The organism is Aerolutibacter ruishenii (genome assembly GCF_007830115.1).
In the GTDB taxonomy this organism is placed as follows: domain Bacteria; phylum Pseudomonadota; class Gammaproteobacteria; order Xanthomonadales; family Xanthomonadaceae; genus Aerolutibacter; species Aerolutibacter ruishenii.
The window spans coordinates 1-89361 of the sequence record NZ_VLKP01000012.1 but is presented as its reverse complement, the minus strand read 5'-3'; the positions used below and the strand labels follow the sequence as shown (position 1 = coordinate 89361).

Genomic DNA, 89361 nt, shown 5'->3' with positions numbered 1-89361 from the left:
CTGGAGGCCAACCAACCGCTCATGGTGGTCTACGTGATGAAAGAGCAGCTCAAGGCACTGTGGAACGCCCCAACGGCGCAAACGTGGCGTCGTGCATGGAAACAGTGGCTACGCCATGCCCATGAAAGTGGCATCCCGGCCCTGATCCACTTCGCCAAGTGCCTGAGGCCTTATTGGCGCGGCATCGTCAGCCGGGTGCGCTGGCCCATGCATACAGGCCTTCTGGAAGGCATCAACAACAGAATCAAGGTCATCAAGCGCATCGCCTACGGCTACCGCGATGACGCCTATTTCTTCCTGAAGATCCGGGCTGCCTTCCCCGGACTTGGGTGAAGAACCAGGAAAAAGGCACCTGTCGCCAGGTGCCTTTCCGGGATTGGTGGGCCGTCAAGGATTCGAACCTTGGACCTATTGATTAAGAGTCAACTGCTCTACCAACTGAGCTAACGGCCCGGAACAACTTAGGAGCGGAACTCTAGCAGAAAATTTCCGCTTCGCAAATAGTTGGGGTGGCTGAGGGGATTCGAACCCCCGACATCTGGAATCACAATCCAGTACTCTAACCAACTGAGCTACAGCCACCATATGCAACAACCCCGCCGGCTCTGGCGCGCCCGGCAGGAATCGAACCTGCAACCACCGGCTTAGAAGGCCGGTGCTCTATCCAGTTGAGCTACGGGCGCGTGGCGGACATCTTAGCCGAGGCGTGCAACTCAAATGGTCGGGGCAGAGGGATTCGAACCCCCGACCCTCTGGTCCCAAACCAGATGCGCTACCAGACTGCGCTATGCCCCGGGCCAGCTTCCGAGGTGCGCCAGCACCGCGAAAGGTCGACTATTCTCGGCCGCCCCAGCCAGCCTGTCAATGCGGCATTTCCAGCCCGCCCTTCCGGGTGCGCCTGTATGCTCTCGACTGGATCGCAGCACCGACAGACCCAAGGAGCAGACATGCGCAGTGGCAACCCCGCCTTGAAGGACAGCACCTTCCTCGACCTCGGCACAGGCAGCGTCGTCAGTGGCGCGCAGGACGCGATGTCCCTGAACGGCACGGTCAACAAGACCGCGTTCCTGCTGGTGCTGACCCTGGCCGGCGCGCTGTACACCTGGTCGCTGTTTTTCAGCAGCAATGGCGCCGCCAACCTGATGCCCTACGTGCTGGTCGGCGGGCTGGGCGGCTTCGTGGTGTCGCTGGTGACGATCTTCAAGAAGACCTGGGCGCCGGTGACCGCCCCGCTGTATGCGGCGCTGGAGGGGCTGTTCATCGGCGCGATCTCGGCGATGTTCGAACTGAAGTTCCCGGGCATCGTGATGCAGGCCGTGGGCCTGACCTTCGGCACGCTGGCCGCACTGCTGCTGGCGTACCGCAGCGGGCTGATCAAGGCCACCGAGAACTTCAAGCTGGGCGTGGTGGCCGCCACCGGCGGTATCGCCCTGCTCTACCTGGTCAACATCGGCATGGGCTTCTTCGGCAAGTCGATGCCGTTCATCCACGACAGCGGGCTGATGGGCATCGCCTTCTCCGGCTTCGTGGTGGTGGTCGCCGCACTCAACCTGGTGCTGGACTTCGACTTCATCGAGAGCGGCGTGGAGCAGCGTGCGCCGAAGTACATGGAGTGGTACGCGGCGTTCGGCCTGCTGGTGACGCTGGTGTGGCTGTACCTGGAGATACTGCGCCTGCTGTCGAAGCTGCAGTCGCGCGACTGACGCCGGCGCCAGGCTTTGCGTGGGAAGTTCAGGTCCTCGAAGCCGGGGACTCGGCAACCACACCGCCCCGATGGCGCGAGGGCAGCAGGATGAATACCACCGCCGCCGCGGCCAACAGCCAGCAGTAGTACACCTTGCCGGCGATCGCCAATGGCGACAGCCCCGCCAGCGATGCAGCCAGCAGTATCTGCGCGCCATACGGCAACACGCCCTGGGTGACGCACGAGAAGATGTCGAGCAGGCTGGCGCTGCGGCGCGGGCTGATGTCGTGGCGTTCGGCGATGTCCTTGGCCAGGCTGCCGGTGACGAGGATGGCCACGGTGTTGTTGGCGGTCAGGGCATCCGCGCCGACCGCCAATGCCGCGATGCTGGCTTCGCCCGAACGGCGGCCGGTGTGGCCGCGCGCGAAACGCGCGATGACCTGCGCAAGCCACGCCAGGCCGCCGGTCACCCGGATCAGTTCGGCCAGGCCGCCGATCATGATCGACAGCAGGGTGATCTCGACCATGCTCTCGAAACCGGCATAGATGTCCCCGGCAAATGCGACCGCATCGTACCCATCGCCCAGGAACAGGCCAAACAGGCCGGACAGCGCCAGGCCGATGCTGAGCACGAGCACCACATCCAGGCCGGCCAGCGCCAGGCCCAGCACGATCACGTAGGGCAGCACCAGCCATCCGCTGGCATCGCTGTCGGGCGGGGCCACGGGGGCCGTATCGCCCATCATGGCCATCAACGCCACGGTCGCGATGGCCGCCGGCAGCGCGATCTTGAAGTTCTCCCGGAACTTGTCGCGCATGCGGCACCCCTGGCTGCGGGTCGCCGCGATGGTGGTGTCGGAGATCACCGACAGGTTGTCGCCGAACATCGCACCACCGACCACCGCGCCCAACACCAGTCCGGCGTCCAGGCCCGCGGCATCGGACACGCCCAGCGCAATCGGCACGACCGCAGCGATCGTGCCCATCGACGTGCCGATGGCCAGCGCCACGAAGCTGGCCACCAGGAACAACCCCGGCAGGATCAGCGCCGGAGGCAGGCTACCCAACCCGATCGCGACCACCGCATCGACCGCGCCAATGGCCTTGGACACGGTGGCGAACGCGCCTGCCAGCAGGAACACCAGGCACATGAGCATGACGTTGGCGTGGCCCATGCCCGCCAGCAGGGTGTCGACGGGCCGCACGCCGCGTCGCCAGGCCAGCCAGGCACCCAGTGCCAGCGCTGGCAGGATCGCTACCGGCGCACGCAATTGGTAGAAGCCCATCGGCTCGCCCTGCGCGGTGAAATACATGCCGGCGCCGAAAAACAGCGCCAGGAACAGCAGCAGCGGCGTCAGCGCGAGCGCGCTGGGGCGGACGGCATCATTCATCGCTTCATCCGAATGGACAGAACAAAGGCAGTCATTCTGGGCTTCGCGGATCGGCCTGTCGAGGCCGTCAGTGGAACGCTCCGCTACCGTCCATGAGCCGTTCAGGCGGCGGAAGCGGCATGCTCGGCCAGGTTGGCCACTGTCCTGCTCACTGCGGCCCATCCGACCGCCGCGCGTTGCCGGGCGGAAACGAAACGGGGCGCCCAAAGGCGCCCCGCCAACCGGGAGCGGAAACTCCCTGCCTTGCCTCGCCTCAGGCCGTCGCGCGCCTGGAGATCGCCTCGGCGAAGGTCTGCGTCGTGCCCGTGCCGCCCAGGTCGGGGGTCAGGTTGTCCTTGGCCTCGAGCGTGGCGATGATCGCCTCGCGCAGCCTGGTCGCCTTCTCCGGCAGGCCAAGGTGGTCGAGCATCTGCGCGGCGCCCAGCAGCAGCGCGCACGGGTTGGCCTTGCCCTGCCCGGCGATGTCCGGGGCGGTGCCGTGCACGGCCTCGAAGATCGCGGCATCGGTGCCGATGTTGGCACCCGGGGCCAGGCCCAGGCCGCCGACGAGGCCGGCGCACAGGTCGGAGATGATGTCGCCGAACAGGTTGGTGGTGACGATGATGTCGAACTGCTCCGGGCGCATCACCAGCTGCATGCAGGTGTTGTCCACGATCATCTCGTTGCACTCGATGTCCGGGTACTCGGCGGCCACGGCGCGCGCGGTCTTCAGGAACAGGCCCGAGGTGGACTTGAGGATGTTGGCCTTGTGCACCACGGTGACCTTCTTGCGGCCGGTCTTGCGGGCCAGCTCGAAGGCGTAGCGCACGATGCGCTCGGAGCCGCGGCGGGTGATCTTCTGGGTCAGGGTGGCGACTTCGCCGTCCTCGGACAGGGCCTGGCCCTCGCCGATGTAGGCACCTTCGGTGTTCTCGCGCACGGTGATCAGGTCCACGCCCGACGGGAAGCGCGACTTGGTGTTGGGGAACGACTTGGCCGGACGCACGTTGGCGTACAGGTCGAAGCGCTTGCGCAGCTCGACGTTGATCGAGGAGAAACCCTCGCCCACCGGGGTGGTCAGCGGCGACTTCAGCGCGATGCGGTTCTTGCGGATGGAGTCCATGGTGGCCTGTGGCAGCAGCTCACCGTGCTTCTCCAGCGCGACCAGGCCGGCGTCGGCGAACTCGTACTGCAGGCCGAGGTTCATCGCGTCGAGCACGTGCAGGGTGGCGTCCATGATCTCCGGGCCGATGCCGTCGCCACGGATGACCGTAATCGTCTGGGTCATAGGGGGTTTTCTTCCGACTGATGGGCGCCGCGGGGGAAGTACGGCGCCGGATGGTTAACCGCCGAATTATGCCCGAAATCGCCCGTTCTTTTCAGGTGCAACCATTGGCCAATGGTCGGAGTACGGGCTGGAAGCCTTGTGGCACGGCGCTTTGAGCGGAGCGGTCATTCGGACTACGGGATTGAGTCACGGCATAGGGGAGCGAGGGATCGGACCCCGAACAGGTCAAGGGTCCCACCCTCCGGCCTCCCGCGCGGCAGGCCAACGAAGGCCGGCGCGGCTCAACCGTGGTCGTGTCCGGCGGGCGCCCCGGCCTCGCCCTGCTCCAGCCGGTCGAGGAAATCAACGGCGCGGCGCAGGTGCGGGATGACGATGGAACCGCCCACCACCAGGCCCACCGAGAAGGTCTCGAACATTTCGTCGCGGTTGACCCCCGCCTCCCTGCACTGGGCCACGTGGTAGCTGATGCAGTCGTCGCAACGCAGCACCAGCGAGGCGACCAGGCCCAGCAGTTCCTTGGTCTTCACGTCCAGCGCGCCCGCCTGGTAGGTCTGGGTGTCGAGCGCGAAGAAGCGCCGCACCACCTGGTTGGGCTCGGCGAGGATGCGTTCGTTCATCCGCTTGCGGAACGCGGTGAACTCGGCGACGCGGTCGCTGCTCCCGGGACCAGCGTTGTCCGGGCTGCCGCTCACGCGGAAACCTCGGCCAGCAGCGGTTCCAGGCCGCCGGCACGGTGCAGTGCGATCATGTCGTCGTAACCGCCAATGTGGGTGTCGCCGATGAAGATCTGCGGCACGCTGGTGCGCTGCGTCAGGGCGACCATCTTCTCGCGCTCGGCCGGGTCAAGGTCGATGCGGACTTCCGTCCACGACTGCCCCTTGCTCTTGAGGAAGTTCTTGGCCGCCACGCAATACGGGCAGATGGCGGTGGAGTAGATGGTGATCGCGGGGGTGGTTGACTGGCTCAAGACTGGCTCCGTGAACTCGTGGGGAGGGCTGTGGTCGAATATGGGCCTGCTCTGGCCGGTTTTCCACAACACCAGTGGAACACCAGTAGAACACTGGGGTGCTTAACCGCCGATTCACCCGGGCGACCCCGGGAAGCGTCATGCTGGCCAGGCACCCGCCCGCCCTACCGAAAGGACGCCCGCTTGCGCCGCACTTTACCGCTCACCGCCGCCCTGACCTTCGCGCTTGCCAGCCTGGGGGCGCCTGCCCAGCAGACCCAGCTGCCGGACATCGGCTCCTCGGCAGGCGAACTGGCGACCCCGGCCCAGCAGGAGGAGTACGGCGGAATGATGCTGGCGCAACTGCGCCACTACGACTACATCCTCGAGGACCCGCTGGTGGAAAGCTGGCTGGACTCGATGGGCTCGCGACTGGGCGCAAGCAGCGACAACTCGCGGCAGTCGTACACTTTCTTCATGATGCGCCAGCGCGAGATCAACGCATTCGCCACGCTGGGCGGCTACATCGGCGTGAATGCCGGCCTGGTGCTGGCCGCCGACCGCGAGGACGAGGTGGCCGGCGTGCTGGCGCATGAAATCGCCCACGTGACGCAGGACCACGTGCTGCGCGCGGTGGAGCGCGCCCAGAAGGACCAGTTGCCGATCCTGCTGGCCATGCTGGGCGCCATCGTCGTGGCGCAGTCGGCCGGTGGCAACTCCTCCGATGACGCGGCCCAGGCGGCCATGGTCTCCGGGATGGGGCTGATGCAACAGCGGCAGATCGATTACACCCGCTCCAACGAGCATGAAGCAGACCGGCTGGGCATCCAGTCGCTGGCCCGCACCGGCTACGACCCCATGGCCATTGCCGACTTCTTCGGCAAGCTGCAACAGCGGTCGCGGGCCAACGGCGCCAATTACTACGGTACCGATGCCCCCGAGTTCCTGATGACCCACCCGGTCACCACCACCCGCATCAGCGAGGCCAAGGACCGCGCTCGACAGATCGCGGGGAATTCGCCGACCACGCTGCCCGCTCCCCGCGCCAGCCTCAACCCGCTGCTGCCGCAGGGACTGCAGGTCGGACGCAGCGTCCTGAAATCCGGCGACACTGGCCGCTTCGATTTTGCCCGCGAGCGCCTGCGGGTACTCAGCGCCGATACGCCGCGCGAGGCGGTGACGGAGTACGAGCGCCTGGCGAAGGCCGGCAAACTGGATATTGCGCAGCGTTATGGCATGGCGATTGCCCGCCTGCGAGCCAACGAGCCGGCGGCGGCCGCGGACCTGCTGCAGGGCCTGCTGGTCGAGGTCCCGGGCGATGAGTGGCTGGAACTGGCGATGGCCGAGGCCGAGGCCAAATCGGGGCGCCATGCCCAGGCGGATACCCGCTTCGAGTCACTGATCCAGCGTTTTCCGGATGATCGCGCCATCGCGCTCACCTATGCCAGGGCGCTAGCCGAACGCAACACCGTGGAGGCCGGCAAGCGCGCCCAGGCGCTATTGCGACCGCAGCTGTCGCGCGCAACCGACGACCCGGCGTTCCAGCGTACGTTCGCCCGTGCCAGCGAGATCGCCGGCGACCCGGTGCGCGCGGGTGAGGCATACGCCGAAGCCGCCTTCCTGGGCGGTCGCCCGGAGCAGGCACTCGTGCAGCTGAACACCCTCAAGAAGCGCCCGGAGCTGGATTATTACGCCCGCGCGCGGATCGAGTCGCGGATCGCGGCGATCACCCCGGTGGTGCTCGAGCTACGGCGCCTGGGCGTGCGCGACGAGGTCCTCGACCGTCGATGACAACGGCAAGACGTTGTCACATTGGCGTCACGAAACGGTAGTGTACTGGCACGGCTTCAGGTGGCCCGCCAGGGCTCCGGCGACACTGGACGTGCCGCAGGTGGCCATACGCCGGGCGTGGCGCAGGTCCGCCGGAAGCCTCCACAGCCAACTCCCTATCGGTGCCCGCGTGCAGAAGCGCATCCTGATTGTCGAAGACGAACCCGCGATTCGCGACATGGTGTCCTTTGCCCTTCGCAAAGGCGAGTACGAGCCGGTCCACGCCGGCGACGCGCGCGAAGCGCAGGCCGCCATCGCCGACCATGTGCCGGACCTGATCCTGCTGGACTGGATGCTGCCGGGCACCAGTGGCCTGGAACTGGCCCGGCGCTGGCGCAAGGAATCGCTGACCCGCGAGATCCCGATCATCATGCTCACCGCGCGCGGCGAGGAGAACGACCGCGTGGGCGGGCTCGAGGCCGGCGTCGACGACTACGTGGTCAAGCCCTTCTCCGCCCGCGAGTTACTGGCCCGCATCCGCGCCGTACTGCGCCGCTCGCGCGAGGACGACGAGGACGGCAGCGTGACGGTGGGGCCGCTGCGCATCGACGGCGCCGCGCACCGGGTGTTCGCCGGCGACCAGCCGGTGCAGATCGGCCCGACCGAATACCGCCTGCTGCACTTCTTCATGACCCACCCGGAACGGGTCTATACCCGCACCCAGCTGCTGGACCATGTCTGGGGCGGCAGCGTGTACGTGGAGGAGCGTACGGTGGACGTGCACATCCGCCGGCTGCGCAAGACGCTGGAGCCACACCAGATCGACGGCATGGTGCAGACCGTGCGCGGCGCCGGTTACCGGTTTTCCGCCTCGCTGGCCGTCTAGACTGGGGCCATGCCTCCTCGCACCCGTTCCGCCTGGTTGAAGACGCTGGGCCAACTGGCCATGGTCCTGCTGGCCGCGGCCGCCATCGGCATGGCCCTGGGCCATCCGTGGCAGGTGGTCACGTGCGCGGCACTGGGCGTGGTCGCATGGCATTACTGGCGCCTGCGCAGGGTGCTGCTGCGGCTGACGGCGCGCCAGCGGCTCACGCCGCCCCTGGGTGACGGCGTATGGAATGAACTGGACCGGTTGCTGTACCGCGGCCAGTCGGAGATGCGCTCGCGCAAGCGCCGGCTGATCGAGATGCTGCGCGCCTACCGCGCCGCCGCGGCCGCCCTGCCCGACGCCATCGTCGTGGTGGACCGGTTGAGCCAGCGGGTGCTGTGGTTCAACGCCGCCTGCAAGCCGTTGCTGGGCATGCAATACCCCGAGGACATGGGGGCGCCACTGGTCCAGCGCCTGCAGCCCTTGCCGCTGGCGCATTGGCTGGCGGCCGGTCGCCATGCGGAAACACTGGAAGTGCCATCGCCCGTCAACTCCTCGGTGACGCTGAGCCTGCGCCTGATCCCGTACTCGGAGAACCTCTGGTTGCTGGTCGCGCGCGACGTGAGCCGGATGCTGCACCTGGAGCAGATGCGCCGTGACTTCGTGGCGAACGTATCGCACGAGCTGCGCACCCCGCTGACCGTGGTCCATGGCTACCTGGACATGCTCGACCCGGAGGAGCACCCCGACTGGGCCCCCATGCTGGCCGAGATGCAGCGGCAATCGCAGCGCATGACCCAGCTGGTGGAGGACCTGCTCACACTGTCGCGACTGGAATCGCAGGGCAGCCTGCCGGAGGAGGAGAACATCGCAATGGGGGCGATGCTCACCACGCTGGCACGCGAGGCCAACGCGCTCAGCCAGGGCAAGCACGAGGTCACGGTGGATGACAGCAGCGAGGGCCTCGACCTGTGGGGTGGCCACAAGGAGCTGCACAGCGCGTTTTCCAACCTGGTCAGCAATGCGATCCGCTATACCCCGGCCGGGGGCAGCGTGCACATCCGCTTTCGCCGTGAAGGATCGGGTGCCGTGCTTGAAGTAAGCGATACCGGCTACGGAATTCCGCCCAACCACCTGCCCCGCCTGACCGAACGGTTCTACCGCGTGTCCACCAGCCGTTCGCGCGAGAGCGGCGGCACCGGGCTGGGCCTGGCCATCTGCAAGCACGTGCTGAACCTGCACCAGGCCCGCCTGCAGGTGACCAGCGAAGTTGGCCGCGGCAGCACGTTTTCGTGTCATTTTGGTGCCGAACGCGTGCGCCCGCGCGAGGCCATCGAGGTATTGCCATGAACCTCCAGCCACCAGCGACCAAGATCGCGGACTCCGCGCCGGAGCGCGATCCGCTGCGCGACCGATCGCTGTATTTCAACCGCGAAGTATCACAACTGGATTTCAACTTCCGGGTGTTGGCACAGGCGATGGATCCCCAGGTGCCGCTGCTGGAGCGGTTGCGCTACCTGTGCATCTCCTGCACCAACCTGGACGAATTCTTCGAGATCCGTGCCGGCAGCCTGCACCACGCACACGACCTGGGGCTGGCACCGGGGGCGGACGGATTGGCGCCAGCGACGGTACTTGGGCGCATCCACGACCGGGCGGCCGACCTGGTGCAGCAGCAGTACGCCTGCTGGAACGACGTGCTGCGCCCCGCGCTGGCCGATGCCGGCGTGCGCGTGTTGGCCCGCGAATCATGGAACGAGCAGCAGACGGAATGGCTGCGCAACTGTTTCCGTGACGAGATCATGCCGGTCCTTTCGCCCCTGGGCCTGGATCCGGCGCACCCCTTCCCCAAGATCCTCAACAAGTCGCTCAACATCGTGGTGGTGGTGGAAGGCAAGGACGCGTTTGGTCGCGCGGGGAACCACGCCATCGTCCGGGCGCCACGCTCGCTGCCGCGCATCATCCAGATCCCGGAGGAGATCTCCGGCGGCAAGAATGACTTCGTGTTCCTGTCCGCCATGCTCTCGGCGTTCGTCGACGAACTGTTCCCCGGCATGCAGGTAAAAGGGGCTTACCAGTTCCGCGTGACCCGCAATTCCGAGCTGCTGGTCGACGAGGAAGAGGTGGACAACATCGCGCTGGCGTTGCGTGACGAACTGGTCGGCCGCGGCTACCTGCGCGCGGTGCGGCTGGAGATCGCCGAGCAGTGCCCGGACGCGATCGTGCGCATGTTGCTGGAGAACTTCGACCTGGCCGAGCATGCGGTGTACCGCATCAACGGGCCGGTGAACCTCAATCGCGTGATCCAGGTGTACGACCTGGTGCAGCGCCCGGACCTGAAATTCACCCCGTTCCACCAGCGCGTCCCCGCCGGCATCGATTCGATGTTCGACACCGTGTCGCAGGGTGACATGTTGCTGCACCATCCGTTCGATGCGTTCAGCCCCGTGCTGGAGCTGCTCCGCCAGGCCGCCGAGGATCCCAACGTACTGGCGATCAAGCAGACGTTGTACCGGGCGGGCAAGGATTCACCGATCGTCGAACACCTGGTGCAGGCGGCACGCAACGGCAAGGACGTGACCGCGGTGGTGGAGCTGCGTGCGCGATTCGACGAGGAGGCCAACCTGGGCCTGGCCGACCGCCTGCAGGAGGCCGGCGTGCAGGTGGTGTATGGCGTGGTGGGCTACAAGACGCACGCCAAGATGATGCTGATCGTGCGCCGGGAAGGCCGCAAGCTGCAGCGCTATACGCACCTGGGCACCGGCAACTACCACACGGGCACGGCGCGGGTTTACACCGACTTCGGCCTGATCACCGCCGACCCGGAGCTGGGCAGCGACGTGAACCTGGTGTTCCAGCAGCTCTCCGGGCTCGCACCCGCGATCAGGCTCAAGTGCCTGCTGCAGTCGCCATTCACCCTGCACTCGGGCGTGCTCAAGCGCATCGACCGCGAGACGAGGCATGCCAAGGCGGAAAGGCCGGCGCGGATCATCGCCAAGATGAACGCGCTCAACGAGCCGCAGGTGGTGCGGGCGCTGTATCGCGCGTCGCAGGCGGGCGTGCAGGTCGACCTGATCGTCCGCGGCGCCTGCACGCTGCGCCCGGGGGTGCCCGGCATCTCGGAGAACATCCGCGTGCGTTCCATCGTGGGTCGCTTCCTGGAGCACCACCGGGTGTACTGGTTCGCCAATGACGGTGAGCCGGACCTGCTGTGCTCCAGTGCCGACTGGCTGGAGCGGAACCTGCTGCGCCGCGTGGAGACGGGCTTCCCGATACGTGACCCGGCGTTGGCACAACGGGTGTTCGACGAAGCGCTTGACAACTACCTGCGCGACAACGTGGCCGCCTGGGTCCTGCATCCCGATGGCCACTACGAGCGGCTGCAACCCGCCGAAGGGGAGCCACCCCATTCCGCACAGGCCAGTTTATTGGCGAAAATCTGCGGATGAACGCCGTCCTCCATGCCGCACGCCTCCCACTGAAGGACGGCGACCTGCTCGCCGCCGTCGACCTGGGCTCCAACAGCTTCCACATGGTGGTGGCCCAGCAGTTGCTGGGGCAACTGCGCGTGGTGGACCGCCTGCGCGAGACGGTACGCATGGCCGAGGGCCTGGATCGCAAAGGCGGCATGGACCCCGCGGTTCGCGACCGGGCACTGGAATGCCTGGCGCGCTTTGGCCAGCGCCTTCGCGATGTGCCGCCCTCGCACGTGCGCGCGATCGCCACCAACACGGTGCGTCGGCTTGCGGCCCCCCAGGCGTTCCTGATGCCGGCCGAAAGCGCTTTGGGCCACGCCATCGAAGTGGTCGCCGGCCGCGAGGAGGCGCGCCTGATCTACCTTGGCGTCGCGCACGCGCAGCCGCCGAAGGATGGCCAGTTGCGCCTGGTGATCGACATCGGCGGTGGCTCGACCGAGTTCATCATCGGCCGGGGTTTCGATGCCCTGGAGCGCGAGAGCCTGCAACTGGGATGCATCGCCACCACCCGCCGCTTCTTCGAGAACGGCAAGCTGTCCCGCAAGCGCTGGAAGGAGGCGCTGGCGGAAGTCTCCGCCGAGTTCCAGCAGTTCGCCGGCACCTACCGTGCGCTGGGCTGGCAGGAGGCGCTGGGGGCGTCGGGCACCAACAAGGCCATTGGCGATATCTGCGCGGCGATGAAGCTGACCAAGGGTGCGATCACGGCGCAGGCATTGCCGGTGGTGCGCGACCGCCTGCTGGAGGCCGACCGCATCGACGCCATCGACCTGCCGGGATTGTCGGCGGAACGCCGCCCGATCATTGCCGGCGGCGTCCTGATCCTGGAGGCGGCGTTCAATGCCCTGGGACTGGAGCGCATGGCCGTGAGCAAGGCCGCCATGCGCGAAGGCGTGCTGTACGACATGGTTGGCCGTGGGGGCGCGCACGACCCGCGCGATGCGGCGGTGGCGGCGCTCATGCAGCGCTACGGCATCGATCAGGCACAGGCGGCCCGCGTGGAGGCCACGCTCATGCACCTGTTCGACCAGGTCGCCGACGCCTGGCAACTGGACGAGGACGACCGCGTCCTGTTGCGACGCGCGGCAATGCTGCACGAACTCGGGCTGGTCATTGCCCACAGCCAATACCACGTGCATGGCTCGTACGTGCTGGAAAATTCCGACATCGCTGGGTTCTCGCGCCAGCAGCAACAGTTCCTCGCAGCCCTGGTACGCACGCACCGCCGGAAGGTGCCCAAGAACGCATTCGACGCCCTGCCGGACCGCCTGCTGGGCGCGGCGAGACGCAGCGCTGCGTTGCTGCGCCTGGCCGTGCTGGTCCATCGCGCGCACGAGGCCACGCCCATTCCCCGGTTGGACGCCGTCGCCTCGCCTACGGGCCTGACGCTGACCCTGTCCAAACGCTGGCTCGATGCCCGGCCGCTGCTGAAGGCCGACCTGCTGGGCGAACCGGAGGACATGGCCGGGCTTGGCGTGGCACTGAAGATCGAGATGGACTGAGCGCATGACCATGCCACGATCGCGGTCACCCCGCGGTCATGTTGCTGACACCCCGGGTTAACCAGGGTGCGCCACGCTCTCCCAAACCGGGAGCAGCGCATGCGCTATGCCATCGTCACCGAGACCTACCCGCCGGAAGTAAACGGCGTGGCGCTGACCGTGCAGGGCCTGGAGCATGGATTGCGCGCGCGCGGGCATGCAGTGGACGTTGCGCGACCGCGGCAGCGCGCGGAACGCGTGGGCGCCAGCCATGAACTGCTGACGCCCGGCCTTCCCATCCCGCGTTACCCGGGCCTGCGTTTTGGACTGCCGGTCACGGGACGCCTCATCCGCCACTGGCGCACGGCCCGACCCGACGCCGTCTACGTCGCCACCGAAGGGCCGCTGGGCTGGTCCGCCCTGCGCGCCGCACGACAACTGGGCATTCCCGCGGCGACCGGATTCCATACGCGCTTCGACGAGTACATGCGCGACTATGGCGTTGGCTTCCTCGAGGGGCCGGCGCTGGCATGGATGCGGCGCTTCCACAATACCGGCAATGCCACCCTGGTGCCCACGCGCGAATTGGCCGGCTTTCTTCGCGACCGACGCTTCGAGAACGTGGTGCAGCTATCGCGCGCTGTCGATACCACGCAATTCCACCCCGGACGCCGGGACCAGGACATCCGCACGCGCTGGGGCGCCACGCCGGACTCGCTCGTGGTGGTCTACGTAGGTCGCATTGCACCGGAGAAGAACCTCGACCTGGCCGTGCACGCGTTCCGCGCGGTGCAGGCGCAACGGCCCGATGCACGGTTCGTCTGGGTGGGCAGTGGCCCGGCACAGGCCCGGTTGCAGGCGGCGAACCCAGACTTCATTTTTGCCGGCGTGCAGCGCGGCGACGCGCTTGCGCGGCATTTCGCCAGCGGCGATCTCTTCCTGTTCCCGAGCCACAGCGAAACGTTCGGGAACGTGACGCTGGAAGCCATGGCAAGCGGCGTGGCGACCGTGGCGTTCGACTACGGTGCCGCGCGCGAGCACCTGCACCATGGCGTGCATGGCGCCGCGGTGGCGCGCGGAGACGACGCACAATTCATCCGGGAGGCAGTCCGCATCGCGACCGAAGGCGCCACCCGCGATGCGATGGCAGTCGCGGCCCGTCGCGCGGTGGAGGGGCTGCGCCCCGAACAGGTCGCTTCCGATTTCGACGACATCCTGCAAGGCCTGCGGACGGGAGGGCGCAATGCATCGACTGCCATGGCGTGAAAGGTTCGTTGCCGGCGAGTCCGGCTGGTGCTTGCGGGTCAACCGCCTGTGCGCGCGCGGCGCCTCCCGGGCGTACTTCTCCGCGATGAGCCGGCTGGGCGACGGCGTGTTCTGGTACGTGCTGATGGGGTTGCTGGTGCTGGCCGATGGCATGGACGGACTGGCTGCGTCCGCCCATCTGGCGGCCACCGGCGTCATTGCCCTGGCGCTCTATCGGGCGCTCAAGCACTGGACCAGGCGACCACGTCCGTTCGCGTCGGACCGCCGCATCCAGGCGTGGGTGGCGCCACTGGACGAATTCAGCTTCCCGTCCGGGCACACCCTGCACGCGGTCGCGTTCACGCTGGTGGCGCTGGCGCATTACCCCATGCTGGGCTGGGTGCTGGTGCCGTTCACGGCCAGCGTGGCCGCCTCGCGCGTGGCATTGGGACTGCACTATCCCAGCGACGTGCTGGCCGCCACCGCGATCGGCTCGGCATTGGCCGGGCTGTCGTTGTGGCTGGTGCCTGGCGTGTCGCTGTTCGCTTGACGGCGGGATCCCTCAGCGGGAGAACCGTGCCATGCGGGCGCGCGTGATACCCGGGCGGAACTGCGCCGGCCAGTCGCCATCGACCGCGACCTGGGCCCGCACGCGGGTTGCGGACAAGGCTTCGAAGTCCAGGTCCGCGACCGCCCAGTGCTGCGCTCCCTCGGTTCTCGCCAGCACGCCATCGGCGGGCAGTCCGGCGTCCATCGGCGCGTAGATCGCCGCTTCACCCGTGTTGGTGTCCAGCGCGGGACTCCACGGCGCATCGCCGGCCGTGACCGACTGCGCGACGAAACAGCGATTTTCCAGCGCCCGTGCCATGCAACCCACGCGCACCCGCGTGGCACCGGCCTCGGTGTCGGTGCAACTGGGCACCAGCAGCAGCCGGGCACCTGCCTCGCACTGTGCGCGGACCGGCAGTGGGAACTCGCTGTCGTAGCAGATGGCGGTCGCCGCCCGTATACCGTCACCCAGGTCGAAGACCCCCAGGGCGTCCCCGGACTCGATCACGCCCGCCTGCTTTTCGAAACCCGTGAGCTGCAGCTTGTCCTGCCACGCGTGCCCGCCATCGGGAGAGAACAGATAACTGCGATTGCGAAAGCGTGCCAGTCCGGTGTCCTGCAGGAAGCTGCCTGCCACGATGTGCATGCCGGTACGGCGCGCCTCGCCCGAGAACAGGGCCATCCAGTGCGGGAGGTATTCCTGCGTTGCAGCCAGCGAAGCCAGCAGGTCGGCGCGCACCGGGGCCTCGAAGGTCGCCGCCAGTTCCAGCGAAAGGTACTCCGGCAGCACCGCCAGGTCCGCACCCGCCACCCGCGCCTCATCGAGCCAAGCGGACAGCTTGCGGGCAAACACGTCGAAGCTGGCAGGTGCATCGATGGTGTACTTGGCGACGGCGACTTTCACCAGAAGACCTCCAGTGGGCGGGTCCAGCACGTCAGTGTATGCGGCAGCTCCTCATCGGCGCCCACTTCAGGCCATGGCAGGGCAACCTGCATGCCCGGCACGGGTGCATAGCCGCGCTTGCGCCAGAACAGCTCGTTGTCACGGTGCATCGCCGGCCGGCGCGGGTCGGCCGGTTCGCGGTCGACCGAACAGAATGCGGTCCATGCAAAGCCTCCCAGCGCGCGCGCATGGGCTTCACGCTCATCGAAGAAGCGATGCCCGAGTCCCTGTCCGCGGTACGCCGGCATCAGCACGGATTCGCCGCAGTAGAACACGGTCGCGGGCGGGTATCCCGCCGCCGCGAACGGCGCGATGAACGCCGCCGACTCCTCCTCCAACGGCAGGCCGGTCGACGCGCCGACCACCTGCCCCCCGTCGAAGGCCAGCACGGCGACGCTGCGCTTGCTGCGGGTGTAGACCTGCAGGTAGTCGGCCTCATAGACCGCGCTTCCCTGGTACAGGTAAGGCCATTCGCGGAACACCTGGATGCGCAGCCGGGCCAAGGCATCCACGTAGGGGGCGATGGCATCGCCAACCAGCGTGCGAAGCGTGATGGATCGTGTGTTCATGGCGACGATTCTAGGCCAGCGGACCGATTGACGGTGTCGACGCACTCGCCCGATACCAGTCCACCTTGCGGGTGGCGACCATCAGGCCGGCAAGGATCGCGAACAACAGCAGCGAGCCCAGCAGCAAGGCGTTGTCCTCCGACACCAGCAGGCCGTACAACGCGGCATACAGCGTGCCGAGGATGAGTGCGAACCCGACGCCACGCCATGCACTGCCCAGCACGTGGCACAGGTAGAAACCGATCACGCCAACACACGCGGCGCTGGCCAACGCATACGCCAGGCCGAACGCGATGTGTTCGCTCAGGCTGACCAGCAGAAGGAAGAAGATCGAAAGCGCCAGGCCCACCAGTCCGTACTGGATCGGGTGGATGCGCAGCTGCAGCAGCAGTTCCAGCATGAAGAACCCGACGAACGTCAGCAGCACGAACAGGATCCCGTATTTGATGGCGCGGTCGGCCTGCGTGTACGCGTTGACGGGGTCCACCAAAGACACGTCGACCGAGTCGATCGCTTCCAGCGCACGACCGCTCCGGTACTGCCGTTGCGCATCCGCCGCCAGCGCCGGGATCTCCCATTGCGCTGCGAAACCATCGCCATCGATTCGCGGTTGCCTCGCGGGAAACCTGCCTGCCAACCGGGGGTGCGGCCAGCTGGAATCGAGCGCGAACCGGTTCTGCCATCCCAACGGCACCAGCGACAATGATTCGGTGCCACCCAGTACCAGGTCCAGCCGCGCTGACAGCTTCGTGCGTGACCCGGCCTGCGGTGCCGGCAGGCGCGCATGCACGCCCGCGCCGTCCCGGCTCCCCTGCCCTTGCAGCACGGCGGTCGGCGCACCGTTCACGGTGAGGCGCGGGGTGCCCCGCAACCCGCGGACATCGGCGATGCCATAGCTCAACCACGGTTGGCCGATGCGACGATTGGCCAGTGGATCGCTGGCGGCAGGCACGTCCAACGTGAAGCGTGCATCCGCGCGCCCGGCCCATTCGTAGACGCGTACCGAGTGCAGTCCCAGCCGACGCGTGGAAGGTTCCAGCGGCCCGGCCACGTCCAGCGAGTCGGGAAAGTATGTCCAGGTGGACTGTCTGTCGCGACGCACCTTGCGGGTGCCGCCTCCCGTATCGGCGACCTCGACCTCGACTGAATCGGTATACGGCACCACCAGCACCGGTCCGCCAAACACCTGAGCGCCGGCGAAGGTCGAGGAAATCTGCGCCACCGCCTCGGCGCGATTGCGTTGCCGGTCGTCGACGACGCCGTCGATCAGGCCCAACGGCACCAGGATCGCCAGCGTCATGGCGAAGACGAAACCAAACTTGATCCAGAACCGCATGACCCGCTCCCCGTATGGAATTCGCGGTCAGGATGGGCGGGCTTCGTGGGCTACCGATGGCGCGACGGTGAAGCGAGGGTGAAGTGGGCCGGATCAGGCACGCCCATCGCGCGCCAGCGGCAACTCGAGCGTGGCCGTGGCACCACCGCCGTCACGGTTGTCCAGGGCCGCACGCCCGCCATGCAGGTCGGCCACCTCGGCGACAAAGCACAAGCCAAGGCCGCTGCTGCGGCTACCGCCTCCGGGACGGGGCAGCGAATAGAACCGCTCGAAGACCCGATCACGCGCATAGTCGGGAACGCCAGGGCCCCGGTCGAGCACCTCGAAACGCGCACGCGTCCCGGCGAGCAGCAGCCGAACCTCGACTTCACCTGTTGCCGGGGAGAAATCCAGTGCGTTCTCGACCAGGTTGATCAACGCCTGCCGCAGCAGGAAGGCATCGCCGGACACCACCACGTCGCCTTCGGGCAATGACAGGCGTAACCGGCCCTCGCCCTTCGCTCCGCTGGCGCCGCACTGCGCCAGCGCCTCGCGGGCCACGTCCGCCAGGTTGACCGGCTCTGGACGTTCGAGTTGCTGCCGATGCTCCACGGCGGCGAGGGCGAGCAGCTTGTCGATCATCTGCGCCATGCGCTCACCCTGCGCGCGGATGTTACCCACGAACCGGGTACGGTCCGCGTCCGCCATCGGGGATTCCAGCAGCTCGGCACTGCCGCGGATGGCTGCCAGCGGGCCCTTCAATTCGTGCGCCAGCGTGTGCACGTACTGCTCGACGTACTGTTTTCCCTCCAGCCGTTCGCGCATGGTCTCCAGCGCTTGGCCGAGCTCGCCGAACTCGCCCGGAACATCCGGCAGCGGGGCCCGATCGCCGGCCGTCACGCCCTGCGCATAGCGGCGCAGGCGACCCAGCTGCCGCGACAGCCATCCGGCCGCCAGCACGCCAACCAGCAACGCGACCCCCATCAGGGCCAGTCCCCAGCGCAGCACCTTCGACTGGCTGCGCTCGATGAACGGCGCGATGGTGCGGTTGGGCTTGGCCACGGTCAGCACGCCCGCGATGCGCCCCTGGGCATCGTGGATGGGCGCCGCCACGTGCATCACGCTCGAATCGGGGTCATCGGGGTCGGACAGGGTCGAGCGGGCGCCGTAGCGCCCCCGAAGCGTGAGGTGCACGTCATTCCAGCGCGAGTAATCCCGGCCCAGTGCACCGCCGCGCCCGTCGCGCGCATCGGTGTCGAACACGACGATGCCCCGCGCATCGGTCACGTAGACCCGGTACTGGCTGGCGCGCTTCTGGAAGCCCCAGATCTCCGCGCCGAAATCGCGCCCCGCCAGGCCGCGCATCCGGAGGGCGAAACGGCCGTCATTGATGTGCCCGGCCAGCAGGTCGTCGGTGGCAAGTTCCGCCAGCACGTTGGCGGTATCCACCAGGGTGTCTTCCATTGCCTGCCGCACACCGGGTTTGACCTCGGCGACGAACACCCGCCCCAGCAGCAGCGCGGCCATCGCCACCACCAGGAAGTATCCGAGGAAGATGCGCAGCCCGATCTTCACCGGCGCCTCAATCCACCGCCACCGAATAGCCCAGCCCGCGATGCGTGCGTATCGGGTCCGGAGCGTCGGTCGCCGCGCGCAGCTTGGCACGCAGTGTCTTGATGTGGGTGTCTACGGTGCGGTCGCCGCTGTCGAGCGAGTCACCCCAGACGCGGTCCATCAGCTGCGCGCGCGTCAGCACCGCACCCGGCCTGCGCAGCAGTTGCGCCAGCAGGCCGTACTCGTACCGCGTCAGGTCCAGCATGTGGCCCCGGTAGCGGATGCGGTGGCCTTCGGTGTCGTGTTCGAATTCCCCGGCGACCTGCGCGCCTGCAGTGGCGGGGGACGACGTCCGCCGCAGCACCACCCGCACCCGCGCCACCAGTTCACGCAGCGAGAACGGCTTGGCCACGTAGTCGTCCGCACCGATCTCCAGCCCGAGCACTCGGTCGGCCTCGGCCGCCTGCGCGGTAAGGAATATCACCGGCAGCGGTCGTACCCGCAGCAGTTCGCGGCACAGCGCGAACCCGCCCATGTCCGGCAGTCCGACATCAAGGATGGCCAGGTCGAAGTCCTCGCGCTCCGCCAGCCGCAGTGCGTCTCCGGCCGTCAGGCAATGGCCCACCGCCAGGCCATCGGCGCGCAGGGCATAGGCCACGGCCTCGGCGATCGCCACTTCGTCTTCGACCAGCAGGATCCGCGGCATCGTGCCCTCGGCCTTGGGGAATGCCGCATTAGAACAAGGCGAGCGGGCGACCGGCTACCCTATGCACATGAATTACCGCCATGCCTTCCATGCCGGCAACCACGCCGACGTCATCAAGCACCTCACCCTGCTGGCCCTGTGCGATGCCCTGGTGGCCAAGCCGGCTGCGGTGTTCGCACTGGACACCCACGCCGGACGCGGCCTGTACGCACTGGACAGCAACTCGGCCCAGCGCACGGGCGAGGCCCAGGCAGGCATCGGCCGGCTGATGGCGGAAGCGCCGGGCGACCCGCTGGTGCAGCGCTACCTGCAGGCGGTGCGCGCGTGCCGCAACGAGCACGGCATGGCCGCCTACCCCGGCTCGCCGTGGCTGCTGGCCCATGCGCTGCGCCCGCAGGACCGCATTGCCGCCTGCGAACTGCATCCCGAGGAAGCGGGGCAACTGAAGGCCAACTTCGCCCGCGAACCGCGCGTGGCCGTGCATGAGCGCGATGGATACGCGGCGATCAAGGCCCTGCTGCCGCCGCGCATTGGCGACACGAAGTTCGCCCGCGGCCTGGTGCTGGTGGACCCGCCATACGAAGCCCAACTGGACGAGTTCGATGCAGTGCTCGCTGGCGTGCGCGAAGGACTGACGCGCTGGCCGCAGGGCACGTTTGCCGTGTGGTATCCGATCAAGCTGCGACGCTCGCTGCAGCCATTCTTCCGCCGCGCCGCGACGCTACCGGCCAAGTCAGCGCTGGTGGCCGAGCTGATGGTGCGCGAGGACGACTCGCCTCTGCGCATGAACGGCAGCGGCATGCTGGTCCTCAACCCGCCCTGGCAGTTGGACCAGGCGCTCAAGCCGGCCCTGGCCAAGGTGGCGAAGGTGCTGGCGGAAACCACGGGAGCCAGCGCCCGGGTCGAATGGCTCAAATCGCCGGACTGACCGGCTGCGGGTGGCAGCCGGGCCGATCGCCACTTCCCTGGTGTCGCCGGACGGCCGTTCCACGACCGGACAGGACAGCCTGCGCACGATGGCCCGCAAGGGGCTTCGGGCCGGCCCTGCATTTGTAAGCGCCAGATGAAGACCGGATTAACCGTTGGTGTGCGAATATCCGGCCATGGCTGCGCGAGACCGACTCCCCCCCTGGCACGAGATGCTCGTGCTGCCCAATCGTCGTGAAGTGCTCATCCGCCCGATCCGTCCGGAGGACGCCGAGCCGATCCGGGCGAGTTTCGGGTTGCTGCAGCCCGAGGAAGTGCGCCAGCGCTTCCTGTATTCGATGAAGGAACTCACGCCGGAGATGGCCGAGCGCCTGACACGGCTGAACCCGAAGACCGAGTTCGCGCTGGTCGCGGCTGAGCCGCTCCCCCCTGGCGAAGCGTTGGTGGGTGCGGTGGCGCGCATCGCCATCGACGACAACGGGACAGATGCGGAATTCGCCATCCTGGTCAGCCATTTCATTTCATACATGGGGCTGGGCCGCTACCTGATGACCCGCCTGGTCAAGTGGGCGCGCGGCAAGAAGGTCGAGCGGATCTACGGCGATGTGTTCGAGCACAACCTGCCGATGCTGGAACTGGCGGAGTCGATTGGCTTCTCGCGGGAGATCCAGCAGGAAGGCCAAGGGCTGGTGCGGGTGATCCTCACCCTGAACGACGCCAAGGCCGCCTGAGCACCACGCATACCCTCGGGTCCGGGACTGCACCTCTGCCAGGCGCACTTGCCGCACTTGCCGCGCATGGTCATTGCCATGGCCGCAGGTCGCGCTCGCGTAAACTTGACCCTTTCGCGCTGGCGGCACGACTGCCGGCGCTGCTGACGTTTTCCCGGGATTTCACCAGATGTCCAAGCCGCGTTTCCCCACTCCGCCCCTGCCCCGGCCAGGCCAGTCCCGCGCCTGGTGGAAGCAACCGGCTTCACCGTCGGCGCTGGCCTACCACCTGGCGTTGGCGGCAGGCGCGCATGCAGGGCCTTTGCTGGTGGTGGCACGCGACAACCATGGCGCGCACCAGCTGGAATCGGACCTGCACACGCTGCTGGGTCCGCAGGCCGACATTCCGGTGCTGGCGTTCCCGGACTGGGAAACCCTGCCATACGACGTCTTCAGTCCGCATCCCGACATCGTCTCGCAGCGCCTGGCCGCGCTGCATCGCCTGCCCACGCTCAAACGCGGCATCGTGGTGGTGCCGGTGCAGACGTTGCTGCAGCGGCTCGCACCCGTGCGCCATGTGGTCGGTGACAGTTTCGACGTGCGCGTGGGCCAGCGCCTCGACCTGGAGGGCGAGAAGCGCCGACTTGAATCGGCCGGTTACCGCAACGTGCCGCAGGTACTCGATCCAGGCGACTTCGCCGTGCGTGGCGGGCTGCTGGACGTATACCCGATGGGCGCGGACATGCCGTTCCGCGTGGAACTGCTGGACGACGAGATCGACACCATCCGCGGCTTCGACCCCGAGTCGCAGCGCTCGCTGGACAAGATCGACGCGGTCAAGCTGCTGCCCGGCCGCGAGGTGCCGCTGGATGAGGCCGCGCTCAAGCGTGCGATGGAGGGCCTGCGCGAGCGCTTCGACCTGGACACCCGGCGCAGCGCCCTATACCAGGACCTCAAGGCGGGTGCCGCACCGGCCGGCATCGAGTACTACCTGCCGTTGTTCTTCGAGCAGACCTCCACGCTGTTCGATTACCTGGGCCAGGCGGCCCTGCCGGTAATCGCCGATGGCGCGCTCGAGGCCGCCGACCAGTTCTGGCACCAGACCGGTGAACGCTACGAACAGCGTCGCCACGACATCGAACGGCCGATCCTGCCGCCGGAGACGCTGTACCTGTCGCCACAACAGCTCCGCGAACGCCTCAACCAGGGCGAGCGTATCGAGGTCTGCGGCGACGGCCATCCCCAACGCGATCGTGCGCAGGCGCTGGGCGACCAGCCCGCACCGTCCCTGCCCATTGCCGCCAAGGATGTCGCGCCGGGTGCGGCACTGAAGTCGTTCCTCGGCAGCCATCCGGGCCGGGTGCTGGTCGCGGCCGACTCCGCCGGGCGGCGCGAGGCGCTGATGGAGCTGCTGGCCGCCGCGGAACTGCGGCCCACCGTGGTCGCCGACTGGGCGGCGTTTGCCGCCGCGCCGCCATTCGCCGGTGACGGTGCTGCCGACCAGCGCGGTACGCCCGTCGCGCCCGGTGGCGAGCCATCCCGTTTCGCCATCGCCGTGGCGCCGTTCGACGACGGTTTCGCGATCGATGCACCGGCGATGGTGGTGCTCACCGAGCGCCAGCTGTTCCCCGAGCGTGCCTCGCAGCCGCGCCGCCGCAAGCGCGCCGGTCGCGAGCCCGAGGCGATCATCCGTGACCTGGGCGAGTTGAGCGAAGGCGCGCCCATCGTCCACGAGGACCACGGCGTGGGCCGGTATCGCGGCCTGATCGTGCTGGAAGCCGGCGGCGAGAAGGGCGAATACCTCGAGATCGAATACGCCAAGGGCGACCGCCTGTACGTGCCGGTCGCGCAGCTGCACCTGATCAACCGCTACTCCGGCGCCTCGCCGGAGACCGCGCCGCTGCACTCACTCGGCGGCGAGCAATGGACCAAGGCCAAACGCAAGGCCGCGGAGAAAGTGCGCGACGTGGCGGCGGAGTTGCTGGAGATCCAGGCCAAGCGCCAGGCGCGCGCCGGCCTCGCCATCGACGTCGACCGCGCGATGTATGAGCCGTTCGCCGCGGCGTTCCCGTTCGAGGAAACGCCCGACCAGCATGCCTCGATCGAAGCGGTGATCCGCGACCTCGCCTCCAGCCAGCCGATGGATCGCGTGGTCTGCGGCGACGTCGGTTTCGGCAAGACCGAAGTGGCGGTGCGCGCGGCGTTTGTCGCCGCGGCCGGTGGCAAGCAGGTCGCGGTGCTGGTGCCCACCACCCTGCTGGCCGAGCAGCACTACCGCAATTTCCGGGACCGTTTCGCCGATTGGCCGCTCAAGGTGGAGGTGCTGTCGCGCTTCAAGACCAAGAAGGAAATCGAGGCCGAACTGGCCAAGGTGGCCGAGGGCAAGATCGACGTCATCGTCGGCACCCACCGCCTGCTGCAGCCGGACGTGCGCTTCGCCGACCTGGGCCTGGTGATCGTGGACGAGGAGCAGCGTTTCGGCGTGCGCCAGAAGGAGGCGCTGAAGGCGCTGCGCGCCAATGTGCACCTGCTGACCCTGACCGCCACGCCGATCCCGCGCACGCTCAACATGGCGATGGCCGGCCTGCGTGATCTGAGCATCATTGCCACGCCACCCGCGCATCGCCTGGCGGTGCAGACCTTCGTGGTGCCATGGGATGACGCACAGCTGCGCGAAGCGTTCCAGCGCGAACTGTCGCGTGGTGGCCAGCTGTACTTCCTGCACAACGATGTCGAAAGCATCGGCCGCATGCAGCGCCAGCTGGAGGAACTGGTGCCGGAGGCGCGCATCGGCGTGGCCCACGGCCAGATGCCCGAGCGCGAACTGGAACGGGTGATGCTCGACTTCCACAAGCAGCGCTTCAACGTGCTGCTGGCCTCGACGATCATTGAATCGGGCATCGACATCCCCAACGCCAACACCATCATCATCAACCGCGCCGACAAGTTCGGCCTGGCGCAGCTGCACCAGTTGCGCGGCCGCGTGGGCCGCAGCCACCATCGCGCCTATGCCTACCTGGTGGTGCCGGACAGGAAGTCCATCACCGCTGATGCGAAGAAGCGCCTGGATGCCATCGCCGCAATGGACGAACTCGGTGCCGGCTTCACCCTGGCCACCCACGACCTGGAGATCCGCGGCGCCGGCGAGCTGCTGGGCGAGGACCAGAGCGGGCAGATGGCCGAGGTCGGTTTCAGCCTGTACACCGAGCTGCTGGAGCGCGCGGTCAAGTCGATCAAGCGTGGCGAACTGCCCGACGTGGATGGTCACCACGCCCGCGGCGCCGAGGTCGAGCTGCACGTACCCGCGCTGATCCCGGACGATTACCTGCCCGACGTGCACACCCGCCTGACGCTGTACAAGCGCATCAGCGGCGCGCGCGACGCGGAGGAACTGCGTGAGCTGCAGGTGGAGATGATCGACCGCTTCGGCCTGCTGCCCGACCCGGCCAAGCACCTGTTCGCCGTGGCGGAACTGAAACTGCAGGCCACCGACCTGGGCATCCGCAAGCTCGATATCGGCGCCACCGGAGGCCGCCTCCAATTCGTGGAAAAGCCAAATGTGGACCCGATGGCGATCATCAGGATGATCCAGGGCCAACCCAAGCTGTACCAGATGGAGGGGCCGGACAAGCTGAAGGTGAAGCTGGAACTGCCAGATGCCACGTCGCGGATCAATGCGGCCCGCGGGCTGTTCACCGCGCTGCGACCGGGTTGAGGCGGCGGCACGGATTACCTGCATCCTTCGCCTGCGTTGCACGACGCCCGTATGCTGTCGCTTCATGCCACCGGAGCCCGGCCTTGATGCCCCTTGCCACCGAACGCCTGCGTCTGCGCCGCCTCACGCTGGACGACGCGCCCTTCATCCTCGATCTGGTCAACCAGCCCTCGTGGCTGGAAAACATCGGCGACAAGGGCGTGCGCGGCCTGGACGACGCACGCGACTTCCTGCGCAACGGCCCACTGGCCATGTACGCGCGACATGGCTTCGGCCTGTACTGCATCGAGCGGGCCGCCGATGGCGCCGCCATGGGCCTGTGCGGCCTGATCAAGCGCGACACGCTGGACGATGTGGACATCGGCTACGCACTGTTGCCGCAGTATTGGGGCCAGGGCTATGCCCGCGAAGCGGCCGCCGCGACGCTGGAGCACGGCGTTCGCGACATCGGCCTGCAGCGCATCGTGGCCATCACTTCGCCGGGCAATGGCAGTTCCGCGCGCCTGCTGGAAAGCCTCGGCTTCCGCTTCGAGCGGATGCTCTCGCTGTCCCGCGACGACGAGGTGAAACTGTTCGGCTGGAGTCCGGCGTAGGCCCAGGGGCACCTATCAGGGTGCAATGCGATCGCTACCCCGCCCCTACCCCGCCCCTGCCCCGACCCCGGCCGGCGCAACCGCAATAGGCCGTTCCACGGACGCAGAGGCGCCTGACGGCCCACGGTGGCATGCTGTCTTTCTGCCCCATGGAGTCGCACCATGACCACGATTGTTGTCCCCCGCGTACATGACCTCGGCGGCTTCCAGGTGCGTCGCGCCGTACCCAGCCTGCAGGCGCGTTCGGTCGGACCGTTCGTGTTCGTGGACCACATGGGCCCGACCGTGTTCGAGCCCGGCCGCGGTATCGACGTGCGCCCGCACCCGCACATCGGCCTGGCCACGGTCACCTTCCTCTGGTCGGGCACCATCACCCACCGCGACACGCTGGGCAGCCTGCAGGACATCAGCCCCGGCGACGTGAACTGGATGACCGCCGGCCGCGGCATCGCCCATTCCGAGCGCACGCCCCTGGCCCTGCGGCATGGCGAGCATCCGCTGCATGGTATGCAGACCTGGGTGGCGCTGCCGAAGTCACACGAGGAAATTGCCCCGGCCTTCTTCCACCATTCCGCGGAAACCCTGCCCCACCAGCGTCGCGATGGCGCATGGCTGCGGGTGGTCGCAGGCCGCGCCTATGGCGAGGAGTCGCCGGTACAGGTGTTCAACGACACCCTGTACGTGGCCATCGACCTGGACGTGGATGCCGAGACCGAACTCGACGCCGGCCACGCCGAGCGCGCCCTGTACGTGCTGGAAGGCGACGCCCAGCTCGATGGCGTCGACATCCCCGAGCGGCACCTGGTGGTGCTCGACCCCGGTGTCCGCCATCGACTACGCGCCCGCGCCCCGGTCAAGGCCATGCTGCTGGGTGGCGAGCCATTGGATGGCCCGCGCCACCTGTGGTGGAACTTCGTCTCATCTTCGCGTGAGAGGATTGAACAGGCCAAGCAGGATTGGGTGGAAGGGCGTTTTGGCACCGTCCCTGGCGATGACGAGTTCATCCCCTTGCCTGAACGCTGACCGCCGGCACCGGGCGCACACCCGCTCGGCGGTTACCGGCGAAACTTATTGTTAATCATTTGTCAATGACCCAATTGTGTTTTATGGTCGGAATCACGGCCCTATTGCGGCTGTGCCCAGGGGGAACGACCAATGATCAAGCCAATCCTTTGTCTGTCTTTGATGGTTGCGGCGGGGGCAGCCCAGGCGCAGGAGGCTACCGGCTGTCCGAAACTGCCCGATGACGCGGTCCTGGCGTGGGAGCACCGCGCCAATGCCGGTACCGACTTCTGCCGCGCACTGCGGCCGGACGGCTCGGAGGCCTTCGGTGTGTATATCGCACGCAAGGCCCCGTTCGAGCCCAAGCGCGGCAACCGCGTGGAGGAGGACACCATCGACGGCCAGGCGATCTACTGGTACCGCAGCGAAGTGGCCGGACGTCCCAACATTGAAACGCGCGAAACGCTGGTACAACTGCCGGACGGCCGCGTGGCGCACATCTGGCTGCAGGCCAGCTCGCCGGAACGGCTCCAGGAAGAAATCGGCACGGCGCGTGGCATGCGCTTCCAGACCGCGCGCCTGAGCAGCAACTGATCGCCGGGCCCGACCAGGCCATGTCCCGAGGCGTGGCCTTCGTGGCGTGGCCTGCTCGCTGAATGTGGCGACGACCGTTCATGCAGGCCGCCATCGCTCAACGGCTGTACACGTACACCGTCGCGGGCGGCACGTTGCGCAACACGAACGCCCCACGCCGCACCTGCAGGCCCAGCTCGGCCACGACGTCCTCGGCCACCGGGGCGGCCGGACCGTAGGTGAACTGGACATAGCGCCCCTCTGGCCGCAGGCAAGCAAATGCCGCGGCCATCACGTCGCGCTGGGCCTCGCGCGGCATCGACAGCAACCCCAGGCCTGACACCACGGCATCGGCGGGGCCATCGGCGAGGTAGTGTGCGGCAATGCGCGGCAGGTCGCCCGCATCGCCTTTGACGATGCGCACCTGCGGGAAACGCACGCTCAGGTGGGCATGCAGTTTCTCGTCCAACTCCACCACCAGCAGGTTTTCGCCTTCAATGCCTGCATCGAGCAACGCGGCCGTGACCGCTCCTGTGCCGCCGCCCAGCTCGATCACGCGACGCGTGCCTTCCGGCAACTCGCGCAGCATGGCCGCGGCAAGCCCCGCGCTCGAGGGTGCCACGGCCGCCATGCGGCGCGGGTTGCGCAGCCACTGGCGGAAGAAGGTCCACCAGTGCGCCCTGTGCAACCGCGGCCGCTTGCGGGTCATTCCCGGCGCGCTCCAGGATGGCGCAGGCGCCAGCAGCGGTGGATGCGCGCGTCGCGCTCGAAGTCGGGCGGAATGGTGCGCGGGGTGATCTCCACGCACTCGGCGAACGCCGCCACCGCCGCCTCGTCCAGCTTGAAGCGGCGGAAGTTGTTGGAGAAGTACAGCACGCCGTCGCGCGCCAGGCGCGCCATCGCCGCGCGCAGCAAGGGCACGTGCGCGGCCTGCACGTCGAAGTCATCGGCGCGCTTGGAATTGGAGAACGTGGGCGGGTCGCAGAACACCAGGTCGTACTCGCCGGTGTCCTCGTCCAGCCAACGCATGGCATCGGCCTGTACCAGGCGGTGGCGCGTCCCGCCAATCCCGTTCTCCTGCAGATTGTCGGCGCACCACTCCAGATACGTGCCGGACAGATCCACGGTAGTGGTGCTGCGCGCACCGCCGACCGCAGCGTGCACGGTAGCCGCACCGGTGTAGGCAAACAGGTTGAGGAAGCGCGTGTCCCGCGCCTCCTCCGCCAGGCGCAGGCGCATCGGCCGGTGGTCGAGGAACAGGCCGGTGTCGAGGTAGTCGAACAAATTCACACGCAGGCGCGCATCACCCTCGCGCACCACCAGGAACTCGCCGCGGCTGTCGAAGTGGCCGTACTTGCTGCCTCCCTTGCCGCGTGCGCGGGTCTTCAACGCCACCTGCTCGCGGGGCACGCCGAACACCTCACGGGCAGCGGCCAGCAGTTCATTGAGGCGGCGACGCTGCACCGGCTCGGGAATGGTGGCCGGCGCCGCGTATTCCTGCACGTGCAGGAAGGTGCGCGGGACCACTTCGTCAGTGGTGTAGACATCGATGGCCGCCGCGTACTCGGGCAGGTCGGCGTCGTAGGCGCGGTAGCAGGTCACCTGTTCGCGCTCGCGCCAGGCCTTGAGCTTGCGCAGGTTCTTGCGCAGGCGGTTGGCCACCATCTGCGCGCCTTCGGACAGTGGTCGCGCCTCGGCGGTGCCGTCGGCCACGGCCGTGTCGCGGGCGATGTCACGCGCGGAGCGGATGGGGTCGACCACGATCAGCGCGCATTCGATGGCGCCATTGAATACCTGGTAGCTCCTGGCAGCGCGCAGGCCGGTCGCGCGGGCCAACTCCGCATCGCCGCACAGCAGGCTCGCGCGCCAGCCCGGCACCGCAGCCTTGATCGCGTCGCCCAGCGCGCGGTACAGCGCCGGGTCGGCGGCCAGGCGCGCATCGTAGGGCGGATTGCAGACGACCAGACCGGTCGCCGGCAGTTGGATCGTGCCGTCGGAGGCACCGCCATCGCCGGCAGGCTCGTGCGCGGCCTCGCCCCGTGGATCGGCGGCACTGGCAACACCAGCAGGTTCATCACTTCGTGACGGGTTCGTTCCATCGGCATGCGCCACCGACGAGCGCATGCGCGATGGCAACTGCGCCACGTCCGCCACGCTCCACTGGATCACGCCCACCAGCGCGGCCATGATTTCGTTGTCGCGCGCGGCGCGGATCGCATGCGGGTCCAGGTCGCTGCCGAAGAATGCCCTCCGCAGCGCCGCACGACCTGCGGCTTCGCGCTGCCGCGCGTCATCCACCAGCGACTTCCACGTGCCGGCATCAAAACCACGCCAGCGCGTGGGCGTGCGCCCCTCATGCCGCAGCAGGCCGGGCGCCACGTCGGCGGCCATCAGCGCACCTTCAATCAGCAATGTGCCGCTGCCGCACATCGGGTCCAGCAACGCACCGCCTTCGGCGTACCGCTTGGGCCACTGGCCACGCATCAGCACGGCCGCGGCCAGGTTTTCCTTGAGCGGCGCCTCACCCTGCTTGAGGCGCCAACCCCGCCGGTGCAACGGGCCGCCACCCAGGTCCACGGACAGGATGGCGCGGCCTTTGCGGACCACCAGGTTGAGGCGCAAGCCGGGCGATTCGACGTCCACGTCGGGGCGCGCGCCGGTGCGCTCGCGCATCACGTCCACCACCGCATCCTTCACCCGCTGCGCGGCGTAACGCGCGTGGGTGATGGCGGTGCCCGACACATGGGCATCCACGGCGATGGTGTCGCCGCCGGCGAGGTGTTCCGGCCACGGCACTGCCGCCACGCCGGCATACAGCGCCAGTTCGTCGGCACAATCGAACTCGGCGATGGGCCACAGCACGCGGCTGGCCAGGCGCGACCACAACACCGCGCGTTGCGCGTCCTGCAACGTGCCTTCGACGTTCGCGCCGGCCATGGTGGCGGTGGCGTGCGTGCAGCCCAGCGCCACCAGCTCATCGGCCAACAGGTACTCCAGGCCCTTGCCGCAACTGGCGAAGAATTTCATTGCAGGCCATCCAGCAGGGCGGCGAATTCGGCGGCGCTCGCATACACGTGGTTGGCCAGGCGATGGCCATCGTCGACCAGCAACAACCGGTCCGAACGCGGCGCGGACCATTCCACCACGTGGGCGGCGGGGATCAACTCATCATGCCAGCCGTGGATGATGCCGGTGGGCACCGCGGCGGCGGCGAGTGGCTGCGCCTGCCCCATGCGGATCGGCGGTGCCATCAGGAACAACCCCTTCACCTGTACCTGCAGCGACACCAGTCCGGAAATGTAGGCGCCCAGGCTGGAACCCGCCAGCACCACGGGGCCGCGCACGGCGGCGGCCTGCGCCAGGCCCAGCAGGCGCTGCAGGCGCGCCGGCACGTCGCCCAGTTCGCTGACCTCGCGCCTGGCGTCCAGGTCGGTGTAATCCGGGCGCTCGTGGGTCCAGCCAACGCGCTCGGCCGCCTCGGCCAGGGCGGCGACCTTGGTGGCGTCGGGGCCGCTTTCGAAGCCGTGGGAAAGGATGCAGTGTCCGCGCATGGAGAGTCCGAGGGGGAGGCGATGACAGGCCTGCGGCGCGGGCAGCGGTCTCGATGGCGCTGCGTCGCGGCAGGCCCCGGTGCAGGGGCGAATGGTAGCATCCGGCCCATGTTGCCCGACCTGCCGCTGTTGCCCATCCACATCGACCCACTGCCTTACGAAGCACGCCTGGACGCGCGGCCGCGCGAGCAGGTGGACCTGGTGGTGATGCATTGCACCGAGCTGCCGGACCTGGCCATGGCGCGGCGCTTTGGCGAGGAGGTGCTGTATCAGGCGTCGGGCACCGGCAACAGCGGGCATTACTACGTCGACCGCGACGGCAGCGTGCACCAGTACGTGTCAGTGGAGCGCGTGGCCCACCACACGCGTGGCTACAACCCACGCTCCATCGGCATCGAGCTGGTCAACCGCGGCCGCTACCCGGACTGGCTGGCGGCCGGACACCAGACCATGGACGAGGCCTACCCCGCAGCGCAGATCCTGGCCCTCATCGCGCTGCTGCAACGACTGCGCACCGAGAACCCCAGCCTGCAGTTGATCGCGGGCCACGAGGACCTGGACACCACCGAGGTGGAGGCCAGCGACGACCCCTCGCTCAAGGTGCGGCGCAAGCGCGACCCGGGCCCACGGTTTCCATGGGACGAGGTGCTGCAGGCCGTGCCGCTGAAGCGGCTGCAACCTGAAACGTCGCTGCCCTGAGCTACGGTCCAAGCCCATGGGCCACGGCTAACGGCCCACGGCCGATTTCCAGGTGCGCGCGTGGGTGGCGCCGGTCCCGTTCGCCGCCCCCCCCGATTCCCGGCGCCGCCCGGGTCGCCTGCAGTGGACAGGTATACTGGCTGGCCTGCTGCCACCACCCCTGCGTCCATGACATCCCACGTCTCCGAGCTGATCGAACTGCTGTCGCTCGAGCGCCTCGAAGACAACCTGTTTCGCGGCCAGAGCCGCGACATCGGCACCAAGTACGTGTTCGGCGGCCAGGTGCTGGGGCAGGCGCTGTCGGCCGCGCAGGCCACCCTGCTCGATCCGCGCGCGGCGCATTCGCTGCACGCCTATTTCCTCAAGGCCGGCGACATCGACGCGCCCATCGTCTACCAGGTGGACCGCACCCGTGACGGCGGCAGCTTTTCGGTGCGCCGGGTCACCGCCATCCAGCACGGGCAGCCGATCTTCTTCCTCGCCGCGTCGTTCCAGAAGGAGGAGGGGGGCGTCGAGCATCAGCTGTCGATGTCCGAAGTGCCCAAGCCCGAGGACATCGAGCCGGCGCCGGCCGTGCCGCCGGAGGTGATGGCCACCCTGCCGATCAAGGTGCAGCGTTGGCTCACGCGCCAAGGCCCGTTCGAGTTCCGCCACGTGTACCCGCGCGATGAGTTGAACCCGCCCAAGCGCCCGCCCTACCAGCAGGTCTGGTTCCGGCTGAGCGAGCCGGTCGGTGACGCGCCGGAACTGCACCGCGCCCTGCTCGCCTATGCCTCGGACTTCCACCTGCTGGGCACCGCGACCTTCCCGCATGGCATCAGTTACTACCAGCCCAACGTGCAGATGGCGTCGCTGGACCACACCCTGTGGTTCCACCGCCCGTTCCGTGCCGACGAGTGGCTGCTGTACTCCATCGACAGCCCGAGCGCGCAGGGCAGCCGCGGCCTGGCCCGTGGCCAGATCTACGACCGCGACGGCCGCCTGGTGGCCAGCACCGCGCAGGAAGGCCTGATCCGCGTGGTGCACAAAGCCGACGCCACCGGCACCCAGGGTTGATCCGTGCGCCAGGTCTTCAGCAGCGCCCGCATCGAGAACGTCGAAGCCGTCGCGCAGCTGCTGCGTGACGAAGGCATCGAGGTGCGCATCAGCGACGGCCGCTCCTACAAGGGCAGCCGCCGCGGCACGTTCAGCTACAGCGACGACAACACCCGGCGCCCCGCCGTCTGGGTGGTGCAATCCGAGGACCAGATCCGCGCGCGCGACCTGCTGCGCAAGGCCGGCCTGCTGGACTCCACGCGCCCCGGCGAATCAAGCTACCTCGCCCCCAACTTCCGCAGCGAGGAAGAACGCTACGGCAAGCCATCGGCGCAAAAGCGCGCCTGGCGGATCAAGGCCGGCCTGATGCTTGGCATCGCGGTGATCCTTGGGCTGGCGATGGTGCATTCGCTCAGGCAGGTTGCCACGCCCGCGCCGGAGCTCGCCTCGCCCCCGTTCGATGGCAGGGTCGCGCCCACGTTGGACGGCATCGCCATGGCCGTTCTCAACGCGGAGATTCCGAACACGGTGATGCCGGTGGTGTGCGTGTCAGTGGATGGCCGCAACCCGTTGCCGGACGTGATGCGCGGCATCGGCAGCCGGGACCACCTGATCGTGCCCGCCAACCACTGCGTGCGCAACGCCGACGTGGACAAGGGCAGCATCCACGGCACCTCGGGACAGGACGCGGAGATCCTGGACGTCACCGCCTTCCGACCCAGCGCGCCCGATGCAGGCACGGTGGAATTCAGCGCCTACCACCACCGCATGTGGGCCCGGTACAAGACCTTCGAGGTGCGCCACGTCGATGGCCAGTGGAAGGTGGTGAAGACGCTGCGGCACGTCTCCACTTGAGCAGGAAATCACTGGGTCATTACAGTGGCGAAGTTGTACATCACCCGGACTTGGCCGGCGCCGCCCCAGGCCATTGCCAAGGTCGCGCTGCGGTCGCCCTTGCGGTAGTACATGCTCGCGCCGCCGCGCGTGTCGTTCGGCGAATAGTGGCTCTCGGTCCAGCCTGCGGCCAGCATCGCGGCCTGCGCCTGCCCGGCAAGGGCGAACACCTGGCCGGGGGTCCGCAGTTCGACCGCGTGCGCACCGTCGTCTTCGTTGACCTCGGCGACCACATGCTCCGCGGGCAGGTAGACGTCCGCGGGGAACCATTCGGGAAGGGCGGCGGGGACAGCCGCGGGCGCGGCAGCGACCACATCCGCGGCACCGACGGGGATCGCAGCACCCGCGACTGCGGCGTCCGGTGCCGCGCCTGCGACATCGGTGGCCTCCTTGCGTTCGCCGCCACAGCCGCCCAGGGCCACCGCCAATGCCAGCACGAGGAAATATGGATGCATGTTCGGACGGCTCGGGGAAAGTATCCGGAAATACTAGGCCTGAAATGGTATCAGGAACAATTTGAGCGTTGCGGCGGCCGTCCCGGCGGGCGGGCCGTCACAAAGCGCCCCGTGCGCATTTCCACCTGCCCCCCTTTTCCCAAAAGCACATCGGAAATTGTCCCTGACACGCACCGCCTTTTTGCGGGCGTAGACTGCGGCCAGTCCCCACGAGGCCACCGCCATGCCCATCGAAACCGCACGCGGGCAGCGCATCACCATCCACTTCGACGCACGGCGCTGCGTGCATTCACGCAACTGCGTGCTCGGCAACCCGAAGGTGTTCGTGCCCAACGTCGAGGGCGAATGGCTGCACCCGGATGCGGCCAGTGCCGCCGAGGTCGAAGCCATCGTACGCAGCTGCCCATCCGGGGCGCTGACCTTCGAGCGCATCGACGACGTGGCCGACGAACACGCACCGGAAGTGAACACCGTGCACGTGCGCGAAAACGGCCCGCTCGCCTTCCACGCCGACTGCACGATCGCCGGCCAGCCGCGGCAGCCCTACCGCGTCACCCTGTGCCGCTGCGGGCAGTCGCGGCACAAGCCGTTCTGCGACACCCGCCACAAGGAAGTCGGCTTCACCGCCACCGGCGAGCCCGCCGAGAAACCGTCCGAAGCGCTGGCCGTACGCAACGGCACGCTTTCAATCGAACCGCAGAAGGACGGCCCGCTGAAAGTGGTCGGCAACCTGGAAGTCGTCAGCGGCACCGGCCGCACCGTCAACCGCGTCACCGAGACCTTCTTCTGTCGCTGCGGGCAATCGGCCAACAAGCCCTATTGCGACGGCAGCCATCGCAAGGTGGGGTTCCAGGCCGAGGGCGCTTGAACCAAAAGGTGAACTAAAAGGGGACGAGGAAGGCAGGCCATGGCCACAGCGTCCTGCGGTCCTTTGGCACAGTCCATTCCCCCGAAGGGTTGCAAATTGCCGATGGCTCGCCTAGCCGCGGGGTCGATCAGGGACCATGGCGGCAGGAGGCAACACCGCCACTTGCCCACGGCGCTATGCTCATCCCATGCGCGACAACCCCGTGCCGCCACCGGACGACCTCCGCCTGTTCCACACCGGCGAGCATCCGTGCGGCTACTGGCCCGACCGCGTGGCCCGCGACCTGGTCTTCGATCCGCGCGACCCGCGCATGGCGGCGCATTACCCCTTCGCGCTGGGCTGGGGCTTCCGCCGCTCCGGCGACATCGTCTACCGGCCGCACTGCCCTGGCTGCCGAGCCTGCGTGGCGGTGCGCATCCCGGTGGCCCGCTTCGCACCCGACCGCAGCCAGCGCCGCTGCCTGGCGCGCAACGCGCGAGTCGAGTCGCGCGTGTGCCCCGCCGAGCGCACGGACGAGCAGTTCGCGCTGTACCGCCGTTACCTGAGCGCACGCCACCCCGACGGCGGGATGGATACCCACGGGGCACTCGAGTTCGACCAGTTCCTGGTGGGCAGCTGGAACGAGGGGCGCTTCATCGAACTGCGCGAGGACGGCCGGCTGCTGGGCGTGGCCGTCACCGATGTCATCGAAACCGCACTGTCGGCGGTGTATACGTTCTACGACCCGGACCTGCGCGAACGCGGCCTGGGCACGCTGGCCATCCTCAGGCAACTGGAGTGGGCGCGCCGCGAGCACCGCACCCACCTGTACCTGGGCTACTGGATCGCCACACACCCCAAGATGGACTACAAACGCCGCTTCCAGCCGCTCGAAGGTTTCGACGGTCGCAGGTGGCGCGACCTGGATTTCGGAGACTGGGCATGACCCAAGCAACATCGCGCATCGACCGCCGTGGCCTGTCATGGCTGCTGGCGCTGGCAACACTCACCTTGGTGCCGGGATGCGTACGGGTCAATATCCAAGGCAATCCGGAGGCATGGGCCAACAGCATGACGGAACCGATGGGCGCGGCGGTCCCCGTGCGGGTGGCCACCTACAACACATCGCTGTACGACGAGGAGGAAGGCGGCCTGGTCCGCCGTCTGGAAGCGGGCGACGCCAACGCGCGCAACATCGCGGCGGTGCTGCAACGCGTGCGCCCCGACATCGTGCTGCTCAACGAGTTCGACTACGACGCCGCGCACCGTGCCGCCGAGTTGTTCCAGCGCCGCTACCTGGAAGTGGCACAGGCCGGCGGCGAGCCGCTGCGCTACGCCTACCGCTACCTGGCCCCGGTCAACACCGGCGTGCCCAGCGGCCTGGACCTGGACAACAACGGCACCGTCGGCGGCAGTGGCCGGGGACGTGGCAACGACGCCTGGGGCTACGGCCTGCACCCCGGCCAGTACGGCATGCTCGTGCTGTCGCGTCATCCCATCGACAGCGACGCTGTCCGCACCTTCCAGCACCTGCGCTGGAGCGCGATGCCCGGCGCGCTGCAACCCCGTGATCCGCGAAGCGGCCAGGCCTGGTACCCGCCCGCCACGTGGTCGAAGCTGCGCCTGTCGTCCAAATCGCATTGGGACGTGCCGATCCGCACGCCGGGTGGCGTCGTGCACCTGCTGGCCGCCCACCCCACCCCTCCGGTGTTCGACGGCCCGGAGAACCGCAACGGCGCGCGCAACTTCGACGAGATCCGCTTGTGGAGGGAGTACGTATCCGGTGATGCGCAGCCCTGGCTGTGCGACGACAACGGCCGCTGTGGCGGGCTGCCGGCGAGCGCACAGTTCGTGATCGTGGGCGATTACAACGCCGACCCGGTCGATGGCGATGGCATGCCGGGCGCCATCGGCCAGTTGCTCGACCATCCCCGGGTACAGGCGACACGCATTCCGCGCAGTGCCGGCGCCGTGGAACGGGCCGCCGAGCGCCGCTTGCCCCGCAACGGCGACACCGCCACCCATACCGGTGATTTCGGCCCCAAGGCAGGCACGCTGCGGCTGGATTACGTGTTGCCCTCGCGCGGGCTGGACGTTGTGGGCGAAGGCGTGTTCTGGCCGGCCAGCAGCGACCCCGATGCCGCCATCGCCGCTGCCAGCGACCACCACCTGGTCTGGGTCGACTTCAACCGGATACCCGACTGAAGGTCGGCCCCACGGAGCGACTCACTCCGGCTTGGGTGCGTCGCCCAGCGTTTCCGGCGGCCCCGACGGCGGCGGGTTCGAAGGCGCCTGCGGCGTAGCCGGGGACGGCACCGCCTGCGGTGGCGCCTCGGCCGGTTCGGCCGTCGGTCCCACCGGCGGCAGCGCGGGCACCGGCGCTTCGGCGCGCGGGCCAAAGCCGAAAGCCGCTTCGCCACGCGCGGACACGATCATCCGCACCATGCTGGTGGGCACCATCAGCTGCAGCTCGACCGTCTTGCCTTCGCGGTCGCGCGCCTCGATGGTCATCTCGATCAGCGCGCCACCGGTGTCGATCTCGTTGCACAGGATGTGCGGCCCGGCCGGGCCATCCTGCAGGTAAGGCTTGATGGCATCGCCCAGCGCCTCAAGCGCCTGGGGGAAGAAGAACACCGCAAAACCGGTTACCTCAGCCATGTCGCCTCCGCTCAGCGCAGATCGATGTGCAGGGCCGCAGCGGCATCGCGCGCAATGGCACGCGCCTGCTCCACGTCCTCGCCCAGGGCCAGCGTCACCGCCACCCGGCGCGCACCTTCCACCCGGGGCTTGCCGAACAGGCGCAGTTGCGTATCGGGGAGCGCCAGCGCCTGGTCCACGCCCGCGAACACCGGCACGCCATAGCCTTCGGCCAGCACCGCGCACGACGCGGCCGGGCCCTTGTGCCGGATCACCGGGATCGGCAAGCCCAGGATCGCGCGCGCATGCAGCGCGAACTCGCTCAGTTCCTGCGAGGCCAGCGTCACCAGCCCGGTATCGTGCGGGCGCGGCGACACCTCGCTGAACCACACTTCGTCGCCCTTGATGAACAATTCCACGCCAAACACGCCCCAACCGCCCAGGTCATCGGTGACCCTGCGCGAAATGTCCTGCGCGCGCTGCAGCGCCAGCGCCGACATCGGCTGCGGCTGCCAGCTTTCACGGTAGTCGCCATCGCGCTGCAGGTGGCCGATCGGGTCACAGAACGTGGTGCCGCCGGCATGGCGCACGGTCAGCAGGGTGATCTCGTAATCGAAATCGACGAAGCCCTCGACGATGGCCCGGCCCGCACCGGCGCGGCCCCCGGTCTGCGCGTAATCCCACGCCGCATCGATCTCGTCGACGCTGCGCACCAGGCTCTGGCCCTTGCCCGACGAGGACATCACCGGCTTGACCACGCACGGCAGGCCCACGGTTTCAATCGCGGCCAGGTACTCTTCCCGGGTGTCGACGAAGCGGTAGGGCGAGGTCGGCACGCCCAGCGTCTCGGCCGCCAGCCGGCGGATGCCCTCGCGGTCCATCGTCAACCGCGCCGCCCGCGCCGTCGGGATCACCCGGCAATGGCTGCCGCGTCCAATGAACTCCTGCTCCAGCTGCACCAGCGTCTCGGTGTGGATCGCCTCGATCTCCGGCACGATCAGGTGCGGACGCTCCCTGGCGATCAGTTCGCGGATCGCGGCGCCATCCAGCATGTCCAGCACGTGGCTGCGGTGCGCGACCTGCATCGCCGGCGCGTCGGCGTAACGGTCGGCGGCGATGACCTCCACGCCAAAGCGCTGCAATTCGATCGCCACTTCCTTGCCCAGCTCGCCGGAGCCCAACAGCAGCACGCGGAAGGCGGACGAAGACAGCGGCGTACCGATCGTGGTCATGGCATCAGGGCGGTGGACGGGAACGGCATTGTACCGCCCCCTCCCGGAACGACGGTTGCGGTGGCCCCATGTGCCCGGCGATGCTGTGCCCATGCGATTCATCCGCGTCCCGACTGCAGGGTTGCGCGCCCTGGCGGGCGCCACGTACGCCGCATCGCCGGTGCGACCGCGCATGCGCAAGGCGTGGCGGACGTTGCTGCCCGCGCTGCTCGCGCTTGTCCTTGCCGCCTGCACGCGCTCCGCGGATACGCCCGCGCGCACCGCCGTATCCGGCTTCCTGCTGGATCCGCAACTGGATGAAATCAGCGGCCTGGCGGCCTCGCGTCGCCACCCCGGCACGCTTTGGCTGCTGGACGATGGCGGCAATCCCGCGCGCCTGTTCGCGGTCAGCACGCGCGGGTTGCGACGCGCGACGTACCGCGTGGAAGGCGTGAGCAAGACCGACTGGGAGGACATCGCCGCGTTCCGCCTGGACGGCCGCGACTACCTGCTCATCGCCGACACCGGCGACAACGGCGGGCTGCGCCGCACCCTGCAACTGCACGTGGTCGAAGAGCCCCGTGCGTTGGAGAACGACCGCCTGCGTCCGGCCTGGTCGATCGCCTTCCGCTGGCCCGACGGCCCCCGCGACTGCGAAGCCGTGGCGGTGGACGCCAGGCGCGGCCAGGTATTGCTGGTGTCGAAGAAGCGCCAACCGGCCGAACTGTTCGCGCTGCCGCTGCGCCCGCGCGACAAGGGCATACAGACGGCCCGGCCGCTGGGCCATCTGGCCGGGGTACCGCAGCCCACCCCCCAGGACCTGCGCAAACGCCCACAGCGCGCCCGCTACGACGCCCACGTGACGGCGGCCGACGTATCGCCCGATGGCCGCACCCTGGCGGTCATGACCTATCGCCACCTGCTGTTCTACCCGGCGCTGCGTGGGCAGGGCTGGGGGCGCGCCGTGGCGCGCACGCCGGAGGCCCGCCTCCTTCCGTGGCTGCCGCAGGCCGAAGCCATGGGCTGGGCCGAGGACGGCCGCAGCGTGTACGCCACCGGGGAATTCGTGCCGGCGCCGCTGTACCGGATCAGACGCTAGTCATCCCGGGCGCTGGTTCGCCCATCCCACCTGCACTTGACTTGATATCAATTTGATATCACTCTATCGAGGAACCTCGAGGAGCACGGCCATGAAAGAGAATCCCATCCGTTCCCTGCCCGGCATTCCCATGCTGCTGGCGCTGCTGGCCGTGTTGCTGGCGGGTGTCTGGATCGCCATCGACGGCGCCCAGGCGACCAGCCTCTCCCACCTCGTCATCGGCGTCGGGCTGGCCACGCTGGCCGGCTTCTGCCTGGCCGGCCTGTACATGGTCGAGCCCAACCAGGCCGCGGTGCTGAGCCTGTTCGGCAAGTACGTGGGCACGGTCAAGGACAACGGCCTGCGCTGGAACAACCCGTTCTTCTCCAAGCGCAAGGTCAGCCTGCGCGTGCGCAACTTCGAGAGCGGCAAGCTCAAGGTCAACGAGCTCGACGGCAGTCCCATCGAGATCGCCGCCGTCATCGTGTGGCAGGTGGTGGACAGCGCCGAGGCCGTCTACAACGTCGACGACTACGAAAGCTTCGTGCACATCCAGTCCGAGTCGGCGCTGCGCGCGATGGCCACCAGCTACCCCTACGACCAGCACGAGGAAGGTCAGCTGGCCCTGCGCAGCCACGCCACCGAGATCAGCGCCCATCTGCGCAACGAACTGGCCGAGCGCCTGGCCGACGCCGGCGTGCAGGTCATCGACGCACGCATCAGCCACCTGGCCTACGCGCCGGAAATCGCCCAGGCCATGCTGCAGCGCCAACAGGCCAACGCGATCATTGCCGCGCGCACGCGCATCGTCGCCGGTGCGGTGGGCATGGTGGAAATGGCGCTGGCCGAACTGCAGAAAAACAACACCGTGCAGCTGGACGAAGAGCGCAAGGCCGCGATGGTCAGCAACCTGCTGGTGGTGCTGTGCGGCGAGCGCGCCACCCAGCCCATCGTCAACGCCGGCACGCTGTATTGAGGCCCGCACCATGATCGCCACGCCGATGGTCGTACTGACCGCCACCATTGGCGTGGGCGTGGCACGCCGTCGCCGGGACTGACATGGCCGAGAAGAAAGCCTACCCGCTGCGCATCAACGCCGACATCCTCGCGGCGGCGCAGCGCTGGGCCGATGACGAACTGCGCAGCCTCAACGCACAGATCGAGTACGTGCTTCGCGACGCGCTGCGCAAGGCCGGGCGACTGCCCGGCCCCACCCACCCGACACCCGAGCAGGAGGAGGACACCCCATGAACCAACGCTGGCAATACCACGTGGTCGACTTGCCGCCGCGCATGTTCGAAACCATGCCCGAGCGGCTGCAGGCCGAACTCGACCGGCTGGGCGCGGAGGGCTGGGAACTGGTCAGCGTGGTGCAGGTGCCCACCCTGACCGACTACGCACGGCTGTTCTTCAAGCAACCGGCCTGACTGCGGACGGCAGCACCGGCCCACGACAAGGAAACGTTATGTCCCGAACTTCATCGCTGCTGCTTCCCGCGCTGCTTGCATTGCTGGGCGCGGGCGCGCCACAACCCGGCCTCGCCGGTCCTTCCCCGGCGGCGGCCGCGCCAGTGGCCGCCGCCCCGGACCAAGGCGCCGTCGCGCTGGCCATCAAGCTGCTCGACCATCTCGATGCTGGCCGGTTCGCCGAGGCCGAATCCCTGTTCTCTCCCGAGATGCGCGCCGCCGTCCCCGCAGACAAGCTGCAGCAGGTGTGGGTTTCGCTTTCGCAGAACATGGGCGCGCCTGGTCCGCGTGGCGTGCCGACCACCATCGCCCATGGCGACATGACGGTCGTGTCCGTGCCACTGCCCTATGCAAAGGCAAACCTGGCGGCGCGCATCACGTCCGACGCCAGCGGCCGGATCGCCGGTTTCCTGATCCAACCCGGACCGCCTCCGGTCGCCGCACCGGTGCCCTCCACGTCCCATGTCGAACGCGAAATAAGCGTCGGCTCCGGTGAGCGCGCCCTGCCGGCCACGCTCACCCTGCCCACCGCCGCCTCCGCTGCGGCCCCGGTTCCCGCAGTGGTGCTGGTGCACGGCTCTGGCCCGCAAGACAGGGACGAAACGATGGGTCCCAACCGGCCGTTCCTGGACATTGCCCACGGCCTTGCCGCACGCGGCATCGCCGTGTTGCGCTACGAGAAGCGCACGCGGGTGCGGCCGCAGGACCTTGCAGGCATCGACTTCAACGTGGACGACGAAGTGACCCGCGATGCCGTTGCCGCGATTGCCTCGGTGCGCGCGGTCGAAGGCGTCGACCGCGGCCGGGTCTTCGTCCTGGGCCACAGCCTGGGCGGCATGCTGGCACCGCGCATCGCGAGCCAGTCCGGCCAGGTGGCAGGCGTGGTGCTGATGGCGGCGCCGGCTCGCCCAGTGCTCGACCTGATGCTGGAACAGAGCCACCGGCTGGCGGCGGGCGACGGAACGGTCAGCGAGACGGAACAGCAGGCCCTTGACGACCTGGGTGCGCGCGTAAAACGCGTGCGCGGCGCGGGCGAGGTCGCGGCTGCGGACTCGCCGATGGGTCTCCCGGTGAGCTACTGGCGCAGCCTCGAAAGCATCGACCCCGTGGCCGACGCCCTGGCGCTCAGGCGGCCCACCCTGGTCGTGCACGGCGGCCGTGACATCCAGGTAGTGGATGCGGACTGGCAACGCTGGCGCGACCAGTTGTCGGAACTGCGCAATGTACGCCTGCGCCATTACCCCGCACTCAACCACCTGGGCATCGCCGGCAAGGGTCCCGGAACGGTCGAGGAATACCTCACCGCAGGCCATGTGGACGCCCAACTCATCGACGACATCGCCGGCTGGATCCGTCAACGTTGACCCGGCCAACCGGAGCCCAGGCATGACCCGCGCTTTCCCTGTCGTTCCACCGCCATCGCACGCCGCCTGGCTGCTGGGTGGGCTGCTGGCCATCCCGCTGATCGCCATCGCCGTGTCCATGCACCTGGGCCCGTCCGCCGCCGACCGCGGCGCCGCCATGCCCGCATTCGCGTTCGCCGTGGTGATCGTGGGCGCCGTGGCGGCATTCACCTTCTGGGGCCTGGGCCGCCGGCAAGTCCTGTTGGACGAGCGCGGATTGCAGGTGAAGGCCGCCATGTTCAGCCATCGGGTGGGTGCGGCCGACCTGGACGTGGCCAGGGCGCGCATTGTCGACCTGGACGAGCGCACCGAACTGAAGCCGGTGCTGAAGACGTTCGGCATGTCGTTGCCCGGCTTCCATGCCGGCTGGTTCATGCTGCGTGACCGCAGTGGCGGCTTCTGCCTGCTCACTTCGCGCCGCCGCGTGCTGTGGCTGCCCACGCGCTCGGGAAAATCGCTGCTGCTGTCGCTGGAACGGCCCGAAGCGCTGCTGGACGCCCTGCACCGGATCAACGCCCCCATCGGCCCGCGGGCGTGACTTGCAGCCACCCCGGCACTACCCTGCCTGCATGCGCGGCCTGCCCCAACGCCTGATCAACACGCCGGACATCGAGATCTGGCCCGCCGGCCTGCTCAAGGCCCGCGGCAACCATGACGCGCGCGCCATCGCGCGGGCACGCCACGTCCTGCGCCGCAAGCGCGATGGGCGCTACCTGGCCGCCGACCTGCCCGAGGGCCTGCAACCGCTGGTCTGGCAGCTGCGTCTGGAACCGGGCCTGGGCGCCGCCCTCGACGCCATGGAATCGGACGTCATGCACCGCCGGCCCGGCCTCGAGCACGTCCGTGCGCTGCCGCTGGACCGCCTGCATGAACGGCTTGACCAACTGGGGTTGGCCGAGGAGAGCTATGCCGAACGCACCAGACTGACGCTGGTCGCCGAACCGGACTGGCTGGCCCTCGCCGGCTTCGACCGCTACCAACGGCCGCTCTGGCTTCACAACGATGCGGCACGCGCCTGGTCGCACATGCGCGATGGCGCGATGCGCGATGGCGTGGTGCTCGAGGCCATTTCCGGCTACCGCAGCCACGATTACCAGCTTGGCATCTTCGAGCGGAAGCTGGCGCGCGGCCTGTCGGTGGACGAGATCCTCAACGTCAACGCCGCCCCGGGCTTCAGCGAACACCACTCCGGCCTCGCGCTGGACATCGCCACGCCGGGCGAACCACCGGCCGAGGAGTCCTTCGAGCACACGCCCGCATTCGCCTGGTTGCGCACCAACGCCAGGGCCTACGGTTTCCACTTGAGTTATCCGCGCGACAACCCACACGGCATCGTCTATGAGCCGTGGCATTGGGCCTGGCGCGGCCACGGGTAGCGCGCCCTCCACAGCGCAGGCGCCACCACCGGGCGCTGCCTGCCCTCAGTCCTGCGAACGCCTGGTCGCCACCTTGGCGTCGTTCGCGGCGTCCGCGATGCGCCACAGGTACAGGCTCGCATAGGTCCGGTACGGCCCCCACTTCTCCCCGCGCTCGGCCAGCGCCTTCGGCTTGAGCATCTCGTCCAGACGGTCCACCGCCTGCGCGCCCTTGCGGATGCCCAGGTCATCCACGGGCAGGACGTCCGGCCGTCCCAGCCGGAACATCAGCATCATCTCCACCGTCCAGCGGCCAATGCCACGCACCGGCACCAATGCGTCGATGATGGCGTCGTCGTCCATCGACGCCATGCGGCGCAGGTCGGGGATCTCGCCGTCCGCCTCCCGGCGGGCGAGGTCGCGCAACGCCAGCAGTTTGTTGCCCGACACGCCACAGGCCCGGATCGCGGCGTCGTCGCAGCGCGCCAGCGTGTCGCAATGGAACCGGTCGCTGTCGATGGCCGCCTCCACGCGCGACACGATGGTGGCCGCCGCCTTGCCACTCAGCTGCTGGTAGAGGATGGCGCGGGCCAGCGCATCCACCGGATCGAAGGACTTCCGCCAGCGCGGATCGGCCGGGATCGGCCCCATCCGTCGCATCCAGGCGCCCAGTTTCCGGTCACGCCTGGCCAGATGCTCGAAGGCCGCGTCGGTATCGAACCCGCGTGGAAAGCGCGCCATTGGCTAGCTCACTGCCGCACGGCCGTCATCGCCCACACCAGCCAACCCGCCATCATCAGCGTGCCGCCCATCGGTGCCAGCGCCGTGGGCCATCCCGCCAGCGCGCCCATCACCAGGCTGCCCGAGAACAGCAACGTCCCGAACAGCAGCCCCGCCAACGCGACGATGCGCCAGACGCGTCCCGCCGAAAGCGGCCCCAGCGCGGCAAGCGCCACGCCATGCCCGAACAGGAACAGGGCTGCCGACTGCAACCGCGACTGCGCCTCGCCGTCGGCGCCATGCGACGCATACGCCGCCAGCCCGACCGCCAGCGCGGCCAGTACCGCTCCAACGGCGGCGAACCAGCGCCCCGCCACCACGCGCACCGGCGCGCGTACCGCCCCCGAACCTGTCTGCATCACCGTTGCTCCATGACCGCAGCCATCACGATACCAAGGCCCACGGCATTTTCGTCGCCCAAAACAAAACGCGCCGCGGAGTGCGCGGCGCGTTCGGTTTCCGGGAGTCGGAAGGTCGGGCTTACTTGACCGCCCAGACCACTTCGAACTCGCCTTCCTCGGTGAAGCCCTTGTCCAGGCCACCGATCCAGTTCTCGTACGGACGCTCGGTGGTCTCGTAGCCACGGGTCATGGCCCAGCCACGCAGCGCGTCGCGGATGCGGTTCAGGTTGGCCATGTGGCCCTTGAAGCGGGTCACGGCGATCTTGGTCGGCTCGGTGTAATTGGTGGTTACCGGGCCTTCGATCTTGATGTCCAGCTTGCCGGTGGCGCCGGCCTTGCGGACCGGCTGCACCACGTCGAACGAATAGGTCTGCGAACCGAACTCGTTGGTCACGATGCGCACCGGGCCGGCGGCTTCAAGACCATTGGCCTCCATCACCTTCTTGATCCACTGCATGTTGTTGTTCATGGTGGACTGAACCTTCTCGTTGTTGCGCTCGACGGCGGCGGTCACGACAAGGAGGTTCTCGGCGGGGCGCTCGGCCAGCTTCGGCGCGGCGGCCGGGTCGGCCTTGGCCAGCTCGTTGTAATCGTAGTTGGGCACCGTCGCCAGCATGTTGTCCAGGCGGGCCAGGCCCATCTTGATGTCTTCGCCAACGTTGCTGCTCACGTACATGCCGGCGTAACGGCCCAGCAGGTTCCAGCCGTAATCGATGTCGAAGGTCTGGGTGATCTGCACGTTGCGGTTGTTGCGGCCGGTCGGCTGCAGCAGGAACTCCATGCGCTTGTTGCGGCCCGGCTCGACGGTCTCGAGGTCATAGGCGATGCGCTTGTTCTTCTCGCTCTCCACCAGGGTCCAGCTGCCGTCGCGGATGCCGCGTTCCTTCGACTCGTAATCAAGGCGCGCGCCGACACCCGCTTCCGGGCCGGACAACGACAGCTTCACCGCCGGGTCGCGCAGCACCAGCGGGTTCCAGTCCTTGAAGCGGCGCAGGCTGTTGAGCGTGTCGAACACGATCGACATCTTGCGGTTGGTTTCCACCGAATGCTCAAGGTGGCGGCTCGACGGCAGCACGATGCCGACAACCAGGAACAGCGCGGCGACGATCGCCAGCGAAATCAGAATCTCAAGCAGACGGGTCATTCAGGGTTCTCCAGGGCCGTTGCCCGGGCTGGGCTGGGCACAGACCTGCAATCGTATCAAGCACGGGGCGGCGAGGCGAGATGCCAATTCAGGGCACCGGTTAACGGCCCGGCCGTGTCCATGGCCCGTTCCGCGCCCCGCTTACACCAATTGCAGTTCGAAGGCCTTCAGTACGGCCCGCGTACGGTCCCGTACGCCCAGCTTGCTGAGGATGTTGGACACATGGTTCTTGATCGTGCCCTCGGCCACGCCCAGCGAATTGGCGATCTCCTTGTTGGAGAAGCCACCGGCCATCAACCGCAGGATCTCGGTTTCGCGCTCGGTCAGCGGGTCCGGCCGGTCCAGGCTGACGAAGTCGTTGCGCATGTGCTCCAGCCCCGACAGCAGCCGCTGGGTCATGGCCGGCTGCACCAGCGAACCGCCGTCGGCGACGGCCTGGATGGCGCCCACCAGCTGCTCCAATGACACATCCTTGAGCAGGTAGCCCTTGGCGCCGGCCTTCAGCCCGGCCAGCACCAGCTGATCGTCATCGAACGTGGTGAGGATGATCGTGGGTGGCAGTTGCCCAAGGCGGGCCAGCGCCTGCAGCGCCTCCAGCCCCGACATCACGGGCATGCGCATGTCCATCAGCACCACGTCGGGCTTGGCCTGCGGAATCAGTTCCACCGCCTGCTTGCCGTCGCTGGCCTCGCCGATCACCTCGATGCCCTCGTCCAGAGCCAGCAGCGAGCGCACGCCTTGCCGCACCAGGGTCTGGTCGTCCACCAGGAATACGCGAATCATCCATTGGCTCCTTCACAGGCGGCGACCTGCGTCGCCGAGGCCGGCAGCCGGAGGTCAAGGCGGAAGCCTGCCCCGGGCCGGGTTTCAATTTCGATCGTGCCACCGTATTGCGCAAGACGCTCGCGCATGCCGCGCAGGCCATTTCCCGCCACAAGCGCGTCGGTGCCCCGCCCGTCATCGCGGGCCTTGATCTGGACGCAGCCGTCGTCGCGCCGCGCCTCGATCCACAGGTGGTGGGCGCCCGAATGGCGCACGGTGTTGGTGATGATCTCCTGGGTGCAGCGCAGCAGCACGTGCGCGCGCTCGGGGTCGTCCAGGGTCAACGGCGACTCGATGTCCATGTGGATGTCCAGCGCCGGCACGTTCTCGGCCAGCGGCCGCAGCGCGGCCGAGAGGTCGATGGCACCACCCTCGCGCAGGGTGCTGACGGCCTCGCGGACGTCAGTCAACAGCAGCCGGGCCAGCGTGTGCGCCTGCTGCACGTGTTCCTTGGCCCGTCCTTCGGACAGGTGTCCGGCCACTTCCAGGTTGAGGCTCAGGGCGGTCAGATGGTGGCCGAGCAGGTCGTGAAGCTCACGCGAGATGCGGGTGCGCTCGTTGATCCGCGCGCTTTCCGCCAGCAGCAGGCGGGTGGCGCGCAGTTCGGCGTTGAGCCGGCGCTGGTCCTCGCGGGCCTCGGCCTGCTGCCGGGCCACCAGGCTGGTGATGAACACGAACACGCAGAAGCCCGCATACAGCACCGACTGCATGATGGCGTCCGGCCAGGGGAAGCCCAGCAGGTACACGAACACGGGCACCACCAGGAACTGGCTCAGGACCAGCCAGGCGATCCCCATCCGCAACGGCAGCAGCCACGGCAACACGCACGCCACCAACATCAGCAGGATGCTGCCCAGGCCGCTGGCGCTGAAATAGCTGATGGCCACGGCGCTGATGGTGAGGATCACCAGCAGCACGTAATCGGCACGGTTCGCGCGGCGCCCACCCAGGGTCCGCGTCACCCAGGCATAACTCAGGCCGAACGTCAGGTAGGCCGCCCAGACCTGCCAGTCGATCCGCGCGCCCAACAAGGGCTCGTCGACACCGTCCAGTCCGTGCTCCACCGGGTACAGGGCCAGCGACAGCAGTGGCAGCCCCACCACCGCCCAGGTGAAAAGACCGGCGTAACGCAGCAGTCGGGAATGGTTCAGGCGGGAGAGCATGCCCGCATCGTAGCGGCATCCCGGGTCGCCCGTGCCACCCGAAAGTCATGCCTGAACGGGGAAGAATCCCCGGCCCGGCCAGTCGACCGGCGGTCGCCCCGCGTCGGCGACCATGCGATAATCGCGGCGGTCGGACAGCGTCATGTCCGCCCCCCGAGACACTGGAGCCCGGAATGTCGATCGTCGTCCGCGACGTGCGCGAGCACGAGCTGGATTCCGTCCTAGCACTGAACAACGCCGCCGGCCCCACGATCCTGCCGCTGGATGCCGCAAGACTCCGCCACCTCTACGAGAACGCCGAGTACTTCCGCGTGGCCGAACGCGATGGCTCCCTCGCCGGGTTCCTGATCGGCTTCGGCAGCCACGCCAACCACGACAGCAGCAACTTCCGCTGGTTCCGCGAGCGATATCCCGAGTTTTTCTACATCGATCGCATCGTGGTGGCCAGCCGCCGCCGCGGTGGTGGCGTGGGTCGCGCGTTCTACGCCGACGCCCAGAGCTACGCCGAACTGCGGTACCCGGAAATGGCCTGCGAGGTGTTCCTCGACGGCGCCAGCGATCCGGTGCTGCTGTTCCACGGCAGTTTCGGATTCCGCGAAGTCGGCCAGCACGTCATGGAAGAGGCCGGCGTGCGCGCCGCCATGCTGATGAAGCCCCTGTGCAGCTACCGCTGGGTGCGCGACACCTACGGCGATGCCCTTCCCCTTGAGCCCTGGATCACCCAGCCACGCGGCCCGATCGCCGCGCGCCGGCTCACGGGGACCTGCCCATGAGTGCAAACGCATTCGATTACGAACAGGCAGGCGAACTCAAGATCGGCCAGGTGGGCATCGCCAACCTGCGCGTGCGCACGCTGGACGTGCCGCGCCTGGTGGACGAAATGCGCAGCCGCGTGCAGCGCGCGCCCAAGCTGTTCCAGCGCGCGGCCGTGGTGCTTGATTTCGGCGGACTGACCCAGGTCCCCAACGCTTCGAGCGCGCAGGCCCTGATCGACGGACTGCGCGATGCGGGCGTGCTGCCGGTGGCCATCGCCTACGGCAGCAGCGACACCGAACGGCTGGCCGAAGCGCTGGGCCTGCCGCTATTGGCCAAGTTCCGCGCCCAGTACGAGCGCGCCGAGGGCGACGCCGCCACGCCACCACCGCCCGCCGCCGCACCCGCGCGGCGCGAACCGGAGCCCGAGGCGGCACCGGCGCGCCCGGCCGCCACGCCCCATGCAGGCCAGCCCGGGATGATGCATGCTGCACCGGTGCGCTCGGGCCAGCAGGTCTACGCCGACAACCGTGACCTGACCGTGCTGTCTTCGGTGGGTGCCGGTGCGGAAGTGATCGCCGACGGCTCGGTGCACATCTACGGCCCGCTGCGCGGTCGCGCACTGGCCGGCGCGCAAGGCAATGAGAAGGCCCGTATCTTCTGCCGCGAGTTCCATGCGGAACTCGTCGCCGTGGCCGGGCATTACAAGGTGCTGGAAGACATTCCCAAGGACCTGTACGGCAAGCCCGTGCAGGTCTGGCTCGAAGACGGGCAACTCAAACTCGCGGCGTTGGATTGACGTCGCTCCATCGGAGGAACATCACTTGGCCGAAATCATCGTAGTCACGTCGGGCAAAGGCGGGGTCGGCAAGACCACCAGCAGCGCCAGCATCGCCTGCGGCCTCGCGCGCCGCGGCCACAAGGTCGCCGTCATCGATTTCGACGTGGGCCTGCGCAACCTCGACCTGATCATGGGCTGCGAGCGGCGCGTGGTGTACGACTTCGTCAACGTCGTCAACGGCGAGGCCTCGCTGAAGCAGGCGCTGATCAAGGACAAGCGCTTCGACAACCTGTTCGTGCTGGCCGCGTCGCAGACCCGCGACAAGGACGCGCTGACCAGGGAAGGCGTGGAGAAGGTGCTCAAGGACCTGGCCGACGACGGCTTCGACTACATCCTGTGCGACTCGCCCGCCGGCATCGAGAAGGGCGCGTTCCTGGCCATGTACTTCGCCGACCAGGCGGTGGTGGTGGTCAATCCGGAAGTGTCCTCGGTGCGCGACTCCGACCGCATCCTGGGCCTGCTTTCGTCCAAGACCCGCAAGGCCGAGGAAGGCGGCCGGGTGAAGGAACACCTGCTGCTGACCCGCTACAGCCCCAAGCGCGTTGAAACCGGCGAGATGCTCAGCATCGCCGACGTCGAGGAGATCCTCGGCCTGAAGACCATCGGCGTCATCCCCGAATCCGGCGACGTGCTCAACGCCTCCAACAAGGGCGAGCCGGTCATCCTGGAAACCACGTCAGACGCCGCCCAGGCGTATGACGACGCGGTGGGCCGCCTGCTGGGCGACAACCGCCCGATGCGCTTCGTCACGGTCGAGAAGAAGGGCTTCCTCAGCAAGATCTTCGGAGGTTGATGATGGGTCTGTTCGATTTCCTGCTCACCAAGAAGCAGACCGCGTCGGTCGCCAAGGACCGGCTGCGCATCATCGTCGCCCACGAGCGTTCCGGGCGCGGCAATAGTCCGGACTACCTGCCGATGCTGCAGCGCGAACTGCTGGAAGTGATCCGCAAGTACGTCAATGTCGATGCCGAAGCGGTCAAGGTCGACCTGATCGGCGACGGCGACAACAAGGTGCTCGACATCTCCGTGGCGCTGCCGGAAAACGCGGCACAGGCCTGATATGGCCCAAGGCGGTGGCCCAGCGGCCACCGCTCCCGCCCTTGCGGCTCGCATCGCCCGTCCAATGGCCTTCGCGGGCCGCTCCGACGCCACTGCACGCCCTCGAATCCCCCCCCCATGCTCACCCTGGCCGACACCGGTTTCGAGGCACCCGCCGCCCTGCTCGCCCGCTATGGCCTGGCGCTGCATCGCGTCGGGGACGGCGAAGCCATCCCCGGCAGTTACTGGGGCGAGTGCGAGGCGGGCATCATCGGCACGCAGGTGTACGCGCGCGACGACACCCCGGTGCACTCGCTGCTGCACGAGGCCTGCCACCTGATCGTGCTGCCCCCTGAGCGGCGGGCGCAGGTGCACACCGACGCCACCGACTCCATCGAGGAAGAGGATGCGGTGTGCGTGCTGCAGGCGCTGCTGGGCGACGCGTTGCCCGGCGTCGGCCGCGAGCGCGTGCTCGCCGACATGGACGGCTGGGGCTACACCTTCCGGCTGGGCTCGGCCTCGGCCTACTTCCACGATGACGCCGCACTGGCGTGGGACTGGCTGCATGAGCGCGGCCTTGCCGACCGCGATACCCGACGGGTCGTGCTACCCGGTTGAGGGCGGCGCGCACGTCGCGTGCGTCACAACACGCCACGACAAGCACCGGCGGCGCACCGCGACTTGCTTCGCCTCCCGGCGCCCACTAGCCTTCGCGGACCGGCGCCCGGCGCGCCCGCACCCTGAGGAACCCGCGCATGACCCCGATCCGCACGCTGCTCGCACTGGGCGTCACCGCTGCCGTGCTGGGCCTGGCCGGCTGCAAGAAGGAGCCCACGCCCGCCACCGGCGCCGCATCCACCGCGCCGGCCGGCGAAACCGCCGACCAGTTCATCGCCCGGGTCAACGCCGAGTACCTGGCCATGTACCCGGAGCTGACCGCCGCACAGTGGCTGTCCTCCACCTACATCAATGACGACAGCCAGCTGCTGTCGGCCAAGGCCAACGAGCGCTACCTGACCCAGCTCAACAGCTGGATCGAGCAGGCGCGCAAGTTCGAAGGCAAGCAGATGTCGCCGGAGACCGCGCGCGCCATCCACCTGCTGAAGCTGGCCACCGCGATGCCCGCCCCGAAGGACCCGGCCAAGCTGGCCGAGCTCACCCAGATCGCCACCAGGATGGAGGGCATGTACGGCGCCGGCAGCTACTGCACCGGCGAAGGCGAGGCCAGGAAGTGCCGGCAGCTGGGCGAGCTTGAAGACGTGCTGCGCAACAGCCGCGACTACACCGCGCAGTTGGATGCGTGGCAAGGCTGGCACACCATCGCCCAGCCGATGCGCAAGGACTACACCCGCTTCGTCGAGCTGGTGAACGAAGGCGCCAGGGAAATGGGTTTTGCCGACGCCGGCGAGATGTGGCGCTCGGGCTACGACATGACCCCGACCGAGATCGCGGCGGAAACCGACCGGCTGTGGGGCCAGGTCAAGCCGCTGTACGAGCAGCTGCACTGCTACGCCGGCACGCGCCTGGACGCCAAATACGGCGCCGACAAGGGCCACGTGGCCGGCGGCATGCTGCCCGCGCACCTGATGGGCAACATGTGGCAGCAGGACTGGGGCAACCTGTGGGACGTCCTTGCGCCGTACCCCAACGCCGGCAGTCTGGACATCACCAGCACGTTGGCCGCGCAGTACCGCACCGCCTACGACGCCGAGCTGGCCAGGAACGCCGGCCAGCGCTCGCCGACCGACCTGGCCGAGATCGAGCATGCCGCGCAGGCTGACATCGCGCGCACCATGACCGAGCGCGCGCAGGACTTCTACACCTCGCTGGGCATGGCCAAGCTGCCGGAGAGCTACTGGACCAAGACCCAGTTCATCAAGCCGCGTGACCGCGACGTGGTGTGCCACGCCAGCGCGTGGGACATGAACATGAAGGGCGACGTGCGCACCAAGATGTGCATCAAGCCCAACGAGGAAGACTTCACCACCATTTACCACGAGCTGGGCCACGTGTATTACTACCTGGCCTACAACAACCTGCCGCCGCTATTCCAGCAGGGCGCGCACGACGGCTTCCACGAGGCCATCGGCGACACCATCGTGCTGTCGATGACGCCCAGGTACCTGCAGTCCATCGGCCTGGTGGGCGAGCAGCAGCAGAGCAACGAAGCGCTGGTCAACGCACAGATGCGCATGGCCTTGGCGAAGGTCTCGTTCCTGCCGTTCGGCCTGATGATCGACCGTTGGCGCTGGGGCGTGTTCGACGGCTCGATCAAGCCCGGCGACTACAACAAGGCGTGGTGGGAGCTGAAGGCCAGGTACCAGGGCGTGGCGCCCGCCAGCGCGCGCGGCGAGGACTTCTTCGATCCGGGCGCCAAGTACCACGTGCCGGGCAACACCCCGTACACGCGCTACTTCCTGGCGCACGTGCTGCAGTTCCAGTTCTACAAGGCGCTGTGCGATGCGTCGGGCTACAAGGGCCCGCTGCACGAGTGCTCGTTCTACGGCAACGCAGAAGCCGGCAAGCGCTTCCAGGCCATGCTGAGCAAGGGCGCCAGCCAGCCTTGGCAGAAGACGCTGAAGGAGCTGACCGGCGGCGAGAAGATGGACGCCTCGGCGGTGCTGGAATACTTCGCGCCGCTGCAGGACTGGCTGAAGCAGCAGAACGAAGGCCGCACCTGCGGTTGGCAGGCTTCGGCGACGGCTGTCGCACCGGCCAAGCCCGCTACGCCCGCCAAGCAGGGCTGAGGGCCCCACGCTGTACCGGACGGCCGGCCCTGCGCCGGCCGTCCGCATTTCCGGGGCTCGCACCCCGCCACTTGACGCCTTCCGCCCGGATGGCCTGCCCCGCCACCCGGCTGCGTTGAGCCGGGTACCGTCCGCATTTCGCACAGGGTGGCCTTGGGCCTGTCATTGTCGCGCCTGATTGATCCTGGCCCTCCGCCTCGGCAGGAGACGGCGCAGCGTGCCGCGGGGGAGCGCAAGGTCCACCCCATCGTCGAACTCGGGTTCAGGGTGCGCAGCACGGCCTGCCTGGCCATCACCGCGATCTGGCTTCTGGTGCTGAAGGATCAGGAGCAGCGGATCATGGTCCCCGGCATTGCCATCGGCCTGTTGTATGCCGTCGCCTGGCCGCCGTTGGCCCATGCCATCGCGGTCCGCGCCGGGGACAGCAAGCGCGCCGAACTGCGCAACGTGGCGTGCGACAACCTGCTGGGCGGCTTCATGGGCGCACTCAGCTCCTTCGCGCTGCTGCCCATGGCGATCGTGGCGATCAGCATGGGGTGCGCCAACCTGAGCCTCGGTGGCGTCCGCATGGCCACGCGAGGCGCGCTGGCGATGCTGGCCGGAATGCTTCTGGGCGGCTGGTACACGGGCTTCCAGGTGCAACTGGACACCACGATGCCCATCACCATCACCTCGCTGGCGGGGCTGTTCCTGTTCATGACCATCTTCGGCATGCGCAGCAACATCCAGGCGAGCAAGCTCATTGCCGCCAAGCGCGAGGTTTCCGCCCAGAACGAACGCATCCGGGAGCAGAACGAGAACATCGAGATCGCCCGGTGTGCCGCCGAGGAGGCGCTGGTGGACGCCGAACTGGCCCGCGAACAGGCCGAGGCGGCCAATCACGCCAAGAGCGCTTTCCTCGCCAACATGAGCCACGAGCTGCGCACGCCGCTCAACGCCATCATCGGCTACAGCGAACTGCTGCAGGACGAACTGGCGGACGCCGGGGACACCCGGCTGCAGGATGACCTGCGCAAGATCCAGGCATCGGGGCGGCACCTGCTGGGGCTGATCAATGACGTGCTGGATCTGTCCAAGGTGGAGGCAGGAAAACTGGAGATCCAGTTGGAGCCCTACGACGTCGATGCCCTGATCGACGAAGTGGTGACCACCGCGCAGCCCATGATGACCCGCAACAACAACCGCATGCGCATCCAGCGCGATGGCGGTTGCGGCGTGGTCCAGGTCGATGCGCCGCGCCTGCGGCAGATCCTGCTGAACCTGTTGTCCAACGCCGCCAAGTTCACCCGCGACGGCGACGTGGTGCTCAACGTGCGCTCACCCCTGAATCGCGAGGACCGTCGCTGGCTCACGTTCATCGTGACCGACACCGGCATCGGCATGACCGAGGAGCAGGTGGCGCGGCTGTTCGAACCTTTCACACAGGCCGATGCGACCACCACGCGCCGGTTTGGCGGCACGGGGCTGGGCCTGGCGATCAGCCGGCGGCTGTCCCGGATCATGGGCGGCGACATCACCGTGACCAGCAGTGCTGGCCAGGGTTCGAGTTTCACCGTCCGCCTGCCGGCCGTCGTCGATGATCGCGAGGCCACGCATGGCTAGGATCCTGCTCGTGGAGGACAACGAGCTCAACCGCGACATGCTGTCGCGGCGGCTGCTCCGCGCCGGCCACGACGTGTCAATGGCCATCGACGGACAGCAGGCAGTCGAGCAGGCACGCGCCGAACAGCCCGATGTGATCCTGATGGACCTCAGCCTGCCCGTGCTGGATGGCTGGGATGCCACGCGCCGCATCAAGGCCGATGCCGCCACCCGCGGCATCCCGGTGATAGCGCTGTCGGCCCATGCCATGACCGGCGACCGCGAAAGCGCCCTGCAGGCCGGCTGCGACGATTTCGACACCAAGCCTGTTGATCTGCCACGCCTGCTGGGGAAGATCGCCTTGGCACTGGAGGCATCGGAATGAGCGCCGCCGATGTCGCCGATGCCACTGATCTGTCCGCCCCGCAGCGATTGCACCTGACCTGTCCCGCCGAGCTGCCGCAACTGCCCGCGCTGCTGGCGCTGGCCGACCGCGCCTGTGCCGCCGCCGGCGCCGACGCCGCGGCCACGTATGCGGTGCGGCTGGCCGTGGAGGAGGTCGTGGCCAACATCATCGCCCATGGTTATGGCACCACGCGGCAAGGTCCGGTGGCGCTGACCCTGGATTGGAACGTCGACCGCGTGCGCATCGACATCCGTGACCATGCCCCGCGTTTTGATCCCGAGGCGGTCCCTGCCCCGGACATGGATGCACCGTGGGAATCACGCAATCCCGGCGGCATCGGCTGGGCGCTGGTGACCCGGCTGATGACCACGATCCACCACCGCTACGACCCGGCGACGGGCAACCGTTTCACTTTCACCAGGGACCTTGCGCCATGAGCGCGGAGGAGCATGCATGGAAATCCTGATTACGCGCGGCCAGGTTTCGGTGGCCACCATCCGCGGCAGCATCGACAGCCTCACCGCCGAGGAACTGCAGCGCAGCCTGGCCGACACGGTGCAGGAGAGCGGCGTGCAGCTCGTCGCCGACTTCCGCGAGGTGGTGTACACCAGCAGCGCCGGCCTGCGCGCGTTGCTCGCCACGCTCAAGGACGCACGTCGGCAGGGCGGCGACTTCCGCCTGGCCGCGGTGCAGCCCACCGTGCTGCACGTGCTGGAACTGTCGGGCTTCACCAGCATCCTCAAGCTCTACGGCGACGTGGATGCCGCCATCGCCAGCTTCACGGTTGAAGCGCCATGAGCGCACCGCGCAAGCGCATCGCCCTGGTGATTGGCGCGGGCAGCGTGAAGTGCGCCGCGGCCATCGGCATGCAGAACGCGCTCGCCCGCGCGGGGGTCAAGATCGACATGCTGGTGGGTTGCAGCGCCGGGGCGATCTACGCGGCCACCATGGCGCTGGGGCGTAGTTCCGAAGAGACCGCCGACTACACGCGCCGCCTGTGGACCAGCGAGGTCGCCAAGGGTCGCAGCCGCCATTCGATGTTGGCCATGATCGCGCCGCGGCTGTTCGGGTTCCGCGCCGACCGCTTCGGCCTGCGTGACGACACGGTCATGATGGCGCGCCTGCGCGAGGCCTTCGGCGAAACGCGCATCGAGGACATGGCCACGCCGTTGCACATCACCGCCACCGACTTCGCCAACGGCGAGCAGGTGGTGCTGTCGTCCGGCTCGCTGGTGGATGCGGTGCGGGCCAGCGTGGCCCTGCCCTTCGCCTACTCGCCGTGGCGGCTGGGTGACCGGCTGCTGGTGGACGGTTACCTGTCCGACCCGATGCCGGTGGGCGTCGCGGTGCGGCAAGGTGCCGACATCATCCTCGCCGCGGGCTTCGAAAGCCCGTACCAGGAATCGACGCCGTCAGCGAGCCGCTTCGCGTTCCAGCTCAGCGCGATCATGTCCAACAACCTGTTCAAGTCCAACTTCGCCTTCCACAGCCTGGCGCACCACGGCGAAGTGATCCTGGTCACGCCGCGTTTCGAGCAGCGGATCCGCCTGTTCGACACCGACAAGATTCCCTACATCATCGAAGCGGGCGAGGCCGCGGCCATGGAGCAGTTGCCCTACCTGCTGGAACTGCTCGGCAGCGGTCGCCCCGCTGCCGTGGAAGCGTTCCGGTGAGCGTGGCGGCCCCGGCCATGGCCCGCATCCTTGTCGTCGACGACGATCCGTTCAACCGTGACGTCCTGTCCCGGCGCCTGCAGCACCACGGTCACGGCGTGGATGTCGCCGAAGGCGGCGCGCAAGCGCTGCAGGCCGCGCAGGACACCGCTTACGACCTGGTGCTGCTGGACATCATGATGCCGGGCATGGACGGCCACCAGGTGCTGTCGGCGTTCAAGGACCACGATCGGCTGGCGCAGGTTCCGGTGATGATGATCTCGGCGCTGGAGGACACCGACACGGTGGTGCGATGCCTGTCGTCCGGTGCCGAGGACTACCTCACCAAACCCTTCAACCCGCACATCCTGCGCGCGCGCGTGGACTCGGCGCTGGCCCGCAAGCGGTTGCGCGACATGGAGCAGCAACACGCCCGCAGCCTGGAGCGTGAGCTGGAAATCGGGCGCCAGATACAGCTGGGCTTCCTCCCGGCCGAATTGCCGCATGTCGAAGGCTGGCAGGTCGCCGCCCGCTTCCGCCCGGCACGCCAGGTGGCGGGCGACTTCTACGACCTGTTCCCCGTGCCGGGCGCCGGCCTGGGCGTGGTCATCGCCGACGTGTGCGACAAGGGCGTGGGCGCTGCCTTGTACATGGCGCTGTTCCGCAGCCTGCTGCGTTCCGGTGCGATCCGGGGCCCTTCGGCCAGTGTCGATCCGGCCTCCACGGTGCTGGGCGCGATGTCGCAGACCAACGATTACATCGCCACCGTGCACGAACGCGCCAACATGTTCGCCACGGTGTTCTTCGGCATCCTCGACCCGGGGGACGGCCAACTCACCTACGTCAACGCCGGCCACGACCCGCCGATGGTGCTGGGCGACGGCGGGGTCCGTGCCCGGCTCGGCCCCACCGCACCCGCGCTTGGACTCTCCAACGGGGCGGGCATGCACGTCCAGACCATGCGCCTGGCACCCGGTGACACGCTGTTCGCCTATACCGATGGCGTGGTGGACGCCATGGGCGAAGGCGAGCCGTTCGGCGAAGCGCGCCTGCTCGCCTTGCTCGCCGCGCCATCGGCCAGCGCCGCCGCCCTGCTGGACACGGTGACGGACGCCCTGGAGGCCCATGTCGGCACCACCGAGTCGTTTGACGATGTGACGACGGTAGCGGTTCGCCGGCTGTCGCACGCCTGACCCGGTCGCGACGGTGACGAGTACGCCGCCGTGCCTGCCGACGGCAAGGCCCGCCTGACCAGCCACAACCGCGACGGACTGCGCCCCCGACCGGGCGGGCATCCCTCCCCGGTCGGGGGTATAATCGCCGGGCTCCATGCACGCGGTGGGAGAAGCGGTCCCTGGCCTGGCCAGGCGCGCCGCTGCCGAAGGCGTAACGCCCGTAATCGCTCAGGCCCCCGTACCACTCCGTGCGAGCAACTCTGGAGAGACCGGTCAAATCCGGCGCCGAAGGTGCAAGCAGCGTCTCCACCCTCCCCCGGGTGCTGCAAACTCTCAGGCAAAAGGACAGAGGGGCGCCTCGCGTGCGGCACCGCACGTATGCCTTCGGACGCCCTTCCATGAGCCAGACCCCCTCCCTGCGCGCGCTTGAGCACCACGACGCCTTCATCGAGCGCCACATCGGCCCCAACGACGCCGAAATCGCCACCATGCTCTCGGTGGTCGGCCACGACTCGCTGGAAGCATTCACCGACGCCATCGTCCCCGGCTCCATCAAGTCCGCCAACCCGCTGGCCCTGCCTTCGGCCGTGACCGAAGTCGAAGCGCTGGCCAAGATCCGCGCCGTCGCCGACAAGAACCAGGTGTTCCGCAGCTTCATCGGCCAGGGCTACTACGGCACCCACACCCCCAACGTCATCCTGCGCAACGTCCTGGAGAACCCCGCGTGGTACACGGCCTACACGCCGTACCAGGCCGAGATCTCGCAGGGCCGCATGGAGGCGCTGATCAACTTCCAGACCATGTGCGCCGACCTGACGGGCATGGAGATCGCCAACGCCTCGCTGCTGGACGAAGGCACCGCCGCGGCCGAGGCGATGACGCTGGCCAAGCGTTCGTGCAAGAACAAGTCCAACGTGTTCTTCGTGTCGAATGGCGTGCACCCGCAGACGTTGGAAGTACTGAAGACCCGCGCCGAGCCGCTGGAAATCGAACTGGTCATCGGTGACGACGCCGACGCCATCACCACCGACGCGTTCGGCGTGCTGCTGCAGTACCCGAACACCTTCGGCCAGATCAACGACTACCAGGCGCTGGCCGATGCCGTGCACGCGCGCGGTGGCCTGGTTGCCGTGGCCGTCGACCTGCTCGCCCTGACCCTGATCGCTGCGCCGGGCGAATGGGGCGCCGATATCGTGGTCGGCAACACGCAGCGCTTTGGCGTGCCGTTCGGCTTCGGCGGCCCGCACGCCGCGTTCATGGCCTGCCGTGACGCCTACAAGCGCTCCATGCCCGGCCGCCTGATCGGCGTGTCGCTGGACACCGAGGGCAAGCCGGCCTACCGCCTGACCCTGCAGACCCGCGAGCAGCACATCCGCCGCGAGAAGGCCACCTCCAACATCTGCACCGCGCAGGTGCTGCTGGCGGTGATGGCCAGCATGTACGCCGTCTACCACGGTCCCGAAGGCCTGACCCGCATCGCCCGACGCACGCATCGCCTGGCCAGCATCCTGGCGGGCGCGCTGCGCTTTGCCGGCGTGACCGTGGGCCCGGACTTCTTCGACACCCTGCACGTGCTGGGCGTCGACGCCGACGCGATCCACGCCAAGGCCAAGGCCGCGCGCATCAACCTGCGCCACATCGATGCGGGCAGCGTCGGCATCAGCCTGGACGAGACCACCACGCGCGATGACATCGTCGCCATCGCCGGCCTGTTCGGCGCGACCATCGCCGACATCGACGTGATGGACGCCAACACCGCTGACGAGCTGCCGGCCGGCCTGCTGCGCACCAGCGCCTTCCTGACCCACCCGGTGTTCAACACGCACCACAGCGAGCACGAACTGCTGCGCTACCTGCGTTCGCTGGCCGACAAGGACCTGGCGATGGACCGCACGATGATCCCGCTGGGCTCGTGCACCATGAAGCTCAACGCCACCGCCGAGATGATCCCGATCACCTGGCCGGAGTTCGGCAACATCCATCCGCTGGCGCCAGCCGAGCAGACCCAGGGCTACTTCGAGCTGATCAGCGGCCTGGAGCAGATGCTGGTCGAGTGCACCGGCTACGACAACGTCAGCCTGCAGCCCAACTCCGGCGCGCAGGGCGAGTACTCCGGCCTGCTGGCGATCCGCGCCTACCACAAGGCCAACGGCCAGGCCCAGCGTGATATCTGCCTGATCCCGGAGTCGGCGCACGGCACCAACCCGGCCTCCGCGCAGCTGTGCGGCATGACCGTGGTCGTGACCAAGTGCGACAGCAACGGCAACGTGGACGTGGAAGACATCCGCGCCAAGGCGGAGAAGTACAGCGACCGCCTGGCCGCGATCATGATGACCTACCCGTCCACGCACGGCGTGTTCGAGGAGGACGTGGTCGAGATCTGCGAGATCATCCACCAGCACGGCGGCCAGGTGTACACCGACGGCGCCAACATGAACGCGCTGGTCGGCGTGGCCAAGCCCGGCAAGTGGGGCTCGGACGTGTCGCACCTGAACCTGCACAAGACCTTCTGCATTCCGCACGGCGGTGGCGGCCCGGGCGTCGGCCCGTGCGCGGTGAAGTCGCACCTGGCTCCGTACCTGCCCAAGGCGTTCGGTGCTGACGGCGTGCGTACCGAAGGCGTGGGCAACGGCGCGATGGTGTCGGCGGCCACCTTCGGCAGCGCCAGCATCCTGCCGATCAGCTGGATGTACGTGACCATGATGGGCCGCGAAGGCCTGCGCAAGGCCACGCAGGTGGCGCTGCTCAACGCCAACTACATCGCCAAGCGCCTCGCCCCGCACTACAAGACGCTGTACACCGGCCGCAACGGGCTGGTGGCGCACGAGTGCATCCTCGACCTGCGTCCGCTGAAGGACGCCACCGGCATCGGTGCCGAGGACGTGGCCAAGCGCCTGATCGACTTCGGCTTCCATGCCCCCACCCTGAGCTTCCCGGTGTCGGGCACGCTGATGGTGGAGCCGACCGAGAGCGAATCGCAGCATGAGCTGGACCGTTTCATCGACGCGATGATCCAGATCCGCGACGAGATCCGCGCCGTGGAAGAAGGCAAGCTCGACCGCGAGGACAACCCGCTGAAGAACGCCCCGCACACCGCCACCATGGTGATGGGCGCCGAGTGGACGCACGGCTACAGCCGCGAAGCCGCCGTGTTCCCGCTGGCCACGCTGAAGCAGCAGAAGTACTGGCCGCCGGTGTCGCGCGTGGACAACGTGTACGGCGACAAGAACGTCATGTGCGCGTGCATCCCGGTGGATGCGTACAAGGACGAAGTGGAGGCGTAAGCCCCACTGCACGGTTCACGGAAAAGGCGCCTTCGGGCGCCTTTTTCGTTGGGGCCATCTACCGCGATCGGTCAAAGCCGAACAACCGCTGCAACGGCTGCGCCCGCTTCTCGATCAACGCGCGCAGCAGTCCCGCGCCCATCATCGAATAGGTGATGCCATTGCCGCCGTAGGCCATCGCGAACAGCACGCGCTGGCCGTGGTCCGGGTGCGGGCCGAAGTACGGCAGGCCGTCCTTGGTCTCGGCAAACGTGCCCGCCCACGAAAACACCGGCGTTACCGGCAGCCTGGGGAACAGCGCCGCTACCCGCTTGGCGAGCTTTCGCGCCTTGCGGTCCACGCGCATGTCGCGGCGCGCGGCGATGTCCACGGCATCGTCCTCGCCACCGACCAGCAGCCGGCCGTCCCCAGTGGTGCGCAGGTAGAGGTACGGCCGTGCGGATTCCCACACCATCGTCGTGGCCAACTTGCCCAGCTCCGCATCGGGAATGGGGTCGGTGATGAACGCGTAGCTGCTGCGGTTGCGGGCCACGCGCCGGCCGAGCTGGTCCTGCGCGGCATAGCCCGTCGCCACCACCAGATGCTCCGCGGTCACGGTGTGGCCGTCGTCGGTGGTCAGCACCACGCTGCGCGGACGCGCCTGGATACGGACGACGCGCGTGCGGTCATGCACCGGCACGCCACGCCGCTGCAATCGGTCCAGCAGCCGGCTGGCCATCCGGTACGGGTCCACGCGCGCGGCCTGCCGGCTGAGGATCGCCGCCGGTGCATCGAACCCGTATTCCGCCCTTACTTCATCGCCTTCCAGCCAGTCCACGTCGAATCCGTGGCGATGGCGCAATGCGTACTCGGCTTGCAGATCGCGCATATGGCGCTTGCGGCTGGCGAAGTACAGGCTGTGGTTGCCCGCGAAATCCACATCGCGCACGTCACGCGCCTTGTCCCGCAACAGGTCGATGGCCGCGGCGCAGGCGCGGTAGGCCAGCACGGCGTCGTCCTCGCCATACTGCTTGGCCAGGTCGACCATGTGCGTGTCGATCTCGTACTGCAGCAATGCGGTGCTCGCCGCGGTGCTGCCCCACGCCACGTCGCGCTGCTCCAGCACCGCCACATCGTGCCCGTGAGTGGCCAACTCATCGGCCACCAGCGCGCCCGTGATGCCGGCGCCGAGCACCGCCACCTCGCAGCGCAGATCGGTGCGCAGCGGCGGAAAGGCGTGCATCAGCCCGTTCTTCACCGCCCAGTACGGGTAACCACTCTTGAGGTCCATGGGTCGAGGTCGGGCGCCGGGATGGAGGGGCAGCGTAAACGGCGCCGCGCGAAGCCCCGATCACGAACGCCACTCCCCGGATGGCAAGGCGGCTTGAAAACCCACCCGGCGAACCCACCTCAAGCCCAGAACCCAACCACGCCCCCAAGGCCATGACCACCCAGACCGAAACCCACCGTTTCCAGGCCGAGGTCCAGCAAGTCCTGCACCTGGTCACCCACTCCCTGTACTCCAACAAGGACGTGTTCCTGCGCGAGCTGGCGTCCAACGCCGCCGACGCATGCGACAAGCTGCGCTTCGAGGCGCTGCAGGACGCCACGTTGTACCGCGACCAGCCCGACCTCACCATCGACATCACCTGGGACAAGGACGCGCGCACGCTGACCATCGCCGACAGCGGCATCGGCATGAGCCGCGACGAGCTGATCGGCAACCTCGGCACCATCGCCCGCTCCGGCACCCGCAAGTTCATCGAGGCGCTGTCGGCGCAGCAGAAGGCCGACGCGCAGCTGATCGGTCAGTTCGGCGTGGGCTTCTATTCCGCGTTCGTGGTGGCGGACAAGGTGTCGGTGGAAAGCCGTCGCGCAGGTACCGATGAAGCGTGGCGTTGGACTTCCGACGGCGAAGGCGAGTTCACCCTTGAGCCGGTGGAACGCGCCAGCCGCGGCACCACCGTCACCCTGCACCTGAAGGACGGCGAGGACGAGTACCTGGACGGCTGGCGCCTGCGCGAGCTGGTCCGCCGCTACTCCGACCACATCGGCTTCCCGATCCGCATGCCCAAGGAGAAGTGGGGCGAGGACGCTGATGACACCGCCGACAAGCCGGCCGATGCCGCATCCGAGCTGGAGGTCGTGAACCAGGCCTCTGCGCTCTGGACCCGCCCCAAGGCCGAGTTGACCGACGCCGACTACCAGGCGTTCTACAAGCACATCAGCCACGACTTCAACGAAGCGCTGGCGTGGTCGCACAACCGCGTGGAGGGCAACCAGAACTTCACGTCGCTGGTGTACCTGCCCAGCAAGGCGCCGTTCGACTTCCAGTACAACCGCGACGAACGCCGCGGGCTGAAGCTGTACGTCAAGCGCGTCTTCATCATGGACGCCGCCGAGCAGATGCTGCCGGCGTACCTGCGCTTCGTGCACGGCGTGCTGGACTCCGACGACCTGCCGCTCAACGTCTCGCGCGAGCTGCTGCAGGGCAACCGCCAGCTGGACAAGCTCAAGACCGCGCTGACCAAGCGCGTGCTGGACCTTCTGGAAAAGACCGCCCGCGACGACGCCGACAAGTACCTCGGCTTCTGGCACGAGTTCGGCAACGTGCTGAAGGAAGGCCTGGCCGAAGACCACGGCAACCGCGAGCGCACCGCCAAGCTGCTGCGCTTCGCCTCCACCCGCAGCGAGAAGGTCGATGACCTGACCGCGCTGGACGACTATGTCGAGCGGATGAAGGCCGGGCAGAAGGCCATCTACTACGTCACCGCCGACGGCTGGAACGCCGCGCGCAACAGCCCGCAGCTGGAAGCGCTGCGCGCCCGCGACATCGAGGTGCTGCTGCTGCATGAGCGCATCGACGACTGGGCCATCGGCCACCTGCACGAGTACGCCGGCAAGCCGCTGCGCCACATCGGCAAGGGCGACCTGGACCTGGGCGACCTGGATACACCCGCCGACAAGGAAAAGCGCGAGGCCGACGCCAAGGCCGCCGCGCCGCTGGTGGACGCGGTCAAGGGTCTGCTGGGCGAGCGCGTGAAGGACGTGCGCGTGTCCGCGCGCCTCACTGACTCACCCGCGTGCGTGGTGCTGGAGGAATACGACGTGTCGCTGCACCTGCAACGCCTGCTGCGCGCGGCGGGCCAGCCGGTGCCCGAGTCCAAGCCCGTGCTGGAGATCAACCCCGGCCACCCGCTGCTGAAGCGGCTGGAGGGCGAGCAGGACGGCGCGCGACGCGAGGACCTCGCGCTGCTGTTGCTGGAACAGGCGCAGGTCGCCGAAGGCACCGCGCTGGAAGACCCGGCCGCGTTCATCCAGCGCGTGAATCGCCTGCTGGTGCAGTGACCCACACCGCCACAGCGATTGCCGCCGTCACCACGGTCCCCGCAGGTGCCTGCAACACAAACGCCCCGGAATTTCCGGGGCGTTTGTGTTTCTCGGTGCCATTCCAGGCAGCCACTGCGGCGACCCATGCGGCCACGGGTGCGACGAGATGACTCAAGGCATTGGGCCTGCCTCCGCGCATCCGTCGCATGCGGCAGGATCAACGACCGTCGCGGTCGGCATCACCCGGCATTGCACGTTCCAGCATGTGCCAGCCATCGCGTACCGCTTCCTTGGCTTCGTTCCAGGCCAGGCGCGAGGTAGCGCGGGCCTTGTCCCAACCACGCTCCAGATCGTTCTCGATCTGGTCGAAGGTGCGACCAGCGCGCGTGTTGTAGCTGTTCTCGGCATACCGGTAGGCCGGCTCATAGTCGTCCCACGCCATGTCCTTACGGTAGTACGGCGTGTTGTTGTAGGTCTTCTGGAAATGCTCGGTATAAGTGTTGTGCTTCATCGAGTCTTACTCCTTACAAACGTCATGGTCCATCACCGGACAGGTCCGCTGCGGGTGCAGCGCAGCCGCAACGTTGCGACGCGGAACAGGTTACGAAGCGCGACGAAAACATCCGGTGATATGAACGCGGGACTGTTCGCGACCGTTCGTTAACGATTGTCTCGATTCATCTTGATGAAGACGCCTCCAAGACGATGCGCGCTTCACATGACGATGTGATCGCCGGATTCAGCCCAACATTCACCTTGCCGGAGCAACTGCAACGTGCGGCCATCGGGCTGGCCGCCATGGAACCGGCGCAACGCCTGCTCGAACTCCGGCATTTGCGGCGCGACGTGCATGAACAGGGTCAGGCACGAGCGTAGTTTCATGGCGTCGACACCGCCCAGGATCTCCTCCGCCATGAGCGTGCGATGCGCAAGCAGTGCGCGCACACATTCCACCAGACGCGGCCCCAGCACCGGATGGTTCACGTACGCGATCGCCTCGTCCGCGTCGGCCAGGCCATAACGCTCGGCCATGGCGCTGCGACCCAACCCGCGCAGCTGCGGCAGCACGAACCACATCCAGTGCGTGCGCTTGTGGCCGTCGCGCAGTTCTTCCAATGCATCGTCGTACGTGTCCCGCTGCGCATCGACGAAACGCTCCAGCGTGGATGCCGGCTCCATGGGTCACCTCGCGGCGTGCCGATGCGGCGCCAATGCCCAATGCGGATCCTGCTCCGGCAGGCCATCGCGCAGCCAGTGCCGCGTGGCCGCTTCGGCGCGCGCGACCAGGTCGCGGCATTGGCTGAAATCATACGCATGCACGGCCAAGGGACACAGCGGCGGCGCCACCACCAGCCTGCAGCGCGTGGCGAAGCGATCGATGTCGGCCAACAACTGGCGCATGGTCATCAGGTTGAGTGCGTGCAGGGCCATCGCCAGCATGCCACGCGGCGGCGCCGCCAGCGCGCATGACGTGCCGGTGGGCAGCACCACCACGCGGGTGGCGCCCAGCCCTACCGCAACGGCGATTGGCGTTCCGGTGGCCACGCCGCCATCCATCAGTGGCCTTCCGTCGACCGTCACCAGCGGAAACACGGCCGGCACCGCCGCGCTGGCCAGCAGGGCGGTCACCGCATCGCCCGTCGACAGCACGACCTCGGTGCCGTCCAGCGCATCGGTCGCGACCACGTGGCACGGCAACACCGCCTGCTCCAGTTGCAGGTAAGGCAGCTCGGCTTCGATCAGCGACCGCAGCGCATCGGGCATGGCGAGGTGATCGCGGCGCCCCAGCAGGCACGCCAATGTACGCAGATAGGTAAACGGGAAAACATGCTCGCGGCGCACGCCCGACCACAGCCGTTCCAGTCGCGCGAGACCCTCTGCATCAGGAGCACCGGCAAAGTACGCGGCGTTGATGGCGCCCACCGAGGCGCCGACCACCAGGTCGGGCGCGATGCCCGCGGCATGCAACGCCTTCAGCATGCCTACCTGCACTGCGCCGAGGCTGCCGCCACCGGTCAGCACAAACGCGGTTCTTTCTGGCGGGTCGGCGTGCATGTCATTCGCCCATCCCACGCGCGCCTCACGCAGCCTCGTGCGTGATGGCCTCGCGTAGTTCGGCCTCCAGCGCAAGGTTCTCCAGGTCGCGCCCCACCGACGCGGCGGCGACCAACGCGCCGTTGCGCAGGTAGCGCGCCGTGAAGTCGCGGCCCGCCAGCGTGCCGTCCACCTGCACCTGGTCCCACTCGGTCGCGTGGCCCACGTAACGCAGTTCCACGCCGTAATGGTGGGTCCAGAAAAATGGTACGTCGTTGAAGGGCGCGCACTCGCCCAACAGGTTGGCGGCCACCGCCTGGCCCTGCCGCTGCGCGTGCACCCAGTGTTCCACGCGGATCAGCTCGCCGCGGTAGGGATAACGCGCCACGTCACCGGCGGCGTAATGGTGGGCGATGGATGTTTCCAGACGCGCATCCACCAGCACGCCGCCCTGTATGGCCATGCCTGCGGCTTCAGCCAATTGTGCGCGCGGTACCACGCCCGCACCCACGATCAGCACATCGGCAGGCACCTGCTCGCCATTGCCCAGCGTCAACGCGTGGCCGTCATAGCCCACCGCATTGGCCTGCAAATGGAACACCACGCCCTGCTCGCGGTGCAGCCCGGTCACGAAGCTGCCCACCTCATCGCCCAGTGCACGCGCCATCGGCACCGCCTCGGGTGCCACCATGTGCACCGCCAGCCCGCGTGCGCGCAATGCGGCAGCGGCTTCCATGCCGATGAAGCCCGCGCCGAGCAGCGTCACCGAACGCGCGCCGTCACTCGCGGCGATGATGGCGCGCGCATCGGCCAGCGAGCGCAGCACGAACACGTTGGGCCGATCGAAGCCCGGCAGTGGCAAGCGGCGCGGCTCCGCACCGGTGGCCAGCAGCAGCGCGTCGTAGCCGCTGCGCGCGCCATCGGCGGTCAGCACCTCGCGGTTGATCACGTTGATGGCGCCCACCGCGCAGCCCACGCGCAGGTCGATGCCGTGGTCGGCGTAGAACGCCGTATCCTGCAGCGGAATCCACTCCTCCGGCGCGGTGCCGGCCAGGTAGTCCTTGGACAGGTTGGGCCGGTCATACGGGGCCACGGCATCGTCACTGAACAGGGTGACGTCACCGTCGAAGCCGCGTGCGCGCAGCTGCAGCGCCGCCGCGTAACCCGCCGCACCGCCGCCGATGATCGCAATGCGCCGTGGCAGCGCGCGTGGCGCATCGTCCCGCGTCGCGGCGCGCAGCGGCGCAGCCACGGGCGGCTCCTGCACCGGCCCGCCGCGCACGTACGCCATTTCGCCCTTCACCTCCACCCGCCACACGGGCAAGCCGGCGAAGGCCGGTGCGTGCAGCGCCGCACCAGTGCGCAGGCTGAAACACGCGTGGTGCCACGGGCAGCGCACTTCGCCGTCGCTCACGCGGCCCTCCGCCAACGGCCCCCCGTAATGGGTGCAACGACCGCCGACCGCGTGCAGCCCGTCGTCCAGACGCGCCAGCAGCACCGGCTCGCCATCCACATGCCCGGCCAGCACGCCGGCCTCAGGGATGTCGACCAACGGCACCCCCAGCGTGAAATCGGGGCCACTGGGCGGGGAATCGGTCTGTGCCATGGCGGTACTCCTGTGGCGCGGCCCAGCGCAACGGCCGCTGTGGATTGGATGCACCAGCGGCGGCCAGGTTCCCGGCGCGACATGCCAGCCCGCGGGAACCTCAACCGCCCTGCTGCATCTACCGGAATATCCTTGCCGTAGAGGTCATGCCGCCATGCTCGACGCCCACCTGCACTCGGTCGAAACCGCCGCCACGTTGCCGACCCCATCCATCGACGCCCCGCGCCCCACCCGCCAGGAGGCCGAGGCCGCCGTGCGCACGCTGATCCGCTGGGCCGGCGACCGCCCCGCGCGCGAAGGCCTGCTCGATACCCCCGCCCGCGTGGTCCGCGCCTACGAGGAGTGGTTCGGCGGCTACGCCCTCGACCCCGAGGCCCTTCTCGGCCGCACCTTCGAACCCGCCGGCTACGACGACCTGGTGCTGCTGCGCGACATCCCGGTGCGCTCGGTGTGCGAGCACCACATGGCCGCCATCCACGGCGTGGCCCACGTGGCCTACCTGCCGGGCGAACGCGTGGTCGGCATCTCCAAGCTGGCGCGGCTGGTGGACGCCTACGCCCGCCGCCTGCAGATCCAGGAGCGGCTGACCAGCGAGATCGCCGACACCCTGCAACGCGTGCTGCAACCGCGCGGCGCGGCGGTGGTGATCAAGGCCAGCCACGACTGCATCGCCTCTCGCGGCGTCGACATGCAGGGGGTGACGATGGTGACCCGGCGCCTGCTAGGCCAGTTCGAGCACGAGCCGTACCGCCGCGACATCCTGGCCGCGCTGGAGTTGTAACCGAGAACCGCGCCCCTACCCGTGCATCCAATGCCCACAGGAGTCCACGCCATGCCCCCGCCCGATACCCCGCTCGCCCGCGACCACGCCGCCATGGACGACATCGCCCTGGCCCGCTGCGTGCAGGCCGGCGACCGCGACGCCTTCCGCCACATCATGCGGCGCTGCAACCAGCGCCTGTTCCGCGTGGCCCGCGGCGTGGTGCACGACGATGCCGAAGCCGAGGACGTGGTGCAGGCCGCCTACGTGCACGCCTACGAGAAGATCGCGACCTTCCGCGGCGATGCCTCGCTGGCCACGTGGCTGACCCGCGTGGTGCTCAACGAAGCCCATGGCCGCCTGCGCCAACGGCGCCCCACGGTGGACATCGAGACGATGGACATGACATCCCGCGACGACGCCCGCGTCATCCCCTTCCCCGGCCGCGGCCCCGGCGACGACCCCGCCACCGCCGCCGCGCTGGCGCAGGTGCGGCACCTGCTGGAGCACGCCATCGACGCCCTGCCCGAACCGTTCCGGCTGGTGTACGTCATGCGCGAGATCGAGGAATGCACGGTCGAAGAGACCGCCGCCAGCCTCGGCCTGCGCCCTGAGACGGTGAAGACCCGCCTGCACCGCGCGCGCCGCCAGTTGCGCGCCTCGCTGCAGGACACCCTGGCCGCCACCGTGACCGGCGCGTTCCCGTTCCTGGGCGCCCGCTGCGACCGCATGACCGACGCGGTGATGCAGCGCCTGCCCTGACCGTTCCGCCCGCGCACCGGACCGATCCGCGCGCGGCATCCCATCGTCGCGCGCACTGGGCGACACTGGCCGCCTCGCCCCCGCCCCGCCGCCCATGGACGCCCTCCTGCACCTGATCCAGAACTACGGCCTGTGGGTCGTGTTCGTCGCCGTCCTGCTGGACCAGGGCGGCCTGCCGGTGCCGGCGTTCCCGCCCATCATCGTGGCCAGCGCGATGGCCGTGGAAGCGCAGCAGCCGCTGTGGCCCATCGTGCTGGTGGCCGCACTGGCCGCGCTGCTGGCCGATGGCCTGTGGTACGCCGGCGGCCGCCGCTTCGGCGCGCACCTCGTGCGGCTGATGTGCCGGATGTCGCTGTCGCCCGACTCGTGCGTGGCCACCACGCGCGACACCTACGCACGCTGGGGCGCGCCGTCGCTGGTGGTGGCCAAGTTCATCCCCGGCTTTGCCGCGCTGGCCACCACGCTGGCCGGGCAGACGCGCACCGGCCTGCTGCGCTTCGCGCTCTACGACGGCCTGGGCGCCGCGTTGTGGGCGCTGGTGGCCGTGGGCACCGGCGCGCTGTTCCACGACGCGGTCAACGACGTGCTGGCGCAACTGGAAGCGCTCGGCCACGTGGGCGTGCTGGCGCTGCTGTCGGCCATCGCGTTGTTCGTGGCCTACAAGTGGTGGAAGCGCCAGCGCTTCATCCGCCTGATCCGCATGGCGCGCATCACCGTGCCGGAGTTGCAGCAACTGTTCGACGAAGGCACTGCGCCGCTGGTGCTGGACGTGCGCCCCAGCGTACAACGCGAAGCCTCCGGCTGGATTCCCGGCGCCGTGCGCGCCACGCACGTGCGCGAACTGGACGTGGAGCCGCAACATGAAGTGATCGTGTACTGCGACTGCCCCAACGAGGCGTCCGCAGCCAAGCTGGCACGCGAGCTGCAGCAGCGCGGGTTCAAGCGCGTGCGGCCGCTGGCCGGCGGTTTCGAGGCGTGGCACGCACAAGGCATGCCAGTGGAACGCACGATGGCGTGATGCCGCTCGTCGCCCGCCGGGGCATGAACAGGCGTGTGGTTGTCCGCCGATGCGGTTGGGGGCCGTTGGCATTACCGCCGGGCGACGCCCGGTCCCCTATCCCACGCGAGGACTTCCTGATGAAAACGCAACCGCTGCTGTTGGCAGCCACGGTCATTGCCGGTGCATTCTGCGCCAGCGCCGCCATTGCCGGCGAAAGCGACCGCTTGAACTCAGTGGTCAATGAACTGCGCCGGGCCACCGCACCGCTCCATCCGCTGGAAGCGGCCGCGGCCGCCGGCTGGGACACACCCATCACCGGATGCATTGCCAACCCCGACCCCGCCGTTGGCGGCATGGGCTACCACTACGCCAATGAGACCCTACTGGCCGACGGCACCGTGGACCCGCTGCGCCCCGAAGTGCTGGTCTATGCGCCCAAGCCTGGCGGCGGCATGCAGCTGGTGGCGGTGGAATACATCGTGTTTACCGAACTGAACCCCGTGCCGCCGGAGCTGTTCGGGCAGACGTTCCACCTGAACCCCAACATCAACGCGTGGACACTGCATGCGTGGGTGTGGAAGCACAACCCGTCGGGATTGTTCGCCGACTTCAACCCGAACGTGAGTTGCCTCTGAACCAGGCCCGGCGCCCCGCACGTGGGCGCCGGGTCACTGCAGCACGTGGCCCTGCCCGGGAACCGTATCGGAGGCACCGTGAGCAAAGAACAGGCTTCGCCCGAAACGAAAGGCGTGACGGTCCAGCTGCTTTCGACCATGGACCTCGGCCCCGAGATCGAGGGCATGACCGGGCGCCAGTTCCGCATGCGCCTAGTCACCATCGAGTCCGGCGGTGTATTCGGTCCGCTTCACGACCATGTCGACAGGCCGGGCCTGGTCTACATACTGCAAGGGACCATCACCGACCACCGCAATGGCGTCGTCACCGACTACGGCCCTGGCGTCGGCTGGCCTGAGGACAGGGACACGACGCACTGGCTGGAGAACCGCGGAGCGGTTCCTGCGGTGGAAATCTCCGTCGATATTGTCCGCAAGGGATAACTACCTGCGACTGCGAACCCAATAGCAAGTTCAATATCCGCTCAGGGTGACGCATCCGGCTTTTGCTGTAGCGGATTCGCCGCAATCGGCTTGAATGTGTAGTTGGCGCTGTCAAAGACCGCGGTCAATGCCAACGGCGTCTTGCCTGCATTGATGAAGGTATGCGGCGTGTTGGCAGGCACCCGAAGGATGTACGGCGCGGAAACAACAAACGTCTGGCCGCCTATGACGTAGGACATGGTTCCAGATGTCAGGACGTGCGCTTCCTCGCTCTCGTGGGTATGCAGCGGAGGCCCGCCACCGGGCGCCGTCTCCGTGAGGATGAAGGACAGGCCCTTGAAGCCGTGTTCGCTGCCTCGAAGGAGGTGGATCTTTTCACCCTTTCCGGCCTCGATGGCCGTCATCTGCTCGAGTCGAACCACGTAGTCACTTTGGGGATTCGGGAGCGCATCTCCCTGCGGTTTTGGTTCGTGACCGTAAGCGGCCATGGGGATTACCGCGAACAACAGCGCCAGCGCTTTCATGTCTGTCCTCCCAATGCTTCCTGTTGCACCCGGCATCAGCGCCGGTTCCGGTACCGCACCCTTACCCGCGACCAGCCCCAACCGCCTGCGTCCGCACCATATGAATCACATGCTTGCGGAAATTCAGCACGGTGCCCGACGTGGCATGGGTACCACGAATGCAATGGGCAACGCCGGTTCGGCATCCAGCACCACCCGTGCCTCAAAGCCGCGCGAGCGCAGGAACTCGGCCGCATCATTCGCGCTGGCCACCGGGTCGTCTGCCACCAGACCAATGCTGGCGGTGGCGTGGCCCAGCTTCTCATTCACGTCCGGCGGGGACTGGTTGATGATCGTCCCGTCCCACATGATCGAGCGCAGAATCCCGCTGCTGTTGGCCTGGAACCGCTCCCTCAGGCCATGACGGGCCAGCAGGGCCACCATCACCTCCTTGGCTTCAGGGTTCGGCGTGGAGAAGATGCGCGACCCACGATCCGGGAATGGGAGTGGATTGCGACCCGTGGCCAGCAGGTATGTCCACACGGCAAAGGCAGCAAAGACGATAGCGGCCAGTGCGATCAGCCACATTGGTACGAACATGCTTTTCTCCTCCGGAACCTACGCGGCGCTTGCTGCATGCCAGAACGAAATGTCAGGAGGCCCCGCCAGGAACGCGCCGGCCTGCTGGATGAAAGACTGGATGTGCGGCTGCTGCATATGCGGGCCAAGGAAGATATCCCGGCTTGGCCACCGCTCGATCAGCGTAAAGCGCGTTTCGTCGCTGGAACCCTGGAGCATGGTGATGCCTGCGCACTCCGGCTCGGCTGAAAGCACCGTGGCAACCAGCGCGGAGATAGCTTGTCGGGCGGCCTCCGATTGGCCGGGTAGCGCGGTGTAACTGATCATCACAACGATCTCGCTCATGACGCTCTCCAAATCGTGTCGACCATCGCGGGCTCGCTCCAACTCAATGATGCTTGCTTGCTGCTCGTTGCGGCAGCACCAGGATCAGAACAACGATGGCGGCAAGGAGCACACCCGTTGCCGTGTAGCGACTGAACCCCAGGCCGCCGTGATCGGTAGGCTTGTCCAGGAAATCCCCAACGACGGCGCCCAGCGGCCGCGTCAGGACGAATGCCGTCCAGAACAGGGCCGTCCTTGAAATCTCGGTGAAATAGTAAAGCGCGACCACCAGCGCCAGCAGGCCCGCGAAAATAGCAGCCGCACCAAGGTAGCCAAGCCCGGCGGTATCCGCGGTCCAGTCACCCAATGCGGTGCCGAGCGTCTGGGAAAACATGATGGTCAGCCAGTAGTAGAACTCCGCCTTGGGCGTGCTGACCGAGTTGATGTCCACCCGGCCAAGATCCTTGTGCCAAATGAACAAGGAAGCCGCCAGCAGGCCAAGAAGAAGCGCCGTGCCCCCCGTGTAGCCGATACCAACGGATCGGGTTGCGTAGTCCGCAAGCGTGGTGCCGACCGTAGTGGACGCAACGATGGTTGCCCAATACAAGAATGGATGGAATCTGGTCGCTTTGATTTGAAGTGCAACGGCACCCAGGAAGATCACCATGAAGATGCCGGTGCTGACGAGATAGCCCAGATTCATGGACATCGACACAGCGTCGCCGCCTGTTTCGCCAAGTGTCGTGGCCAGGATTTTTATGATCCAGAATCCCAGCGTGACCGCGGGCACTTTGACCAAGAGTTCTTTTTGCTCTGCGTTCATCGCGCAAACCCCTCAGTGGCTGTCAACACTCGACTTGTACGAAACGTCCTGGGCCTGACAAATTGCGTGGTAATAACCGCGTGCCGTAGCGCTGTGTGTCCGGCCCGAGTCTCAGCTTCGTTCATGCGGATGAATTCCCCTGATGGCGGGAGGATAGCAGCTCCCACCCGGGGGAATTGGATCAGATTCCCTTCATATCATCCGGTGATACTATTGCCCCATGCACGAAGACACGGATGTCTCAACCCTGCTGGACCTGCACGGCAGCATCTTCGACCAGGGCGGCGGCTACTGGATCTAGATCGAGGCCTGGCGGGTCAAGCCCGCCCCGGGGATTCCCCATGGCATCTCCTACAGCCTGACGCTGCATGAGCCCTATGGCACCCGCATCCTCGGGTTCGACAACGCCCACGCCGTCAAACCACCCAAGAAGTTCAAGTACGCCGGACGCATCCTCGCCTACGACCACAAGCACCGCCACGCCCGCGACAAGGGCGTGCCCTACGATTACACCAGCGCGCACCAACTGCTGCAGGACTTCTTCGCTGAAGTCGACCGCGTGCTGGGGGAGGCTAGAGCCCCATGACTACCCCGACCAAGAAGCCCGCCCGCCGGACCACCAAGTCGTTGACCATCGGCATTGCGCCGCAGCAGGCCATCCGGGCGCGCGCGCTGGCGATCGCCAAGGGCACGCTCAAGCCCAAGCCCGGCGACCCAAAAATCTGGTTCACCTCGATGAAGTCACTCGCCGAGGTACTCAGCGATGACAATCGCGCCCTGCTACACGTGATCCGCGAAACCCGGCCCGAGTCCATCGCAAAGCTGGCGCAGACCACCGGACGCAAGCCTGGCAACCTGTCACGCACGCTCAAGACCATGTCGCATTACGGCATCGTGGAAATGCAGCGCGAGAACAACACCGTGAGGCCAGTAGCCAAAGCCACCGAGTTTCACATCGTCGCAGAATGAATGCTTTCCCATGCCAAGCACTTTCCGAACCACCACCATATCCATATCCATGTGCAGGGGTTCGCCCCATCCGCGGTGGACAAATGAAAACACTGCTATCACTCCTGACGCTCCTTCCCCTTGCCGCCTGCCCGCGCGAGCCGAAGCAGTGTGCCGCGTACCTAGCCAACCACCCAGTGATTTGGAGGCCGTAACGGGTGGCAGGAAGCTGTCCGACGACATCACTCTGGTGCCCGTCCGCGCCTCCAGATCCAATCGCGCACGCTTGGCGAATTGCCCGCCGGCCTTGGCGGCCGTTGCCCTTCATGCCATCGCGCTGCTTCACACTGACCCCGGACCACTCCTGGTGGATGAGGTTCGTGAGCATCAGCGAGGTTCAGTCGGTGACAATTTGTAACCGACTGACTCCCCTCCTTGGCCAACAGCGAACCACCAAGTTTCGGCGTCTCGCTGCCCACTTCGCCAGCGCCGCCTGTGACAGACCCATTTCCTTGCCGTAGGGCGACTTGATGGTGCGGCAGCCGTTGACCAGCCGCTCGTTCGACAAGCCCGAGTCTGTTCAATCGCACGCGCTTTCGTAGCGACTAACAACCCAATCCTGCCGATTGGCCTTATGCACTAACACAAACATTTCCATACAGGCTTCATTCTGCGCGATGAGTTCAAGCTCTCCAGGCTCCCGCCTTCCCAATCCGTAGCGGAACTCAGGTGAGCCAAGGAAGGCAAACACTTCGCGCTTTGCCAAGGCACGCGGCAACACCCTAACCTCCTCGACCTCGTCGCCGGTACTGGAGGCAACAAATGTCACCTGTTCATCAAGGTGCGCGCCGATATGCTCGACCGGCCTATCTGACTCCGGCGCGCATGCAATCGCCCGAATCAACCGCGCGGCAGACGATGAGTTCGCCACTTTCGAACGTATGGACTTCCAGTCGCTACGAAGTTCTTCCGACCCACAGCTCCCCATCTCATTCACTTGACCCAGGTAAAAGTCGTGGCAACCAGCTAAAGCCACGAGGAAAAGTGCCGCGCATGGACTGCTGTACTTCACAGAACACCTGGGACATCAAGCGTGATATGGAGATGGTTGTTGTGCAGCTTCTCATTGACTGAAACCTGCTCGTTGCACGCCGGCGCAACATCGTCCTTCGTGTTTGCATCCATATACCAAGGATCGAAGACCTGCTTGATGTGGGGAGATGCTCGAAGCAAACGCTGAAAATCCGCAACAAGCCGTGGCTTACTCCCCTCCAGCTCCTCAACCCATGCTGCACGATTCGCACGACGATCTCGATAGCTTTGCACCTCAGCGGGCGTTACCCACGGAACGTCAGGGCCCTGTCCAATCAACTCAGCGCGATTGAAGCGCACGTCCTCCTGTGCATCTCCAATAATATTGACATCCAAGCCTAATCCAGCCCGATGCGCGATTGAGCCAAGGGACGGCCTCCAGCACGACGTCACACTTAGCTGGGTGGCGCCCGCAATACGCGCAGCATCAATCAATGCAAAGAATCCGAGCGGGTGGACCCTTGTCAGCCCATCCCTCAACAACGTGTAATTGCTGATGTTTTGCCGTGGATTCTCGGAATCGGCAAAAACAACAGCCAGCTGATGCCCCTCTGGCGCAGCACAGCGCACCACAAGGGTTGTTGAGCCAAGCACGCGATAGATCGAAAGCACGGCTTCCCGAACGCCTGCGTCTGCGCTCGCCGGAACCAAAGCCAGTGCATCGTCTGCAGTGTAGACCTTGGATATCCGTGCCCAGATGTTTCCGTGAAGCGGCGCCTTGTAGTAATCGGTTTGCGTTCCAGACCGAGGATCTACGGCAGTATGTGAGAACACGGGCGAGTCCGGTGTCGCCAACGCCGTGCCCCTGGTTTCTGAAACCGTGACAACGACATCGCGCTGCCCCGTCCTTACGGCATACACAGGCTTGTGCCGGGCGCCAGGCAGCGCGTCGGTATTCAAAAACAAGGACACCTGTGTTCCAGCGGGCACCTGAACCCGGAACGGTGTCCGACCTACGATCCGCTGTGGCCACCCACGCGATTTCGGCTGAACTACCCCGTCGAATGCAACCTCATACGGAATCTTGAGGTACTTCTCTGAACTTGACCCTACATTGGCAGGAACCCATGTCCCTGTATTGAACAAGTAGGTCACCGTTCGCAAGGGTGTTACCGGCACCTTCGTCGGTTCCAAACCGGGCGTCGTTTGCGTGGCAGCAATTACTTGCGACATTCAGCAACCCTCCGTGGCATGCAGTTCCGGCACCCCGACTTGGTCGGATGAGACTGACAACCAAGTCAACCGAACCCGTTCTGGCTGACTTGTTGAGACGCGCCCCGTCAATCCATCGGCGCCAGTCAAGCCCGTGACAAACGTGCCGTCTTCCCTGTCTATTCGGTAGGCCATATTCGCTACGGGCTCTCCGGACGCTATATCCACGGCCCGATACTGCTCATGAAAGAGCTTTTCTACTACGTGCGGTGAGCTTTCAGTTTGTGTCGATGGCCCTGAGTTGGCGGCTCTCGCGCCACCCCCATCCACGTATACCCGCACTTGCTGAACTGCCAAGACGGAACAGCCACAAGCCAGCCTACTACCATGAAGCGCGACCGGCTGACCATCGATGATAGTTGTTGAATCGCCATCTACGATAGGAAATACGCCCTTGTGAAGCAGACATGTCGCTTTGTCCGACACCCGGGCAACGCTCATTCCATCAATGTCAGTGAACGGAGAGCCTGTGACCACCTTGCCGCCACTCGACGTTGAATCACCCAGCACCACCCACATCCTTGCCATCGCATCCCTCCTTGGGTTGTAGGCGGCAATATTACATGTGCGTTCACGGTTCAATGCACGGCGGCGAAGCTTCCGCCCTGCCCGGGGCCGGGGCGTCGGCGGGGCACGCCTGCGGGTTCTGGAACTCGGGGCGCAGCCAGCGCACCAGGCCGCGCGCTTCCTCGGCGGCGCGCTCGGCGTTGCGCGCCACAAGGCGTTCGATGCACCGCGAGGACAACACCGTGCGACCGGCGGCGAAGGCGACGGAGTTTCGTATCTTGGCGGCGTGACTTTTTGATCTCCGAAAACTGGAAAACGGCTGATGAAGCCCGACCGTTTTCATGCACAAGCGCTCACAGGGCAATGTCACTTGGGCTTTGGCTGCTTACGCCCCCCGCTTCGCGGCTTGGCGGGCAACTCCTTCTGCTGCGCACCGGGCGGCAGGAAGTTCTCCGACGACACCACCTTGGCCCCGGTCCGCGCCTCCAGCTCCAAACGGGCACGCTTGGCCAAACCAACGCCGGCTTTGGCGGCTTTCTTGTATTCACCCATGCCGGTGGCGTCCTCGCTCTCGGCAATCTGGCGGGTAGACAGCTCCGCCAGCGCGGTGAAGATCAGCTCGGCCTCGCTCATGTGGTCGCGCAGGCTCTGGCTTTTCAGCCCCTTCATGCCCTTGTGCTGCTTCACACTGACCCCGGACCACTCCTGGTGGATGAGATCGGTGAGGATGGCGAACTCATCGCCCGGCGTGACCCCGTGGCCGGCCCAGTAGTCGGTCAGCTTGTTGCGCGTCTCCTGCCCGGTCATGCGCTGCTGTATCCACTTGTCGCTGCGCCCGTGCTGCTGCCAGCTCTCGCGGGCGCGGTCCAGGGCCAGCGAAGGGTCGGCCAACTCCTGCATGCGTTCGTAGCCCACCTTGGCCAGCCACAGCTTGATGGGCTCGGCCTTGGGGCTGGGGACTGACTGGACCAGACGGAGCAGGGTCTGGGCGGTGGCGACGTCGGTGAGATAGGACTTGCCGTCGGCGGCCGGCAGTTTCAGTCGGTTACATTCTGTAACCGACTGACTGCCTTCCTTCACCAGACGGTTCTTCAGCACCTTCCAATAGTTCCGCGCCGCCTGGTAATCCGCTTGCTGCGTGAGAACCTGGACCACGTCAACAACGAAGAACCACCAGGTTTCGGTGTCCTCGTCATAGACGCGGCGGATGGCGTGACCGTCAAACTCAGCAGGAAGAATTTTCATGGCAAGTCCTTTGCGGTTAATGGGCTAGCACAAGCGCAAACTCGAGTGGCCAACGGTGTCGCAATCTGGATGGTCTTGGGCTGGGCGTTCATTGGGGAATTCACATCTCCGGTATTGCTTCCAAGTACGCCTTTACCGCTTCCTCGTCGCTCCTATACGCACCGGAAGGTGGGGCTACGCGATGCGACTGACCGGTTGTCGGAGCGACGGCGTCATTCCTTTGCGTCGGAGCGACGGCATCCTTCCTTTGCGTCGGGGACGTGGCAGACACAGGACGTTCCGTTACGGCCGGCTGCACTTGCGCGGGACGACTGGACGTTTTCACTGGAGCGGGAGCCTTGCGCGAACACTGCCAGACCAGCATCGCGAGCACGACGGCAGCAACGACCACGAGTCCACTCGCGTCGTCCTGCTTCTTGCGCCGCCGGGACGGACGACCGCCCGCTGGCTCCCTCTCGGCTTTGACACGCTCACGATAAGGCGCCGACAGCCCCCAGTACGACGCGGCCAGAGAGGGAGTGACCGGCGAGGGAGCAGCGTCCGCCGGTAGCAGCGGCCCCAACATGTCGCGCAGCTTCGTACCGTCGATCAACTGCATGCGCGCATCGTTCTTCGCCTTGCTCCACGCCGCGTCGGTGAATTCACCCGTGGTGATCACGACTGCCTTGTGCGCACCCTCGGTCAGCATCACGCCGAGAAGCTGGTGCATCACGTTATGGGTGACCTGATTGGCGTTCTCGCGCTTGCATTGGACGACGGTGTACTCGCCATCCTTGTACAACTTCAGGTCGATACCACCGTCGTGCTGGCTAGCGCGGCCGCCGGTCCCACAACCATCAACCTTGTAGCCCAGCCCCCGGTAGTAGTCGCCCATCAGGCGCTCAAAGGCCAGCGGGTCCATGCGCGCCAGCGCATCGTCGCGGCGGTGTTTAACCTGTTTCTGTCCGTACCAACGCTTTCCCCCTGTCCGCCCCATGTCCGTGCCTATGCGCTCAGCGAGTCAGGCCATAGGAAATAACCACCAAACCTGGGACTCATGCGGAACTCGCCGCCGACCTCCTTGCCCTTGTCGGTGAGGTGCGGCTTGCCTGACTTCAATTCCAACAAACCGGTGGCAAGCAGCCTTTCCGTCAACTCAGCGGTCTTCAGGCCCAGCTTGCGGGCGAGCCTGGAGGTGGTGAGCTTTCCCACGGGCGCGTCCTCGTCACCTGCCGACTCTTGCTCGGCCTCGTACGCAGCACTGGCCGGCTCGTCGGCCTCGACACGCTCAAGCGAAATCCGCACTTCGTCGCTGATGCGGATGATGCGCTGGGCCTCCTCGTACGCCTCGCGGTACAGCTCGGCGTCTTCGGACCGACGGATCAGGATGCCCATCTCGTTGTTGTTGACCTGGCTGAACTCGTACAGGTTCAGGCTGGTGATGATGCACAGCTCCTCATTGAGGTAGCACTTGGCGTGCAGGTTCTTGCAGAAGCTGGTGCGGATGTAGCTCTGCTCGCGCAACCAGCTGATCTCCATCGGCTGCAGCTCGCTCTTGCCGTAGACCATGCGCACGTCGATCTTGAGGCGGTTCTTGTCCGCCAACAGCTCCTTCACCCTGTCGTTGAGCTTCAGGTAGGGGCTGATCAGGATCAGACGATCCTTGGCGTCCTTGATGAGCTCTTCAAGGAAGTAGTTGGTTGCACTGGTGTTGAGGAACTTTGCCACGTGGTCTCCTTACTATTGGTTGTCCATCTTGGCTTCAAATCCAATGTGCTCAGTTGTCGTTGAGCCCTACTGGGTGCCGGGTATGCAATCGCTCTTTCCATGACGATTCCAGCGCAATCACTTCTTCGGCCTCCGTATCGGGCGACGTGCGCTGCAGGATGCTGAACACGAACTCGGCGGGATCGCGGTCGCGAAGCCAGCGATTGCCGCCGTGTCCTGTGGCGGCATAGCCGCTCCAACGACCCAGTAGATTGTCAGCGCCATAGGCGGAGCCGACATAGCCCTTGCCGCAGGCGCGATCGTGGATGTAATAGATGCCGCGCCAGTGGGACAGCGCCTGTCGCCAACTGGTTGGTAATGTCTGCAGTTCCTGCAAACTGAGTACGAGTTCTTTCCAGTCGGGCACCGGCGGCACCAGAAGCGATTCACCGTGGATGGCTTGTACCGGCAGCACATTGCGGGCAGCCCAGCGCCACCACGCGCGTTCGATGCCGCTCCATTCCACCACCAGCCGCCCCTTGTAGGCCTCCAGTGCATCCGTCAGGCGCAGATCGAACCAGAGCGAGTCACGGCCGTCGCTGGGGCCACGCGTCCCGAGCGCTTTGAGCGCATGGTTCTCCGGAATGGTCCAGAACTGGTCAGAGCTGATGCGGCGGAAGCTCTCTACCGCATAGACACCGACGAACAGCGCGCAGCGCGCCTCGTTGCCGATGAAGGACGCCAGGTGCGTCGCACGGCTCAATGACGTCTCCACACGCTCGCCGTGCTGCGACTGGTAGGCGTTGTAGACCTCGTGGCGATCTTGCGCGAGCCATGGCAATGCCCGGCGCAACGCCGGCTCGGTGGGGCGGTGGCGCATGACCATGACGCGGGCCGGATCGAGCCCGGTCTTGGCCAGAAGATCGTTCAGTTCAATTGCCGTCATCGGACTTCTCGCAGCGGCAATAACGACGGGGATACAGCAGGGTCAAAAGCGCGGAGACAACTCCGTGGACAAACGCCAAACCGCCGAAGAACAGCAGAAGAAGCAGAGCGGCAAGACCGATGAAGATCAGAATATCCATTGGTCCAACTCGCACCCAAGCATGACCATGGCCATGGCCCCATGCCATGACCACGGCGATCCTTCATCAGGCACAGGACCTAGAGAAAGATGCAGTCCCCGGACGCCCCGACTTCACTGTCATGACCACAAGGCGGCAATTACGCCCTGCAGCATCCACATACGATAACGATTCACCGCTATGCAAGTAGGCGGATGAATTTCCGCTCTGGTTCTTTGCTGACGACAAATTCACCGCGGCCGTTCCAGAGCTAACGTGCTGTAATCCGACAGTGGTCACCTCATCCAGCTTGATTCCCGATTCTTCGGTAAGAATGAAGTCATAGCCCCCGCTGATCCCCTTGGAATCCTGCACGATCTTGCGCAGCGTTTCGTTCTCCTGCTTTGCCAACTGAATCTGCTGCAAAAGACCGTTATTGGTGCTCTCCAAAGCATTAACAGCATTCTTGACGTTGTCGAATGCGTCACGACCCGCATCATTCATCGAACTGCGGATCTGCCCCAGATTCTTCTTGATCTCATCGAACTCACGCTTCTGGGTTTCCTCGATCTGCACGAGAAACTCATCTGGCCCCACAACCTTTGACCGGGCCCATCCGTATGCTTCACTCCCCGCGACGCCCAACAGAAGGAGCATGCCACCTAACAACACCCCCCAAACAGGGTGGGCCTCAATCGACGCACGCCATGTGCGATAGCCCGCAAAGAGCCGGTAGATCAGCCCACGCTTCTCCACGCTTTCGTTTGCCTGCGCATTCTCTGCAACCGTAGTTTCTTGCTGCATGACCCCCCCTCCCCATGTTGAACATCGACCAGCCTGATTCCGGCCATTGCCCCATCGTGGCCTTAGCCGGCCGTTAGATACATTCCATGCTGCACTTGCGCCCTACCCAACGCCACCAACATCTCCAGCAACTGCGGCAGGCGCTTCTTCCACGGGCCGCGGCCAGTAAAGCGACCGGCGATCTCATCGAGCGAGAGCGGCGCGGGGCTGGCGGCGAGCAGGTCGGCGACGGCGCGCACCTGCTCCACGGTGTCCTTGGGCCACGGCTGCGGCTTGCTGGCGATGGGCGCGGCAGCGGCGGTGTCGTCGCTGGCGTCGTCGGTGCCGGCGTCAAGCGTGCCCTGCTCCGGGGCCGGGGCGTCGGCGGCGCGCGCCTGCGGGTTCTGGAACTCGGGGCGCAGCCAGCGCACCAGGCCGCGCGCTTCCTCGGCGGCGCGCTCGGCGTTGAGCGCCACCAGGCGTTCGAGGATGGCTTCGTCGAAAGCGCGCTTGGCGTCGTCGCGGGTCTGGCCCTCGGCCGGGGCGTCGTTGCCGTGTGCCACGCGCAGCAGCGCAGTGAGGTCGGACCAGCCGTAGGCGTCGAGCACGGCGGCGTCGAGGTCGTCGTGCAGTTGGCGCAGCACCGAAACCAGGCCGTGCTCGTGCACGGTGCGCTCCTTGGCGGTCAGCGGCTCGCCGCTGCGCAGCTTGTCCAGCACGTTGTACATGCCGGTCAGGGTGAGGTCGGGGTGGGCGGCCTGCTGGCGCTTGCGGTGGGTGTCGAGGTGTTCGGCATGGATGCGGATGAGGTCTTCGTGGTTTTCACCTGCCGCCGGGAACGGGAACGGCTCAAAGCAACGCGTCTTGTTGTATCTAGGATCGTTACCAACACCCAGCCGGCCACCTGCAGCAAGTGCCCACGTGACATGAGTGATGCTGGACAGCACACCGAGAATGCTTGCGTCATCAGTTGCGATGACGGTTAGCATGTTGTCAGGAAGCGTCTCTTCCGAAAGAAAAACAAATACACGGTGCTTGGACGTTTCGACCGTCGCGACATAGCGACTCAGCCCATCTGTCGCGGCTCGCATTACTGGCCTCTCCCAGCCAAAACGCCACCACTTGTCCCGAATCGCAGCTCGCCGGTTCTGGTCGCGTTCTGGTTTCACATAATCGAGAGCCCGTTGGTATGCCATGGGGTGCACCAATGCGGCTTCATCACGATCCATTCCGAAGAAGTCGATGACGAACACTCCTCGCTGAACCTGCATAAGGTCTCGACCGTTGACATACGGCCTGATCACACGAGCACCCCGACCACTCGTGACGGCGACGATCATCTGCTTGGCAGTTTCCGCATCGATGATGAAGCCTGAGCCATAAAGCTGCACGCCGGGCGATGACAGCCCCTCATTGGACCTGAGGGCCTTCGCAGAAGAGACGTCTGCGCCAATAGTTAGATCTGCATTGATGACGCCGGCTCGGCCTGCGACGGAAACAACCATTTCCTCCTCACTCGCCTCTTCCGCAATTACTTGCGCAAGGCGACCGGGCTTGGCGCCAGCCTGCCCAACCGTCATCGCAATGCGGACCGCTGCCCCGTCACCGGAATCGACCCAAGGATGATCGGGAACTGCGAAGACGATCCCCAACGGCAGTTCACTGGCCGCTACGTGATTCTCGATAACACGACGCTGGAACACTTGGCCGATGCTGTTGGTCGTGATGAAGCCAAAACGTTCCAATACACCGGAGCGAACCAACTCCGCAGCCTTGTCCCACCAGAACATCACCAAGTCTGCCTTCGGTGGAATCTTCGGGTATGTCGACCAGATCGCATCGACGTAACCCTCGCCCAGCGCGGCACGCATGCGCCAGCCTCCAATAAACGGCGGATTCCCCACCACAAAATCCGCCTCCGGCCACGCCGCCTTGCGTGGATTCACGTAGCGCTCCACCGGCACGCGCGCGGTTTCGTCGGGGATGTCCTCGCCGGTCACCGGCGAGGGCTTCATGGTCTTGCCATCCCAGCGGGTAACCGGCACGCCCTTCTCGTCGGTCACATACTCCACCCGGTCATACGCCAACACCGCATCCCGGTTCTCGATGTTTCGGAAGTCGCGGATCACCGGTTGCGGCGGCTTCACGTCGCCGCGGGTGCGGAAGTGCCATTGCAGGTAGCCGATCCACAGCACCACTTCGGCAATGGCAGCGGCGCGCGGGTTCAGTTCGATGCCCAGCAGGTTGTGCGGGTCCACGGTTTCGCCGGCCATGGCGTCGGCGCGTTCGCCGCCCAGGGCCAGGCCGGTCTGGCGGTGGCCCAGTTCGTCCAGCGCGTTGAGCACTTCGCCTTCCAGGCGCTTGAGGTGCTCCAGCGTCACGTACAGGAAGTTGCCGCTGCCGCACGCCGGGTCCAGCACACGCACGGTGCACAGGCGGTGGTGGAACTTGAGCAGTTCGGCCACGGCTTCGTCGGGCTTGTCCTCGGCGGCCAGGGTGAGCGCGGCGGCCTGGGTGTTGCTCCACTCGGCGCGCAGCGGTTCGATCACGGTGGGCAGCACCAACCGCTCCACGTAGGCGCGCGGGGTGTAGTAGGCGCCCAGCTTGTGGCGCTCGCCGGGGCTGAGGGCGCGCTCCAGCAGGGTGCCGAAGATGGCCGGCTCCACGTGCTTCCAGTCGGCGCGGGCGGCGTCGATCAGCAGCGCCAGTTGGGGGGCGTCCAGCGGCAGGGTGTCGGGCTGCTTGAACAACTTGCCGTTGAAGCGCAGTACGTCGTTGGCCAGCACGGCGGAGAAGCCGCCGGCGTCCATGTCGCGCCACAGCTGGGCCAGCATGCGCATGGCGATGTCGGGCTGTTCGGCGTGGCGTTGCAGCAGGTCGCGGAAGCTGTCGTGCGGCAGCAGCTTCACGTCTTCGGCAAACATGGTGAACAGGCAGCGCATCAGGAACTGCGCGACGGCTTCGGCGGGGTGGCCGCTCTTCTCCAATGACTTGGCCAGCTCGGCCAGTTGCGCGGCGATGGCGCGGGTGACGCGCGCGGACTCGCGGCTGGGGTCCAGCGACAGCGGGTCGGTCCACAGCTTGCGCAGGCGCTCGCGCACGTCGTCGCGGCGCAGGTCGGTCAGCGCGATGCGGTGGCTGCTGGGGTCGGGGAACGGGGTGTAGGTGGCGCCGGAGCGGGAGAACTCGGCGTACAGCTCGATGCGGTTGCCCACGTCCACCACCACCACGAACGGGGGGCGGCCTTCGCTGGCGGGCAGCGCGCGGGCGTAGGCCTCGGCCTGGCTGCGGGCGCGCAGCAGCGCATCGTCAAAGCCCTTGGTGTGGGTGGCGGCCTTGAGCTTCTTCGACTCCAGCACGAACACGCCGCGCCGGTACAGGTCAATGCGGCCGGCGCTGCTGCTGCCGTCGCCGTGGCGGAAGGTGATGGGCCGCTCGAACATGTAGTCCTGTTCGGGCGTGGGGTGCGGGGTGTCCACGCCCAGCAGGCGGCACAGGTCGGACAGGAAGCTCTGCGAGGTGGACAGCTCGGAGGCGGTGACGCCTTGCCACTTGCTGATGAAGGCGTCGGCTGCGTCCAGTCCGGTGTCGGCCACGTGGTGCTCCCCTGTGTGCGGCGTTGGTGCTACGTAGAGGATACGTCAGGCGTTGGAAGGGGCTGGGGGAAAAAGGCTTAGACCGGCGTGCTCGGAGCCCAGAGGGGTTGGGATTGCCATCCCTTTGGGAACCCCATGGCCGCCATGTCCACATGATGGCGACACAACAGGTCCGCCAACCGGCTGCGCCAATGGTTACCCGGATTGACCTGCTGCATCAGCCACGCAATCACGCAGCACGAGTTGTATATCTGGCGCGAAGACGGATCGGCAATAGAGGCTCGCAGGGCTGATGGCCGTTTCGGCACCGAAAAGGTGATGACCATTTCGCGGTTCCACAGCCGGCTGTGGTGCGCGCAAAGGTTACGGACGTAGCTCAGATGCAGTAGGACGGATTGCAACACCTGCTGGTCCAAGCCGTAAGTAGCCGCGATCTTCTTGCGCAGGCTCAGTGGGCGCAGCAGCGTATACCACTGCGATAGTTGCCCCAACGACATGACCTCGCAGGCGACCCAGACTGGCGGCAGGTCTGGATCGGTGTACTTGCTCCTATGGTGCGAGATGAAAGCTTCCCTCGAGCGATCCAGTTCCCGCTCCAACAAAGCCAGCTGGCTGGCGAAGTTTCTGGCCGATGCGGCATTGCGTATGTCGAGGTAGCCGTGTGGTCCGGTGGCATGGGCAAGGTGATACGCCCATTGCGTCCGGAGGGAAACCTCGATGCGCTCGATGGCATCGAGCATGAGCAGGCGCAATTCCCGGTCGAAAACATACAGGTTGAGCACATCCTCAAATCGTGTTCCCGACTTGAGGCCATGCGTGGCGTGATCCTCCTCGAAAGGAAGGACATAACCCGCAAACCGGTAGTAGTTGATGTGGGCCAGATACTGGGCCGCGCCAGCCGGGTCATCGATGACCATGCCGCGATCCCGCCAGCGCCGGACCATGTCATCGAAGGAAATCGGCGGTTTGGCGAATTTCATGCCGCCGCCCCAAAAAAGTAGCCCGCCGATTTGAGGATACCTGTCCGGGGACGGGCATAGCCTTGGCGGGCATTGTTGGCAGGGATTCTAGCACGCCTGACCGCGCCCAGATGCCATTGGGGCGCCTGCGGTGTTTGAGGGTTCATTTGCTCTTCCTTGAAGATGTCAGCCAACTGAAAGGATATCTGAGCGTTCAGGTTCGCGGTGTCGATGCCCCTGCATCGGGATCACATCAATGCGCGAGCGATCAGTGGTGCTCATGCCTGCCGGTACGCAATCTGCGCCAACAAGTGCGCGGCCTCATCGAGGAAGGCGGGGAAGCCAGCCACCACCTGCAGTGCCACGTCCTCGTCATAGGTATGGCTGGTGCGGGCGCGCATGTCGCGGTAGGTACGCCAGCGTGGCCAGTCGCCCAGCAGCAGGCCCTGCTCGTTGCCGGAACGGATCAGATCCTGGAACGCCATCTGGTCGTACTGCTCCGGCGAAGGCGAAGTGGCCTCCAGATGCCGCTTGAGCATCTTGTGGCTGATCTCGTAGGTGAACTCGAAGCGCTGGATCAGGCCGTCACGGATCTGGGTGTCGGTGGTGTCCTGCTGGTAGCGGGCAAGGCCTTCGCGCAGGAGCCCCGTGACCTTTTCGAACGAGGTCAGGTCCAGGGGCATTCGGGGTCTCCAGTCCGGCCGATGGGCCATTGTGCCCGACGAGGGAAGCTCCATGCCGGCGTCGCACCCGCGTTTGCATCACCCCCGCCCCTCTGCAACACTCCGCCCCGCCCACCACCGCCCTACAGGCCACGGGACCCGCGCCACCGGACGGCGACAAGGGCACACCCGCGCAGGCGCACCTCATTCCAGCGTCTGCCGGGATCATCACAAGGAATGCAAAGGAACTTGCCGTGTCACAGAACCTGATTTCCCTTTCCTACTCCGCCGAGCAGATCGCGGCCATCGAGCAGACCCTCACCACGCTGGAAGCGCAGTTGAGCGGCCTGGTCGCGCTCGACGTCGACGAGCGCAAGCGCCTGGCCCGCATGGGCGGCAAGTCGCAGGAGTTCTGCCGCGAGACGCTGGTGGTGCTGCGCAACAACCCGCAGATCGTGCCGCCCAGCATGTCGCTGGCCGAGGCGCAGGCCGACCTGGCGGCGCTCGACACGTTGCGCCCCATCGTGCACCGCCTGCAGCAGTTGGCCGAGCGCGCGCAGGACACCGACGTGGCGCTGGGCAGCGACGTGATGGACTTCGCGCTGGACGGCTACGCGCTGCTCAAGGTCGCCGGCCGCAGCCAGGGGCTGGAGGCGCTGCGCAAGGCGTTGTCCTCGCGCTTTGCCCGCGCGGCGCGCACGCCGGCGGCACCGATGCCGGTCGCCGAGGCGCTTTAAATCCACCCAGCCACGCGCCGGACGCCGTTCGCGGCGCCGGCCGCGGCACGAGTCAGGCAGAAAGCCGCAGCGATGCGGCTTTTTGTTGGTTCTTCTCCCAACTGAGGGAGAGGCGCACGGCCGACCCGGCTAATTTGTGGTTGTCGAGACTACAAACAGGGGTCGGCCGTGGCCGAAGGGGATTGTATGGCCCAGCTGGGTGGCTGGGTGGGCTACCGGGTTGGGGAGTGGCGTCACGAGATGCGTGGGGCGCTGCGCTGGCTGGTGGTGGAGCTGGCACCAGAACCTGGAGTGGCGCGAACCTGCATGGGGTGTGGCGGCCGGGTTGAAGCGATCCACGACCGCACAATGCGCCGGGTTCGGGATCTGCCGGTGTTCGGAGATCCGGTTGAGTTGCGGCTACCGCGCCTGCG

General features: G+C 67.0%; 92 protein-coding genes, 4 tRNA genes, 1 pseudogene and 1 riboswitch. Of the genes and pseudogenes, 51 read left to right on the top strand and 46 right to left on the bottom strand.

Translation table 11 applies throughout. The features are described 5' to 3' along the window. Nucleotides 1–333: transposase (locus IP93_RS13545; protein ID WP_144811546.1), on the top strand; the 333-nt coding region annotated here is incomplete at its 5' end. A 44-nt stretch (nt 334–377) separates the two neighbouring features. On the opposite strand, the gene IP93_RS13540 is transcribed toward IP93_RS13545, so the two are convergent. The 4 genes from IP93_RS13540 to IP93_RS13525 form a co-directional block, all read right to left on the bottom strand. After that, nucleotides 378–453: transfer RNA gene (locus tag IP93_RS13540), tRNA-Lys, on the bottom strand. A 52-nt stretch (nt 454–505) separates the two neighbouring features. Then, a tRNA-His gene (locus tag IP93_RS13535) sits at nt 506–582 on the bottom strand. Between the two features lie 24 nt (nt 583–606). Then, nucleotides 607–683 (bottom strand) — tRNA-Arg (locus IP93_RS13530). Between the two features lie 35 nt (nt 684–718). Next, nucleotides 719–795: transfer RNA gene (locus IP93_RS13525), tRNA-Pro, on the bottom strand. Between the two features lie 152 nt (nt 796–947). Between IP93_RS13525 and IP93_RS13520 the strand changes: the two genes are divergently transcribed. Beyond that, nucleotides 948–1703: a Bax inhibitor-1/YccA family protein gene (locus tag IP93_RS13520; RefSeq protein ID WP_158636351.1), complete on the top strand. Its 756-nt coding sequence runs from the start codon at nt 948–950 to the stop codon at nt 1701–1703. 28 nt (nt 1704–1731) lie between these two features. On the opposite strand, the gene IP93_RS13515 is transcribed toward IP93_RS13520, so the two are convergent. The 4 genes from IP93_RS13515 to grxC all read right to left on the bottom strand — a co-directional run bounded on the left by IP93_RS13515 (nt 1732) and on the right by grxC (nt 5309). After that, nucleotides 1732–3075, bottom strand: coding sequence for a Na+/H+ antiporter NhaC family protein (locus tag IP93_RS13515; RefSeq protein ID WP_144816578.1), 1344 nt, complete (start codon nt 3073–3075; stop codon nt 1732–1734). Nucleotides 3076–3328: 253 nt separating this feature from the next. After that, nucleotides 3329–4342 (bottom strand): isocitrate dehydrogenase, encoded by a 1014-nt coding sequence (locus IP93_RS13510; protein ID WP_144816576.1) that lies wholly within the window; start codon nt 4340–4342, stop codon nt 3329–3331. Between the two features lie 281 nt (nt 4343–4623). Then, nucleotides 4624–4959 carry a carboxymuconolactone decarboxylase family protein gene (locus IP93_RS13505; protein WP_425480053.1) on the bottom strand — a complete coding sequence of 112 codons (336 nt, stop codon included), beginning with the start codon at nt 4957–4959 and terminating at the stop codon, nt 4624–4626. 71 nt (nt 4960–5030) lie between these two features. Beyond that, nucleotides 5031–5309, bottom strand: a complete 279-nt coding sequence (gene grxC / locus IP93_RS13500) for a glutaredoxin 3 (RefSeq protein WP_199747233.1) — start codon at nt 5307–5309, stop codon at nt 5031–5033. 183 nt (nt 5310–5492) lie between these two features. On the opposite strand from grxC, the gene IP93_RS13495 reads away from it, so the two are divergent. The 7 genes from IP93_RS13495 to IP93_RS13465 all read left to right on the top strand — a co-directional run bounded on the left by IP93_RS13495 (nt 5493) and on the right by IP93_RS13465 (nt 14675). Next, nucleotides 5493–7079, top strand: a complete 1587-nt coding sequence (locus tag IP93_RS13495; protein WP_144816563.1) for a M48 family metalloprotease — start codon at nt 5493–5495, stop codon at nt 7077–7079. 169 nt (nt 7080–7248) lie between these two features. After that, nucleotides 7249–7944, top strand: coding sequence for a phosphate regulon transcriptional regulator PhoB (phoB, locus tag IP93_RS13490; protein WP_144816561.1), 696 nt, complete (start codon nt 7249–7251; stop codon nt 7942–7944). Between the two features lie 9 nt (nt 7945–7953). Further along, nucleotides 7954–9276: a phosphate regulon sensor histidine kinase PhoR gene (gene phoR / locus IP93_RS13485; protein WP_144816559.1), complete on the top strand. Its 1323-nt coding sequence runs from the start codon at nt 7954–7956 to the stop codon at nt 9274–9276. Then, complete coding sequence (gene ppk1 / locus IP93_RS13480) at nt 9273–11375, top strand: polyphosphate kinase 1 (RefSeq protein ID WP_144816557.1); 2103 nt, start codon at nt 9273–9275, stop codon at nt 11373–11375. The genes phoR and ppk1 overlap by 4 nt, the downstream gene beginning before the upstream one ends. After that, on the top strand, nt 11372–12901 hold the full coding sequence (ppx, locus tag IP93_RS13475; protein WP_144816556.1) for an exopolyphosphatase: 1530 nt from the start codon (nt 11372–11374) through the stop codon (nt 12899–12901). The genes ppk1 and ppx overlap by 4 nt, the downstream gene beginning before the upstream one ends. A 99-nt stretch (nt 12902–13000) precedes the next feature. Beyond that, nucleotides 13001–14146: a glycosyltransferase family 4 protein gene (locus tag IP93_RS13470; RefSeq protein ID WP_144816554.1), complete on the top strand. Its 1146-nt coding sequence runs from the start codon at nt 13001–13003 to the stop codon at nt 14144–14146. Continuing rightward, nucleotides 14124–14675 carry a phosphatase PAP2 family protein gene (locus IP93_RS13465; protein ID WP_144816552.1) on the top strand — a complete coding sequence of 184 codons (552 nt, stop codon included), beginning with the start codon at nt 14124–14126 and terminating at the stop codon, nt 14673–14675. The genes IP93_RS13470 and IP93_RS13465 overlap by 23 nt, the downstream gene beginning before the upstream one ends. Nucleotides 14676–14687: 12 nt before the next feature. Here IP93_RS13465 and IP93_RS13460 read toward each other — a convergent pair whose 3' ends face one another. The 5 genes from IP93_RS13460 to creB form a co-directional block, all read right to left on the bottom strand. Beyond that, nucleotides 14688–15578, bottom strand: a complete 891-nt coding sequence (locus tag IP93_RS13460) for a carbon-nitrogen hydrolase family protein (RefSeq protein ID WP_144816550.1) — start codon at nt 15576–15578, stop codon at nt 14688–14690. Next, nucleotides 15575–16186, bottom strand: a complete 612-nt coding sequence (locus tag IP93_RS13455) for a GNAT family N-acetyltransferase (protein WP_144816548.1) — start codon at nt 16184–16186, stop codon at nt 15575–15577. The genes IP93_RS13460 and IP93_RS13455 overlap by 4 nt, the downstream gene beginning before the upstream one ends. Nucleotides 16187–16196: 10 nt before the next feature. Continuing rightward, a complete protein-coding gene (creD, locus tag IP93_RS13450) occupies nt 16197–17522 on the bottom strand; it encodes a cell envelope integrity protein CreD (RefSeq protein WP_144816546.1) in 1326 nt (441 codons plus the stop codon). 93 nt (nt 17523–17615) lie between these two features. Beyond that, nucleotides 17616–19076: a two-component system sensor histidine kinase CreC gene (gene creC / locus IP93_RS13445; RefSeq protein WP_144816544.1), complete on the bottom strand. Its 1461-nt coding sequence runs from the start codon at nt 19074–19076 to the stop codon at nt 17616–17618. Nucleotides 19077–19083: 7 nt separating this feature from the next. Continuing rightward, entirely contained in the window at nt 19084–19761 is a 678-nt protein-coding gene (gene creB / locus IP93_RS13440; protein WP_144816542.1) for a two-component system response regulator CreB, read from the bottom strand. Nucleotides 19762–19828: 67 nt separating this feature from the next. On the opposite strand from creB, the gene IP93_RS13435 reads away from it, so the two are divergent. The 6 genes from IP93_RS13435 to IP93_RS13410 all read left to right on the top strand — a co-directional run bounded on the left by IP93_RS13435 (nt 19829) and on the right by IP93_RS13410 (nt 27302). After that, nucleotides 19829–20689, top strand: a complete 861-nt coding sequence (locus tag IP93_RS13435) for a 23S rRNA (adenine(2030)-N(6))-methyltransferase RlmJ (RefSeq protein ID WP_144816540.1) — start codon at nt 19829–19831, stop codon at nt 20687–20689. Nucleotides 20690–20864: 175 nt separating this feature from the next. Further along, nucleotides 20865–21419 (top strand): GNAT family N-acetyltransferase, encoded by a 555-nt coding sequence (locus tag IP93_RS13430; RefSeq protein ID WP_144816538.1) that lies wholly within the window; start codon nt 20865–20867, stop codon nt 21417–21419. A 169-nt stretch (nt 21420–21588) separates the two neighbouring features. Next, nucleotides 21589–25113: a transcription-repair coupling factor gene (gene mfd / locus IP93_RS13425; protein WP_144816536.1), complete on the top strand. Its 3525-nt coding sequence runs from the start codon at nt 21589–21591 to the stop codon at nt 25111–25113. An 86-nt stretch (nt 25114–25199) separates the two neighbouring features. Then, a complete protein-coding gene (locus tag IP93_RS13420) occupies nt 25200–25706 on the top strand; it encodes a GNAT family N-acetyltransferase (RefSeq protein ID WP_199747232.1) in 507 nt (168 codons plus the stop codon). A 162-nt stretch (nt 25707–25868) separates the two neighbouring features. Then, nucleotides 25869–26729, top strand: a complete 861-nt coding sequence (locus IP93_RS13415; protein ID WP_144816532.1) for a pirin family protein — start codon at nt 25869–25871, stop codon at nt 26727–26729. Between the two features lie 132 nt (nt 26730–26861). Further along, the gene (locus tag IP93_RS13410) at nt 26862–27302 is read left to right on the top strand and encodes a hypothetical protein (RefSeq protein WP_144816530.1); all 441 of its coding nucleotides are present in this window, start codon (nt 26862–26864) and stop codon (nt 27300–27302) included. Between the two features lie 97 nt (nt 27303–27399). Here IP93_RS13410 and IP93_RS13405 read toward each other — a convergent pair whose 3' ends face one another. From IP93_RS13405 to IP93_RS13395, 3 genes and pseudogenes are all read right to left on the bottom strand, one after another. Continuing rightward, nucleotides 27400–27990: a class I SAM-dependent methyltransferase gene (locus tag IP93_RS13405; RefSeq protein WP_144816528.1), complete on the bottom strand. Its 591-nt coding sequence runs from the start codon at nt 27988–27990 to the stop codon at nt 27400–27402. Beyond that, nucleotides 27987–30308: pseudogene (gene rlmKL / locus IP93_RS13400) on the bottom strand (bifunctional 23S rRNA (guanine(2069)-N(7))-methyltransferase RlmK/23S rRNA (guanine(2445)-N(2))-methyltransferase RlmL); the annotation flags it as partial. The pseudogene rlmKL and the gene IP93_RS13405, both read right to left, overlap by 4 nt. Further along, nucleotides 30305–30832: an alpha/beta family hydrolase gene (locus tag IP93_RS13395; protein WP_144816524.1), complete on the bottom strand. Its 528-nt coding sequence runs from the start codon at nt 30830–30832 to the stop codon at nt 30305–30307. The gene IP93_RS13395 and the pseudogene rlmKL, both read right to left, overlap by 4 nt. Before the next feature lie 108 nt (nt 30833–30940). Here IP93_RS13395 and IP93_RS13390 point away from each other — a divergent pair, with 108 nt between their 5' ends. The 3 genes from IP93_RS13390 (at nt 30941) to IP93_RS13380 (ending at nt 33421) form a co-directional block, all read left to right on the top strand. Next, nucleotides 30941–31531, top strand: coding sequence for an N-acetylmuramoyl-L-alanine amidase (locus tag IP93_RS13390; RefSeq protein ID WP_199747231.1), 591 nt, complete (start codon nt 30941–30943; stop codon nt 31529–31531). A gap of 168 nt (nt 31532–31699) precedes the next feature. After that, nucleotides 31700–32587, top strand: coding sequence for an acyl-CoA thioesterase II (tesB, locus tag IP93_RS13385; RefSeq protein WP_144816523.1), 888 nt, complete (start codon nt 31700–31702; stop codon nt 32585–32587). A 3-nt stretch (nt 32588–32590) separates the two neighbouring features. Further along, the gene (locus IP93_RS13380; protein WP_144816521.1) at nt 32591–33421 is read left to right on the top strand and encodes a hypothetical protein; all 831 of its coding nucleotides are present in this window, start codon (nt 32591–32593) and stop codon (nt 33419–33421) included. An 8-nt stretch (nt 33422–33429) separates the two neighbouring features. Here the strand turns inward: IP93_RS13380 and IP93_RS13375 are convergent, their stop codons facing one another. After that, nucleotides 33430–33915 carry a hypothetical protein gene (locus IP93_RS13375; protein ID WP_144816520.1) on the bottom strand — a complete coding sequence of 162 codons (486 nt, stop codon included), beginning with the start codon at nt 33913–33915 and terminating at the stop codon, nt 33430–33432. A gap of 223 nt (nt 33916–34138) precedes the next feature. Between IP93_RS13375 and IP93_RS13370 the strand changes: the two genes are divergently transcribed. The 3 genes from IP93_RS13370 to IP93_RS13360 all read left to right on the top strand — a co-directional run bounded on the left by IP93_RS13370 (nt 34139) and on the right by IP93_RS13360 (nt 36967). Continuing rightward, nucleotides 34139–34783: a CDGSH iron-sulfur domain-containing protein gene (locus tag IP93_RS13370; protein WP_144816518.1), complete on the top strand. Its 645-nt coding sequence runs from the start codon at nt 34139–34141 to the stop codon at nt 34781–34783. A 187-nt stretch (nt 34784–34970) separates the two neighbouring features. After that, nucleotides 34971–35708: an arginyltransferase gene (locus IP93_RS13365; protein ID WP_144816516.1), complete on the top strand. Its 738-nt coding sequence runs from the start codon at nt 34971–34973 to the stop codon at nt 35706–35708. Then, nucleotides 35705–36967, top strand: a complete 1263-nt coding sequence (locus IP93_RS13360; protein ID WP_144816515.1) for an endonuclease/exonuclease/phosphatase family protein — start codon at nt 35705–35707, stop codon at nt 36965–36967. The genes IP93_RS13365 and IP93_RS13360 overlap by 4 nt, the downstream gene beginning before the upstream one ends. Nucleotides 36968–36988: 21 nt before the next feature. Here IP93_RS13360 and IP93_RS13355 read toward each other — a convergent pair whose 3' ends face one another. Together IP93_RS13355 and purT are read right to left on the bottom strand one after the other, a co-directional pair. Then, complete coding sequence (locus tag IP93_RS13355) at nt 36989–37420, bottom strand: hypothetical protein (protein ID WP_144816513.1); 432 nt, start codon at nt 37418–37420, stop codon at nt 36989–36991. Nucleotides 37421–37431: 11 nt separating this feature from the next. Next, nucleotides 37432–38631 carry a formate-dependent phosphoribosylglycinamide formyltransferase gene (gene purT, locus IP93_RS13350; RefSeq protein WP_144816511.1) on the bottom strand — a complete coding sequence of 400 codons (1200 nt, stop codon included), beginning with the start codon at nt 38629–38631 and terminating at the stop codon, nt 37432–37434. Nucleotides 38632–38722: 91 nt separating this feature from the next. Here purT and IP93_RS13345 point away from each other — a divergent pair, with 91 nt between their 5' ends. The 7 genes from IP93_RS13345 to IP93_RS13315 all read left to right on the top strand — a co-directional run bounded on the left by IP93_RS13345 (nt 38723) and on the right by IP93_RS13315 (nt 43933). Next, nucleotides 38723–39709: a hypothetical protein gene (locus tag IP93_RS13345; protein WP_144816509.1), complete on the top strand. Its 987-nt coding sequence runs from the start codon at nt 38723–38725 to the stop codon at nt 39707–39709. A 91-nt stretch (nt 39710–39800) separates the two neighbouring features. After that, on the top strand, nt 39801–40664 hold the full coding sequence (locus IP93_RS13340) for an SPFH domain-containing protein (protein WP_144816507.1): 864 nt from the start codon (nt 39801–39803) through the stop codon (nt 40662–40664). Nucleotides 40665–40747: 83 nt separating this feature from the next. Beyond that, nucleotides 40748–40939, top strand: a complete 192-nt coding sequence (locus IP93_RS13335) for a type II toxin-antitoxin system antitoxin (protein WP_144816505.1) — start codon at nt 40748–40750, stop codon at nt 40937–40939. Next, the gene (locus IP93_RS13330) at nt 40936–41115 is read left to right on the top strand and encodes a DUF4177 domain-containing protein (protein WP_144816503.1); all 180 of its coding nucleotides are present in this window, start codon (nt 40936–40938) and stop codon (nt 41113–41115) included. The genes IP93_RS13335 and IP93_RS13330 overlap by 4 nt, the downstream gene beginning before the upstream one ends. Nucleotides 41116–41153: 38 nt before the next feature. After that, the gene (locus IP93_RS13325; protein WP_144816501.1) at nt 41154–42518 is read left to right on the top strand and encodes an alpha/beta hydrolase; all 1365 of its coding nucleotides are present in this window, start codon (nt 41154–41156) and stop codon (nt 42516–42518) included. 22 nt (nt 42519–42540) lie between these two features. Continuing rightward, on the top strand, nt 42541–43095 hold the full coding sequence (locus IP93_RS13320) for a PH domain-containing protein (protein WP_158636350.1): 555 nt from the start codon (nt 42541–42543) through the stop codon (nt 43093–43095). Nucleotides 43096–43126: 31 nt separating this feature from the next. Next, nucleotides 43127–43933 (top strand): M15 family metallopeptidase, encoded by an 807-nt coding sequence (locus IP93_RS13315; protein ID WP_144816498.1) that lies wholly within the window; start codon nt 43127–43129, stop codon nt 43931–43933. A 45-nt stretch (nt 43934–43978) separates the two neighbouring features. On the opposite strand, the gene IP93_RS13310 is transcribed toward IP93_RS13315, so the two are convergent. The 5 genes from IP93_RS13310 to IP93_RS13290 form a co-directional block, all read right to left on the bottom strand. Beyond that, nucleotides 43979–44653: a DNA-3-methyladenine glycosylase family protein gene (locus tag IP93_RS13310; protein ID WP_144816496.1), complete on the bottom strand. Its 675-nt coding sequence runs from the start codon at nt 44651–44653 to the stop codon at nt 43979–43981. An 8-nt stretch (nt 44654–44661) separates the two neighbouring features. Beyond that, nucleotides 44662–45051, bottom strand: coding sequence for a DUF423 domain-containing protein (locus IP93_RS13305; protein WP_144816494.1), 390 nt, complete (start codon nt 45049–45051; stop codon nt 44662–44664). Nucleotides 45052–45172: 121 nt separating this feature from the next. Next, nucleotides 45173–46237: an SRPBCC family protein gene (locus IP93_RS13300; protein WP_144816492.1), complete on the bottom strand. Its 1065-nt coding sequence runs from the start codon at nt 46235–46237 to the stop codon at nt 45173–45175. 141 nt (nt 46238–46378) lie between these two features. Beyond that, nucleotides 46379–47020 (bottom strand): response regulator, encoded by a 642-nt coding sequence (locus tag IP93_RS13295; RefSeq protein ID WP_144816491.1) that lies wholly within the window; start codon nt 47018–47020, stop codon nt 46379–46381. Further along, nucleotides 47017–48222, bottom strand: a complete 1206-nt coding sequence (locus IP93_RS13290; protein WP_144816489.1) for a sensor histidine kinase — start codon at nt 48220–48222, stop codon at nt 47017–47019. The genes IP93_RS13295 and IP93_RS13290 overlap by 4 nt, the downstream gene beginning before the upstream one ends. A 173-nt stretch (nt 48223–48395) precedes the next feature. On the opposite strand from IP93_RS13290, the gene IP93_RS13285 reads away from it, so the two are divergent. The 13 genes from IP93_RS13285 to gcvP all read left to right on the top strand — a co-directional run bounded on the left by IP93_RS13285 (nt 48396) and on the right by gcvP (nt 61699). Then, nucleotides 48396–48995: a GNAT family N-acetyltransferase gene (locus IP93_RS13285; RefSeq protein WP_144816487.1), complete on the top strand. Its 600-nt coding sequence runs from the start codon at nt 48396–48398 to the stop codon at nt 48993–48995. Beyond that, the gene (minC, locus tag IP93_RS13280) at nt 48992–49774 is read left to right on the top strand and encodes a septum site-determining protein MinC (protein ID WP_144816485.1); all 783 of its coding nucleotides are present in this window, start codon (nt 48992–48994) and stop codon (nt 49772–49774) included. Before IP93_RS13285 ends, minC begins: the two co-directional genes overlap by 4 nt. Nucleotides 49775–49799: 25 nt before the next feature. Next, nucleotides 49800–50609 (top strand): septum site-determining protein MinD, encoded by an 810-nt coding sequence (gene minD, locus IP93_RS13275; protein WP_144816484.1) that lies wholly within the window; start codon nt 49800–49802, stop codon nt 50607–50609. A 2-nt stretch (nt 50610–50611) separates the two neighbouring features. Further along, entirely contained in the window at nt 50612–50875 is a 264-nt protein-coding gene (gene minE / locus IP93_RS13270) for a cell division topological specificity factor MinE (protein WP_144816482.1), read from the top strand. Nucleotides 50876–50992: 117 nt separating this feature from the next. Beyond that, the gene (locus tag IP93_RS13265) at nt 50993–51472 is read left to right on the top strand and encodes a hypothetical protein (protein ID WP_144816481.1); all 480 of its coding nucleotides are present in this window, start codon (nt 50993–50995) and stop codon (nt 51470–51472) included. 137 nt (nt 51473–51609) lie between these two features. Further along, nucleotides 51610–53601: a M2 family metallopeptidase gene (locus IP93_RS13260; protein ID WP_144816479.1), complete on the top strand. Its 1992-nt coding sequence runs from the start codon at nt 51610–51612 to the stop codon at nt 53599–53601. 153 nt (nt 53602–53754) lie between these two features. Next, complete coding sequence (locus IP93_RS13255) at nt 53755–55203, top strand: ATP-binding protein (RefSeq protein ID WP_158636349.1); 1449 nt, start codon at nt 53755–53757, stop codon at nt 55201–55203. Beyond that, entirely contained in the window at nt 55196–55567 is a 372-nt protein-coding gene (locus IP93_RS13250; RefSeq protein ID WP_144816476.1) for a response regulator, read from the top strand. The genes IP93_RS13255 and IP93_RS13250 overlap by 8 nt, the downstream gene beginning before the upstream one ends. Beyond that, nucleotides 55564–56025 (top strand): ATP-binding protein, encoded by a 462-nt coding sequence (locus IP93_RS13245; protein ID WP_144816474.1) that lies wholly within the window; start codon nt 55564–55566, stop codon nt 56023–56025. The genes IP93_RS13250 and IP93_RS13245 overlap by 4 nt, the downstream gene beginning before the upstream one ends. 16 nt (nt 56026–56041) lie before the next feature. Further along, the gene (locus IP93_RS13240; RefSeq protein WP_144816472.1) at nt 56042–56386 is read left to right on the top strand and encodes an STAS domain-containing protein; all 345 of its coding nucleotides are present in this window, start codon (nt 56042–56044) and stop codon (nt 56384–56386) included. Then, nucleotides 56383–57261, top strand: coding sequence for a patatin-like phospholipase family protein (locus IP93_RS13235; protein WP_144816470.1), 879 nt, complete (start codon nt 56383–56385; stop codon nt 57259–57261). The genes IP93_RS13240 and IP93_RS13235 overlap by 4 nt, the downstream gene beginning before the upstream one ends. Nucleotides 57262–57278: 17 nt before the next feature. Then, nucleotides 57279–58433, top strand: coding sequence for a PP2C family protein-serine/threonine phosphatase (locus tag IP93_RS13230; protein ID WP_144816468.1), 1155 nt, complete (start codon nt 57279–57281; stop codon nt 58431–58433). Nucleotides 58434–58665: 232 nt separating this feature from the next. Then, a riboswitch (glycine riboswitch) is annotated at nt 58666–58774 on the top strand. Nucleotides 58775–58813: 39 nt separating this feature from the next. Then, nucleotides 58814–61699, top strand: a complete 2886-nt coding sequence (gcvP, locus tag IP93_RS13225) for an aminomethyl-transferring glycine dehydrogenase (RefSeq protein ID WP_144816467.1) — start codon at nt 58814–58816, stop codon at nt 61697–61699. A gap of 58 nt (nt 61700–61757) precedes the next feature. On the opposite strand, the gene IP93_RS13220 is transcribed toward gcvP, so the two are convergent. After that, a complete protein-coding gene (locus IP93_RS13220) occupies nt 61758–62969 on the bottom strand; it encodes an NAD(P)/FAD-dependent oxidoreductase (protein WP_144816465.1) in 1212 nt (403 codons plus the stop codon). Nucleotides 62970–63121: 152 nt separating this feature from the next. On the opposite strand from IP93_RS13220, the gene htpG reads away from it, so the two are divergent. Next, nucleotides 63122–65026 carry a molecular chaperone HtpG gene (gene htpG, locus IP93_RS13215; protein WP_144816463.1) on the top strand — a complete coding sequence of 635 codons (1905 nt, stop codon included), beginning with the start codon at nt 63122–63124 and terminating at the stop codon, nt 65024–65026. A gap of 199 nt (nt 65027–65225) precedes the next feature. Here htpG and IP93_RS13210 read toward each other — a convergent pair whose 3' ends face one another. The 4 genes from IP93_RS13210 to IP93_RS13195 form a co-directional block, all read right to left on the bottom strand. After that, nucleotides 65226–65519 carry a hypothetical protein gene (locus IP93_RS13210; protein WP_144816461.1) on the bottom strand — a complete coding sequence of 98 codons (294 nt, stop codon included), beginning with the start codon at nt 65517–65519 and terminating at the stop codon, nt 65226–65228. A gap of 203 nt (nt 65520–65722) precedes the next feature. Continuing rightward, nucleotides 65723–66187: a DUF1810 domain-containing protein gene (locus IP93_RS13205; protein WP_144816460.1), complete on the bottom strand. Its 465-nt coding sequence runs from the start codon at nt 66185–66187 to the stop codon at nt 65723–65725. 3 nt (nt 66188–66190) lie between these two features. Next, nucleotides 66191–67063, bottom strand: coding sequence for a patatin-like phospholipase family protein (locus IP93_RS13200; RefSeq protein ID WP_144816458.1), 873 nt, complete (start codon nt 67061–67063; stop codon nt 66191–66193). A gap of 25 nt (nt 67064–67088) precedes the next feature. Then, nucleotides 67089–68648, bottom strand: a complete 1560-nt coding sequence (locus IP93_RS13195; RefSeq protein ID WP_144816457.1) for an FAD-dependent oxidoreductase — start codon at nt 68646–68648, stop codon at nt 67089–67091. A 154-nt stretch (nt 68649–68802) separates the two neighbouring features. Between IP93_RS13195 and folE the strand changes: the two genes are divergently transcribed. From folE to IP93_RS13170, 5 genes are all read left to right on the top strand, one after another. Next, a complete protein-coding gene (gene folE / locus IP93_RS13190) occupies nt 68803–69429 on the top strand; it encodes a GTP cyclohydrolase I (protein ID WP_144816455.1) in 627 nt (208 codons plus the stop codon). A gap of 51 nt (nt 69430–69480) precedes the next feature. After that, on the top strand, nt 69481–70170 hold the full coding sequence (locus IP93_RS13185; RefSeq protein ID WP_144816453.1) for an RNA polymerase sigma factor: 690 nt from the start codon (nt 69481–69483) through the stop codon (nt 70168–70170). Nucleotides 70171–70264: 94 nt separating this feature from the next. Continuing rightward, a complete protein-coding gene (locus tag IP93_RS13180; RefSeq protein ID WP_144816451.1) occupies nt 70265–71188 on the top strand; it encodes a rhodanese-like domain-containing protein in 924 nt (307 codons plus the stop codon). Nucleotides 71189–71307: 119 nt separating this feature from the next. After that, nucleotides 71308–71805: a hypothetical protein gene (locus tag IP93_RS13175; protein ID WP_144816449.1), complete on the top strand. Its 498-nt coding sequence runs from the start codon at nt 71308–71310 to the stop codon at nt 71803–71805. 78 nt (nt 71806–71883) lie between these two features. Continuing rightward, on the top strand, nt 71884–72228 hold the full coding sequence (locus tag IP93_RS13170; protein WP_144816447.1) for a cupin domain-containing protein: 345 nt from the start codon (nt 71884–71886) through the stop codon (nt 72226–72228). A 41-nt stretch (nt 72229–72269) separates the two neighbouring features. On the opposite strand, the gene IP93_RS13165 is transcribed toward IP93_RS13170, so the two are convergent. From IP93_RS13165 to IP93_RS13150, 4 genes are all read right to left on the bottom strand, one after another. Continuing rightward, nucleotides 72270–72752, bottom strand: a complete 483-nt coding sequence (locus tag IP93_RS13165; protein WP_158636348.1) for a cupin domain-containing protein — start codon at nt 72750–72752, stop codon at nt 72270–72272. A gap of 123 nt (nt 72753–72875) precedes the next feature. Next, nucleotides 72876–73331, bottom strand: coding sequence for a hypothetical protein (locus tag IP93_RS13160; protein ID WP_144816443.1), 456 nt, complete (start codon nt 73329–73331; stop codon nt 72876–72878). 18 nt (nt 73332–73349) lie between these two features. Continuing rightward, nucleotides 73350–73655 carry a putative quinol monooxygenase gene (locus IP93_RS13155; protein ID WP_144816441.1) on the bottom strand — a complete coding sequence of 102 codons (306 nt, stop codon included), beginning with the start codon at nt 73653–73655 and terminating at the stop codon, nt 73350–73352. A gap of 43 nt (nt 73656–73698) precedes the next feature. Continuing rightward, the gene (locus IP93_RS13150) at nt 73699–74457 is read right to left on the bottom strand and encodes a COG4705 family protein (protein WP_144816439.1); all 759 of its coding nucleotides are present in this window, start codon (nt 74455–74457) and stop codon (nt 73699–73701) included. 301 nt (nt 74458–74758) lie between these two features. Between IP93_RS13150 and IP93_RS16120 the strand changes: the two genes are divergently transcribed. Both IP93_RS16120 and IP93_RS13140 read left to right on the top strand, forming a co-directional pair. Beyond that, nucleotides 74759–75043 carry a toxin-antitoxin system TumE family protein gene (locus tag IP93_RS16120; RefSeq protein WP_338419421.1) on the top strand — a complete coding sequence of 95 codons (285 nt, stop codon included), beginning with the start codon at nt 74759–74761 and terminating at the stop codon, nt 75041–75043. After that, nucleotides 75040–75426: an HVO_A0114 family putative DNA-binding protein gene (locus IP93_RS13140; RefSeq protein ID WP_144816437.1), complete on the top strand. Its 387-nt coding sequence runs from the start codon at nt 75040–75042 to the stop codon at nt 75424–75426. The genes IP93_RS16120 and IP93_RS13140 overlap by 4 nt, the downstream gene beginning before the upstream one ends. Nucleotides 75427–75985: 559 nt before the next feature. Here the strand turns inward: IP93_RS13140 and IP93_RS13135 are convergent. The 13 genes from IP93_RS13135 to IP93_RS13080 form a co-directional block, all read right to left on the bottom strand. Further along, entirely contained in the window at nt 75986–76477 is a 492-nt protein-coding gene (locus IP93_RS13135; protein WP_144816435.1) for a hypothetical protein, read from the bottom strand. Then, nucleotides 76474–77670: a hypothetical protein gene (locus IP93_RS13130; RefSeq protein ID WP_144816433.1), complete on the bottom strand. Its 1197-nt coding sequence runs from the start codon at nt 77668–77670 to the stop codon at nt 76474–76476. The genes IP93_RS13135 and IP93_RS13130 overlap by 4 nt, the downstream gene beginning before the upstream one ends. After that, nucleotides 77671–78228 carry a PAAR domain-containing protein gene (locus IP93_RS13125; RefSeq protein WP_144816581.1) on the bottom strand — a complete coding sequence of 186 codons (558 nt, stop codon included), beginning with the start codon at nt 78226–78228 and terminating at the stop codon, nt 77671–77673. Between the two features lie 52 nt (nt 78229–78280). After that, nucleotides 78281–78559, bottom strand: coding sequence for a hypothetical protein (locus IP93_RS13120; protein ID WP_144816431.1), 279 nt, complete (start codon nt 78557–78559; stop codon nt 78281–78283). Between the two features lie 23 nt (nt 78560–78582). Then, nucleotides 78583–79461, bottom strand: a complete 879-nt coding sequence (locus tag IP93_RS13115) for a BRO family protein (protein ID WP_144816429.1) — start codon at nt 79459–79461, stop codon at nt 78583–78585. Between the two features lie 100 nt (nt 79462–79561). Then, entirely contained in the window at nt 79562–80362 is an 801-nt protein-coding gene (locus IP93_RS13110; RefSeq protein WP_158636347.1) for a restriction endonuclease, read from the bottom strand. A gap of 83 nt (nt 80363–80445) precedes the next feature. Next, a complete protein-coding gene (locus IP93_RS13105; RefSeq protein ID WP_144816425.1) occupies nt 80446–81168 on the bottom strand; it encodes a phospholipase D family protein in 723 nt (240 codons plus the stop codon). Nucleotides 81169–81217: 49 nt separating this feature from the next. Continuing rightward, a complete protein-coding gene (locus IP93_RS13100; protein WP_144816424.1) occupies nt 81218–82093 on the bottom strand; it encodes a GIY-YIG nuclease family protein in 876 nt (291 codons plus the stop codon). After that, nucleotides 82080–82232 carry a hypothetical protein gene (locus IP93_RS15685; RefSeq protein ID WP_158636346.1) on the bottom strand — a complete coding sequence of 51 codons (153 nt, stop codon included), beginning with the start codon at nt 82230–82232 and terminating at the stop codon, nt 82080–82082. The genes IP93_RS13100 and IP93_RS15685 overlap by 14 nt, the downstream gene beginning before the upstream one ends. Before the next feature lie 66 nt (nt 82233–82298). Next, nucleotides 82299–83015 (bottom strand): hypothetical protein, encoded by a 717-nt coding sequence (locus IP93_RS13095; RefSeq protein WP_144816423.1) that lies wholly within the window; start codon nt 83013–83015, stop codon nt 82299–82301. Between the two features lie 62 nt (nt 83016–83077). Beyond that, nucleotides 83078–86590 carry a class I SAM-dependent DNA methyltransferase gene (locus IP93_RS13090; protein ID WP_144816422.1) on the bottom strand — a complete coding sequence of 1171 codons (3513 nt, stop codon included), beginning with the start codon at nt 86588–86590 and terminating at the stop codon, nt 83078–83080. 77 nt (nt 86591–86667) lie between these two features. Then, on the bottom strand, nt 86668–87570 hold the full coding sequence (locus IP93_RS13085) for an Abi family protein (RefSeq protein ID WP_144816421.1): 903 nt from the start codon (nt 87568–87570) through the stop codon (nt 86668–86670). A 257-nt stretch (nt 87571–87827) separates the two neighbouring features. Continuing rightward, nucleotides 87828–88232, bottom strand: a complete 405-nt coding sequence (locus IP93_RS13080; RefSeq protein WP_144816419.1) for a nucleotidyltransferase substrate binding protein — start codon at nt 88230–88232, stop codon at nt 87828–87830. Nucleotides 88233–88465: 233 nt separating this feature from the next. On the opposite strand from IP93_RS13080, the gene IP93_RS13075 reads away from it, so the two are divergent. Further along, a complete protein-coding gene (locus IP93_RS13075; RefSeq protein ID WP_144816417.1) occupies nt 88466–88948 on the top strand; it encodes a hypothetical protein in 483 nt (160 codons plus the stop codon). A gap of 186 nt (nt 88949–89134) precedes the next feature. Continuing rightward, a partial coding sequence (locus IP93_RS13070; RefSeq protein ID WP_144815540.1) for a transposase family protein occupies nt 89135–89361 on the top strand: 227 nt, incomplete at its 3' end.

Coding starts and splice junctions, on each gene's coding strand:
- IP93_RS13520 (WP_158636351.1), top strand. CDS start 948: ATGCGCAGTGGCAACCCCGCCTTGAAGGACAGCACCTTCCTCGACCTC.
- IP93_RS13515 (WP_144816578.1), bottom strand. CDS start 3,075: ATGAATGATGCCGTCCGCCCCAGCGCGCTCGCGCTGACGCCGCTGCTG.
- IP93_RS13510 (WP_144816576.1), bottom strand. CDS start 4,342: ATGACCCAGACGATTACGGTCATCCGTGGCGACGGCATCGGCCCGGAG.
- IP93_RS13505 (WP_425480053.1), bottom strand. CDS start 4,959: ATGAACGAACGCATCCTCGCCGAGCCCAACCAGGTGGTGCGGCGCTTC.
- phoR (WP_144816559.1), top strand. CDS start 7,954: ATGCCTCCTCGCACCCGTTCCGCCTGGTTGAAGACGCTGGGCCAACTG.
- ppk1 (WP_144816557.1), top strand. CDS start 9,273: ATGAACCTCCAGCCACCAGCGACCAAGATCGCGGACTCCGCGCCGGAG.
- ppx (WP_144816556.1), top strand. CDS start 11,372: ATGAACGCCGTCCTCCATGCCGCACGCCTCCCACTGAAGGACGGCGAC.
- IP93_RS13470 (WP_144816554.1), top strand. CDS start 13,001: ATGCGCTATGCCATCGTCACCGAGACCTACCCGCCGGAAGTAAACGGC.
- IP93_RS13465 (WP_144816552.1), top strand. CDS start 14,124: ATGCATCGACTGCCATGGCGTGAAAGGTTCGTTGCCGGCGAGTCCGGC.
- IP93_RS13455 (WP_144816548.1), bottom strand. CDS start 16,186: ATGAACACACGATCCATCACGCTTCGCACGCTGGTTGGCGATGCCATC.
- creD (WP_144816546.1), bottom strand. CDS start 17,522: ATGCGGTTCTGGATCAAGTTTGGTTTCGTCTTCGCCATGACGCTGGCG.
- creB (WP_144816542.1), bottom strand. CDS start 19,761: ATGCCGCGGATCCTGCTGGTCGAAGACGAAGTGGCGATCGCCGAGGCC.
- IP93_RS13435 (WP_144816540.1), top strand. CDS start 19,829: ATGAATTACCGCCATGCCTTCCATGCCGGCAACCACGCCGACGTCATC.
- IP93_RS13430 (WP_144816538.1), top strand. CDS start 20,865: ATGGCTGCGCGAGACCGACTCCCCCCCTGGCACGAGATGCTCGTGCTG.
- mfd (WP_144816536.1), top strand. CDS start 21,589: ATGTCCAAGCCGCGTTTCCCCACTCCGCCCCTGCCCCGGCCAGGCCAG.
- IP93_RS13420 (WP_199747232.1), top strand. CDS start 25,200: ATGCCCCTTGCCACCGAACGCCTGCGTCTGCGCCGCCTCACGCTGGAC.
- IP93_RS13415 (WP_144816532.1), top strand. CDS start 25,869: ATGACCACGATTGTTGTCCCCCGCGTACATGACCTCGGCGGCTTCCAG.
- IP93_RS13410 (WP_144816530.1), top strand. CDS start 26,862: ATGATCAAGCCAATCCTTTGTCTGTCTTTGATGGTTGCGGCGGGGGCA.
- IP93_RS13405 (WP_144816528.1), bottom strand. CDS start 27,990: ATGACCCGCAAGCGGCCGCGGTTGCACAGGGCGCACTGGTGGACCTTC.
- IP93_RS13395 (WP_144816524.1), bottom strand. CDS start 30,832: ATGCGCGGACACTGCATCCTTTCCCACGGCTTCGAAAGCGGCCCCGAC.
- IP93_RS13390 (WP_199747231.1), top strand. CDS start 30,941: ATGTTGCCCGACCTGCCGCTGTTGCCCATCCACATCGACCCACTGCCT.
- tesB (WP_144816523.1), top strand. CDS start 31,700: ATGACATCCCACGTCTCCGAGCTGATCGAACTGCTGTCGCTCGAGCGC.
- IP93_RS13375 (WP_144816520.1), bottom strand. CDS start 33,915: ATGCATCCATATTTCCTCGTGCTGGCATTGGCGGTGGCCCTGGGCGGC.
- IP93_RS13370 (WP_144816518.1), top strand. CDS start 34,139: ATGCCCATCGAAACCGCACGCGGGCAGCGCATCACCATCCACTTCGAC.
- IP93_RS13365 (WP_144816516.1), top strand. CDS start 34,971: ATGCGCGACAACCCCGTGCCGCCACCGGACGACCTCCGCCTGTTCCAC.
- IP93_RS13360 (WP_144816515.1), top strand. CDS start 35,705: ATGACCCAAGCAACATCGCGCATCGACCGCCGTGGCCTGTCATGGCTG.
- IP93_RS13355 (WP_144816513.1), bottom strand. CDS start 37,420: ATGGCTGAGGTAACCGGTTTTGCGGTGTTCTTCTTCCCCCAGGCGCTT.
- purT (WP_144816511.1), bottom strand. CDS start 38,631: ATGACCACGATCGGTACGCCGCTGTCTTCGTCCGCCTTCCGCGTGCTG.
- IP93_RS13345 (WP_144816509.1), top strand. CDS start 38,723: ATGCGATTCATCCGCGTCCCGACTGCAGGGTTGCGCGCCCTGGCGGGC.
- IP93_RS13340 (WP_144816507.1), top strand. CDS start 39,801: ATGAAAGAGAATCCCATCCGTTCCCTGCCCGGCATTCCCATGCTGCTG.
- IP93_RS13335 (WP_144816505.1), top strand. CDS start 40,748: ATGGCCGAGAAGAAAGCCTACCCGCTGCGCATCAACGCCGACATCCTC.
- IP93_RS13330 (WP_144816503.1), top strand. CDS start 40,936: ATGAACCAACGCTGGCAATACCACGTGGTCGACTTGCCGCCGCGCATG.
- IP93_RS13325 (WP_144816501.1), top strand. CDS start 41,154: ATGTCCCGAACTTCATCGCTGCTGCTTCCCGCGCTGCTTGCATTGCTG.
- IP93_RS13320 (WP_158636350.1), top strand. CDS start 42,541: ATGACCCGCGCTTTCCCTGTCGTTCCACCGCCATCGCACGCCGCCTGG.
- IP93_RS13315 (WP_144816498.1), top strand. CDS start 43,127: ATGCGCGGCCTGCCCCAACGCCTGATCAACACGCCGGACATCGAGATC.
- IP93_RS13310 (WP_144816496.1), bottom strand. CDS start 44,653: ATGGCGCGCTTTCCACGCGGGTTCGATACCGACGCGGCCTTCGAGCAT.
- IP93_RS13305 (WP_144816494.1), bottom strand. CDS start 45,051: ATGCAGACAGGTTCGGGGGCGGTACGCGCGCCGGTGCGCGTGGTGGCG.
- IP93_RS13300 (WP_144816492.1), bottom strand. CDS start 46,237: ATGACCCGTCTGCTTGAGATTCTGATTTCGCTGGCGATCGTCGCCGCG.
- IP93_RS13295 (WP_144816491.1), bottom strand. CDS start 47,020: ATGATTCGCGTATTCCTGGTGGACGACCAGACCCTGGTGCGGCAAGGC.
- IP93_RS13290 (WP_144816489.1), bottom strand. CDS start 48,222: ATGCTCTCCCGCCTGAACCATTCCCGACTGCTGCGTTACGCCGGTCTT.
- IP93_RS13285 (WP_144816487.1), top strand. CDS start 48,396: ATGTCGATCGTCGTCCGCGACGTGCGCGAGCACGAGCTGGATTCCGTC.
- minC (WP_144816485.1), top strand. CDS start 48,992: ATGAGTGCAAACGCATTCGATTACGAACAGGCAGGCGAACTCAAGATC.
- minE (WP_144816482.1), top strand. CDS start 50,612: ATGGGTCTGTTCGATTTCCTGCTCACCAAGAAGCAGACCGCGTCGGTC.
- IP93_RS13265 (WP_144816481.1), top strand. CDS start 50,993: ATGCTCACCCTGGCCGACACCGGTTTCGAGGCACCCGCCGCCCTGCTC.
- IP93_RS13260 (WP_144816479.1), top strand. CDS start 51,610: ATGACCCCGATCCGCACGCTGCTCGCACTGGGCGTCACCGCTGCCGTG.
- IP93_RS13250 (WP_144816476.1), top strand. CDS start 55,196: ATGGCTAGGATCCTGCTCGTGGAGGACAACGAGCTCAACCGCGACATG.
- IP93_RS13245 (WP_144816474.1), top strand. CDS start 55,564: ATGAGCGCCGCCGATGTCGCCGATGCCACTGATCTGTCCGCCCCGCAG.
- IP93_RS13240 (WP_144816472.1), top strand. CDS start 56,042: ATGGAAATCCTGATTACGCGCGGCCAGGTTTCGGTGGCCACCATCCGC.
- IP93_RS13235 (WP_144816470.1), top strand. CDS start 56,383: ATGAGCGCACCGCGCAAGCGCATCGCCCTGGTGATTGGCGCGGGCAGC.
- IP93_RS13230 (WP_144816468.1), top strand. CDS start 57,279: ATGGCCCGCATCCTTGTCGTCGACGACGATCCGTTCAACCGTGACGTC.
- gcvP (WP_144816467.1), top strand. CDS start 58,814: ATGAGCCAGACCCCCTCCCTGCGCGCGCTTGAGCACCACGACGCCTTC.
- IP93_RS13220 (WP_144816465.1), bottom strand. CDS start 62,969: ATGGACCTCAAGAGTGGTTACCCGTACTGGGCGGTGAAGAACGGGCTG.
- htpG (WP_144816463.1), top strand. CDS start 63,122: ATGACCACCCAGACCGAAACCCACCGTTTCCAGGCCGAGGTCCAGCAA.
- IP93_RS13210 (WP_144816461.1), bottom strand. CDS start 65,519: ATGAAGCACAACACTTATACCGAGCATTTCCAGAAGACCTACAACAAC.
- IP93_RS13205 (WP_144816460.1), bottom strand. CDS start 66,187: ATGGAGCCGGCATCCACGCTGGAGCGTTTCGTCGATGCGCAGCGGGAC.
- IP93_RS13200 (WP_144816458.1), bottom strand. CDS start 67,063: ATGCACGCCGACCCGCCAGAAAGAACCGCGTTTGTGCTGACCGGTGGC.
- IP93_RS13195 (WP_144816457.1), bottom strand. CDS start 68,648: ATGGCACAGACCGATTCCCCGCCCAGTGGCCCCGATTTCACGCTGGGG.
- folE (WP_144816455.1), top strand. CDS start 68,803: ATGCTCGACGCCCACCTGCACTCGGTCGAAACCGCCGCCACGTTGCCG.
- IP93_RS13185 (WP_144816453.1), top strand. CDS start 69,481: ATGCCCCCGCCCGATACCCCGCTCGCCCGCGACCACGCCGCCATGGAC.
- IP93_RS13180 (WP_144816451.1), top strand. CDS start 70,265: ATGGACGCCCTCCTGCACCTGATCCAGAACTACGGCCTGTGGGTCGTG.
- IP93_RS13175 (WP_144816449.1), top strand. CDS start 71,308: ATGAAAACGCAACCGCTGCTGTTGGCAGCCACGGTCATTGCCGGTGCA.
- IP93_RS13165 (WP_158636348.1), bottom strand. CDS start 72,752: ATGAAAGCGCTGGCGCTGTTGTTCGCGGTAATCCCCATGGCCGCTTAC.
- IP93_RS13160 (WP_144816443.1), bottom strand. CDS start 73,331: ATGTTCGTACCAATGTGGCTGATCGCACTGGCCGCTATCGTCTTTGCT.
- IP93_RS13155 (WP_144816441.1), bottom strand. CDS start 73,655: ATGAGCGAGATCGTTGTGATGATCAGTTACACCGCGCTACCCGGCCAA.
- IP93_RS13150 (WP_144816439.1), bottom strand. CDS start 74,457: ATGAACGCAGAGCAAAAAGAACTCTTGGTCAAAGTGCCCGCGGTCACG.
- IP93_RS13140 (WP_144816437.1), top strand. CDS start 75,040: ATGACTACCCCGACCAAGAAGCCCGCCCGCCGGACCACCAAGTCGTTG.
- IP93_RS13130 (WP_144816433.1), bottom strand. CDS start 77,670: ATGTCGCAAGTAATTGCTGCCACGCAAACGACGCCCGGTTTGGAACCG.
- IP93_RS13125 (WP_144816581.1), bottom strand. CDS start 78,228: ATGTGGGTGGTGCTGGGTGATTCAACGTCGAGTGGCGGCAAGGTGGTC.
- IP93_RS13120 (WP_144816431.1), bottom strand. CDS start 78,559: ATGAAAACGGTCGGGCTTCATCAGCCGTTTTCCAGTTTTCGGAGATCA.
- IP93_RS13115 (WP_144816429.1), bottom strand. CDS start 79,461: ATGAAAATTCTTCCTGCTGAGTTTGACGGTCACGCCATCCGCCGCGTC.
- IP93_RS13110 (WP_158636347.1), bottom strand. CDS start 80,362: ATGGACCCGCTGGCCTTTGAGCGCCTGATGGGCGACTACTACCGGGGG.
- IP93_RS13100 (WP_144816424.1), bottom strand. CDS start 82,093: ATGACGGCAATTGAACTGAACGATCTTCTGGCCAAGACCGGGCTCGAT.
- IP93_RS15685 (WP_158636346.1), bottom strand. CDS start 82,232: ATGGATATTCTGATCTTCATCGGTCTTGCCGCTCTGCTTCTTCTGCTG.
- IP93_RS13095 (WP_144816423.1), bottom strand. CDS start 83,015: ATGCAGCAAGAAACTACGGTTGCAGAGAATGCGCAGGCAAACGAAAGC.
- IP93_RS13085 (WP_144816421.1), bottom strand. CDS start 87,570: ATGAAATTCGCCAAACCGCCGATTTCCTTCGATGACATGGTCCGGCGC.
- IP93_RS13080 (WP_144816419.1), bottom strand. CDS start 88,232: ATGCCCCTGGACCTGACCTCGTTCGAAAAGGTCACGGGGCTCCTGCGC.